Here is a 94,590-nt window from a genome sequence, read left to right on the forward strand (position 1 = left end):
GCGGCGCGCTCGACAAGCCGATCGACCTGAAGGATCTCGAAACGGAACTCGACGCGCCCGACGACCTCATCGACGGCAAGATCGATCTCGGCTCGCTGACGGCGGAGTTCCTGGCGCTTGGGCTGGATCCCTACCCCCGCAAGCCAGGCGTGGAGTTTTCGTTCGATGACGGCTCCGCCGAACGCGAATCACCCTTTGCCGCCCTCTCCGGCCTCAAGGGGTCCGCACCCGGCGGCGCAAACTAGTCAAGGGCGCCCGCGCGCATGCGATGGACCATGATAACCTTGATGGAAGATCGCGCACTTGACATAGGCGTGCACGCGGGCGTGTATCTGTCGCACATCATATCCGGATCGCCGCCTCACGGTGCGCTGTCCGCCGGGAGTTATACGCATTCACCATGGCTGCACCGATAACGATTGCACTTGATGCCATGGGCGGGGATTTCGGTGCATCCGTCGTCGTGCCTGGCGCGGCGATCGCACTGGAGCGTCGTCCGGATATCCGCTTCATCCTGCACGGCGATGAGAACGTCATCGCGCCGCTGCTGGCTAAGCACCCTGCCCTCAAGGCGGCATCCGAAATCCGGCACACCGACGTATTCGTCAAGATGGACGACAAGCCCAGCCAGGCGTTGCGCGCCGGGCGTTACAAGTCCTCGATGTGGCAGGCCATCGAGGCGGTGAAAACCGGCGAAGCCCATGTGGCCGTGTCGGCCGGCAATACGGGCGCGCTGATGGCGATGTCGATGTTCTGCCTGAAAACCATGGCTCCCATCGACCGTCCGGCCATTGCCGGAATCTGGCCCACCCTGCGCGGCGAAAGCATCGTGCTCGATATCGGGGCCACCATCGGCGCCGACGCCGGCCAGCTCGTTAATCTCGCGCTCATGGGCGCGGCGCTGGCCCGGGCCGTTTTCGACATCGAGCGGCCAAGCGTCGGCCTGCTTAACGTCGGCGTCGAGGAAATCAAGGGCAACGAAGCCGTCAAGGAAGCAGGCCGCCTGCTGCGCGAAAACGAATCACGCCAGTTCACCTACCATGGCTTCGTCGAGGGGGACGACCTCGGCAAGGGCACTGTGGATGTGGTGGTCACGGAAGGATTCGCCGGCAACATCGCGCTGAAGGCGGCGGAAGGCACCGCCCGTCAGGTTGCGTCCTACCTGCGCGCCGCGATCAGCCGCTCCTTCATGGCGCGTATCGGATATTTGTTTGCGCGCGGCGCATTCGCGGCGCTGAAGGAGAAGCTCGATCCGCGCCGCTCCAACGGCGGGATCTTTCTTGGCCTCAACGGAATTGTCATCAAGAGCCACGGCGGCACTGATGCCTATGGCTTCGCAGCTGCGGTCGAGCTTGCTTATGACATGTCCCGCTTCGGCCTGATCGACCGCATCCGCGATACGCTGCCGCAAACGCCTGCCCTCGATACCGTGGCGGTATAGCGCAGATTGTATCCGGCCCAATTCGCCGAATTGAATATAAGTGGCGGCCGCATGGGCGGAAATTCTCTTTTAACCGAATGTGCTTTATAACGACAACATGATGGGGAGTTCATCCTTGCGTTCCGCCAATACAAGATCCGTCATCCGCGGTTGTGGCTCCTATTTGCCGGAGCACATCCTGACAAACGACGAGTTGTCGAAACGCGTCGATACCTCAGATGAATGGATCGTGCAGCGCACCGGCATTCGCCAGCGCCACATCGCGGGCGAGGGAGAGACGACCTCTCAGCTTGGCGTCAAGGCGGCACAGGCGGCGCTCGACGCAGCCGGCCTGACGGCGGATGACATCGATCTTGTAGTCTGCGCCACCTCCACACCCGATTTTACCTTTCCTGCCACGGCCACCGTCATCCAGCATGCGCTCGGGATCACCAAGGGCGCGGCGTTCGACGTGCAGGCGGTGTGCTCCGGTTTTGTGTTTGCAATCACAACGGCGGACAAGTTCCTTGTGTCCGGCTCCCACAAGCGGGCGCTCGTGATTGGCGCGGAAACCTTCTCCCGCATTCTGGACTGGGAGGATCGCGGCACCTGTGTGCTGTTTGGCGACGGCGCCGGCGCGGTCGTTCTGGAAGCGCAGCCCGGTGACGGCTCGTTGGAAGATCGCGGCGTGCTGACCACGCATCTGCGTTCGGACGGTGCCCATCGCGCCAAGCTGTTCGTGGACGGCGGCCCAGGCTCCACCGGCACCGTGGGGCATCTGCGGATGGAGGGTCGCGAGGTATTCCGCTTCGCCGTCGGCATGATCACCGACGTCATCGAAGATGCACTGAAAGCGCTCGATCTGACGGCGGAGGACATCGACTGGTTCGTTCCCCATCAGGCCAACCGCCGCATCATCGAGGCCAGCGCACAAAAACTCGGTTTCGCGCCGGAGAAGGTCGTCATCACCGTCGACAAGCATGGCAATACGTCCGCGGCGTCGATTCCGCTGGCTTTGACGCAGGCCGTATCGGACGGGCGCATCCGCGCGGGCGATCTGGTGCTGATCGAATCGCTGGGCGGTGGATTCACATGGGGCAGCGCCATCATCCGTTGGTGAAGGCGAATGCTGTTTTTATCGCCGGCGAATCATAAAACTTCCACCATTGACCGTTACTTCTGATGAGAATAGCGTTGTCGCGAATGGATAATATCGCCAGTCGTCTGTAAGCTCCCGTTTCGGGCAGGGTGGCGTTCGGTTCGCGTCGGTTCGACATGCGCCTGCGTGGATGCCGGGTGCCGCGTTCTTTGCGGGGCACGGGTGGCAGACGTGGGCTTCCGGGGAATAACCAGATCATCTCTGATGATCCGCAGCGAGGGACGCGGTGAACGCGCAGGTGACACACATGGCAGGACGGACAGTTACCCGAGCGGACCTTTGTGAGGTCGTTTATCAGAAGATCGGCTTGTCGCGGACAGAGTCGGCGGCGCTGGTCGAGTCTGTGCTCTCTGAAATTTCTTCCACCCTCGCACGCGGTGAAACCGTCAAGCTGTCATCGTTCGGATCGTTCATCATCCGCGACAAGGGCGAGCGCATCGGCCGCAACCCCAAGACCGGCGTCGAGGTGCCGATCGAGCCGCGCCGGGTCATGATCTTCCGCCCGTCCAACGTGCTGCGCGCCCGCATCAACGGCGAGGAAGCCGAAGCGGAGGATTGATCCGGTGGCCGCGCCTTTCCGGTGTTGCCCGGAGCGGCGCGGAAAGTGGCATGACGCGCGAGGGAGCAGGCGTTGACGAAGGGACCAGACGCGTTTCGCACCATCAGCGAAGTGTCGGAGCAGTTGAACATTCCGCAGCATGTGCTGCGCTTCTGGGAAACACGTTTTTCGCAGATCAGACCGCTGAAGCGCAGCGGCGGCAGACGGTTTTACAGACCGGATGACATCGTGCTGCTGGCCGGCATAAGGCATCTGCTTTACGGCTCCGGCTATACGATACGCGGCGTGCAGCGCATCCTGAAGGAGCGCGGCGTGGCGCATGTGCAGCAGATCGGGCTGCGCGCTGGCGACGGGATGCTCTCCGAAGACATGTCCGCGCTGCTGGTGGAGCAGGATCAGGGACTGGAGTTTTCCCCGCAGGCCGATACGTTATCCGACGACGGTTCCTACACGCTGCATGAAAACGCTGACGATGCGCTCGAGGGGACACACGGGGCAGCGGACGATTCGCCCCCCGTCACCGAACAACCGAGCACTTCTGAGTGGCACGACGACGCCTTCGCACGAGAGGCTGATCCGGCAGATGCCAACGATGCTTCGGATGGCGCAGGATGGGACGATGCCGGGTGGAGCGATGCCAAGTGGAGCGATGAAACCGCGCCGCAGGCTGCCGATACGAGCTTAACCGACCCTGTTATCAATCGCTATGCCCCCGGCCCGCTTTCCGGCCGCGCCGAGCGTGCCGGTACGCCGCGGGCGGAGGCGGGGGAAAACCGGATCATCCGGCCGCAGTACCGCCTGACGACCGATACGCGCGAGCAGTTGAAGACGGCGCTTGAGGAACTGCGCGAGTGCCGCCGTCTGCTTCACGGCGCTCTCAGCCATCAGAACGACTGATCCCGGCCAGCATCGTCAAGGATATGCGGTGCCGGGGGAGGACGGACGGGCGCGGCATCACCATATTACGCATGTTAAAACGCGCTGGAACCTGTGGGGCCACGGCAGCGTTTCTGAAAATATCGTGGACCGCACGGGCTCATACCGGCTGCGGACATCACCGAACAGGAGAACTCCATGGCAGAGGTTCCGGCGCTGCGCACACCGGCCTTCGATACGCGCGGCGTGCTGGCGTCGCGTTTCTTCGCTTACCTTATCGACATCGTCGCTATTTTCGTGCTGTCGCTCATCCTGTGGGTCATCATTGCCCTGCTGGGTGTCGTGACGTTCGGGCTGGCATGGCTGTTGTTTCCGCTGTTGGCGGGATCTGGCGTCATCTACAGCGCGATCACGGTTGGCGGTGAGGCACAGGCGACCATCGGTATGCGCTGGCTCGGAGTGCGCGTCGTCGGATTGCAAGGCAGTCGCGTTGACTGGCTGACGGCCTCGGTGCATGCGATTTTCTTCTACATCGCCGTGGGCACATTCATCCTGCTGCTCATCGACATCTTCACGGGCCTCATGCGTAGCGACCGGCGGATGCTGCATGACGTGCTGGCGGGTGTTACAGTGGTGCGGGCATAACGCCCGCTATCACAGCACGTCGTCCTCGGCTTTGCCGGCTGCTTTATAATCGACGCCAATGAGATAGAGCCCGGCTGACGGAGCCATTGGCCCGCACCGGGCACGTTCGCGGGCATCCAGCGCCTCGCGGACGTCCTGCGGAACCCACTTCCCTGCCCCGACCAGTTCCAGCGTTCCCGCCATCGACCGGACCTGATGGTGCAGGAACGATCGCGCCGAGGCGAAAATGCGGATTTCCTCGCCAATGCGCTCGACATCCAGCCGCTCAAGCGTCCGGACGGGACTGGCAGCCTGACAGTCAGCCGCCCGGAATGTCGTGAAATCGTGACTGCCGAGCAGCAGTTGCGCGGCCTGATGCATGGCGGCTGCATCCAGAACGCGGGGAACATGCCAGACGCGATTCCGCTCCAGCGCAGGCTGCGGACGGCGGTTGAGTATGCGATACAGATAATGCCGCCTCACCGCCGAATGGCGGGCGTCGAACGTTTCATCCACCACCTCGGCGGCTGTCACGGCAACGCCGTCGCCCTGTAATTTGAGGTGGGCGTTGGTGGCATCGCGCACCTTGTCCGGCCGCCAGTCGCGGGATAGATCGACGTGCACGACCTGATGCGTGGCATGGACGCCGGCATCGGTGCGGCCAGCGCACTGCACGCGTTGCGTTTCGCCGCAGAAGGCCGTCAACGCTTCTTCCAATGCCTGCTGCACCGAGCGGCCATTATCCTGCCACTGCCACCCCACATAAGGGGTGCCATCATACTCGACCGCCAACCTGTAACGCGTCATTCGGCAGGCTTCCAAAGCCGCACGCCCTTTTCCAGACGCACGCCGTTGAGAAAATCCGCCGCCGTCACGGCTGCCTTGCCAGCGCGCTGAAGCTGGAGTAGCCGCACTGCTCCCTCCCCGCACGCCACCGTCAGTTGATCGTCAAGCAACGTCCCGGGTTCGCCGTTGCCATCGACACGCGCCGTGCGCAGGATTTTCACCCGCTCCTCACCCTTGCCCAGATCCGTCAGCACAAATGCACCCGGGAACGGCGACAGGCCACGGACATGATTATGTACCTGCTGCGCCGGCCACGAGAAGTCGACCTGCGCTTCCTCGTTGGTGATTTTGCTGGCATAGGTCACGCCTTCGGCGGCTTGCGGCGTGAAGGCCAACGCCCCTCGCGACAGCGCCGCAAGAGCGCGCGCCAGCAGATCGGCCCCGAGGCGGGATAGCCTGTCATGCAGCTCGCCGGAGGTTTCATCCGCGCCGATGGCCACGCATTCCAGCATGCCGACCGGCCCGGTGTCCAGCCCGGCTTCCATCTTCATCACCGCGACACCCGTCTCGGTATCGCCGGCCATAATGGCGCGCTGGATGGGAGCCGCGCCGCGCCAGCGTGGCAGCAACGACGCATGCAGGTTGATCGCGCCAAGCTCCGGTGCATCAAGAATATCCTGCGGCAGAATCATGCCATAGGCCACGACGACAGCGACATCCGCACTGAGCGAGCGGAAAGTCTCAGCTGCCTCTGCATCCCGCAAGGTGGCGGGGGTGAAAACGGGGAAGCCGAACCTGTCCGCCATGGCATGCACCGGCGAGGGCTGCTCGGCCAGCCCCCTGCCGCGCCGCGCCGGGGCACGGGTATAAACGGCAACGACTTCATGCCCCTGCCCGACGATCTCCGCGAGTGTGGGCACGGCGAAATCCGGCGTTCCCATGAAAACGATGCGTAACGACATGACACCCCGACAACGTGCTGGTCCGATCATCCGGTTTAGACGCTCATAAAACGTCAGCGGCCACGGCGCAAATGCCGAATGGCGAAATCGGCTCGCAGCAGGTTCTGCGCGAGGCTGAATCGGGCTATGCTGCCGCGACGTGTCTGCCCGATAGAGTCGATCCCCGAGAGGCTGCCCAGCCCCGCGATGAGGTTTCATGACCGCTAGCCAGCCAGCACCCCACACCGCTCCATCGTCCCCCGTCCTGTCCGCCTCACAGGTGCAGCCCGCGTGGCACGCCCTGCCGGCGGACGAGGCCAGGGAAAGGTTGGCGGTTGGCGAGGCGGGTCTTGACGAAGCCGAGGTCGCGGCGCGGCGGGTGTCGTTCGGTCCCAACGCGCTGCCGCCGCCGCCGCGCCGTCATCCGCTGTTGCGGTTCCTGCTGCAATTTCACAACACGCTCATCTATGTGCTGCTGGGCGGGGCGGTCGCGGCGCTGGTGCTTGGCCACATCATCGATGCCGCGGTTATCCTCGCCGTCGTCGTGGTGAACGCCATCGTCGGCTTCGTGCAGGAGGGCAAGGCGGAAGCAGCGCTCAGCGCCATCCGCGACATGATTTCCCCGCACGCCAACGTCATCCGCGCCGGCAGGCGTACCAATATTCCGGCGCAGGACATCGTGCCCGGCGACATCGTGCTGCTGGAGGCGGGAGACCGCGTACCCGCCGATCTGCGCCTCATCCATGCCCGTAACCTGCTCATCGACGAAGCGATTCTCACCGGCGAGTCGGTGGCGGCAGAGAAACACGATGCAGCCGTGGCGGAGGATGCGCCGCTCGGCGACCGTTGCGGCATGGCCTTTTCCGGCACCATGGTCGCTGCCGGACAGGGAGCCGGCATCGCTGTCGCGACCGCCAGCCAGACCGAGATCGGCCATATCCAGTCGCTGCTCGCCGATGTCGAGCCAATGTCGACGCCGCTGTTGCGCCAGATCGATGCTTTTGCGCGCCGTTTCACCATCTGGGCGCTGGCAGCCGCCGTGGCGCTGTTCATCTTTGCCGTTGCCGCGCGGGATTATGGCTGGGCGGATGCGCTGATCGCGGTGGTGGCGCTCGCCGTGGGCGTCGTGCCAGAAGGGCTGCCCGCGGTCATGACAATCACGCTGGCCATTGGCGTGCGCCGCATGGTCGCCAGAAACGCCGTCATCCGCCGCCTGCCCGCCGTTGAGACACTTGGCGCGACATCAGTCATCTGTTCCGACAAGACGGGCACCCTCACCCGCAACGAAATGACGGTGACGCGCATCGTCTCTTCCGCCGGCCTGCTCCGGGTGAGCGGCGCCAGCTACAATCCCGATGCAGGCGCGATCAGCGGGCCGGACGGTGCGGCGATCACTGTCCGTGACGACGACGCCTCCACCGCCGCGCTCATCATCAGCGCGGCGACGCTGTGCAACGACGCCAGCCTGCGCCCGCGCGATCATCATGCACGCGACGGACAGTGGATAGTGGACGGCGACCCGATGGAGGGCGCGCTGCTGACGCTGGCCCACAAGGCGCAGGTAGACCCCGATGGTTGGCGATCGGCATGGCCGCGCCGCGACGTCATCCCGTTCGATTCGGTTTACCGCTGGATGGCGACTCTCCATGCCGCCCCTGATGGCGACGGGGTGATTTTCGTGAAGGGCGCGCCGGAGCGCTTGCTGGAGATGTGCGCCGTTCAGCAGGGCGAAAATGGCATCGAGCCACTCGACATGGCTTATTGGCGCGCGGCGATTGACGCGGCGGCGGACGATGGCGAGCGTATTCTCGGCTATGCCATGCGCCACTTGCCATCGGCGGCGGCACGACTTGAACCGGATGACCTGCGCGAGGGGCTGATTTTTCTCGGCCTGACAGGCTTCATCGACCCGCCGCGCGACGAGGCAATCGCGGCCATTCGCGAGTGCCATGCCGCCGGCATCACGGTGAAGATGATCACCGGCGATCACGGCGCGACGGCCAGGGCGATTGCACGCCAGCTGGGCCTCTCGCAAACGCCGGTGGTGGCGCTGGGCGCGGATATCGACCGGCTGGCGGATGGCGACCTGCCCGCTTTCGCAACGCGTACCGATGTCTTTGCCCGCACCAGCCCGGAGCATAAGCTGCGCATCGTCAAGGCGCTGCAATCCACAGGCGCCGTCGTCGCCATGACGGGCGATGGTGTCAACGACGCCCCGTCCCTGCGTCAGGCGGATGTCGGCATCGCCATGGGACGCAAGGGCACGGAGGCCGCCAAGGAGGCGGCGCAGGTCGTTCTTCTCGACGACAACTTTGCCTCCATCGTCGCCGCAGTCAGCGAGGGGCGAACAGTCTACGACAATATCCGCAAGATGATCGCCTGGACCCTGCCAACCAATGGCGGTGAGCTGTTGGCCGTGGTGGCGGCGATTATCATGGGCTTCACCATGCCGCTCACACCGGCGCAGATCCTGTGGCTGAACCTCATCACCGCCGCGACATTGGGGCTGGTGCTGGCCTTTGAGCCTGCGGAGCCGGGCGTGATGAGCCGCCGCCCGCGAGAGGCGCATGCCCCGCTGCTGTCACCGTTTATGCTGTGGCGCGTGCTGTTCGTGTCGGTGCTGTTCCTGATCGCGCTCATGACGGTGTTTTTCTTCAGCGCAACGCGGGGCGACGAACTGGCTTTGTCGCGGACGCTGTGCGTGAACACGCTCGTCGTGCTGGAAATCTTCTATCTGTTCAACGTCCGCTACCTGAACAGCAGCTCTTTTACATGGCGCGGGGCGCTGGGAACACCATCCGTGCTTGCGGCCATCGCCGCGGTCACAGCCGGGCAAATGCTGTTTACCTACGCGCCTTTCATGCAGATCGCGTTCGACACACGCCCCGTCTCGCTGGCGGACGGAGCGTTGCTGATTGCCCTCGGCGTCATCATGATGATTGTTCTCGAAATCGAGAAAGCCATCCTGCGCCGGCTCGGTCTGTTCGGCCTGAAATAACGGCGTCGCGGAAGGTTAGCCAGTCATCCATGGGTTATCCGTGCATCAGCGTGGAGACATGCGCGCCGACGGAGCGTGACAGCCCGACGAGATCGTATCCGCCTTCGAGGATCGACACCACCCGCCCGCCGCTGACCCGGTTGGCGATGTCGAGCACGGCGCGGGTGGCGTGGGAGAAATCCGCTTCCGTCAGGTTGATGTTGGCGAGAGGATCACGCCAATGCGCATCGAACCCGGCCGAAATGATGATGAGATCCGGCGCGAACGTTTCAATGCGCGGCAGCACGCAGACTTCCAGCGCCTCGCGGAAAATCGCGCTGCCGTCCCCCGCCTGCAACGGCACGTTGACGATGGTGTCGTGCTCGCCAGTTTCACGCGGCGCGCCCGTGCCGGGAAACAGCGGCATTTCATGCGTCGAAACATAGAGAACGCTATCATCCGCCCAGAAAATGTCCTGGGTGCCGTTGCCGTGGTGCACATCCCAATCGAAAATCGCCACGCGCCCCAGCCCATGGACCTGCTGGGCGTAACGGGCCGCAATGGCAGCGTTGTTGAACAGGCAGAAGCCCATCGGCTTGTCGCGCTCGGCATGATGACCGGGCGGGCGTATGGCGCAAAAGGCATTGTCCACCTTGCGGGCCACCACCTCATCGACCGCGAGCCGGCAGGCGCCGAGCGCCCGCATGGCTGCCTTCCATGACCCCGGCGACAGCACGGTGTCATTGGCGATCTCGACCGTTCCCTCGTGAGGAAGAGCCTGGAAAAGGTTGCTGACGTACTCCTCCGGATGGATGCGCAGCGCCAGCGATTCGTCGCCGCGCGGAGCGGCCTCTCGCTGGAGATTGCTGAACTCCTCCGTCTCCAGCGCGCGCTCAACGACGAGCAGGCGGTCGGCACGTTCGGGGTGACCAAGCAAGGTCTGATGATCCAGACATTCGGGATGTGAAATATAGAGGGTGGTCAAAACGTCTTTCCTGGTGCGTTTCCTGTGATTGCTCCTGGCATTCACCGGGCACGCCGCCGCGCCCGCGATGCCATGTCTTTTTTGTGAGCATAAACAATTTTACACAGGCGGCACGCTCTTTTTAGCTGGAAAAGATACAGCAGTGCCGGATGCACGCCAGCAGGCGATCTGCAAGCAGAAAAAACAGTATACAAGTGCCGGAAACAAAGTTTGGTAAATCGGCATTTACCATTTTATCTGTTTGTTTATCAGAGAAAGTGACTTCAGCGTTGCAATGTCCGAATCAGCAAGGTCCTGGCCTTGCTACAAAGATGATGCTTCGCCGGAATTTCGTTTCACCCGTTCGCCGTTGCCCTCATAAACCTCATTGCGAGCGACGCGCTCACCATCACGCTGCGCGCCCGCCTCCCTGCGGAAGGACAGAAGAAGACATGATCTGGTCCCGGATGATGCGCGTCACCCGCGCACCGTTGCTGGTCGCTTGCGTTTGCGCGGTGCTTGCCGGCTGCACATACAAAGGCGTGCCCGATCCCGCCGTTTCAGCGCGCGATGCCGAATGGATGGCGCAGATGCCGCAGGCAGATGTCGATCTGCAGTTCGAGCGCTATCTCGTGGACGATCCCACAGGCGAGGCGCCGGGCACCATCGTCGTGGATCAGAAGAAGAAGCTTCTCTATTACGTGCAGCCGGGCGGCAAGGCCATTCGCTATGGTGTCGCAGTCGGCGATCAGGCATACGGCTGGACGGGCGAAGCCACGGTGCAGCGCAAGGCCGAATGGCCGAACTGGAATCCTACGGCGGATATGATGAAGCGCTGGCCGCATGTGCGCCCGGTGCAGGGTGGCCCGAACAATCCGCTCGGCGCACGCGCGCTCTATCTCTATGACGACAAGGGACGCGACACACTCTACCGCATCCACGGCACCAACGAGCCCGAAAAAATCGGCCGCGCGGTATCATCCGGATGCATTCGCATGCGCAACATAGACGCCATCGACCTGTACAACAGGGTCGAGCCCGGCGCCCGTGTCATCGTCAAGTAAAAACGCCGACCTTCAGGCGTCAGCAATATGCGTTCAGGTCGATTCTTCGACATGAACGCAGCCCGCGGTTTTGGTGCCGATCCGCACACAGGCTCCGCACGACAACGGCGGATGCCGACAGGTTGGGTTATTCGTGCGTGGCTATAAAACCTCGCGTGAAAACGCTCCAGCCAACCGGCATCGTATCAAGTCACATCGCGACGGAACCTGCGACACCTGCGTTAAGCATCAGCCCTTCTGCGGTAGCTGCAAGAAGTGAGGCAGTTCCCGTGCGGTCTCGGCGGGCTGCCGCGCCTGCTGGCGAGCGGCTGCCGCGAGGGCTGGAATGCCCAGCTCGCGGAAATGCGGAACGACTTGTTTCGGCTGCCTGAAATCGGCTCTGACATGCGCGGCGAAAATGCTGTCGGCCTTGCTTTGCTTGATGGTCATGATACTCACAGCGTGTTGGTAAGAAAAGCGGTCCGGCGTCGATCGGTTGATTTGACGACCGATGCATATGACGATGCCCGAGAATATCGACAGAGTCTTGTTTGGTTGATGGCAAAGTCGTGGCGAATGCTGCGATGCAGCGATAATTTCGCGGCCATCGCTAATGGGGTATTAACGCGGGTCGTCCGGCCCCGGACGGTGGATGATGCGACGTCTGGTTATTGAAGAGCCTGTCAGCCGGGCGGCCACCTGGGGGCTGCGCCTGGCGCTGTTCAGCGTGCCGGTGTTCGCGGCAGGTGTAGTGCTGACACGCCGGGGGGGCGGGGATCTGGCAGCGGGCCTTGCGGTCATCGGCTCCGCCACGGCCATCGCGCTGATCGCGCTGGTGCTCGGTATTCTGGCACTGGCGCAAATCTGGCGGGAAGGACGCAAGGGCCTGCGCAGCGCCAGTCAGGCACTGGTGATTGCCGGGCTGGTTCTCGCCCTGCCCGCGTTCTTTTCGGCGCGCCTGCTGTTTGAACCCTATCTCGCCGATCTGTCGACCGACCCCACCCGGCCACCGGCTTTTTCATTCTCATCCACGGCGCTCACCGCAAGATCGGGAATCGCGCCCTCCGCAGCATCCCACAATATACCCGTGGACCTTCTGGCTGCAGCGGGTCTCTCACCGGACAATTCTGTCCGGCAGACCAACAGAGAAAAGGCCGAAGTCGTGGACTGGCTCAACCAGTTCGCACAGGACTTGCCCCTGCCCGTCACCGATCCGGCGAAATTGCACAGCATGCAGCGTCGGGCCTATCCGGAGTTCACGTCACTGCGCACCGATCTGCGCGACGAAGAGGCTTTCAACCGCGCGGTGAAAGCGGCGGAAGATCAAGGCTGGACAATCGTCGACCGCACACCGCCCGGCGGGCGCTTCGGTCTTGGGCATATTGACGCGGTTCACCACACAAGTCTGCTGCGGCTGCCTGTCGACATCACAGTGCGCTTGCGCGTCCATACCCACGGCACGATCATCGACGTGCGCAGCATTCCCCGTTACCGACTGCTCGATTTCGGCACCGGGCCGGGGGGCATCATCGGCTTTATGGAGTCAATCTCCCCTGCCTCTGCTGAGGTCGACGACTGATCCGTCCGAGTCGCGGCCGGGTTCACCGGCGCCGGAAGCGCCCATCCGGGCGGACAGGGCCATCGGACTCCACCTGCCTGTCGGCAACAAGGCTCTCAATGTGCGCCAGTACCGACAGGGAAGCTCCACCGCGAAGCTCAGGTCCGATCCCGGCATAGAGTTTGTCGACAATTTCGGGAATGGTCGTATCGCCCGCTTCGATGCGCGCCAGAATCGACGCCTCGCGCTGTCGGCGGTGGCTCAATAGCCCGCGCACGTAGCGACGCGGGTCGACTACAGGCCCGCCGTGCCCCGGCCAATAAATGCGGTCATCGCGTTCGCGCAGGCTGGCAAGCGCGGCCATGTAAGCCGCCATGGAACCATCAGGCGGTGCAACCAGCGTCGTTGACCACGCCATGACGTGATCGCCGGAAAACAGCGCTCCGTTTTCCTCCAGCGCGAATGCAAGGTGGTTCGCCGTGTGCCCCGGCGTGGCGACGGCGGCAAGCGTCCAGCCCTTGCCCGATACGCGATCACCGTCGGCAAGCACGCGATCCGGAGCATAATCGAGGTCCGCCGCCGCCTCGTTGCGCTCGAAAACCTGCAACGCGCGGGCGGAAAAATGTGGCGCACAACCGACGACAGGAGCGCCAGTCGCCGCCCGCAGCGCTTCCACGCCCGCCGTGTGGTCGCGGTGCGTGTGAGTCACCACAATATGCGACACACGCCGCCCGGCAGCCGTCGCGTCGAGCAAGATGGCCAGATGCCCCGGATCGTCCGGCCCCGGATCGATGATCGCCACCTCGTCGTCGCCCACGAGATACGTGCACGTGCCGGTATATGTGTATGGCCCGGGATTGGGCCCGACGACACGCCGCACAAGCGGCTCGACCTGAACCACCTGCCCCGCCGCCACGCTGTCGTCGTGGGAAAAGAGTGTATCAGTCATCTGATGGCCCTCCCCGGCCCGATCGATCCGGCATCAGCGCCGCTCTGACAAACAATTTTATTTGATCGAGAATAATTCTCCAAAATTCGAATAGTTATATTCTTTCCGGGTTTTTTCTGACATGCGGAGAGACGTCATTGTCGCCGCATCCGCTAATCATGGCAACCCACGCATCCTGATCACAAACGCGTGCGGACTGTGCAGAAAAACACAGGGCCAGCAGCAAATCTGGCGGCACAGGTACAGGCAAAACCAAAAATACAACCCTCGATTGCAATTAATGCGCGAGGTATGCAATCTAAGGTTGCAAATACACGTGGAGCGTGTATTGTTCCTGTGACATAAGCGACATGCTTCGCTGTCAGGTTGCGCAATTATGACGATTCTGACACAGTTCCGCCAGAAATAAGTATTGAAGTGTTACGGTCAAGGTAACAACGGAATGATGACGGGTGGAATCAAGATTATAGACATTCTAAATAAGGAATTTCCTGGAATGAACATGATTGCTGACGAAGCGCATGAGCACCGCCGCAAGAGCTTCCAGGGCTCACTGTCCGGGATGACGCACCTTCCCGATGCGGATGACGGCGAGTTGATGCTGGGCATCACTGACGCGGCCACGTTCAACCGCGTTTGTGGACCGCTGCTGGCTGCAACGGCAGACCCGACAGATGCTTCATTTGCAGCTCAGGTTCTTATGTCAGCCGAAGTGTTGGCCATCGACGCCAGTCACTCACGACAGGTAAGGCATGTCGCAACATCCCGCGCCGCCAGGCAGACATTTGTCACCGTTCTGTTTTCCCGCCGGGGCTTGGTGTCGCTGCGGCTTGGCGGCACGTTCCATCGGCTGGATGTGGCCATCATTGGCCCGGACACGGACTTTACAGTTCTCCCGGACGATGAGGGAGGCACATGCCTGACGGGAGCATTGGTGATCCGGTCACTTCCGGAAATCGCGGCCCTGCTTCGCGGCACGGTAATAATATCTGGTGCGGCGCCCTGTCAGACGGATGGCGACTGGCGCAATGGCCTACGCGTTGTGGGCGAGCGCCTGCTGCGCAGTATGGACCTGACCAATGATTATGCGGATACCGATAGAGTTCGCGACACACTCTTTTTGGAAGAATTGATCCGCAATTATATCCGCGCGCTTCTTCCGGCGAAAGACGGCACCTCCATTGCGGGTGGACGGATCATCGTACCATCGTGCCGCCGTCGCGATCTTGTGACCACGGTGCAAAACTACCTGCGCGACCATGCCGGCGATACCGACGTAACGCCTGCGCGGCTGGCCCGTCATTGCGCCGTATCTGTGCGCAAGCTTTACAATGCATTTTCGGAGGCTGGCCTATCGCTACGCGCGACCGTGTTGAGTTATCGGCTGGAAGAAGCCCGCCATCAGCTCCATGCACAGATGGCGACAAAAGTAGCCTCGATTGCGCATGACGCCGGTTTTCGCGATGTCTCGACATTTTATCGCAACTTCCGGCGCGAGTTCGGCTTTGCACCCCGCCGCTGCAACGATACAGGCGAACCAGGGGACGCCGTTGAGTCGTCGGAGTTTGCACCTGAGGCAACAGCCCGCGCCCGCTTGAACCTGTCGAAGGTCGGCAGCGCGCCCACGAACACATTATTCAAAATGCAGCCGCGCCGTCACAAGAAACCGTTCAGTCTTCTGCCAACACCTGCGCGCCGCCCCTAGATGCAGTTTGTGTTCAAGTCGACTCATCGCGTTGGAAGCAAGTTGCGGTGAAAGATCGAATCTGGAGCGCATGTTCTGATAGCGTCAGAACATCCGGCGCTCTGGAAGCAGGCGTCGCCACGAGACAACCGTCATGAGAAGCCGTAACCGGATGCCCCGCCGCTGATCACGCAGCGGGACATCCAGCACCTTATTTTTCCAGAACAGTCGTGCGGGAGATCGTGATGCCGAAGCCGGACAGCCCGACATAATCGCGCGCTGAAGTCGCCACGTTATCAATCGAGGACACACCAAGATCGCGCAGGATTTGCGCGCCAAGCCCCACCTCGTGCCACTGCCGCACACGTTCCGCTTCGGTGCCTTCGGGCTCATCCGGGCGGTTGACGGGAACACCGGCAGTACCGTCGCGCAAGTAGACCAGCACCCCGCGCCCCTTCTGCCGGAAGTAGTCCAGCGCTCTGTGCAGGGATTTTCCGCCGAAAATATCGCCGATCACATCAGCCCTGTGCAGCCGCGCCGGCACATCCTCACCGCTGCTGATGTCGCCATAGACGAACGCGAAATGATGCACATCGTCGAATTGCGTAATGTAGCCGTAACCCGTGAGTTCGCCGAATTCAGCCTGTACGGGGAACGTGCCGACACGCTCGACAAGCCTTTCCCGCGCCTGACGATAGGCGATAAGGTCCGCGACGGAAATACGCTTCAGACCGTGCTCAAGAGCGAAAGCATCGATCTGCTCGCCCTTCATCACCGTGCCATCGTCGTTGGCCAGTTCACAGATCGTGCCGACCGGGGGCAGACCTGCAAGGCGGCACAGGTCCACGGCCGCCTCGGTATGGCCGGAACGCATGAGCACGCCGCCATCGCGTGCGATCAGCGGAAAAACATGGCCGGGGCGCACGAAATCGCCCGGGCCCATGGCGGGATTCGCCAACGCCCGCACCGTGTTGGCACGCTGCTCGGCGGAAATGCCAGTAGTCAAGCCGTGGCGAACGTCGACGGTGACGGTAAATGCGGTGCCGAGCGGGGCATCGTTCGTGGCGACCATCGGCTCCAGCCGCAGACGGCGGGCCTCATCCGACGAAACCGGCGCGCAAACAATTCCGCATGTGTGCCGGATGATGAACGCCATCATCTCCGACGTGCACAATGAGGCCGCACAGATAAGGTCGCCCTCGTTCTCACGGTCATCATCATCGGTCACGATGACGATTTCACCGCGCTTGAAAGCCTCGATGGCTTCCTTAACCGATTGGGTCATCACACTCTCCTGAAGGTCAAAATCCCGTAGGCCGAATGGCGCGCCGAGAAAGTCGTTCGGCGTCACGGCTCCGCGCGTTTCGCGCAGCACAAGCTCGGCCGTCTCGCGTGACAGCCAACCCGCGCTGTTGTTGCACAACTGCGTAACTGCCGCCGGCGAAACACCGATGCGACGCGCAAACTCTACGCGCGGGATGCCATTGATATCGAGCCACTTCGCCAGTTTCATGGAAACATGCTACGGGCAGGAGCGATTTAGTTCAACTAAAATAGTTTCACAGAAGCAGCGATGTGCGATCAAGCACAATTTAATGCTGCTGAATTAGCTATCCTGCTGCGGCCATTGCGGGGTTTGCCCCACCTGCCCCCGGTGACGCAGATAATGATCCGCGATTGCGCAAGCCACCATAGCCTCGCCCACCGGCACCGCGCGAATGCCAACACAAGGGTCATGACGCCCCTTGGTCATGACATCCATTTCGGCTCCGGTGCGATCAACACTCCGGCGCTGCGTCAGGATGGATGATGTCGGCTTGACGGCAAACCGCGCGACGATTGGCTGCCCGGTGGAAATTCCGCCGAGAATGCCCCCGGCATGGTTGGAGAGAAAGGCCGGAGCGCCGGCATTCCCGGCCCGCATTTCATCGGCATTTTCCTCGCCGGTGAGCGCAGCAGCGGCAAAGCCAGCGCCGATCTCAACCCCCTTCACGGCATTGATGCTCATGAGAAGGGCAGCGATATCCGCATCCAGCTTGCCATAAAGCGGCGCACCCAGCCCGACCGGGACACCTTCCGCGACGATTTCGACAACCGCGCCGACGGAAGACCCGCTTTTGCGGATATCATCGAGATAAGCGGCAAAAGTTTCAGCCGCGACGGCATCCGGTGAGAAAAACGGATTGCGCGCCACCTCGTCCCAATCAAACCTGTTGCGGTCGATCGTATGTGGACCGATCTGCACCAGCGCCCCGCGCACGACCAGACCCGGCACGACCTTGCGAGCGATTGCCCCTGCTGCGACCCGCATCGCCGTCTCCCGCGCGGAGGAGCGACCGCCGCCGCGGTAATCACGGATGCCATACTTGGCCTCGTAGGCATAATCGGCATGGCCGGGCCGATAGGTATTGCGAATGTCGCCGTAGTCCTTGGAGCGCTGGTCAACGTTTTCGATCACCAGACCGATAGGCGTGCCGGTTGTCACCTGCTCTCCGGTTTCCGGATCTTCGAAGACGCCGGAGACGATCCGCACCCGGTCAGGCTCCTGCCGCTGGGTGGTGTAGCGCGACTGGCCAGGCCGCCGGCGGTCAAGGTCAGCCTGAATATCCGACTCGGTCAGCGGAATACGAGGCGGAACGCCGTCCACAACCGCGCCGATCTGCGGACCATGGCTCTCACCGAACGTGGTGACGCGAAACAGGTGACCGAACGTGTTATGCGACATGACAACCAATCCACCGCACCGTGCCCCTCCCGCTCGTCAGCGCGGAGACAGGCACGATCTCAAAAAACAAAGCCCTATCAACGGAACAGGCCGGAACGAAACCAGAATCAACCTGCAATGCAGACCTGCGCACTCCATAAACGAAGCCGTTTCCGGACGATAGGGCATCATACAAAAAAACAGGTATCATTTTTCGCTGGCATATCGACGGAAAATCCCTCTGCATCATCTGATGACCGACATAACGCCTGAAAAAGCGATTGGCGCGTCAATCTGCCGCGAGCCCGCCAATCGCCCCGACATGCCACTGACGCATAATGATGCAATAAGGACAGGATGCATGTCCTATCGTGAAATCAAGGCATTGTAACGATTTTGGCGTGATCGTGGCAAAATTCATCCATAAATGCGACTGATCAGTCGCGAAAGCGCAATCTTGGTATTCCAAATTTGCATGCACAACCCCTTGCCATATTCTGCGATCCGGGTATTGTTGCATTGCGATATGGCTCTGCCTATCGCTGCCCTTCTTGGGCGTTTCCTCCCTAGACTTGGGCCGCATGCTTTGCATGTGGCCCCTTTTTTTATCTGTACAGCATCATGCATGCGAGTCGGGCAGTGCCTCGATGATGACGAATGCCTGAGCCAGCGGCGGATCGTCTGTCAGGGAGACGTGAACGACGGCGCGATGTCCAGGGGGCAGCATTGCTGCAAGTCTCTCGGCCGCTCCACCCGTCAAACGCATGGTGGGCTTGCCACCCGGCAGGTTGACCACCTCCATGTCACGCCAGAACACCCCGTGCGATAAGCCGGTTCCTAGCGCTTTGGCACATGCTTCCTTGGCAGCGAATCGGCGAGCGTAAGATGGCGCACGCGCCGCTCTGCGATCGGACTTCGCCCGCTCCCCCTCGGTAAAGATGCGATGGGTGAATCGCTCTCCGAAGCGCTCCAGCGTCCGGGTAATGCGGTTGATATCGCAGAGGTCGGAACCGATACCGACGATCATGGGGCCTCATCCTTCCTGATGATTGCAGTGACATGCTTTATATATAGGGGCGCAAGAAGCGGCCATCCCGTTGATATGGATAACCGGCGTGTCCAGATCGATATGTGCTGAACCGGTCAAGGCGGGAAAGGTTCGCGAAAACCTCAGGCACAATGCTTGCGGGAGAAAAGCGGCATCAATTCCCGGTTATGGCCTTGCTCCGGGTGTGGTTGTGGTGTATGTGCCCCTCTTCGCGTTATCTCCGGCTGGGGGCTGAACGGACGGTGCCTTGATAGGCATGAGGGTTTTATCCCTTTTCGTCCCGTGTCTCCGCCTTCGACGCAACACCGCTCGGGCCTTGGTGACGGGGCTCGAAGGGCTTTGCGCCGGAGAAACGTTTGGTTCAGAACTGAAAGGCCACGAATGTCTCTTTACGAGCATATTTTTCTGGCGCGCCAGGATGTGACAGCGCAGCAGGTTGAAGCGCTTGTCGAACAGTACAAGGGCGTCATCGAAGCACACGGCGGCAAGGTCACGAAGATCGAGCCGTGGGGTATCCGCGCGCTTGCCTACCGCATTCGCAAGAACCGCAAGGCTCACTTCACCCTTCTCAACCTCGACGCGCCGGCTGATGCCGTTGCGGAGGTCGAGCGCCTGCAGCGTCTGAACGAAGACGTGCTCCGCTCGCTCACCATCCGCGTCGAAGAGCTTGAGGAAGGCCCGTCCGTCATCCTCCAGAAGCGTGACCGCGACGACCGTCGTGACCGTGAAGGCGGCGGCTTCGAGCGTGGCGGCGGTCGTTTCGACCGTGGCGACCGCAACGACCGTGGCCCGCGTCGCGAGAACACGCGCGACGAAGCCAGCGCTGACGATTCCGAGGAGAACTGAGCATGACCACTGGAGCCGCTCCGCGCCGCCCCTTCTTCCGCCGCCGCAAGACCTGCCCGTTCTCCGGCGCAAATGCCCCGAAGATCGACTACAAGGACACGCGTCTGCTGTCGCGCTACATCTCCGAGCGTGGCAAGATCGTTCCTTCGCGCATCACCGCCGTTTCGGCGAAGAAGCAGCGTGAACTGGCCCGCGCCATCAAGCGCGCCCGCTTCCTCGGCCTGCTGCCTTACGTGATCGCCTGATCTGTTTCAGGTATTTCAGAGATCAGCAGCCGCGCCATAATGGTGCGGCTGTTCACAATGAATACGAGTCGCTTTTTCGTGCGTGCGCAGGTTGCTCTTTCGAGCATGGTTATGTCGCAAACTGCAGAAAAAGCTTGTTGAGGCGGATAAACCGCTTCTAACCCTGCACAGGCAGCGGGACAGCTTGACGATGGCAATGATACTTCTCATAGGCACGGGGGCGGGCCTTGTCTCAGCCCTCCTGTTCGGCGTCGTGGCGACCATGTCGCTGCTGGCCATGTTGCTGTCTTATATCGCCCCCCTCCCCATTCTGATCGCCGCTTTGGGCTGGAACCACCGTTCCGGACTTGTCGCGGCAATTGTCGGCTCGCTCGTCTGCGCTATTTTTCTCGCGCCGGCAGCCGGGGCTGTATTCGCCATTGCCGTCGGCGCGCCGGCGTGGTGGCTTGCCTATCTGGCGCTTCTGGGGCGCAGCGATGCCGCGGGGAACCTCGAATGGTATCCGCTTGGCCGCCTTCTGGTGTGGATTGCCGCGACAGCCACACTTATCACACTCATCGGCGCGATTGCCCTTGGTCCCTCCTTCCCCGACTACAGGAACGGGGTGGAGGAGATGATTCGCGCCATGATCGGCAGCGGGCCAACGCATCCCGACGAGGCGGAAATCGCCACGCTCGTCAGCCTTGTAGCGGCTGCGGTGCCGTTGGTTGCGGCGACGACATTCACCTACATGCTGACCATCAACCTCTGGATCGCGGCATATACGGTGCGCGTATCGGACAGGCTGCCGCGTCAGTGGCCATCCATTCCAGAAACGCTGCTGCCGCGCGAGGCTCTGATCATCGTCGCATTCGCGGCTATCGGCACTGCCATCCTGCCCGGATATAGCGGGCTTGCAGCGACGGCGGCACTTGGCGGAATGGGCGCAGCGCTATCCCTGCAGGGGTTGGCGAGCATCCATCTGGCAACGCGCGGAAACCGCGCCCGCCCTGTTCTGCTTGCCATCCTTTACGCATCGCTGCTGCTGCTGTCGGTTTGGGTCGTTGCGGTTCTGGCAATCGTCGGAGCACTCGCGGTCGCTCTGCGCCAGCGTGCGGGCGCGCCCAAACCTCCCTCATCTCGGTGAACTGCCGTATCTCGGCGACCACTCGCTGAATTTTTAAAAAAGACGAACCTCAAGGAGATCAACAATGGAAGTCATTCTGCTCGAACGCGTAGCCCGTCTTGGCCAGATCGGCGACACCGTCCGCGTCAAGGACGGTTACGCACGCAATTTCCTGCTGCCGCGCGGCAAGGCGCTGCGCGCCACGGAAGGCAATAAGCAGCGCTTCGAAAACCAGCGCTCGCAGCTTGAAGCCCGCAACCTCGAACTGCGCAAGGAAGCGGAAGCCGTTGGCGAGAAGCTCGACGGTCAGAGCTTCGTTCTCATCCGTCAGGCTGGCGAGTCCGGCGTGCTTTACGGCTCCGTGGCCGCGCGTGACGTTGCTGAATCGCTGACCGAAGGCGGCTTCAGCGTCAATCGCCAGCAGATCGTGCTGCACACGCCGATCAAGACGCTGGGCCTGCACACGGTGCCCGTCAGCCTGCACCCGGAAGTCGAAGTCAACGTTACGCTCAACGTGGCCCGTAGCCCCGAGGAAGCAGAGCGTCAGGGCCGCGGCGAGGACGTGCTGGCTCGCGAAGAGCTGGACCTCGACGAGCTTGGCCTGGAAGTCGGCGCGGCACTGGCCGACGCTGCCGAAGACGACGAAGCCGTCTGATCCGCGACGCAATCTGCCGGGGCATCTCCCCGGCAAGTCATCCACCTGCGATGGCTGGATGGCGCTGACAAAGCTGATGTATCGGCTAATATTGAAGGGGGACGCATCAGCGTTCCCCTTTTTTATTCATTGTGATATGGTGACTTGATCAATAATCTGATTTCACGGGGTCGGCAATGGCTAGGTGGTTACAGTTTGCTCTCAGTCGTCTGATCAGACAGGGAACTCTCAGCGTAACGGTTGGCAAGGAGCCGCCGTTTCAGGTCGGTGATGGCTCCGGTCTGCCGGTTGCCATTCACATCCGCGATGCCCGCGCCTCGCGGCGCCTGCTTCTCAACCCGGACCTGACGCTGGGCGAGTTGTACATGGACGGCGATCTCGTTGTAACGGCGGGAGATATCGGCGATCTGGTGGCGCTTGCGATGCGCAACGTCAACAGCGGTCTCAGGTTTGCGCCAATCAAGATGCAGCGGATCTGGCGGCGTGTTTTCCGGGTGTTCGAGCAGTTGAACTTCGCCAGCCGCTCCCGCCGCAATGTCGCCCACCATTACGATCTGGACGGGAAACTCTACCGGCTTTTTCTGGACCCGGACCAGCAGTACTCATGCGCGTACTTTGACGGCCCTGTCGAGAGCCGGCCGCCCACGCCCTATACAGTTGCGTGCCGGGACGGAACCGTCGTTCCACCTCCCCCGCCGGCTGATGGCCTCGATGAAGCGCAACTTGCCAAGAAGCGTCACATCGCTGCCAAACTGCTTGTCAAACCTGGGCAGAGAGTGCTCGATATCGGCAGTGGCTGGGGCGGGCTTGGATTATATCTGGCGCAGAACTGCGGAGCGGACGTTACTGGCGTGACGCTATCGACGGAGCAGTTCACGGTGTCCAACGAACGCGCGCAGGCACTGGATCTGGCGGACAAGGCGCGCTTTTCACTCACCGATTATCGCAGCCTCGACGGGCGCTTCGACCGCATCGTCTCGGTCGGCATGTTCGAGCATGTCGGCGTGCCTTATTTCCAGACCTTTTTCGACAAGGCGGCGGGTCTGCTGGCCGAAGACGGCGTGATGCTGCTGCATGCCATCGGCCGCTCTGACGGTCCCGGCACCACCAATTCATGGATCGCCAAATATATCTTCCCCGGCGGCTACATCCCGGCGCTGTCCGAAGTGCTGCCGGCCATCGAACGCTCTGGCCTGATCGTCACGGATATCGAAATTCTGCGGCTGCACTATGCCGAGACGCTCAAGGCGTGGCGAACCCGCTTCCATCAACGGCGCGAGGAGGTCGAAGCGCTGTATGACGAGCGATTTTTCCGCATGTTCGACTTTTACCTCGCCGCGTCGGAGATGGCTTTCCGCTATGACGGGATGATGGTTTTCCAGATCCAGCTTGCCAAGCGGCAGGACGCCGTACCGTTGACGCGCGATTATATTCCGCGCGGGGAGGCAAGCTTGCGCGAAACGGAGCAAGCCGCGCGCGCCTTGAAGGAAAGAGCGCCGCCCGGTGCAAAGCGGGGATAGATTCCCCGCCAATCGCGAATCGCATACGCAACGTGTACAGATCCATTTTACCATCGGGTGATGGCACCGGCTGTTGCGCTGCCGGTGTTCACTGGGGGAAACATGAGCATCGTCAGCACGCTTGCGGGCCGCCTTGAGGCGGACACCGAACTCCAGTATCGGCAGGCCCCGCACAACATCGACGCGGAACAGGCGCTGCTGGGCGCCATCCTTGTCAATAACGACGCTTACTTCCGCGTGTCCGACTTTCTTGACCCCCCGCATTTCCAGGAGGATATCCACCGGCGCATTTTCGAGGTGGCATCCTCGCTGATCAAGGCCGGCAAGATCGCGACCCCGATCACGCTGAAAACCTTTCTCGGCGATCACGATCTCGGCGGCATCACGATTCCGCAATATCTCGCCCGGCTGGCCGCCGAGGCGACCACGGTCATCAATGCCGAGGATTACGGCCGCACCATTCACGATCTTGCCGTGCGCCGCGAGTTGATCAATATCGGCGAGGATATCGTCAACACCGCTTACGACGCCCCTGTCGACGCAACCCCGCGCGACCAGATCGAATCGGCGGAACAACGGCTGTACAAGCTGGCGGAAACCGGCCGCTACGACGGCGGGTTTCTGCGCTTTTCGGATGCGCTGACATCGGCGATCAATGTCGCCGCCGCCGCCTACAAACGCGACGGCAACCTCTCCGGCATCGCGACCGGCCTTACGGATGTGGACCGCACGATGGGCGGGCTGCAATCGTCGGACCTTATCATCCTCGCCGGACGTCCCGGCATGGGTAAGACAGCGCTGGCCACCAACATCGCCTTCAACGTCGCGCGCTCGTGGCGCGGCGAGAAGCAGCCAGACGGCTCGCTGAAAACCGTGAACGGCGGCATCGTCGGTTTCTTCTCGCTGGAAATGTCCGCCGAACAGCTTGCGACCCGTATCATCGCGGAACAGTCGGGGGTGCCGTCCTACAAGATCCGGCGCGGCGACATCGCCGAGGATGAGTTCTATCGCGTGTCGGACGTGGCGCGCGAAATGCAGATGCTCCCGTTCTACATCGATCAGACCGGCGGCATCTCCATCGCCCAGCTCGCCGCGAGGGCGCGGCGTCTCAAGCGCCAGCGCGGGCTGGATTTTCTGGTGGTGGACTACCTGCAACTGCTGTCCGGCTCATCGAAGCGCGGCGAGAACCGCGTGCAGGAGCTGACGGAGATCACCACGGGCCTCAAGGCGCTGGCCAAGGAACTCACGGTGCCGATCATGGCGCTGTCGCAGCTGTCGCGTCAGGTGGAAAACCGTGACGACAAGCGCCCGCAGCTCTCGGACCTGCGCGAATCCGGCTCCATCGAGCAGGATGCCGACGTGGTGCTTTTCGTTTTCCGCGAGGAATACTATCTCAAGAACAAGGAGCCCAAGATGGGCACCGAGGAGTATTTCAAATGGCAGACCGAGATGGATCAGGCCCACGGCACGGCTGAACTCATCATCGGCAAGCAGCGCCACGGCCCCACGGGCACCGTGCGCCTCGCCTTCCAGGCTGACGTGACGCGCTTCGGCAACCTCGCCAGCGACGATCACCTGCCCGATCATCATATGTAACGGATCGTACCTTTGGCGAAATCGCCCTCATATATATGTCAGAGTTGCGGCGCGGTGCACACGCGCTGGCAGGGCAAGTGCGACGCCTGCGGCGCATGGAACTCCCTCTCGCAGGAATCCGCAGCCGCGCCCGTCACCGGGGCGAAAGCCAGCGCCCGGGGCAAGGGGCGCGTTTTCGCGCTTGAGGGACTGGCCGGGGCCAGCCTGGAAACGCCGCGGCTGGTATCCGGGATCGCGGAGCTGGATCGCGTCACCGGCGGTGGTTTCGTGCCGGGCTCGGTCATCCTGATCGGCGGCGATCCTGGCATCGGCAAGTCCACGCTGCTGACGCAGACATGTGCCGCGCTCGCCGGGCGGGGCAGCCGCGTGGTTTATATCTCCGGCGAGGAAGCTGTGGCGCAGGTGCGCCTGCGCGCCGAGCGGCTCGGGCTGACGAAGATGCCTGTGGAACTGGCGGCGGAAACCAACGTGGAGGATATCATCGCCACGCTGTCCGCCGGGCCGCCGCCGGGGCTGCTGGTGATCGATTCGATCCAGACCATGTGGAGCAGCGCCATTGAGGCCGCCCCCGGCACGGTGACGCAGGTGCGCGGCAGCGCGCAATCGCTGATCCGTTTCGCCAAGACCACCGGCGCATCGGTGATTCTGGTCGGTCACGTGACCAAGGACGGGCAGATCGCCGGCCCGCGCGTTGTCGAGCACATGGTGGATGCCGTGGTCTCGTTCGAGGGCGACAGCGGCCATCACTTCCGCATTCTGCGCGCGGTCAAAAACCGTTTCGGCCCCACGGACGAAATCGGCGTATTCGAGATGACAGGCCACGGATTGGCGGAAGTGGCGAATCCATCGGCGCTGTTTCTGGCAGGACGCGATCTTTCCGCCCCCGGAGCGGCGGTGTTCGCGGGTATGGAGGGTACGCGCCCGCTGCTGGTGGAAATTCAGGCACTCGTCGCGCCTTCCTCGCTCGGCACGCCGCGACGGGCTGTCGTGGGATGGGATCCGGCGCGGCTTTCGATGGTGCTGGCGGTGCTTGAAGCGCGCGGAGGGCTCAAGCTGGGGCAGCACGATGTCTACCTCAACGTGGCAGGCGGGCTACGCGTCAATGAGCCTGCCGCCGATCTCGCCGCCGCCGCCGCGCTCGTGTCGTCGCTGGCCGGTGCGCCGTTGTCGCCGGAATCCGTCTATTTCGGCGAAATCGGCCTCTCCGGCGCGGTGCGCCCGGTGGCGCAGGCCCCTGCCCGGCTGAAGGAGGCCGGCAAGCTCGGTTTCGCGCGCGCTATCGTGCCGGCCAACCTCAAGGACGTCACCGATGGCGCGCCGCTGGCGCTCTCCAGCATGAGCCATATTGCCGATCTCGTGGCCGCGATAGCGGCGCAACGTCCACAGGCCGGCAGAGAAAGGCGCGCGGCCTCGCTCGACAGGTGACGCGGCGCGATTATGCCGCTATACACACTCTCGTTTTCAGTTCATCCCTTGCCCATTGCATTCAAGGTGCCGGCCAATGCCCATCGCTCTGCTTGATCTGATCGTCATCGGCGTCGTGCTGATATCCGCGCTGCTCGCGTCCGTGCGCGGCGTGACGCGTGAGACGCTGGCGATCGCCTCGTGGGTTGCCGCCGCCATCGCGGCCTTTTACCTGCACCCGTTCGTGCTGCCGCATCTGGAGCCTTACATCAGCAACCCCACCGTGGCGCAGGTGGCATCCATCGCAGCGGTGTTCATCGTCGTGCTGGTGCTGGTGTCCTTCGTGACGGTGCAGATTTCCGACCTCATCCTCGATTCGCGCATCGGCGCGGTGGACAGGTCGCTCGGGTTTGTGTTCGGCGCATTTCGCGGCATCCTGATCTGCGCCATCGCATTCCTGTTCTTCAACTGGCTGGTGAAGCCGGAAGCGCAACCCGAATGGGCGCGCGACGCCAGATCCCGCCCCCTGCTGCAAAGCACCGGCAACGCCCTTCTGGGCTTGCTGCCGGCCGATTTCGGCGACCGGATCCTGCAGAAAGTCTCGCCCCAGCGCGGCGGTGAGGATGCAGCCCCGGCCGACACCGATCCCGGCCAGCGCAGCGGCGGCAATGGAGACCAGATCCAGCAGCTGCTTCTCACGCCTCCGGCGGGAACACAGTAAGATAGCGGTGTGGCCGAATCGGTGGATGCGGTCGCAAGCTGTCCATGCACCGGGTCGTCATATGACAATCCTGTGAAGCAAGTCTGCCGTGCGCGCAGGGGACTGGCAATTTGGATGCACATCGCGCACATGAAGCGGGCGTGACAGGCTGAAAGCGTGAGGCCGTGGCATGCCCGGTTCAGGCATGGATCTGCGGTCCCTGCTAGAGCATTTCGGCATTTCGTTGAAACGCCAAAATGCTCTATCCTTTTGGTTTGACGCGTTTTTCTTCACGCAAGGCGGTATCCACTTTGCTTGAAAACGCTTTAGAAACGGTTTGCGTTCAGGCCGATGCCTCGAATTGAACGCAGGTTGCTGTAAAACACAGATGACGGAGCGCATGGCGATGCAATCAGCCGACCCAGCGCTTCAGTTCGTAACTGGACGGATGGCTTCTGCCGGGGGACATGCAATGGTCAATCATCGATCGGTCAATCCGCTCTCCGATGACTGTTTCGATCTTGATGAAGACACGCTGCACGAGGAGTGCGGCGTTTTCGGTATTACGGGTCATCCGGAAGCCGCGACGATCACCGCTCTCGGCCTGCATGCCCTGCAGCACCGGGGACAGGAAGCCACCGGCATCGTATCGTTCGATGGCGTCCGATTTCATTCCGAACGCCACCTGGGGCTGGTCGGCGACAACTTCTCCGACCCCCAGGTGATGGCGCGTCTTGCCGGCAGTTCGGCCATCGGGCACGTACGTTATGCCACCACTGGCGAAACGATGCTGCGCAACGTCCAGCCACTGTTCGCGGAGTTGTCCGGGGGCGGTTTCGCCGTCGCGCATAATGGCAATCTGACCAACGGCCTTACCTTGCGTCGTGAGCTGGTCAATCAGGGGGCGATCTGCCAGTCCACGAGCGACACCGAGGTCATCCTGCATCTGGTCGCCCGCAGTCGCCAGATACGCTTCGTCGACCGTTTCATCGATGCGTTGAAGCAACTCGAAGGGGCATATTCCTTCGTCGGGCTGACCAACAAGAAATTGGTCGGCGCGCGCGATCCGCTCGGCATTCGCCCTCTGGTTCTGGGCCAGCTTGACGGCCATTACATCCTCGCGTCCGAAACATGCGCGCTTGACATCATTGGCGCTCAGTTCATCCGCGATATCGAGAATGGCGAGGTTGTTGTCATCGACGAGAACGGCATCGAATCAATCAAGCCGTTCGGTCAGCGACCCGCCCGGCCCTGCATTTTCGAATACATTTATTTCTCGCGGCCGGATTCCATCGTTCACGGCCGCAGCGTGTATGACGTGCGCAAGAAGATGGGCGCGCAGCTCGCCATCGAGGCCCCGGCAGAGGCCGATGTGGTCGTGCCCGTTCCCGATTCCGGCGTGCCGGCGGCAATCGGTTATGCGCGCACCTGCGACATTCCCTATGAGCTGGGCATCATCCGCAATCATTACGTGGGCCGCACGTTCATTCAGCCGACGCAGTCCGTGCGCGAGCTAGGGGTGCGCATGAAGCATTCCGCCAACCGCGGCGCGGTCGAAGGCAAGAGCATCGTGCTGGTAGACGATTCCATCGTGCGCGGCACCACCTCGAAGAAGATCGTGCAGATGATGCGCGACGCCGGCGCACGGGAAGTTCACTTCCGCATCGCCAGCCCGCCGATCGCCCACCCGGACTATTACGGCATCGATACGCCGGAAAGCGACAAGCTGCTGGCCGCCAGCCACACTGTGGAAGAAATGCGTCAGATCATCGGAGCGGACTCGCTCGCGTTTCTCTCTGTGGACGGCATTTATCGCGCGTGTGGCTATCAGGGCCGTAACCCGGTTACACCGCAGTTCTCCGATCACTGCTTCACGGGTGATTATCCCACGCCGCTCACGGATATCGAGGGCGAGACCCCACGCCGAGCAGCTTTGTTAGCCGAAGCCGGCTGAAACAACGCGTTCATATAAGCCTGTTCCGCCAACCGACAAAGACCGAGACCCATGACCGAACCGTCCCACGACAAGATCCTCATCGTCGATTTCGGCAGCCAGGTAACGCAGCTCATCGCCCGGCGCGTCCGCGAGGAGCGGGTTTATTCGGAAGTGGTGCCCTACACCCGCGCGGCGGAGGCATTTCGCACGCTGAAGCCGAAGGGAGTCATCCTGTCCGGCAGCCCTGCTTCCGTGACGGAGGACTTCAGTCCGCGCGCCCCGCAGGAGATTTTCGAGGCAGGCGTTCCAGTCCTTGGCATTTGCTATGGTCAGCAAACGCTGGTTGCCCAGCTTGGCGGCGCCGTCGAAAGCGGCCACCACCGCGAGTTCGGGCGGGCGGAAGTCGAGGTCAAGTCGGAAAGCGCGCTTTATGATGGTGTCTGGCGCGTCGGCGAAGACTACCCGGTGTGGATGAGCCACGGTGACCGGGTTACGCGGCTGCCGGAAGGCTTTTCCGTGGTCGCAACGTCCGAAAACGCGCCCTACGCTGTCATCGCCGATGAAGCGCGGCATTTCTATGGTGTGCAGTTCCACCCGGAAGTCGTGCACACACCGCACGGCGCCGGCCTCATCCGCAACTTCGTTCGCAACATCGCCAAATGTACGGGTGATTGGACGATGGCCGCGTTCCGCGCGGAAGCGACCGCCCGCATCCGCGAGCAGGTGGGCGACAGCCGCGTGATCTGCGCATTGTCGGGCGGTGTGGATTCCGCAGTGGCGGCGGTGCTGATTCACGAGGCAATCGGTGACCAGTTGACATGCGTCTTCGTGGATCACGGCCTGTTGCGCCTTGGTGAGGCCGAGCGTGTCGTGCAGCTTTTCCGCGATGCGTACAACATTCCGCTGGTGCATGTTGAAGCGCAGGAGCTGTTCCTCGAAGAACTGAAGGGCGTCACCGACCCCGAAACGAAGCGCAAGATCATCGGCAAGCTGTTCATAGATGTGTTTGACGCCGAGGCGCGCAAGCTCAAGGAACGCGATGGCCGGGCTGTCGACTTCCTCGCGCAGGGCACGCTTTATCCTGACGTCATCGAGAGCGTGAGCTTCACCGGCGGTCCATCGGTGACGATCAAGAGCCATCACAACGTCGGCGGCCTTCCCGAGCGCATGAACATGAAGCTGGTGGAGCCGCTACGGGAACTGTTCAAGGATGAGGTGCGCAACCTCGGCCGCGAGCTTGGTTTGCCCGAGGTCTTCGTCGGCCGCCACCCCTTCCCCGGCCCTGGCCTGGCCATCCGCTGCCCCGGCGAGATCACGGCGGAAAAGCTTGAGATCCTGCGTCACGCCGACGCTGTTTATCTGGAAGAGATTCGCCGCGCCGGTCTCTACGATGACATCTGGCAGGCTTTCGCGGTGCTTCTGCCAGTGCGTTCTGTCGGCGTGATGGGCGATGGCCGAACCTACGAACACGTTCTGGCCCTGCGCGCCGTAACGTCGGTCGATGGCATGACAGCCGACTTCTACGCCTTCGACATGAACTTCCTTGGCCGCGTGGCAACGCGAATCATCAATGAAGTCAAAGGCATCAACCGCGTCACCTACGACATAACCTCAAAGCCGCCCGGCACCATCGAGTGGGAGTGAATTAAGATCGGCTTCATTCTATAACAGCTTGCGTTCAGTTCCGGTCATGGAGCTGAACGCAAGTGAGCGCTATCAGATGATCGCTTGCCGCACCCGCGCCGACACCCATTCGGAGATGATGACGGTGGCGAGGATGACGATGAAGATCGTTGTTACCTGCGGCCATGCCAGAACGTTGAGTGAGGATTGCAGGTTGAGGCCAAGGCCCCCTGCCCCGACGAGCCCGAGAATCGCCGACTCGCGGATGTTGATATCCCAACGGAACACCATTGAGCTGATGAACGACGGCAGCACCTGCGGCACGATAGCGTAATCGATGATCTGCAGCGACGTTGCGCCGGTGGCCGAAACCGCTTCCACCTGCTTTTCATCAATCTCCTCGATGGCTTCATAGAGCAGTTTGCCGATGAAGCCGATGGAGCGCAGTGCGATGGCGATAATGCCGGCCAGCATGCCCGGCCCGAGGATCGACACCAGCAGCAATGCCCAGATGAGCGAATTGATCGACCGTGACGCCACGATGATGAACAGCGCCACGGGCCGCGCCACCACATGGCTGGGTGTGGTGTTGCGGGCGGCGAGGAAGGCGATGGGAACCGCGATAGCCGTGCCGAGCAACGTGCCGAGGGTCGCCATGTTCAGCGTGTCCCACAGCGGCTTCCACAACTGGTTGATATAGGACCAGCGTGGTGGGAAGGCGCGTGACAGGATGTCCGCCCCTTGCGTCGGCGCATCATAGACGAAGACCCACATGGTGTCTTTCGTCATGATCTGCCAGCAAAAGACGAAGAATGCCACCAGCGCCAGCCACGCGGCAAAGCCGATGATGTCCCGCGTCGGCGTGTAGCGCCGCCAGTTCCGTTCCCCATTGATGATCGTAACCGGCATGCTACTGAATCCGCTTGCGAATGATGCCCGACACATATTCGGCCACCATGACGATACCGATGATGATGAGCAGGATCGCGCCCGCGCTGTCGTATTCATAACGATCGATGGCGGTGTTGAGCGTCGCGCCCACGCCGCCCGCGCCGACGATGCCGATCACCGCCGATTCACGAAAGTTGATGTCGAGGCGATAAAGTGACAACCCGATGAGGCGCGGCATGACCTGAGGCTGCACGGCGTAGTTCACGAGTTGCAGCCACGATGCCCCGGTGGCGCGGATGGCCTCGGCCTGGGTTTCGTCAATCTCCTCGATGTCTTCCGCAAGCAGCTTCGCAATGAAGCCGATGGTAGCGAAAGACAGCGTCAGGAAGCCGGCGAAGGGGCCGAAACCGAACATAGCGACCAGCAAAATGGCGATGACGATTTCCTGAAACGCGCGAGACACGGCGATGATGGCGCGGCAAACCAGATACACCGGCATGGGTGCAAGGTTCCGCGCGGCGCCGATGCCGATCGGGATGGAAATCAAAATGCCGACGACGGTGGAGCACACCGTCATGGTCAGACTTTCCTGAATGCCGGTGGCGATGTCACGCCAGCGCGAGGTGAAATCCGGCAACAAAAAGCCCTGCGCAAAGCGCCAGCCGCGTTCAAGGCCCTCGTAAGCGCGCAGCCAGTTTACTTCCACCGTCGAAAGGGCCAGCAGCAGGTAAATTGCCAGTCCGCCGTAAACCAGCAGCCGCGTGGCGCGAGAGCGAATAAACAGCGGCGGCCGCTTCCAGCGGCCCGGATATGACGCGGCGGTCATCAGGCGATCCTCGCCAGCCGGCTTGCAGCCTCACGCGCCTGCGCGGCGCTTTCGGCATCATCGGAAGCGTCATCGTCCGCCTGCTTGCGCATGGCGGCCCAATCTTCCTCGCCGTAAATGCGGGTGAGCGCATCGGTATCGAGCGCGTCGGGCGGTCCGTCGAACACGATCTCGCCCGCGCGCAGGCCAATGATGCGCTCCACAAACGCCTGCGCCAGCAGTACGTCATGAATGTTGATGATAGCCGGCAGTTGCCGCTCGCGGCAGATTTCGAGGATCAGCCGCATGATCTGGCGCGAGGTGCGCGGGTCGAGCGAGGCAGTGGGCTCGTCGATCAGAAGCAGTTCCGGATCCTGTTCCAGGGCACGGGCGATGCCGACACGCTGGCGCTGGCCGCCGGAAAGCGCATCGGCGCGCTTGTCCGCATGATCGATGAGGCCGACGCGATCAAGCAGCGCAAAGGCGTTGGAAACGTATGCAGGCGGATAGCGACGCAGAAAGCTGCGCCAGAACGGCACGTAGCCAAGACGGCCGGACAGCACGTTCTCCATCACGGTGAGGCGCTCTACGAGCGCGTATTCCTGAAAGATCATGCCGATACGCCGGCGCGCCGTCCGCAGCCGGCCACGCGGCATGGCGGTGACGTCGAGATCGCCCAGGTAAACCTTGCCGCTGGAGGGCTCAACAAGGCGGTTGATGCAGCGGATGAGGGTTGATTTGCCCGACCCTGATGGCCCGATAAGGCCCACGACCTGCCCCGCCGGAATCGTGAAGTTGACGCCCTTGAGCGCCTTGTCGCCGGTTTTGTAGGTTTTCGTCAGGTCCGATACCCGGAGCATCGCTTCATCCTTCGCATCACATCCTTCGAATGACATGGACAGAGACGCCGGAGTTCACACGAACCCCGGCGTCTCGTTTTGCCAAGTGAAGGATTACTTGCAGTCGTAGGTTACGCCATTAGCGTCGTCGATGGCGCGGATAACAGCCCAGTTATCCTTGAACGTGATCGGCAGGAACTTCTCCTGCGGCGGCTCCGAGCTCTGGAACTCCTTCAGCAGCGCCGAATCCGTCCAGTCAAAGTCGAAGAACGCTTCGCGGATCTTGTCCTGCAGCTCGGGCTTGAGGTTGTACACAACGCCGTAGCCGGTGGTCGGGAAGGTCTGCGACTTGTAGAGCGTCACGATCTGCTCAGGCTTCACCACGTCGCGAGCCGTCATGCGCTGCAGCACGGAATTGGCGATGGCCGCAGCCGGGTAGTCCTTGTTGGCAACGCCGAGGATGGAGTTGTCGTGCTTGCCGGAGAACACGGGCTCGAAGTCCTTGCCGGCTTCGAGGTTGTATTCGGACTTCAGCAGCGCGGACGGAGCCTTGTAGCCGGAGTTCGAGGTTTCCGAGGTGAAGGCCAGCTTCTTGCCCTTCAGATCTTCGATCTTCTCGATGCCGGAGCCGGGATAGGTGATGATTTCCATCTCATAGCCATAGGCATCGTCCTTGGACGCCATGATGGCGAAGGGCTTGAAGCCCGCGCAGGCCACGGCCAGCGGGTTGCCGCCGGTGTTGAAGCCCGCGACATGCAGACGGCCAGCGCGCATTGCTTCGATCTGCGCGGCGTTGGACTGCACGGGGAAGAACTGCACCTTCTTGCCGGTCTTCTGGGAGAGGTGCTCCAGGAAGCCCTTCCACACATCGGCGTAAACAGCCGGGTCTTCAACCGGCGTGTAGGCGAAGATGAGCGTGTCAGGATCGATCTGCTGCGCAGGATCGGTCGGGGTATCCGCCACCAGATCGCCGTCGGCGTCGGTGTAGCGGCTGTCGAGCTTGAATTCAGCGTGCGCAGGAAGCGCAAATGCAACGGAAAGCGCCAGGGCGGCAAGCAGCTTTTTCATGAATCTCTCCCGTAAGACGAGGTCGGCGGTCATAACCCGGCAGGGACTTGCCGGCAGAGACTTGAACCCGCGGCGACCTTGCGCCGATCACGCGGGGTTATTGGCTACGAACGTCACAGATATGTGACAAAGGCTGACACAAGTATGCGTCAAATCAACTATCGCCGGCAAAGTATAATCACCCTCTATAAGTACTTCCGGCGGAAAATTGTAATATTATCGATATATACAAGCGCAGGGCATGGCCTGAAGCGTGGATAGAAACGATATCGGATACTCGGCGCGTTGAACCGCAATCCACAACCTTCGAGCCGCCACACTCTCACATAATCGCCAGACCGTGGATACGATTGGCGGAACGATTCCATCCGGCGGCAAAGACCTCTATGAAACGATGCACTGGCCCGATTCCTGAATCGACGGCCAGTGAGAGCCGCAGCTTGCGGTCGAGGCGGCTCGTTGCGAAGGGATAGCATCGCATGGCAAATCGGGTTCAGCAGTTCGACACCGTTATCATCGGCGCGGGAGCCGCGGGGCTGATGTGCGCCGCGCATGCCGGGGCAACGGGCGGGCGCGTGCTGATCGTCGATCACGCAAAGGCGCCGGGCGAAAAAATTCGCATTTCCGGCGGCGGGCGCTGCAACTTCACCAATCTGCACGTCAAGCCGCAGCGCTTCATCTCGGCCAATCCGCACTTCGCCAAGTCGGCTTTGAGCCGTTATACGCAGCACGATTTCATCGCCCTGGTCGACCAATACGGCATCGCCTACCATGAAAAGACGCTCGGCCAGCTCTTTTGCGACGCAAGCGCCCGTCTCATCGTCGACATGCTTTGCGATGAAGCTGCCGCAAGCGGCGCGGAGTTGCGGCTCCAAACCCGCATCGGCAGCATCGAGCATGCCGACGGGGGCTTTACCCTAGCAGTAGAGGAAAACGGCGCGGCGTATAACGTTTCATGCCGTCATCTCGTGGTGGCGTGCGGCGGCAAGTCCATCCCCAAAATGGGCGCAACCGGCTTCGGTTATCGCATCGCTGAACAGTTTGGCCTCGCCGTCACCGAGACACGGCCGGGGCTAGTGCCTTTGACATTCGGTGAGGATGTGCTCGCCTCGTTCAAGCCGCTGGCCGGCGTTGCCACGCCTGTCGAGGTTGCTGGCGGCGGTGCCCGCTTTGCCGAAGCGATGCTGTTCACGCATCGCGGCTTATCCGGTCCCGCGATCCTGCAAATCTCGTCGTATTGGCGCGAGGGCGAGCCGATCACCGTCACCCTGCTGCCCGAACAGGATGCCCTCACCGCGTTGCGGGAGCGACGGCAGATAGACGGCCGCAAATCCATGGTGACCGTTCTCGCCGATCTGCTGCCGAAACGGCTGGTGGCATACCTTGCCGAACAGCTCGGGATAACCGGCAATATCGGCGACATGAGCGACAAGAAACTGTCAGCGCTGGTGCAGGCGCTGAACGGCTGGACGCTGCACCCCATCGGCACGGAAGGATACCGCACTGCGGAAGTCACGCTGGGCGGCGTCGATACGGGCGAAATCGACTCGCGCACCATGCAGGCGAAGAAAGTGCTGGGGCTTTACTTCATCGGTGAGGTTGTCGATGTCACAGGATGGCTCGGCGGTTACAACTTTCAGTGGGCCTGGTCCTCAGGATGGGCAGCTGGAACAGCGATAGCGAATATGTATAATTAAAATATACTGATAATTATATTGATATAAAATCATATAATTAAAAATTATTATGCAATATATTTAAATAGATAAATTATTAATTGTTTTCATATCGGAAATATTGATAATATGCATCTAAATATATATTGCAAAAATTAATTTATGACGCTTGCATGACATGCGCATTCCTTGATAGCGTGGATAAGTTATTGTTCAGATGCGCGAGACTTTGTCTCGGTTTCAGGGAATTGCAACCTGTTGACGTCGCCAGCCTTTTTTCTTCAAGGCAAGCCAGCATTACGCCCCTCGCCTCTCCGCGCGCCATATCATGCGCTCGCGCTTGCCATTGCCGCCATATGGTTCGATGCCCCGCCCGTCCGCGCAGGCGATGCAAGGCACCTCATGTATGCCTCGGTCGATGCCACGGCTGATGGAGGATATGGCGGAATTGGCTGGATGATGGCCCCGAACGGGCTGGACCATTCCGGCCCGGTATTTTCCGCAGAAACCGGCCGATCCCTCACACCCGAGAACCGCGCCGCAGCCATGGCGGGATGGCGGGTGTCGACGCATAAAACCATCGTGACGCTGCTAGGCGGTTTCGAGGCCGCAACCACCTTGAGGCCCGTGGCATCGGCCGATGTCTGGTGGGATAACGCAGGCTGGATGGCGACAGGACGCGTTCAGGCGACAACCGACTATGCCTCATGGCGCATCGCCATCGGGCGGAAAGCAAGTGAACGCTTGCCGTGGATTGGCCCGGAGGTATCCTCAGCGGGAGAAGAATCACGCTTCGGCGCTCATGTAACGGCCATCCGGTTGCCTGCCGGTGTGGAAGCGCGCGCTTCCGCCGGGTGGTCAAAACGCGGCGCGTTTGGCGAGCTGTCGCTTTGGCGGCGATTCTAGAGCATTTCGGCATTTCGTTGAAACGCCGAAATGCTCTATCTTCTTGGTTTGACGCGTTTTCTTCACGCAAAGCGGTATCCACTTTGCTTGAAAACGCTTTAGCACGGCGTATGCCGGAACAGAGATGTTGGATCACCCGGCCCATCGCTAACCGCGCCGCCGGAGAGGATACTGCGGGAACACGGTGGATCATGGCCCATCAATCGCTGCCACCTGACGAGCCTCGCAACGAGCGCCCTGCGCCAGTGTGGATTTCCAAGGGCACGCCGGCTTATCGGCGGGCGGAACTGGCTTTGTTTCTGGCCGGCTTCGCCAGCTTCTCGCTGCTTTACTGCGTACAGCCGCTGCTACCGGCCTTTGCCGCCACGTTCAACGTTACGCCGGCGGCGAGTTCGCTGGCGTTGTCGCTGACTACCGGCATGCTGGCCGTATCGATTCTTCTGGGCGGGGCCTATTCACAGGTTCTGGGCCGACGGGGCCTGATGTTTGCCTCCATGATGCTGGGAGCGCTCCTTAACATCGTCGCCGCCGTTATGCCGGATTGGCACGGCCTGCTGATCGCCCGCGCGCTGGAAGGGCTCGTCCTCGGCGGTGTGCCGGCTGTCGCCATGGCGTGGCTGGCAGAGGAAATCGAACCGGCTCATCTGGGCCGGACGATGGGTCTGTACGTTGCCGGCACGGCGTTCGGCGGCATGGCCGGGCGTGTCGGCATGGGCGCGCTGACCGAATTCGTGTCGTGGCGGATCGCGCTGGTCGCACTCGGCGTGCTGTGTCTTGCCTGCGCCGTCGGTTTCATCCTGCTGCTGCCGCGCTCGCGCAATTTCACACCGACACGTAACCTGGACCCTGCATTTCACCTGCGAGCATGGGGCGGCCATCTGTGGAATCGCGGCCTGCTGCGGCTTTATTTCATCGGCTTCCTGCTGATGAGCGTGTTCGTAACGGTGTTCAACTACGCCACATTCCTGTTATCCGAACCGCCCTATGAGTTAAGCCAGACGCAGGTGAGCCTGATTTTTCTTGCCTACGGCTTCGGCATCGTCTCATCCGGCATCACCGGCAGCCTGATGGTGCATTTCGGCGCACGGGGCGTCATTGCCTGTGGCTTTACGCTGATGCTTGCCGGCACGCTGCTCACCCTCTCCGTGCCGCTCATCGGCATCATCGCCGGCATTTCGGTGATGACAACCGGCTTTTTCATCGGCCATGCAGCAGCGAGCAGCTCGGTTGGGCGGCTGGCCACAGTTTACAAGGGGCACGCCGCTTCGCTCTATCTGCTGTTCTACTACGTCGGTTCCAGCATCGTCGGCTCGGCTGGTGGATGGTTCTGGGAGCATGGCGGATGGTCCGCCATCGTCGCCCTCACCGGGGGAATGTCGCTGGCAGGCGCCGCGCTCGCACTTGCCTTCCGCCCGCGAACGCAGGCATGAGCCAAGCGGGCGATGCCCCCTTACCCACGCGATGTCTCATCGGCCTGATGGTGATCGCGGTCGCGCACGGCCAAAAGCCGGTGCCACCCGGCAGCGCCTTCCCCGGCAAGGTTGCGGAGATCCTGCAACGCGGCGGCATCCTTCAATGACAGACGATGCCGCCGATGCAGCAACCGCGTGAGATCGTGGTGAGCGATCTCGGCCTCGCTGCTCGCAAGACCTGCGGCACGGCGGGACTTATGCACCTCAGGCGCGGATGCTTCCGCCCGCACCCTGTCGGCGTAAGCGCGGTTGGCCTCAAGCCCGGCCTCGATCCGCCGCTGCAAGGCCGGCCCGAACTCCGGCCACAGTACAAGCACGGAAGACAGCGCCGCGAGACTGCCAACAAGGTTGTCGAGCATCCGCGCAGAAGCGATTCCCACCCCTGGCTGAAGCATTTCAGTGACCAGAATGAACAGCATCGTCAGGAAGATCACGAAGATCGTGTAATTAACCGTGCGCAAGGCGATGGCTGTCGCCGCCAGCACAACGGATATCACCGACAGCGCAATTTCCGACGAGACGAATTGCAACAGGCCAAGTGCCACGGCGCCGCCAAGCAAACTGCCGAAAATGCGCTCCAGACACCTGATCCACGTAATGCGCGCACTGCCCTGCAGCACAACGATAACCGCCATGGTCGCCCAGTAGGGATAGCCAAGGTTGAAAACATGCGCCGCATAATACACCGCAACCACACCGGCAGACTGGCGCAGAGCCTGACGCAGGCCGCCCTTCAGCCGCTGCCACACCACCCGCAGGCTGACGGGGGGAAGCGGGGCGAGCTGCTCAAGCGGCGGCTTGCGTTCGAGAAGCACGAGCATGGCTTCTTCCAGAGCGATCAGGCAACCGATCATCATGTCGTCGGTCAGCCGGGAGCGTGTTCCGCGCAACCGCTCCATGCCCCATCGCAGTGTCGCGTCACGCGATTTGCTATCATCGAGCACCAGTCGCACGCCGAGCAAGGCCGTCCGCAGTGAGCGCGCGACGATGAGCCGTTCATGTGCCGGCCCCTGGCGGTGGATGAATGCATGGTCCAACGCGATCAGGGCGCTGAAAATGGTCTCCGCCGCGTCGAGCAGGCGCAGGTATCGGCCAGTAACGGCTGCGGGCTCCCCGGCGTAGCGCGCCAGCAAGCCGCGCAGCCTTTCCAGCGCCAGACGCACCGTGCGCCGATGCTCCGCATTGTCGTGTCCAGCATCCGGATTTTTTGCCAGCGAAACAAGATCCGACGCCATATCCGCCAGCCGGTTCACGACAGAGTCGGCGGTCTGATGCAACGGGGTCGCCTCATCCATTCGCCAGATGAAGTTGATCAGCAAATAAGTCCACAGCGCACCGCAAAAGAATGCCGCGGCCTGTAAAGCAGCCCGTTCCAACGGCAGCGGAAAGCCGATGGCGACGACACCGACAACAGCCAGCAAAGTGCCTGTCATCGCGCCATAGGCGACGGCGGAAGACGCCAGAATAGCGACGAACACCAGCAACGGGCCGGTCGTCATGCCTTCCACCGCGCCAAAAGACGCCGCCCAGGAGCCGAGAAAGGCCATGGCGGTGCCAAACACCACAAAACCGCCAAGCAGTTTGCGACGCAGACGATCCGGCGCGGGACTGTCGCACAAACACGTCCAGAAGGCCGCGAACACGGCCCAGCTCAGTTCCGGATGCCCCGTCGCAACGGCCAGCGCCAGCGGCACCGCAACCGCGAGAGCCGCACGGTAACCCTCCGTTCGGTTGAAATACTCGGGCGCCAACCCGACAGATCGCAGTTCGAGGCTCCGGGCCAAACTCCGGACAACAGCGGCAGCCTGACGGCCCTGTGGCATTTTCCGGCCCTACCAATTATGCAGAGAGGGTATCATCATCAGCATTGATACAGATATAGCCCTCCGTCAATGAAGACATGCTCCCGCTAACGGTCAGACCACATCGTTTTCATCATGCAGATCGTTGCTTTTGAAACCAGACAGGGCGAAGCATCGGACTGCCCAGGAGAATGAAGGCTGATAAATATGACTATAATATATATTATCAGAGATAATAACATCTATAATATTTATTCGTGATATATATGAGAACGGAATAATAATATAATTATTGAATTGATGCCAATTTTTTGCAATAAAGGCGCCACTTCATACCGAAGTGTCAGGTCATTCCCTTACTGCACCCGGATATCCAGCAACTCATCCCCGACGTGGCCGCCATGCGCCGCTTTCGATACGCCTCCAAGGCATCATCGAGGAGAACGAAACCGTGGACTGGATTATTGCGACGAAAATATTCGCCGCTCTTTTCGCGATCATGAACCCGCTAAGCTGCATCCCCATCGTTCTGGCAATGACGGCTGGTCAGAGTCAGGCGCAGCAACGCAACGTCATCTTGCAGATGATTATTACGATTGCCGTCGGCGCTGCACTTTGTGCCCTTGCGGGACAAAAAATCCTGTCGATATTCGGCATCGACGTGACGCACTTCCAGTTCGCCGGCGGCCTTATCGTGCTCATGATCGCGCTTGATATGCTGCGTGGTGAGAACAGCCCCACACATGCCGGATCGGAGCAGGAGCAGCAGGCTCCGAAAGCCGGCGAGACGATCGGCATCTATCCGCTCGGTATTCCGCTGACGTTCGGGCCCGGCACGATTGCCGCCATCATCATCATCGGCCAATCTGCACAGGGCGTGAGCGGAGAAATCGGTTTTTATGCGGGTCTCATCGCATACGTGATCTGCTTTTCCATTCTTCTGGCAGCCTCACCGTTCCTCAGCCGCGGGCTGTCACCTTCCGCACTTTCGATTTCCAAGCGCATCATGGGCATGATCCTGGCCGCCATCGCGGTCGAGATGATGGCCGATGCCACGGGAACGCTGTTCCCCGCTTTGCTCAGGCATTGACCCTATTCTTACTTCGGGAAGGCCGGACCGTTCAGGAGTTTTGGCCTTCCTCGCCGCCTTGCGTTTCGGCCTTCGCAGTCTGCCTTACCGCCGCCCGCTGGCTCGCTGCCCGACGCCACGGCCATTCTCCCTCGATTTCCGCTTCCAGCGAGAAACTGAGGAATGTCCGTATCAGCACGATCATGCCAAGCAGCCCGACACTTTCCCACGTCAATGGCGATGTAATCGTGGCGATGATATCCGCACCGATCAACACCTCCAGCCCCAGCAGGATGCCCCGCCCGAGATTGGCGCGATACTGATCGTAAGCCGCTTCTCCGGAACCGCTCACCACATCCCTGACATAACGGACAGTGGCCAGCGCGACGCCGATGATGATGATGGCAACGCCGAAAGCTTCCAGCAGCGACGCCAAAGGCTCCAGCATGGGGGCGATCAGGCTGACTAGTTCACCCCGTTCAGCTGCGGCATTCATGTCGTCACCTCTTCCAGCGTTCAATCAGCAATGTTGGGCAGTTTTATTTCACTGCATTCATGCCATGACAAGGTCATGAACAAGCCTGCCCCCGCGTATATTTATTCAACCTCGTTATGGAAAAGCGGAAAGTGTCGCGCAGAGCGATAAACGGGGCGATACGCTCTCGCGCGAACCCACCAATTTAACCGCGAGCTTTGATGAAATATAATATTGATAGCACGCATCAGGACTCAATTTCATCTGACAGCGCTCCAATCCTTGCGCACACCATATCCAATCCTTGCTTCTCCCGGGCACCTGCATCAACAGAAGAGCCAACTCCAGACATTCATCTTGAGTGGCCACGACATATTTGTCTGTTTTGGCGTCGATTATTACACATATGTCATATTAATGCGCTACATACGCCCATTCGTTGGGCTTGCCGGCAAAACTCATGCCGACGGTCGTCTTCACGCTGTGAGGTGCCTCCGGTGTCTACAATTGATAATGTTATCCAGATCGCACGGTCGGGACTTTTCAGGCTCTTCCTGATTTCTGCCGTTGTGAACGTTCTTTTGCTGGTTCAGCCGCTTTATATGTTGCAGATCTATGATCGCGTTCTGTCGTCCGCGTCATATGATACGTTGTTGTATATTTCTATTCTTGCCGGCGGTGCTGTGCTTCTGCTGGGAATTCTGGATGCGTTGCGCGGCATCATCAGCGGGCGAATTTCCGCCCGTGTCGGCATCGCAGGCAGCGAGCAGGCCTTGCGCGCTTCGCTGAAAAGCTCCTACGCACCGCTGGGCGATATTCAGCCGCTGCGCGACCTTGCAATGATCCGGGGATTCATCGGCGGCAAGCCCATTCTCGGCTTCATGGACATGCCGTTCGCACCGCTGTTCATCGGCATTCTGTATTTTATCCACCCGAACCTGTTCTGGCTCACCATTATCGGCGCCGTTGCGCTGCTAATCGTTGCGCTGGCTAACCAATGGATGTCCGAACGGGCTCTTGGCCGCGCGGGCGACGATTCCATTTCCGCCGGTCTGATGGCGCAGGGCTTCGCGCGCAGCGCCGACAGCATCACCGTGATGGGCATGGTGCGCAACGTCACGCTGGCGTGGGGCGAGCGGGAAGGCAAGGCCATGGCCCAGCAGGGAGCGGCCAACGACCTTTCCTCCATTTTCGCCGGCATTTCCCGCGTATTGCGCATGGGCTTGCAGATCGCCGTCCTCGGCTACGGCGGCTATCTGGTGCTGGAGCAGGAAATGACGGCCGGCATGATCTTCGCTGCATCGCTCATCTCCGGCCGCGGCCTGCAACCGATCGATCAGGTGATCGGCGGCTGGAAGGCATTCGCCGATTTCCGCAAAGCATGGAAACGCCTCTCCGAGGCCCTCGGCGATGACAGCGTCGACAGGGAGCCCACCGCCTTGCCCGCCCCTGCTGGCCGGATCGAAGTTGAAAAGCTGGTCGTCACCACTCCCGGCAGCCGGCAGGGTGATCCCATACTCAAAGGTGTTTCCGCCGTTATCCCCGCCGGCACTTGCGTCGTGCTGATCGGGCCTTCCGGCGCGGGCAAATCCACGCTGGCGCGCGCCATCGTCGGGGCGGTCAAGCCGTGGTCCGGGATCGTCCGCATCGATGGCGCGGATATTACCCAGTGGGACCAGGATGTTCTTGGCCGTTACATCGGCTATCTCGCGCAGGATGCCGATATGCTCCCCGGCACAGTTTCGCAGAACATCGCCCGCTTCAACCCGAACGTGGATGATGAGGCCATCGTGCGGGCCGCCCAGACGGCTGGCGCGCACGATGTCATTCTCGGCCTGCCGAACGGCTACAACACGTGGATCGGGCCGGAGGGCGTGCGCCTTTCCGGCGGACAGCGGCAACGCGTCGGCCTCGCGCGTGCGTTTTTCGGTTCGCCGAAGCTGCTGGTTCTCGACGAGCCGAACGCCAACCTCGACGCCGATGGCGAGCAGGCTCTGGACCGCGCCCTGCAAGCCGCCCGCGCCCGGGGCACGACCGTAATCATCGTGACCCAGCGCAAGCTTGTCGCAGACCGCGCCGACCGCGTGATGGTTATTCGGGAAGGACATATCGAGGACTACGGCACACGGCAGGAACTGATGGAACGGCAGGCCGCGCGGGCAAGAGCTGCCCAGGGTGCATCCGGTCAGGGTGAGCCAGGTCAACCCGCCCCTGCTCCCGCGCAAGCTTCCGCCAGCCGTCCCGATGGCGGCGCCTCGGGCATCCGCATCTCTCAGGTTATTGGATAAGAGCGCGTCATGGTAAAACTCAACAGCACTCAGCCAGCAAAGCCCGATTGGGCGGCTGGTGTCCGCTCCGACACCCGCGGTCCCATGCTGCTCAGCGCCGCATCCAGTTCGCTTTTCGTCTTCGGCTTTCTGGGATGGGCGACTTTCGCGCCCATCTCGGGTGCTGTCGTGGCGGAAGGCGTGGTTGCGGCTGCCGGTCAGAACCTGCGCATCCAGCACCTCGAAGGCGGTATCGTCAGCGAAATTGCCGTGCAGGAGGGCGAGCGGGTTGACGCCGGGCAGGTTCTTTTCACGCTCGACGACACCTCCGCCGCCGCCAACCGCAATCGCATCCGCGCCAAGCTGCTCTCGGCCATGATTCGCGCCGAACGCCTCAGCGCCGAACGCGGGAGCGTGGAAACGCTGGCTTTTTCTCCGGATCTCAAGGACGCGGCAGAGAACGCCGGCATGAAATCCTATCTTGATGAGCAGCGGCAGGAGTTCGAGATCCGCCTCGCCCGCTATCGTCAGGAGCGCCTCATCCTGGGCCAGCGCCTTCATTCGCTGGGGCGGCAGCGCGAGGGTCTTCAGGCGCAGAAAGACGCGGTGGAAGAGCAACTCCATGTCGTGCGCGACGAACGCGAACGCAAGCACGGGTTGCTCGAAAAGGGCCTGACGAACCGCTCGGAATACACGGCGCTGCTGCGCGCAGAGGCCGAGTTGGTAGGACAGGCCGGTCGCTTCGGCGCCGACATCCTCAACGTGGACATTCAGGAAGTTGAGGCGCGCGAGCAGGTTGCCCGTCTTGAGACGCAGCGCGTTGAAACGGCCTCCGCCGATCTCAACCTTCTCCGCGTCGAAATCAGCGAATCGCAGGAGCAATTGAGCGCCGCCGAAGATATCCTGACCCGTACGGTCGTGCGCTCACCGGCAAAGGGCATCGTTGTCCGCAACAATCACAACACCATCGGCAGCGTTGTGCGGCCGGGTGAGATGATGACGGAAATCCTGCCGACCACCGACAGACCGCTGGTTCAGGCGCACATCCCCGTCAAGGATATCGACCACGTGAAGGTGGGGCAGGAAGTGCGCATGCACTTCATCGCCCTCAACGCGCGCGTGACGCCGGAAGTGACGGGCCAACTGGCCTACATCTCTGCCGACCGCCTGACGGATGAAAAGACTCAGGTGCCGTATTTCCTGGCGCGGATTGAGCCCACTCACGACCTGCCGGAAGGCATTTCGGCGGACAAGGTCTATCCGGGTATGCCCGTTCAGGCATTCATCCAGACGGAACAGCGGACTTTCGCCACCTATGTTACCCGGCCGTTGCTGGACAGCTTCAACCGGGCTTTCAAGGAGCCGTAGGCTCCACACCCGCTCTGATAAAAGACCTTCGGGCCAAAAAACCTTCGAGCAAAGCGCACACCGCCTTGCCCGAAGGTTTTTTTACTCCAAAGTCAGCCTTCCAGCTCTTCGCGCAGCATTTCCAGCCGCAGCCACTCTTCTTCCGATGCCGCGCGGTCCTGTTCGGCTCTCGCAAGCAGTGTGTTGACCTTTTCGAACTTGGCGGGTTCCCGGCTGTAAAGCTCGGGGTCGGCCAACAGATTTTGCAGTTTAGCGATATCGCGTTCCAGCGCCGCGATCCGCTCCGGCAGGGTTTCGAGCGCGTGCTTTTCCTTGTAGGAGAGCTTGCGCTTTTTCTCCGTCTCAGCCACGGCTGTTGATGTCGCTGCGGGTTTCGATTTTGCGGCGGGCCGGGTGTCGGCGGCGCGCGCGGTTACGCCCTCGCCGCGTTGGGCCAGCATGTCGGTGTAGCCGCCGGCGTATACCTGCCAATGCCCCTTCCCTTCCGAGACCACCACCGCATTGACCGTGCGGTCCAGAAAGTCACGATCATGGCTGACGAGGATGACCGTGCCGGGATAATCGGCAATCATCTCTTCCAGCAGATCGAGAGTTTCAAGGTCGAGATCGTTGGTCGGTTCGTCCAGCACCAGAAAATTCGACGGTAGGGCCAGTGCGCGCGCCAGCGTCAACCGCCCGCGCTCACCGCCAGACAGCACGGAAACAGGGGTGTTCAACTGGTCGGGCGAGAACAGAAAGTCCTTCATGTAGCTTGCGACATGCTTGACCGTTCCGCCTACGGTTACGGTATCGGTACCGCCCCCGGTGAGCGCGTCCTTGAGCGTCGTCTCGGGTGATAGCGTGGCGCGGCGCTGGTCCAGGAAGGCCATTTGCAGGTTGGCCCCAAGCTTGACGGTGCCGCTGTCCGGCACAAGATCGCCGGTGAGCATGTTGAGAAGCGTGGTTTTGCCTGCGCCATTCGGCCCTACGACGCCAATGCGATCGCTGCGCAGGATGCGGATGGAGAAGTCATCCACGATCACGCGCTCGTCCGCACCCTCGCCGAAGCGCTTGTGCAGGTTCTTTGCTTCCACCACCAGCTTGCCCGAGGTTTCGCCTTCGGTCACCGTAATGGTGACGGACCCCGTAGCGCGGCGGTGCTCGCGGAAAGCCTTGCGCATGTCCGACAGTTCACGCACACGGCGCATGTTGCGCTTTCGCCGTGCGGTGACGCCATAGCGCATCCAGTCATCTTCAGCCGCGATCTTGCGCGCCAGCTTGTGATGCTCGATTTCCTCCTGCTCCAGCACGGTGTCGCGCCATTCCTCGAAAGCGGCAAAACCTTTTTCGAGGCGGCGCGCAATACCGCGATCCAGCCAGACCGTGGCGCGCGACAGGTTTTCGAGGAAGCGCCGGTCATGGCTGATGAGCACGAGCGCCGACTTCATCGAGCGGATTTCGCCTTCCAGCCACTCGATGGCCGGCAAATCAAGGTGGTTGGTCGGCTCATCCAGCAGCAGAATATCCGGCTCGGGCGCCAGCACACGGGCCAGCGCCGCGCGGCGCGCTTCACCGCCTGACAGATTTTTCGGGTTTTCCGCACCGGTGAGGCCAAGCTGTTCCAGCAGCCAGAGCGCGCGATAAGCTGCATCCCCCGGCCCCAGCCCTGCCTCGACATAGGCCAGCGTGGTGTCGAAACCGGAGAGATCCGGTTCCTGCGGCAGATAGCGGACGGTCGCGCCCGGCTGCACGAACCGCGTGCCGCTGTCGGCATGCACATCACCGGCCGCGATCTTGAGCAGCGTCGACTTGCCGGAACCATTGCGCCCGACAAGACAAAGCCGTTCACCCTGCGACACGGAAATCTCCGCGCCGGTGAGCAGCGGCGTGCCGCCGAAGGTGAGATGAATATCCTGAAGCAGAAGAAGAGGTGGAGCCATGTCGTCTCAATAACCGGGATCGGCGGGATATGCCAGAGCAGTTTGCGTTCGAATCGGCCCCTCTGGCGGAGGGCAAATCACGGCAAAACAGGAGGTGCGAAACACGCGCCGCGAACTATGCCATCATCGATAATTGTCGCAGCGCAGGCTGGAGGCCACCGCACGCGTAGTGTCGCGCAAGCTCGGCATCGGCACCATGACGCGGTAAACCGCCAGCCCATGCTGAACCTCGACGCCATGGCGGGCAGGCACGATGAAGCGGACATCGCGCGCCTCGTCGAGCGGCACGTCGAGGGCCTGCTCCGGCGTCAGCACCAGCAGGGACAGTTGCCCCGCCTGCGCCACCTCATCCGTGACGGCATACAGCACGCTGCCATCCGGTGCATGCAGTGAAAGACCGCTGAAACCATCTGGAACCTGAGCGCGGACATGCTGCGCCCCTTTCGCAAGATCGAAGCGGCAAACCATCGTGATAAACGCCGGATCGGGCCACGGCGGGTTGAAAATGCCCTGACCGGGCTCCACCGGCAGGGGCGCGCGCGCCGCCGCCTCACTGGTCAGCCGGGCCACGGCGTCACGCGTGCCGGCATAGGGAATGGCGAACACCGCCACGATATGCACCAACGCCCCCAGCACCAGACCGAAGAGAATGGCAAAGACGAACGCCCCCGAAAAACGGGCCAGCATCTGCCACGGCCAGCGCCGCGCAGGCTGCCTGCGCAAGCCAAGGGCACTGTCTATCCGAAGAGCGCGCGTTTCCTTCATGGGCAAGCCAGCCTGTCGATCCGCAGCAGGCCGCCGTCCTCAATCACGCCTGTCATCGCCGATACCGACGTACCGTAAAGACGCAGGATCAGCCGGAACCCGCCTTGTCCGGGCAGCATCAGCCAGTTTCCCGGCTGCACATCGCGCGCCAGCGCAATGTCGATGGCCCCATCGGGTGTGCGGAGGATTTCGTGCGATGTGAACCCGTTGCGCCCGGTGGCGTTGGAGGGCATGTCGCCCGCGTCGTCGAAAACGGTCAACGTCCACGCCCGGGAGACGGGAACACCGCCCCTCACCGCATATGTACAGGCGCTATCGAACGCGCGTCCTTCGCTATCCTCGACGGCGTGAAAGGCCAGCCCCTCGCCTGCGCCGAGCGGCAACGCGCCCTCGCGAGCCACGACCGCCCGCGCGTATGGATCGACCGCGGCAGAGCCAATCTCCGGCCACGCCTGCCAAGGCCCCACACGCGCCTGCCCGAATGGCGGCTCGCCCATCGTCATGTAGTAAGCCGACCCCAGCCCCGTGACGGCGGCCACGGCAAGCGCGACGAGAATGAGAAAAACGGTACGCACGGAATCAGCACGCAAACCCAAGGGAACAACGAAGAATCGCGTTATCGCCCAGGCCTTGCCGCCATGCAAGCGCCGCGGCGGCGCTGGCGGACATCATGGCGGGTTAGGCGCCTGGGCCGGCACGTTTCGCGCCGCCAGTCGCTGCGGCGAATCCTGTGACGTGTCGTCTTTTGCTGTCTTGTCCTGCGATACTCCTGACGGAACCTCCCCGCCCGCGCCGGCTGTCGTCGGTTGGCTACCGGAACTCTCGGCCTCGCGAAACAACGCATCGAGCCCTTGCAGCAACTCCCAGGACTGGCGGGACAGATTGGCCGCATCGACATTCTCGCCCGCCTCCGCAGGCGCGGCGGCGATAGCCTCGGCTCCCGGCGTCACACCCGGCATGGGGCGAATGGTCTGGCCGGCATGGGCTGGCAGCATCATCGCCTTCCAGATCTGCGCCGGCAGCGTGCCGCCGGTCATGCGGTTGGCTGGCTTGTAATCGTCGTTCCCAAGCCAGACCGACGCCACCAGATTGCCGGTGTAGCCGACGAACCAGGCATCGCGATAGGCGTTCGTCGTCCCCGTCTTGCCCGCCACCGGGACACCATCAATGCGCGCGCGCCGACCCGTGCCCGCTTCCACGACCTTGATCATCATGCGGTTCATGCCTTCCGCCACTTCAGGGGGCAGAATGCGTTCCGGCGTGGGGGCATCCTTGCTGCGGCTCCAGATGATGTCGCCATGGCCATTGCTGATCTCGATGGCAGCATAGGGCTTGGCGCGATATCCGCCATTGGAGAACGCAGCAAAGCCCGCTGCCATATCCAGAACGCGCACACCCTCCGCGCCGATGGGCAGCGGCGCGGTGTTGCGCAATTCCGTGGTGATGCCCATGAGGTGGCTCATCTCGATGACGCGTTCCAGCCCCTTGCGCGCATTGCCGTGGCCCATCATCAGGGTCAGCCGTACCGGCGTTGTGTTGACCGAGCGTTGCAGGGCGGTGGTGAGCGTCATTCGTCCGGCGAAGCTGCGCCCGTAGTTATTGGGGCACCAGTTGCCGATGCACGTCGGGCCGTCGACGATCATGCTGTCCTCTTTCACCAGACCGTCAGTCATGGCGGCAGCGAAAACGAACGGCTTGAACGACGACCCCGGCTGGCGCAGCGATCCGGTAGCGCGGTTGAACTGGCTCTCGCCATAATCGCGCCCGCCGACCATCGCACGCGCCGCCCCGTCCGGGCTGAGAACGGCGATGGCGCCCTGCTTCACGCCCCAGCGCTTGCCTTCCTGCAACAATCCTTCTTCCAGCGCGGTGTCGGCCATGTGCTGGATGGAGAGGTCAAGCGGCGTGCGCACCACGAGCACCCGCTCACCGTGCAGTGCTCCCTCGCCAGCCATGGCGCGAATCTCGTCGAACGCCCAGTCCAGATAATAATCCGGGCTGGCGTCGCGGCCTCGATCCATCGGCGTCGCAGGGTTGCGCCGGGCGATTTCGGCCTGCCCCTCGCTGATGAAACCAGCCTTGACCATGGTGCCCAGCACGTCGGACGCACGGCTGCGCGCCGTCGGCAAGTTGACATGCGGCGCGTATTTGGAGGGAGCCTTGAACAACCCGGCCAGCATCGCCGCCTCAGGCAAGGTGACATCGCGCACCGACTTGCCGAAGTAGAACTCCGCCGCAGCCGCCGCACCAAAAGTGCCGCCGCCCATATAGGCGCGGTCGAGATAAAGCTTGAGGATCTCGTTCTTGGTGAGGCGCGATTCGAGCCACAGCGACAGGAACGCCTCGTTGATCTTGCGCTGGATCGACCGCTCATTGGTCAGGAACAGATTCTTCGCCAACTGCTGGGTGATGGACGATCCGCCCTGCACCACGCCATCAGCGCGGGCATTAGCCGACAGCGCTCGGAGCGTACCCACCAGGTCGATCCCGAAATGCTGATAGAATCGCCGGTCCTCGGTTGCCAGCACGGCCTTGACAAGAACCTCCGGAAACTCGCTCAACTCCAGCGAGTCGTCATGCAAAATACCCCGCCGGCCGATCTCCGTGCCATAGCGGTCGAGGAAGGTGACGGCGAACTCGGGCTTCTTCAGCCAGTCTTCAGTGGTTTCGCGGAACGCGGGCTGCGACAGCGCAAGCAGCAGCATGCCGCCCGCCACCGACAAGGTAGCGCCCTCGCTGGCGATTTCCACCGCCACGCGGCGCATGCCCGTCACGGCCAGCCGGTCTGTCTGCGCGGATATCCGCCGCCAGACTTCGCCAAGCGCCGAACCTGCGTTATAGAGAGAGGCGTCAATCCACGAGTCTGCGACAAGCGCAGCGCGCTTCAGACGCGTAAGAAAAGGCACCTTACGATAATTAAACACCGCAATCGCCCCATGAGCGAGCCTGAAGATTGTCTCAGTGGTAAAATACCTTCCGCGCCGCCGCAATCGCGTCCACCGCGCTAAACGTGGTCATGCTTAACCGGGACTTCAATTCGCGGAAGAATGTGGCGGTAACCTCACACATTGGCCACCATATTGTGTGAAAATGCACATGAATGTGACGCAGGATAATACCTGTTGGAGAATTATTTTGACGGATTCGGGATTACCGTTCTGGAAGACAAGAAAACTGCATGAAATGTCCGAACGGGAATGGGAATCCCTGTGCGACGGCTGTGGACGGTGCTGTCTAGTCAAACTGGAAGACGAAGACACAGGCCGCATTTACGCAACAGATGTCACCTGCAGACTGCTGGACGCCGGCACGTGCCGCTGCATCAACTATCCGCGCCGGCAGGAAATCGTTCCCGATTGTATTCGGTTGACGCCGGACGAAGTCGCCCGCATCCCCTGGCTGCCGCCGACATGCGGTTATCGACTGGTTCGGGAGGGGATGGATTTGCCCTGGTGGCATCCGCTGGTGTCGGGCGATCCGGAAACCGTCCACACGGCGGGCGTGTCGGTGCGCGGGCGGGTCTCGGCCAGCGAAGACGATATCGACGTTGACGATCTGCAGGAGCGCATCGTCGCATGGCCGACGCTGACGCCCGAAGAGGAAGCAGCAGAAGCCGCCACCGACCGCAAGCGCAGACGTGAGCGACGCGGCCGGAACGGTTGATGCCAACCGGCCGCGCGCCTCTTAGGTTGTCGCCAGCAGATCACGCAGATCCAGCCTTTGTGTCGTCATGGCGAGATTGCCATTGCGATCGCGCGGCCATTCCTCCGGCGGGCGATCCCAATAAAGTTCGACGCCGTTCTGGTCCGGGTCTCGCAGATAAAGCGCTTCACTGACACCGTGGTCGCTGGCACCATCAAGCTCCACACCTGCCGCCAGCAGCCGGCGCAGGGCATCCGCCAACGCGGCGCGGGTGGGATAGAGTATCGCCAGGTGGTATAGCCCCGTCGAGCCCGGCGCGGGCGGCTTGCCGCCGGCGCTCTCCCACGTATTCAGCCCGATGTGATGGTGATAGCCACCCGCCGAGATGAATGCGGCCTGGCGGCCATACCGCTGCGTCACCTCGAACCCGAGAACGCCGCAATAGAACGCCAGCGCCCTGTCGAGATCGGCGACCTTGAGGTGAACGTGGCCGATGCGCACGCCTGCGTCGATGGGGCGCGGCGTCTGCCCGTCAGGGGTGTTGACGTTTGTATTCACAGCGCCCTCCCCGATCATGCGCGCTTGCCGTCGAGGCTCCAGGCGCCCGGACCGGCAAACACGATGTAGAGGAACACGAAGGAAAACAGCGCCGCCAGCTCGCCGCCGTTCGTCAACGGATAGAAACCGCGCGGCAGGTGAAACTGGAAGTAGGCAACGGCGGTGAGACCGGAAAGGATGAATGCGGCAGGACGCGTGAACAGCCCCAGAATCAGCAGGATGCTGCCAACCGTTTCGATGATGCCGCCAATGCCAAGCTGAGAGAACAGCGGCACATTGGCAAGCGACTCGACGTAAGGAAACTGGATCAGTTTGGAAAGCCCGTGCTGCAGCAGGAACAGGCCGGATGCGATCCGCAGAATAGACAAAACCTGCGGCTGGAAGGAATTCAGTTTGGCGGCGATAGACATCGGCAATTCTCCAGGAACAACAATCGTTAGAGATAAGCGGGTAAGGGCTAACCACCTGAATTTGTGCGGCTTCCGGTTGAGCAGATCAGCCTGCTCGACAGCAATGCACCGGATGGTCGTGGCCCCGCCCGCTGGAACTGCCATGCACTATGATTGAAATTCGGGATGACAATAATCCGGTATTTATGCATATTATTTATAACTGATAGTGTGAAATTAGCGTCCGGAGCGTCCACATGCTCGACAGGTTGACAGGCATGAGCGTGTTCTCGAAGGTTGTGGCCTCCGGCAGTTTCACCGCTGCAGCGCGGCTTTCCGGCATGTCGCAAACCATGGTGACCAAGCATGTCGCCGCGCTGGAAGAGCGCCTCGGCGCCCGCCTGTTGCACCGCACGACGCGCCGCCTGACATTGACGGATGCCGGGCGCAGCTTTCATGAGGCCTGCCTGCGCATTCTCGCCGATGTCGAGGAAGCGGAAGCCGACGCTGGCGCAGGCAATGTCCGGCCCCACGGCGTGTTGCGGCTCAACGTGCCCTTCTCGTTCGGCATACGCCAGATCTCGCCGCTGCTACCGGCATTTCAGGAGGCGTATCCCGAACTGGACATCGAGTTGGGCCTCAACGACCGCGTGGTCGACCTCATCGAAGAAGGATGGGATGTGGCGGTGCGGATTGGCACTTTGGCTGAGTCGCGTCTCATCGCCCGCAAGCTCGCCCCTGCCCGCAACCTGTTATGCGCATCGCCGGACTACATTGCCCGCCATGGCACGCCGCGCACCTTGAAGGATCTGAGTCGTCACAATTGCCTCGGCTACACGTTGTCGCAGCGCCACGGCACGGATAAATGGCCCTTCGGCACATCCGGCGAGATGGCCCGCGTCTCCGGCAATCTGCGTGTCAACAACGGCGACGTGCTGGTGATCGCCGCCGAAGCTGGACAGGGCATCATCTACCAGCCCAGTTTCCTCGTCGGCGACGGCGTGCGTGCCGGGCGGCTGACGGTGATCGAACTGGACCAGCCGGTCGTCGATGTCGGCGGCGTCTACACGGTTTTTCCGCACGACCGCCGCCCACCCGCCAAGGTGCGCGCGCTTGTCGACTTCCTGACAGCCCATTTTTCACCCTCCCCGCCATGGGATGAAGGCCTGCCCATATGAGCTATTCTGGCGCTGATTTCACTCAAATCGCTCGATCGAACTAAATGAAATCCTTGATGAAATATGGCGTTTGGAGCCAGTATTCCGATTTCGCCGGAACGGAACACTATTCCTTCGCCAGATCCAGAAAGTGCCGGCCTTGGCGATCTTCGACATCGACAATCCACAGGTCCGGATCGAATTCGATTTCTCTTTGCAACCGCGCGTGGGCGGCGGCAGGGGTCGGTTCCGGCTTCAGCGGCAAGGGGGCGAACAGTCTCACACCCGTTTCCTCGTCGGCGAGGCTTTGCGGCGCGGGACCATACAGGGTCACGATTCCGTCCAGCTGATCGACCACGACGAAGATCGCGCCCGCCTCTTCCGCCCCGCGCCGACGCAGCACGGCGAACGCCCCTTCCACGGCGCAGCGCCGCAAATAGGCCGACACCCAGATTCCGCTCTTGAGCCGCATCACCATGCCTTTCAATAATGGGATGATTTTTCCGCGCGCAAGCACTAAACGATGATTCTGAACTGGCGCGGATTTCCTTGAAATGAAATCATCCGGTTCTTTGGACAAGCGCGCGCAATCGTGAAGCGCGCGCGGTGGGAGTTTAAATGGCCGTTCTCGTCACAGGCGCCGCAGGGTATATCGGCAGCCACATGGTGCTCGAACTTCTCGACAATGGTGAAACGCCCGTCGCGCTCGACAATCTCTCCACCGGCCGCCGCGAGGCCATCGCCCTCGGCGTGCCTGTGCACAACGGCGATATCGGGGACGAGGCGCTGATCGCCCGCATCATTCACGACCACGATATCGACACCATCATTCACTTCGCCGCGCGCATCAGCGTGCCGGAATCGGTTATCGATCCGTTGGGGTACTACCTCAACAACACGATGAAGACCCGCTCCCTGATCGAAACGGCCGTGCGCCACGGCGTGAAGCGGTTCATCTTTTCCTCGACCGCAACCATCTACGGCGATGCCGCCGTCTCACCGATTCCCGAAGACACGCCGTTATCGCCCATCAACCCTTATGGCTGGACCAAGCTCGTGGTGGAACAGATCCTGCGCGACACCGCCCGCGCGCATGGCCTACAATATGCGATCCTGCGTTATTTCAACGTCGCCGGCGCGGACCCGGAAGGGCGTGCCGGACAATCGACACCCACGACTCATCTCATCAAGGTGGCGCTTGCCGCGGCGCTCGGCCAGCGCCCCCACATCGACATCTTCGGGCAGGACTATCCGACCCGCGATGGCACCTGCGTTCGGGACTACGTGCATGTGTCCGATCTCGCCGGCGCCCACTCCTTGGCGCTCGCCCATCTCCGTGCCGGCGGCGACAATCTGACGCTCAACTGCGGTTACGGGCGCGGCGCGTCGGTGCGTGATGTCCTGGCGACCGTGCGCGATGTGACCGGCCAGCCGATCAACAGCCGCAACGCACCCCGGCGGGATGGCGATCCCGCGTCACTCGTCGCAGCCAACGCGCGCATCCTCGCCCTTGGCTGGAAACCGCGTTTTGACAGCCTGCCCGTCATCATCAGCCATGCGTGGGAATGGGAGCGGAGGCTCGCACCCGGCTGAGACGCATCAATCGATGCCGGCGCAAGGCAGATTACAACCCGGCAAATGCAAAACGGGAGCGTTGATACGCCCCCGCTTCATACCGTTTTCCGTTATGCCTGAAAGGCTTCTCAGCTCTTTCAGTGGCGCGGACGGGACGAGAAGCAGCCCGACCGCAGACGATCAGGAAGCCGCTCGGCAAAATCAGCCACGGCATCCTCGCCATAAACCTCGACGAGGCTGTGGAAAGCTGCGAACAACGCCGCATGAGCGATGCAATCGTCGTCAAGCCCGTCGAGACGTGCCTCCGCGAAGGCTTCCTTCAGGTAGAACAGCGCTGCCCGCTTCTCGTCCATAACCCCATGGATGTCGCCAGATTCGTTGTGGTCTATGATCATGCTCGCGCTCTTCCGGCCCTTCGACTGTCTTTAACACGCCATCATCATAGGGCCTTGAGGCCGCCACAGCCAGCAAGTTATTGCAATGCGGTTAACACGCAAGCGAATACGCATGTTGATAACAGGCCGTTGCATAGCGGCAACAACCTGCCGCGTGCGAGGACAACTCTTTACGCCGCCACGGCAATCCGGCCAAGGCCGCCGCGATAGGACAGCGCTTCGGCGATATGCACACGTCGCACCTGCTGCTCAGCATCGAGATCCGCCAGAGTCCGCGCCATGCGCAGGACGCGGTGGTAGCCTCTCGCAGACAGGCGCATGGTTTCCGCCGCATCGCGCAACAACGAAAGCCCCGCAGCATCGGGCCGGGCGACTTCTTCCAGCACCGGCGGCGGACAGCGGGCATTGGTCATGTCTCCGGGCAGGCCGAGCGCACGGAAACGTTGTGACTGTCTGTCCCGCGCCTGCCCCACCCGTGCGGCGACGGTCGCGGAGGATTCCGACGGTTGCGTCCGGATCAGATCGGCCGCTGTCACCGCCGGTGCTTCTATGACGAGATCGATACGGTCGAGCAGTGGGCCGGAAAGCCGCGCCTGATATTGGGCCATGCAGCGATCGTTCGGCTGGCGGCGGCAGGCGAAGCCCGGCTCCGTGGCATTACCGCACCGGCACGGATTCATTGCAGCTACAAGCTGAAATCTTGCCGGATAGACGGCACGGCGGTTGGCGCGGGAAATCAGCACTTCCCCGGTTTCCATCGGCTGGCGCAAACCGTCCAGCGTCTGCGGCTGGAACTCGGGCAATTCGTCGAGGAACAACACGCCATTATGCGCCAGCGATACCTCCCCCGGACGCGCATGCGCCCCGCCCCCGACCAGGGCGGCCATGGAAGCGGAATGGTGCGGAGCCCTGAACGGACGCCGGTCAGTCAACGCGCCCTCCTGCAGCAAGCCTGCAACGGAATGAATTGTCGACACTTCCAGCAGTTCACGCGGGGTGAGCGGCGGCAGGATCGATGGCAGCCGGCTGGCAAGCATGGATTTGCCGCTTCCCGGCGGGCCATGAAACAGCAAATTGTGATTCCCCGCAGCCGCGATTTCCAGCGCGCGGCGGGCGCTTTCCTGCCCGCGCACATCCTTGAGATCAGGCAGCGCGCCGCTCTCCCGTCCCACGCCGGGCTGGGGCCGGGACAGCACCTGCACACCTCTGATGTGATTGGCCAGTTGCACCAGCGATACCGGCGCGACAATATCCAGATCCCCGCTGGCCCAAGCTGCCTCAGGCCCGCACGCCGCCGGGCAGATGAGGCCCAGCCCACGCGCGGACGCAGCCATCGCGGCGGGCAGAACTCCTGCCACGGGTGTCAGCGCGCCATCGAGGCCCAATTCCCCGAGAACCGCATATCCGGCCAGCGCATCCCCCGGTATCGCGCCAATCGCCGCCATGATCGCCAGTGCGATCGGCAAGTCATAATGCGAGCCTTCCTTGGGCATGTCCGCCGGCGCAAGGTTGACCGTGACGCGCTTGGCGGGCATCGCCAGGCCCGAAGCAACCAACGCCGCCCTCACCCGCTCACGAGACTCGCCGACCGCCTTGTCCGGAAGGCCGACGATGGAAAAAGCCACCGCCCCGGATGAAACCAGCACCTGAACATCGACTGGACGCGCCTCGATCCCCTCGAAAGCAACCGTCGCCACACGCGCCACCATACCCCTGTCACCTGCTCCCCTTGCAAACTGTCAGGCACCATAGATTGCACCGAACAGACTCGCAAGAACAATAAAGGAACATATAACAGATAATTGTCAATTTGCAGATATACAAATATAAAAATAGCCATTTCAGAAACAACATGAGACTAAATTAAAATATTTTGTTAAATAATACTGCAATTTTTCTCTGAAATAAAATAATAAAATTTCATTAACAATTCAGGCAGCATTGAGACGACCACCTTAATGAAAATTAATTTGAACATATCGCTCCATGAATGCATTCTTTTGTTGTCGCAACATTGCGCAGTCGAAAGGATCATGGGACATGAAAAAGACCCTCGTTGCCGCCTCCGCCGCCGCTCTTCTCGTCGCAGGCGTGGCCCCGACCTTCGCCCAGGCCGACAAGCAGGATAAGCCCGCAGCAGAGCGTTCGGATTCAGACCGCCAGCGCGGCCCGCGCTTCAGCGCTGAAGACCGTGCTGCATTCACGGCGGCACGCATTGCGGCACTCAAAGCCGGTTTGCAGCTGACGTCCGCACAGGAGGCCAACTGGGCCGGACTTGAGACGGCACTCCGCAACGCCGCAGACGAGCGGGCCGAACAGCGCGCTGAGCAGCGTGGCGAGCGGTCGCGTCCCGACGGGCTTGAGGTTCTCAACCGTCAGGCAGAACGCCTGCGCGATCAGGCAGAACGCCTCACCAAGATTTCGGAAGCAGCCAAGCCGCTGTTCGACAGCCTCGATGACGCTCAGAAGCGCCGCTTCGGTGTGCTGCTGCGCGACACGCTCTCCTTCGGCCCTGGCCCCGGTCCCCAGCACGGCGCTGGTCACGGCCCGGGCCCTCACAAGGGCAAGTAATTAAGGGTAAGTAATATTGTTCCTGCCGCTATTGTCGGCGGGTCTGCGTCAAGCAGAAAGGCGGGTGTGGATGTCCACACCCGCCTTTTCTATATTCAAATGTCCGGTTATCCGGAGCGGGCCGCAGAGATCACTCGCGCAGAACCAGCACCGATGACGTCGCATGGCGAACGATGGTCGCAGCATTTGAACCGATGAGATAGGTGGAGACGCCGGGTTGGTGCGACGAAACGACGATCAGGTCCGCCCCGATTTCCGCCGCCTCTTCCAGCACTTCATTATAAACAGCGCCGATGCGGACGACTGTCGAGACGCGCTCCGGCGGCAGCGCCACTTCCTTGGCGAATTCCGCCAGCTCCTCGGCAGCCAGACGCGCCTGTTCCTCATCGAAATTCGGCGGTACGAACTCGACGAACGACACCGGCAGGATGGAGCGGATATAGATCAGCCGCACGGTGCCGCCGGACTCGCGCGCCAGCGCCGCTGCCCTTGTCACTGCCTGACGGGCGATTTCGAGATCTGCCAGATCGACCGGAACGAGTATTTTCTTGAACATGGCGCGTCTTCTCCTTCTCGAAGCATCCCGAATGATATCGCCGGAATCAGTAAACCGGAAAGCCCTTCTTCCGGCGTTGTCAGATATCAATTAACCGCCGCTGACAACCCTTCGGTTGAAAGGTGATCGACAGCGTTCAGTTACGCTATGAGAAGAGAGTGTTGCTTCACGCTTGCCGCGCGGGTGTATGAACAACAAGGCCGTCGAGATCGTCGCGTATCCGGATCTGGCACGAGAGGCGCGAGTTGGGCCGCACGTCGAGCGCAAAATCCAGCATGTCCTCTTCCATCGGGTCCGGTTCGCCGACAGCGTTCTGCCATGCCTCATCCACATAGACGTGGCACGTCGCACAGGCGCAGGCGCCGCCGCACTCGCCGACAATGGCTGAAACGGAGTTGCGAACAGCCGCTTCCATGACAGTCGAACCCGTGGCGGCCTCCACGACCATGACCCCACCGCGCGCATCGACAAATTTAATGAATGGCATGAAAAACCCTGCTATTCGAGCAAGTTATGACAAAATGCGGAGGCTGCGCCATCCACCCCGGCCTGCACCCCGGCCTGCCGGAAACTCTGTTACTTTAGAATCTCTAACAAAACATCATGCGACAGGCCAGCCGGGGCTTGAGTCAGGCTTCTCCATGTTGCTCCGCCATGCAACGGAGCGGCGAAGACCTCCTGTCAGAGGCATAAAGCCTTGCAGCGAAAGGTTTGCATCGGCGTTTACCATAAGATTAATATCTTATTAAGGAAACGCCGAAGCGGCTCTCGGCGGGTTTTCTTTATGCACTGTAAAGTTTAATCTCGTTGCAGAAATGAGTGTATGGCCAGGCTCAACGGTCTGTCATGTCGCGCTGCATGCCGAAAGGCGTCAAGCGCACGTAAAGAGGCGGAAAGATGGTTCAGAACAGTAAGCGTATCGACACAACGGCGGAAGCCCTGTCTGCCATTGAAGAGGCGCTGAACCTTGTCAGCACGCCGAAAGACAAGCCGGCCCAAACCGCGCCTGCTCAAGCCGCGCCTGCTCAAGCCACCCCCGCCAAAGCCGCCCCTGCCCCATCCCCGGCAGGCAGTGCGGCGGCCAAAGACGCGACGCCACCCGGCCAGAAGTCTGCCGCTGGAACCGAAACTCCGCAACCATCGAAACCGGCCATACCTGTATCTCCCTCCGTCTCATCGTCTGTTGCAGGTTCTTCGCCGGCCACGAGCGCGCCACCGGACAGCAGCGAGTTACGGGCCCCGGCATTCGCCGCATCGAACCCATTCGACGACCAGCGCAAGACAACCGATGCCTCAGAGTTCGCGGAACTGCTCAACCGCGCGACCGATGACATCGGCTCGTCGCGGCAGGGCCTGCCGCGTGCGGAACTCCCCCGCGCAGACTCCCTCACCCCGCGCGCAGATCTGGGTTCATCGCGGGACGACGGCCGAACCGTCGTGACCCCCGGCCCGGCCCAGCCCGCCAATGACGACAGGGAGGCCGTGGGCGCGCTGCTGCAACTGCTTCAGCGTCAGCCATCCTCGGCGCCCTACTGGGCAGCGGCCGGCATGTCCGTGTTGTGGACGGGCGCGGTGGCGCTGTTCTTCTTCCTCCAGCGCGATGTCGCGAACGTCGGATGGCTGTCCGCGGCGGCCTCGCTCGACATGCCGGACCGGGCGCTTTTCGCCGGAGCGGTCGCGGGGCCTGTCATCCTTGCGTTCGTACTCGCCACGCTGCACGCCCGCACCCAGGAACTGCGTCAGGTCGCCCGGGCGATGACAGGCGTGGCCGTGCGTCTCGCCCAACCCGAAACGCTGGCCACCGATTCCGTCGCCAGCCTGTCGCAGGCTGTACGGCGCGAGATGGTCGCCATGGGCGACGGCGTCGAGCGGGCGCTGGCGCGCGCCGGTGAACTCGACACGCTGGTTCGCACCGAGATCGCGACCCTTGAACGCTCCTACGCCGACAACGAAGTGCGCATTCGCGGCCTCATCGACGAGCTGGTGGTGCAACGCAATGCCATCGTCGGAACCGCCGAGCGTGCCCAAACGGCGATTACCGCGGCTCACAGCTCGCTGGTGAAGGATATCGAATCCCGCAGCGGCACGTTGACGGAATCCCTGTCAGCGGTCGGCGCGCACATCACGGAAGCCATCGGCGCGAGGGGCGAGGAGCTGTCACGGTCCCTGACCGAGGCCGGCGAGAGCGTCGTTCGCAACATCGAAACGCAGGGTGACAGTCTCGGCACGCGGCTGGCAGACATCAGCCGCAGCATCGACGAGCGGCTGGCCAGCGTCGGAGAAAATCTCTCCTCATCCCTCGACCGCAAGACGGCCGAAATCAGCCGCGAGCTGACGGCAACCGGCGAGCAGCTCGCGAAGGTACTCGGGGACAGCACCACGCAGGCAACCAAGGCCTTCTCCGATACAAGCGTGACGGTCGCGCAGTCCATCGCCCAACAGGCGGAAGAGGTCAACGGCATCCTGAAGACCACCGGCGACTCGCTTGCCGTTTCGCTGAGCCTGCACGGCGAAGAGGTCAACCAGCGCCTGATCCAGACAGGTCAGGACATCACGAGCGCCATCGACGAGAGCGGCACGGGCCTTGCCGAACGTCTGGCGCAGACTGGCGATGCCATCCGCAAGGTCATCGTGGATGACGGCTCTGCCCTTGAAGCCGACATCGCCCAAACCGGCGAGCGTCTGTCGAAGACGCTTACGACGCAGATCGAAACCGCCCGCACGACTTTCGAAGGCAACACAACCGCGCTGTCCACTGCCTTTTCGCAGCAGACAAACACGTTGCAGGGCTTCATTCAGCAACAGGTCGAGGCCACGCAATCCACGCTTGCGTCTGTGGGACGCGAGGTCGTTCTGGCCATTGCCACACAAGGCGTGCGCGTCAACGAGGCGCTGACGGAAAGCGTCAGCGGCGTGGCGCAGACCATCGGCGAGCGGGGCAAGGAAGTCGATGAAGCTCTTGGCCGCCGCCTCGCCTCCTTCGAATCCTTCGTCCAGCAGGGCGGGGAGCATCTCGACCGCACGCTGAGCAATAATCTGGGTCTCATCCAGTCGACGCTCGGCGAGCGCACGGCGGGCCTCGACAAGCTGCTCGGCAGCAGCCAGAAGAACCTTGAGAACATCTTCACCAACCAGATCGACACTTTGCAAGCGGCGGTCACCGACAGGTCGCAGGCCGTCGACAAACTGTTCGGCGCGCGGCTGCAGGAGTTCAACGGCTTCACGGGCAAGCTCGACAGCACCTTGGGAGATCTGGGCGAAGCCCTCGGCGGGTTCATCTCCGTGCTCGACAATTTCAAGTCGACCTTCAACGGGCTTGAAAACACACTTGGCGGGTTCAACACCGTTCACGGCCAGTTCGAAACGACGTTCGCCTCCGGCAAGACGCAGCTCGACACTGCCCTTGGCAAGGGCCTCAAGGAACTTGGCGAGATTCTGGATGCGCGCGGCAAGGATCTGTCTGGCCAGTTCAACGAGCACGTATCCGGCGTTCGCACGGCCCTGACACAGGGCGCGCATGCACTGGGCGGCATCACCCGCCAGATCGTTCAAGCGGTGGAGACGTCCGTTTTCGACAGCGCCGAAAAGCTCGAAAGCGCTCTCAGCACCCAGCTTGCAGGGTTCGAGCAAGCAATTGTGACGCGTGGCGAGGCCATCGACGGCCAGTTGGCCGCACGCCTCATCAGCCTCAACGACACGCTCGACAAGGGTGACGCGAAGCTGGAGATCACGGTCGGTCATCTCGTTACAGCCGTGGATGACACGGTTGGCTCAGGCGCCGACAAGATCGAAAGGCTGCTCGACACCCGCCTCGCAGAGTTCGAGCAGACCGTGGCGGCGCGCGGCGAGGCCATCGACGGCCAGCTGGCCGAGCGCCTCAACAGCCTCAACGACACGCTCGACAAAGGCGGCGTGAAACTTCAGGCAACCGTCGGGCAGCTCGTTGCAGCCGTGGATGACACGGTTGGCTCAGGCGCCGACAAGATCGAGAGGCTGCTCGATACCCGCCTCGCAGGGTTCGAGCAGGCCGTGGCAGCGCGCGGCGAGGCCATCGACGGCCAGCTGGCCCTGCGCCTCAACAGCCTCAACGACACGCTCGACAAAGGCGGCGTGAAACTTCAGGCAACCGTCGGGCAGCTCGTTACAGCCGTGGATGACACCGTTGGCTCAGGCGCCGACAAGATCGAAAGGCTGCTCGACACCCGCCTCGCAGAGTTCGAGCAGGCAGTGGCGGCGCGCGGCGAGGCCATCGACGGCCAGCTGGCCGAGCGCCTGGCGAGCCTGCACGACACGCTCAACCTGGGCGGGACTCAGCTCGAAACCACTGTGGACAGGTTTGTCTCTTCGGTGGATGGAGCCGTTCTGGCCTGCACGTCACGCATCGAGGATACATTGACCGGCCAGTTCGCCGGCATCGAGAAAGTCGTCGCCGCAAGCACCCAGGCGCTCGACGACAACCTCTCTGCCCGCCTCAATGGCCTGCGCTATACACTGGACAAGGGCAGCCTTGCGTTCGAGAACGCCATCGAGGTTCTCTCCGCATCCATCGACGGGACCATCAGCAACGGTGCAGCGCGTTTTGAGAACGTCGTGAGCGCACGCATCTCCGGCTTCGAGGATGTGGTAAGCGAGCGCAGCGCGGAACTGGACGAGCGGCTGGGACAGCGGCTGGACAACCTGCACGAGACGTTGGGTCAAAGCCAGCACCTGATGAACGGTGCCGTGACGCGCCTCTCTACTTCGGTCGAGGAGACCGTCAGCCGGCTCTCCGCCACCGTGGACGCATCCATCGGCGACGGCGTGGACAGGATCAGCGGCACGCTCCGTGGCCATCTCGAACGCTTCGAGAGCGGATTCGGCCAGCACGCGCATGCGCTCGATGCACAGATGTCCGAACGGCTGGCGGCATTCCAGGCCGGCATCGCGAACTTCCGCAACGAGGTCGAGGGACCGCTGTCCGAGAGCCTTGAGAACTTCCGCACGACGATCGTCACCGGCGGCGCAGAGCTTGATTCAACGCTACTGGCCCGCCTGTCGGCCTTGCGCGACATCGTGGACACGCGCGGACAACAGCTTGATAACCTGCTCGGCGAGAAGCTGGCGATCCTTGAGGATACCGTGGTTCGCCGCGGCGGCGACATCGCCGGCCGTATCTCTCGCGATACCGAAACGCTATCGACAATCGTCGAGACAGGTCTGAGCCATATCGAGACACGCATCACCGGGCCGGCGCGTGAGGCGGCGGAACGCATCGTCTCCAGCACGCGTGAGGCCACGGCCCTGCTCGAAGGGCAGATCGAAATCTTCGGCGAACGTACCACGGCACGCACGCAGGCGGTTGGCGACACACTGGAAACGCTGGTCAGCGGTATCGAGACACGCATCGACGCACGCGCCAGCGCCATCAACCAGTCGCTTATAGAGCGCGCCACGGATATTTCCCGTACCCTCGCGGACGGCAGCAGGCTCGCTATCGAGGCGCTCGCCGGGCAGGCTGACGAGATCGGAACGGTCATAGGCCATCATGGCGAAGAACTGACGCGCAAGCTGACGAATCAGGCGACAGCCATCGATTCCAGCCTCGTTCGCTATATCGAAAGCCTTGAAACGACGCTTGGCGGCCGTGTGGAAGAGCTCGATACGGTCTTCAGGACGGGCGGCATCGGTCTTGCCCGGAGGCTGGAGCAGCAGCGCGAAGCCATAACCGCCGACTTCTCTGCCGCCGGCGATGCCGTTGTGCGTTCCATCGAAGCGCAGAGCGCCACGGTGGCGACGGCCTTGCAGGAACGGGGCGATGCATTGTCTGCCCGCGTCGCTGAACTGAGGGAAGAACTTGCCGGCACCATCGGCGGCAGCGCGGAACGGGCGGTCGAGGCGCTGGCAAGCGCGAACGACCGCGTGAGATCTGAACTCGACGATGTTGTCGGACGTGTGTCGGACGCGAACGTCTTGCTGAAGCGACTGGCACAAACGGCGGGTGGCAACCTGTCGCTGATCGAACGCGACCTGTCCGAACGGGTGACGGCGCTGCAACAGGTTCTGGAGGCTCTTTCCAACGAGGGGGCACAGGCAACGAACGGTCTGCGCGAGCAGATCGCAGCGTTGCAGGGTGTCGCATTGCAGGCAATCGCCGAGTCCGGCAAAGTCGCCGGCAGCCTCGCGGAACAGGGCGAGGAAGTGTCTCGCTCCACTCTTGCGCACGTCAGCGCTCTGAACAGGGCGGCACAGTCACTTGCAACCCTTGAGGAACGCATCGGAGAGGCGCTGGAAGCACGTCGCTCGACGCTGGAAGAGACGGTCACGAGCCTCAATATCCGTGCCGGCGACATCGAAACGATCACGCGGAAGTTCGATGAAACGCTGGGCCAGTCGCTCGAAACCCTCGATGAGAGAGCGCAGCGCGTGAGCGCAAACCTGCTTGGCACGACGGAAGCCGCGCGCGCCGGAATCGCCGAGCAGGTGCGGCGTCTGGACGAACTGACCACGGACCAGCGCGAACGCACCATCGCGGCGCTACGCGAGTCCTACGAAACCGTCATAGCCGAAATGCGCGCCGACCTCGACACCGCAACGGGACGGTTCCGTGCATCGGCACACGATATGCAGGCGACGGTCAGCACCATCCGCAGGGATCTCGAAGACACCCGCGGCGTGTTGCAGACCAGCCTCGAAGCCTTGCCGCGCGAAGCCGCCGAAAGCACCACCGCGATGCGCCAGGCCATAGCCGACCAGATCAGCGCCATCAATGCGCTGTCGGATGTGGTGGCGCGCGCCGGGAGCATCGGCGAGGTGTCGCAGCCTCTCGCTGCTCCGGCACGCCGCCCCTTCCCGGCCCGGCAGTTCGACGCGCCAGCGCATGATGAGGATGTGGTTGCTGCAATCCGGGCCGCGACACAGGTGTCCCCTGCGGCCAAGCCCAAACCCGAACAGCCCGCAGCCCGCAAACCAGCTCAGGTAGCGGCGGAGCCGACGGCACGCCCCGCCAATCGCTCGGAAGGCGCAAGCCGCAGCTGGCTGACGGACCTGCTGATCCGCGCCTCGCACGAGGACGAGGAGCCCATGCCTGTCAGCAAGACCGACAGCCGCGGCGACAAAAATCTTGTCACGCTTGATGCAATTTCGGGAGAAATCGCTCGCGCCATTGACCATGACGCGGCAGTGGAACTGTGGGAACGCTACCGCCGGGGCGAACGCAACGTGTTCACCCGCAGGTTGTACACCCTGCAGGGGCAGCGGATTTTCGATGAAATCGGCCGCCGCTACGAAAGCGAATCGGACTTCCGCGAAACGGTAGATCGCTACATCGCCGAGTTTAACGCCCTGCTGACCAAAATCGGCGAAAACGACAAGGGACGGACGATGGCGCGTACGTATCTGACGTCGGAGGCCGGCAAGGTCTATACCATGCTGTCCCACGCCACCGGGCGTCTTTCCTGAAAGGTGGAATTGCCTGACGGCGCAGCGTCGTAAATCAGCGTTCCCTCGTGCGATGATCTGGACATCGTGCGAGGGAAGCTGCATAAGGGGTAGAGGTCGCCCATCGCGGGCGCAACGGTCGGGTGCAACCCGGCGTGGAACGTGGCAATCGGGACCAGCCAATGAAAGATTTCCTGCTGCGCGTCTTTACCTGGTGGAACGGCGCAACCTTCGGCACCCTGCGGACCACGCGCCTTCATGGCGAACTCGTGGGTGAAGATCAGTACGGCAATCGCTATTATCGCACGCGTGGCGGCAAAATAGATCCGACCGTCGGCGTCCAGCGCCGCTGGGTGATCTATAATGGCTATGCCGAGGCCTCGACCATTCCTCCCGGCTGGAACGGCTGGCTGCATAATACGGTCGACGTAGCCCCGAGCGAGGAAAACTACGTGCCGAAGGAATGGGAGCTGCCGCATCAGCCCAATCTCACTGGTACGCCCGCAGCATATCGTCCGCAGGGCTCGACTCTGTCCACGGGACATCGCCCACCAGCCACAGGTGATTACGAGGCGTGGGTTCCCGGCAATTGATCGGGCGGCGTCCCATGCACGAAATCCTCTTATGCGCACAATCATGAAAGCCCGCAGGCAGCCAGAGCGCTCTCTGGCTCCGGCCATGTTCATTGCAGCGATCGTCTGTTTCGGCGTCGCGTCGCCTGTGGCCATGGCACAGCAGCCGATCAAGAATCCGATCGCCGTTTTCAATGGTCTGGACAAGATCACCGGGCGAATCGTCTCTTTTGAAGTCGGCATTGATGAAACCGTTCAGTTCGGCTCGCTTCAGCTCACACCCCGTGCCTGCCACACGCGTCCGGCAACGGAAACGCCGAACACCACGGCTTTTCTGGAAGTGGATGAAGTCGGTGTCGAGGGCAAGCCAACGCGACTGTTCACTGGCTGGGTTTTCGCTGCAAGCCCCGGCCTGCACGGCATCGAGCATCCAGTCTACGACATATGGCTGACGGACTGCGCACGCACGGGTGCTCCCGTGCAAACTCTGGCGCCCAGCGCGGAAAGCGATGGCGAAACGCCGGCGGGCCAGCCAGCCCCTGATGCACCACCTCTGCCCCCAAGGCGTCCGGATTTTCCCGCGACAATCCCGCAGAACATGTTACCGCCGCCAGGCGAACCCCTGCCGCAAGACCCGCTGTTCTCGCCGTTGGCCAACTAACGCGCCGGATGTTCTGATAGAATCAGAATAAGCGCTCTGAGCGCTTTCCGGGCTTATTTCGCATCCTGTGGAAAGGAGTCTGCCAGCGCCGCCAGCACTTCCGCGCCGCTTGAACGTTTTTCGCGCAGCCAGCGCCACCACTCGGCGGTAACGTCCATCGCCTCTGCCAGCAGCTTCGTGTAATCGCGGCGCGGAATAGCGATTGCGCCGAAGCTGGCAAGGTGCGGGGTAACGAACTGGGTATCAAGAAGCTGATACCCCCCTGCCCGCAACCTTGCGACGAGATGCACAAGCGCAACCTTTGAGGCATCGCGATCCCGGTGGAACATACTCTCACCGAAAAATGCGCCGCCCAGTTCCAAACCATAGAGACCGCCCACCAGCCGATCATCGCGCCATGCCTCGACCGTGTGGCATATGCCCCTGTCGAACAGCTCGCCATAAAGCTCACGGATGCGGCGGTTGATCCAGGTATCCTCGCGCCCTTCGGTGATGGCGGCGCATCCGGCAATGACAGCCTCGAAATCCGTATCGATCCGAATCTCGAACCTGTCACTGGCAACGGTGCGCGCCAGACGGGACGTGATATGAAACTCATCCAAGGGAATGATGCCACGCTCGCGCGGCTCTACCCAGAAAAGGCCATCGTCTTCCGCACTTTCCGCCATCGGAAACAAGCCCGCCGCATAGGCGCGCAAGAGGATTTCTGGCGTTATGGACCTATCGGGCAAACGGGCAAATCTCTTCTGTTTATTGTATCAAGCGGCCTATCGTCGATCTCACGTTTCCGCTTGATCGACGACCAAATCAAACCGGCGGACGGGTGGAATTGGCTTCAAGCGCGGGCGCCGGGACAGCCACCGTGCTGATGGCATCCGCCGCCTGATCCACCGTTTCGTGGCGGTGGTGCATGGTCGCCCGCTCACGCCACAGCACGAACATGCCGGCCGCGATCACGATGGCTCCGCCGATGAAAACCGGCGTCTCGGGCCAGTCGTTAAACGCCAGCCAACCGATCATACAAGCCCACAACATGGTGGAATACTCGAACGGCGCAAGCATCGAGGCGTCGCCATAGCGGAAACTCATGGTCAGCACAATCTGCCCGACACCGCCGAGAATACCGATGCCGACAAGCACGGCAGCCTCCTCCACTGTGGGCATGACCCACCCGGCAGGAATGCTCAGAAGCGATAGCGCCGAGGTGATAATCGCCAGATAGAAGATGATCGCGCCGGTGGTTTCGGTGCTGACGAGGCGGCGAATTTGCACGATGGCGCCAGCCGTTACGAACGCACCAGCCAGAGCAATCATGATGCCGATGGTGGACGCGCCTCCCATCAGCAGCCCGCCTCCGGACAGATGCGGCAGCAGCATGACCAGCACACCGAGAAAACCGACGCCCGTGCCGATCCACCGGCAGCCCTGCACCTTCTCTTTCAGCAGCACCGCCGCCAGGATCACGAGGATCAGAGGCGAGGTATAGCCGAGGATGACGGCATCCATCAGCGGCAGATAGGCAAGTGCGAGAAAGCCGAGGAACATGCTGGAGCTTGACATCACGCTACGCCGGAAATGCCCGGTGAGATTACGCGTGCGCAATGCGCCAAGGATGTTTCCCTGCAGCGCGAGCCACACCATGAGCGGCAGCAGCATGAAAAAGCAGCGGAAGAACACGATCTCGCCAACGGGCACACGATCGCTGACGTATTTCACGCCCGCCCCCATTACGGTAAAGGCGAGCGCGGACAAAAGCTTCAGAGAGATTGCGAGCGGGGGATTCACGGCAAAACACCATAAGCTGCCGCAGCCGGATCTGTTCCGCAGTCGGAGCCTTGTTGTGAAGATACGCCGCTATCACGCGCGTTTGAATGGCTTTTCCGGCATTGCTGACATGCGTTTGCAGCGCCGCCACTGCCTTCGTAAGGACACAGACGGTGAAAGGATGGCGATTATCAACAACGCATCGCGAGTCGCGAGGGTGGAATCGCAGCCGCGGACGATAGCTCTGCGCCCGGCCCGGAGCGTCATATTTGCCTGAAAATGGCGGCATTGACGCCACGCATTCACTTTTACGCAGCCGCCTGCGCCTTACCCGCACCTAAAAAAAAGCTCGTCATCAAAATGCAATGGGAATAAGCTTTCGATAGGTCATCTTATGACAAGTGATGGGTAGCTCGGTGTCTAAAGAACCAGATGTCATCCGCGTCAGAACCCTTTTCCTGTCCGATTTCCATCTCGGGACAAAGGGCTGTCAGGCCGATCTGCTGATCGACTTTTTGCGTCACTATGAAGCCGATACGATTTATCTCGTCGGGGATATCGTTGACGGCTGGCGGCTGAAATCGGGCTGGTACTGGCCCCAGACGCACAACGACGTCGTCCAGAAACTGCTGCGCAAGGTGCGCAAGGGCACGCATATCATTTACCTGCCCGGCAACCATGACGAGTTCCTGCGCGACTATGTCGGTAGCAACTTCGGCGGCATCGAAATTCTGGATCACGCAATTCACGAGGGCGCGGACGGCAATCGCTACCTCGTCATCCACGGCGACCAGTTCGATATGGTCGTGCGGCATGCCCGCTGGCTCGCCTTCCTCGGCGACTGGGCCTATGGCGCGGCGCTGGCGACGAACACTTACGTCAACATCGTGCGCCGGAAGATGGGCCTCACCTACTGGTCGCTGTCGGCCTGGGCGAAGCTCAAGGTCAAGAATGCCGTCAACTTCATCGGCCGCTTCGAGGAAATGCTCTCCACGGAAGCCCAGCGGTTTGACGTGCAGGGCGTGATCTGCGGCCATATTCATCACGCCGCGCTGCACGACAAGTTCGGGGTGCGCTACATCAACACCGGCGACTGGGTGGAATCCTGCACGGCGGTTGTCGAGCATTACGACGGCAATTTCGAAATCCTCCGCTGGACCGACCGTCAGGTCGATGTTTCGTCCGAACGCCGTGCGGAGCGCAAGCGCGGCAAAGGTCAGACTGTAGACGCCCAGCCTGAGGCTGTTCCCGCTCTCCCCTCACCCGTGCTGGCGGAAGACGATGTCACCGCCGATGCCGGAACCTGCGCTGGCGATTCCGCTGCCACCGAGTCCGGCACCCGCACCTCCAACGCAAGACAGGCAGCCTGATGCGTGTTCTGATCGCGACAGATGCATGGCGTCCCCAGGTCAACGGCGTGGTCCGCTCTCTGGAGCATCTGGCGCGTGAAGCGCCGGCGCTCGATGCGGAGATCCATTTCCTCACGCCCGACGCTTTCCGCACCATGCCGATGCCGACCTACAAGGAAATCCGGCTGGCTCTTGCGATGCCGTGGCATGTGCGCCGGATTATCGATCAGGTGAAGCCGGATTTCATCCACATCGCCACCGAAGGCCCCATCGGCCTGTCGGCGCGCCATGTCTGCCTGGCGGACAAGCACACGTTCACGACGAGTTATCACACGCGCTTTCCGGAATACATCGCCGCCCGCGCGCCGGTGCCGGAACGCTGGTCTTACGCCGCGATCCGCCGGTTCCATAATGCCGGCGCGGCGACGATGGTCAGCTCACCAACGCTCGAAAGCGATCTGGCGGCGCGGGGCTTCCGTAATCTGGTACGCTGGTCGCGCGGTGTGGATGCGCACGTGTTCTATCCGCGAGCCGAAAAGCCGCTTAATTTCCCCGGCCCGGTCTTTCTGTATGTCGGACGCGTCTCGGTGGAGAAGAACATTGAGACTTTTCTGGCGACGGATCTGCCCGGCAGCAAGGTCATCGTCGGCGATGGCCCGGCGCGCGCGCAGCTTGCCGCCCGCTATCCGGATGCACACTTCCTCGGCGTGAAAACGGGCGAGGAACTGGCGGCTGTCTATGCCTCCGCCGATGTTTTCGTATTCCCAAGCGTTACCGACACGTTCGGCATCGTGCTTCTGGAAGCACTGGCCAGCGGCTTGCCGATTGCAGCCTTCCCGGTGATGGGTCCCGTCGATGTGGTCGGGGATAGCGGCACCGGCGTTCTGGACAAGGATCTGCGCACCGCCGCGCTTGCCGCGCTGGATATTCCGCGAGACCTCTGCCGCGCCCACGCCCTGACCTTCAGCTGGGAGGCAAGTGCACGCCAGTTTCTGGACAATATTCGGCGCGTTCAGTCTCCGCTCAACGCAGTTGTGACCGGCATCGCCGCCTGAAACATCATCGCCCACAGGCAGATGCGTCGTGCGCTCTCGACAGGCGGGAGGTTTGCCTGTATTGAATGTCTCGGATAAGTGTCGGTACGGGCTGGCATTCCAAGCAATTTGACTATTCTGATCAGCCTGGCCATTTCGAGCATTCCATGCTCCCGCGCGACGGTTTGAAGAACGCCTGATGACAACGGACCCGAACGTCGCGAGCCCGAACGTTTCCTTCGAGGAGACACCAGCCGGACGAACGGCCGTCATCACTGGCGACTGGACCTCTCCTGATTCCAGCGAAGTCGAGCAGCAGGCAGCGGTGCTGACGCAGGCGCTGAAGCAAGGCCGTAGCGGATGCGCGGCGATCGACATCGGTCGCATCGGCAAGCTTGACACCGTCGGCGCATGGGTTCTCGACCGCGCGCGCCAGGATGCCGGCGCGGGCGATATACCGTTCGAGAACGCGCGCGACGAGCATCAGCTTCTGCTTAAAACAGTCTATTACCGCAACATCGAAACCACCGAACCGCCCCGCACGTGGCAGGTCGTGGATTTGTTGGTCAATGTCGGCAAAAGTGTCGTTGATTTTGGCAAGGAGCTGGCGCACGGCACCAGCTTTCTCGGTGAGGTCGTCGCCGGCATCGCACGGTTGCTGATCAGGCCGTGGCGCTTCCGCCTTCCCGCCTTCATCAACCAGATCGAGCAAACGACCTTCCGCAGCGTGCCCATCATCGTGCTGATCTCGTTTCTGGTCGGCTGTATCGTGGCGCAGCAGGGTATTTTTCAGATGCAGCGTTTCGGGGCGGCGATCTTCGTCGTTGACCTGACGGGCATTCTGGTGCTGCGTGAACTTGGCGTGCTGCTGTCCGCTATCATGATCGCCGGCCGTTCCGGCAGCGCCTTCACCGCCGAGCTTGGCTCAATGAAGATGCAGGAGGAGATCGATGCGCTGCGCGTCATGGGTCTCGATCCGGTTGAAGTCCTGATTGTGCCAAGAGTGCTGGCGCTGCTCATCGGCCTGCCCATGCTGGCGTTTCTCGCCTCGATGGCCGCGTTGCTGGGCGGCGGCATTGTGGCATGGATCTATGGCGGCATCACGCCTGACATTTTCCTCTCGCGCCTCAAGTCGGCGATTGATTTTTCCACCTTCATGGTCGGGATCATCAAAGCGCCGTTCATGGCGCTGGTCATCGGCGTCATTGCGTCACGCGAGGGTATGGCGGTGGGCGGCTCGGCCGAGTCGCTGGGCCGGCAGGTGACATCGGCGGTCGTGAAGTCCATCTTCATGGTCATTGTCATGGACGGTCTCTTCGCGATCTTTTTCGCGGCGATCAACTTCTGAGGCATCCATGCAGCAGTCGCCCGAACATACCAGCGCACCCTCACCGGAGAAAAAGCGCGAGGTCGTCATCAGCGTCCGTAACCTCGAAGTGGGTTTCGGCTCCAAGACGATCATGAAGGGGCTGAATCTCGACATCTACAAGGGTGAGATTCTGGGCTTCGTCGGCGGCTCGGGCACGGGAAAGTCCGTGCTCACGCGCACCATTCTCGGCCTCGTGCAGAAGCGTGCCGGCACGATTGAGGCTTTCGGTTACGACATCGACAAGATTCCCGAAACGCAGCACCGTTTGCTGGAGCGGCGCTGGGGCGTGCTGTTTCAGCAGGGTGCGTTGTTCTCTTCCCTCACGGTGAAGCAGAACGTGCAAATGCCGATGCGGGAATATCTCAAGATGTCGGATCGGTTGCTTGACGAAATCGCCATGATGAAGATCGAAATGGCGGGCCTCAACCCGGATGCCGCCGACAAGTTTCCCTCTGATCTGTCCGGCGGCATGATCAAGCGCGCAGCGTTGGCGCGGGCGCTGGCGCTCGATCCCGAGATCGTGTTTCTCGACGAGCCGACCTCTGGTCTCGACCCGATCGGCGCCGCCGACTTCGACGATCTGATCGCCACGTTGCAGAAGACTTTGGGACTGACCGTTTTCATGGTAACCCATGATCTGGACAGTCTTTACTCGGTGTGCGACCGCATAGCCGCGCTGGGCAACGGCCATATTCTGGCCGAGGGGCCTATCGAGACGATGCTGGCGTCGGACGATCCATGGATACGCGCCTACTTCCATGGCAAGCGTGCGCGGGCCGTGGCGGGCGAGCCCATGCGGGCAGGTGAAGAAGAACAGGGTAAGGCCATGCAGACAGGAACCGAGCGGTAGATACGATGGAAACACGTGCCAACTACGCCCTGATCGGCCTGTTCACGCTTGCGGTCATCTTTGCCGGATTTGTGTTCGTTTACTGGTTCTCCGGAGCCAACACCGCCTCCATGCGGGAAAACTACCGCATCATTTTCACGGGTTCGGTCGCCGGCCTCACGCGCGGATCGCAGGTTCTCTTCAACGGTATCCCGGTCGGTGACGTCGTCAACGTGCATCTGCTGCCGGACGATCCGCGCCACGTGGTGGCCATCGCCTCCATCGACCGTTCGACACCGATCAAGCAAGACACCCGCGCCCAGCTCGAATTTCAGGTCGTGACCGGCATCGCCTCCATCCAGCTTTCCGGCGGCGCACCGGATGCGCCGCAGCTTGAAGCGGCTGCCGGACAGCCGCTGCCGACCATTTACGGTGAGCGGTCCGATTTCCAGGACATGCTCGACACCATCCAGACGCTGGCCACACGGGCCACGGGAATGATGGAAGAGTTGCAGCAGCTTGTGCACCAATCGCGCGATCCCATCGTCAACACCATTCGCAATGTCGAGAAGTTTTCCGAAGCGCTGGGCCAGAACTCCGACAAGATCGGCTCATTGCTGGCCAATTCCGGCGAGTTGGCCTCCAGCCTGACCGAGCTGACCGGCAATGTGGATTCGCTGGTGAGGGCTGTCAGCCCTGAGCGGGTCGACAAGATCGTGTCCAATGTCGACAACTTCACCGGCACGCTGGGCGATTCCAGCGACGAGGTGCGGCAAATCCTCGCCAACACAGCGGAGCTGACGAACAAGCTGCGCGTGGCCGCCGATGGCGTCGGCGGTGTGCTGGACCAGATGAAGAACTTCCTGTCGTCCAGCAACGGCGAGAGCGCTTTCGAGCAGGTTGCGCGTGCGGCCGAGTCCATCCGCGTGCTGGCCGACAATCTGGACCAGCGCACGGCCCAGATTACTGCCGGCATCAACAGCTTCGCCGGGCCGGGCCTGCGTGAATATCAGGCACTGGCGCTGCAAGGCCAGAAGGCACTGGCGCAGCTGACGCGGCTGCTTCAGGATGTGCAGCGCAACCCGCAGCAGTTCCTGTTCGGCAACCGTCCTCCGCTGCCGCAATATCAGGGACAGCGCTGACACATGTCACACCATCGCCACCCAACGGGAGAGAGCGCTTTGATCGCCACACCACGTTCGCCCGCGCGCTTGCTGATATTGGCGCCCGCGATGCTGGCTCTTGTCGCGCTCTCAGGCTGCGGCACGCGGCCGGTGACAACCTTCGACCTGACCTCGCGCACCAGTGCACAGACACCGGCACAGCGCGCCGGCGAAGCGTTGACCATCGTTGAGCCGGTCGCCCTGCAAAGCCTAGACGGCACCACGCTTGTCGTGCGCGGACAGGCCGGCGAGCTGACCATGATCAGCAACGCCCAGTGGGCCGACAGGCTTCCCCGGCTGGTGCAAACACGGATCGTGCGGGCGCTTGAAGATTCAGGCCGGCTTGGCCGCATCGCTCGCCCGGGCGATGGCATCGTCACCGCGCGCCAGCTCAACACTGAACTGCGCCAGTTCAACGTGGACAGCGCCTCCGGGATGGCAGTCGTCGAAATCTCTGCCCGCGTGGTGGATAGCCTGACCGGCAGGGTCGTGCGGGCGCGGATATTCACTGCCCGCGTTCCGGTCAGCGGCGGCGTCAACGGCGCCACCGCCGCGGTTGCGCTCGACGCCGCTCTGGCCGAAGTGCTCACCGATCTCGTGAACTGGGCGTAATCAGCACCAAACCAGCAGCGCGGCGCTTTGACAACGCCGCCTGTCATGCCCATCTGAATGAAGATGAAACTTTCAGGGAGCATGATTCATGACACGCCCCGTGCCCGGCATCTGCGGTGTTCTGACGCCCGATCAATATGCCGTTTTACGTGAACACGGCACCGAACGCCCGTTTTCCAGCGCGCTCAACGATGAGAAACGCACCGGACATTTTGCCTGCGCGGATTGCGGCACGGTGCTGTTCGAGTCGTCAACGAAATACGAAAGCGGCTCCGGCTGGCCCAGCTTCTGGGACATCGTTCCGGGCGCTGTTGGCGTGCAGGAGGATGACTCGCACGGCATGCGGCGGATTGAGGTGCATTGCAACACCTGTCAGGGCCACCTCGGCCATGTGTTTCCTGATGGCCCGCCCCCCACGGGGCTGCGCTACTGCATCAACGGACTGGCGTTGAATTTCGTGCCGCAGGGGCTGGACGGCGCGAGCGATCCCGGATCTGCCGCAGACCGTTAACGCGCTGTTCGCTGACATCCGCGTGAGTGCGATCCATGTGCGCCGCCTTCATGGCAAGTCGCACCCCCGGATAACCATCTCCGGCAATGGTGGTGCAGAGGGATGCCCATTCGCATCCCTCGCAGGCGCGGCGCATGTCACCCTCACCGACGGACGCCGCCATAAAGCCGTTGCGCAGATGGGCAACCATCGTCGATGTCAGGCAGAAACGCCCGCCGACCTGCAATACGGACCCCAGAAACCCACCGACGGCTGCAAGCGCATCCCGGTCGCGTTGCCGGACGGTCTCGGAAGGGCAATGCGCGCCGCAGTCCGAGACCAACGGCGCGCATATATCATCAGGCCCCTCTACCAGCAGGATGTCCTCGCCCTCGGCAAGCCGACCGGCAATGCGGTCAAAGTTCTTGCTGAAGGCAGGCGTATATCCTTTGCCGACGTAAGTCAGCATGCACAGCAGATGGTGACCGCGCAGGCGGACGGTCAATTGGCGGCCTTGCGCGCCTGAACGCGGACGATACCCGCCAGCACCGTCGCCGACAGACCGGACTTCAGCGCCGCGCCAACGAGGAACGGCACCACACCGGCCAGAATTGCGCGCTCAACGCCGACAATCGTTGCAAGCCATGCGCCGCCCACCGTGAGGCAAAGCAGATTGGCTGCAAGCGCCGCAGCGAAGGCGAGCCAGGGGCGCTGGCCATTCCAGCCGCGTTCTGCAAGCCAACCCGTGAGCGCCGCCATGACGGGGAACGTCAGAAGATAGCCAGCCGTGGGCCCGGCAAAGACGATGAAACCCGAGGTGCCATTGGCGAACACCGGCAGGCCCATCGCGCCTTCCGCCATCCACGCCAGCACGGTAACCGCGCCCAGACGCCAGCCATAAAGTGCGCCGATCAGGGTGACGGCAAAGGTCTGCATCGTGATCGGCACCGGCAGCATCGGCACGGTGATGTAGGACGACAGGGCCAGCAGGGCCGTGCCGGCAATGACGGCGGCGATGCGCAGCGCCAGCGTGCGCTCCTGCAACCGCAGCGGGCTGAATGATGGGGCGGAGATCCCTGCCGACAAAGCTCCCGACATGTTATTGTCCTTTCCTGCGCGCCGCTCCGGCGCATTATCAACGGCTTTCTCCCTGCGGCTGTTTGGCGGACGGCCGCATATTCGATATTGCCCGCTTATAGCAGCCTTTGCACGCCATTCCATCATCTTCGCACTCGTTTATGCCCATGCATAACGCCCAGCACCGGGACACGCAGCATGCCGAAAATCGCACTGATCTATGTTGGCGCCGCAGTGGCGGAAATCGCCGGTTGCTTCGCCTTCTGGGCCTGGCTGCGACTGGGAAAAAGCGTGTGGTGGCTGGTGCCGGGCATGCTGTCGCTCGCGGCATTCGCCTGGCTGCTGACATTCGTTGACAGCGAAGCGGCAGGGCGCGCCTACGCAACCTATGGCGGCGTCTACATCGTCAGTTCGCTGGTGTGGCTGTGGGCCGTCGAGGGTATGCGCCCCGACCGTTGGGATATCACCGGCGCGGTGGTGTGCCTTGCCGGCGCCATCATTATCCTTGCCGGCCCGCGATGAGGCAGATTACCCCACGGTCAGTTGATCAGTCCGCTCGCAAGGCGCTTCGCGACAAGTCGGATGCGAGCTGTCGCAGGCAAGCCTCTCCCGCCGCCAGTTCCTCCAGCGTGATATATTCATCGGCCTTGTGAGCGCGGTCGATGGAGCCCGGGCCGCAGACCACCGTGGGGATACCGGCGTTGGCAAAGTGCCCGGCCTCGGTACCGTAAGCGACTGTCACGGTGCGGTTTCGGCCGGCGAGCTTGAGCATCAGCGTCCGCGCCAGCGGGTCTGTCGATGGCGCCAGCGCCGGGACGAGCCCGTCCATAACGGTCTCGACCCGATAACCGCTGAAGGTACGCCGGAAGCGCGGCAATATGTGTTCGCCCACGAACGCCTCAAGCCGCGCCGGGATTTCGTTGGGGGGAAGGTCAGGCAACCCGCGCACCTCCCACAGGACAGAGGCCTCACTTGCCAGAATATTGCGCGCCACACCGCCGTTGATATGCCCGACATGAATCGTGCTGAACGGCGGGTCGAAACGCCCGGATTCATCGCCGCGCGCTTCGTATTCCAGCGAAAGCCTGTCAAGCTCGGCAGCGATCAGCACCGCGCCGTGAACGGCGCTGGCGCCCAGCCCCGGATTAGACGAGTGCGCCGATGCACCCGACACCGTCGTCGTATACATCGCGATGCTTTTATGCGCATCGGCCACCTCAAGCCCGGTCGGCTCACCAACAATAACTGCGACAGGCAGCGGCAGGTCGTGGCCGAAGCGGCGAATGCCATCGACCACACCAAGACAGGACACTTCCTCGTCGTAGGAGAAAAACAGGTGGATCGGCGTTTTAAGCCCTGCCGCGACAAAATCCGGCACAGCAGCAAGCACCAGCGCGCAAAATCCCTTCATGTCGACCGCGCCCCGGCCATAGGCGCGCCCGTCCCGCACCGTCAGCCGGAACGGATCGCTGCTCCATGGCTGCCCCTCGACCGGCACCACATCGGTATGGCCGGAGAGCACCACCCCACCCCTGTCCGCCAGGCCGATGGTGGCGAACAGCGCCGCCTTCCGGCCCGTCTCATCGGGAATGCGCACGCTCGCCACGCCCCAGCCAGCGAGGTATTCCGCGATGAAATCGATGAGGTCGAGGTTCGACTCCGAGCTGATGGTATTGAAACCCACAAGCCGTGCCAGAAGCTCAAGGGAACTGAGACGCTGACCGCTCATGGTCACTCCGATCAGGTTTTGACGCCGCCGGCCGCACCGGGCCGGCTCATATGAACTGCGAGAAGCTTGAATTCCAGCAAACTTGCGGCGATACGGCCTATCGCCGCCGCCAAGGCCATGATAGGCCGCGTGACTGACGGAATCCACATGCAGGACACAACAATGTATGGTGTGTCAGGCACATATCCAGACGGTTCATCCCGGTGGCCCGTGCGGCGCCGCCGTTTCGGGATTTTCCGGCTTTCGAGGCAGTCCAGAGGCAGTTCATGAGCGCCATCCTCCCCGGTATCCAGTCCGCCGAATCGATCCACGCGCTTGCGCAGGCCGGCATCGTGACGTTCGCGACCCCCCCTGTCGCAGGACAGGTGCAACCGGCCAGCCTCGATCTGCGCCTCGGCCGGCGCGCGTGGCGTGTGCGCGCCAGCTTCCTGCCGGGGCAGAACGCTGACGTCGCCAGCCGCCTGAACACACTTGCCCTCCATGAGATCGACCTCACCCGTGGCGCGGTGTTCGAATCGGGATGCGTCTATATCGCCGAGTTGCAGGAAAGCGTCGCCCTACCGCAAGGGCTGTCCGCCTCGTGCAACCCAAAAAGCTCGACAGGCCGCCTCGATGTTTTCACCCGCGTCATTACCGACCGCTCCCGTGAGTTCGACGCGGTCGAGGCCGGATACCGCGGAGCGCTCTATGCCGAGATATCGCCGCGCACCTTCCCGGTTCTCGTGCGCACCGGCTCCCGGTTGTCGCAAATCCGTTTCCGTGCGGGTGCAAGCCGCCTCAGCGATACGGAACTGGCCGTCCTGCACCAGGCTGAGCAGGTCGTTGTCGGCGGCGGCATATCCATTCAGGGCGGCGTTGCCGTCAGTGTGGATCTGGCAGGGTTCGACGGCGGTGGCGGCCAGCGGCTTGTCGGCTATCGCGCCAAGCGTCATACCGGATTGGTCGACGTGGACCGTGTCGATGCCTATGCAGTGTCCGACTTTTGGGAGCCGCTGGCAGCGGACGGGCGCGGGCAGCTCATCCTCGATCCCGGTCAGTTCTACATCCTCGCGTCGAAAGAGGCTGTTCATGTGCCGCCGGATTTCGCCGCCGAAATGGTGCCCTTCGACCCGCTGGTGGGCGAATTCCGCGTGCATTACGCTGGCTTCTTCGATCCCGGATTCGGTCACGCCGCAGCCGGAGGCGCTGGCGCGCGGGCTGTGCTGGAAGTGCGCTCACGCGATGTGCCCTTCCTCATCGAAGATGGGCAAATCGTCGGCCGGCTCGTCTATGAGCGCATGGCACAGCGCCCGCACACGCTTTATGGCGCGGACGCCGGCTCCAATTATCAGGCGCAGGGGCTGAAGCTTTCCAAGCATTTCCACAGCGTTACTTTGCCGGCAGCAGCCATATAATACAGATAATTTTCGTTGATTTGGATATTTATCCGATTTTGAACGATAAAAGTTGACTGGCCTGCCATACGGTGTGAATTATATTCGGACTGGCCGATATCGGCTTGGCGAGATGGTCCTGAAGACTGTCCCGGCCCGGAAAGGATTTGCACATGAAATGGTTTGGGGGATTGGCCATTGCCGCGCTCGTGGCGCTTTCTGGACCGGCAGCGGCCCAGCAGGCACCCGCGGGCGACAAGCCGCCGGTGGAACTGCTGAACGCATCTTATGATATCGCGCGCGAGCTTTTTGCCGCGATCAACCCGGTTTTTATTGAAGAATGGAAGGCCAAAACGGGCCAGGACGTATCCATCAAGCAGTCCCACGCCGGTTCTTCGGCACAGGCACGCGCTATTCTGGAAGGTCTTCAGGCGGATGTCGTGACCTTCAACCAGGCCACCGACATACAGATTTTGCATGATCGCGGCGATCTGGTCGCCGCTGATTGGCAAGAGCGCCTGCCGAATAACGCGTCACCATTTTACTCATTCCCCGCCTTCCTTGTGCGCGAGGGCAACCCCAAAGGCATCAAGGATTGGTCGGATCTGGCGCGCGAGGGCGTGCAGCCCATCTTCCCCAACCCCAAAACGTCCGGCAATGCGCGCTACACGTATCTCGCCGCCTATGCAGCGCTGCTTGAGCATCACAAAGGCGATGTCGACAAGGTCCATGAAGATATCAAGCGCATCTTCGCGAATGTCCCGGTTTTCGACACCGGAGGACGCGGCGCGACGACCTCGTTCGTGGAGCGCGGCCTCGGCGATGTGTTGATCACGTTCGAATCCGAGGTCAATGGCGTGCGCCGCGAGTATGGCGACAAGGGTTATGAGGTCGTTGTGCCGCCGGTGAGCATTCTGGCCGAATTCCCGGTGAGCGTGGTGGATAAGGTGGCGGCCACAAAGGGCACCACGGAAACCGCAAACGGCTATCTCGAATTTCTCTATAGCGAGAAGGGACAGGAAATTCTCTCCGACTTCTTCTATCGCGTGCACGATCCGGAGGTGATCGCGCGTCACAAGGATCGGTTCCCCGAAATCCGCCTGCTCAAGGTCGAGGATGTTTTCGGCGGCTGGAAAAACGTGACGGACGAGCATTTCGCCGCCGGCAAAACGCTGGACACACTCTTCGCCCGGAAATAACGCAGTTCCGGCGATTCTCGACATAGCCAGAATGATCCATGAATGGCCGCTTGCATCATGCAGGCGGCCATTTTTTATGCTTTCACCCTGCGGTTCGGTACGCCACAAGGCATGATGCTCATCATTCAGCAAAAATAACACATTGATAAAAAGCCATAATCTCTGACACCACCTTCTACGGCGGGAGGAAGACAAATTTGGGCTTGCTTTTTTGAACTAGTCTAATTTATATTCATTCCAATGAACGCGCAGAGCTATCGCAAAGCGCGGAAGGTAGACCGGAATGAGGCCAATCGGGAGGCCATTCTGATTCTGCCAGTCGAGGGGAATTCGCCTTCAGGCGTCACCCTTTCGAGCACAGATTTTGGCACTTGCCGCATTGTTTAACGAGGAGATTGGTGATGACCACGACTTCCTGCACCGGCTGCATTTTCTTCGACGACAGCAACAAGCAGACCGCATCCGTGGCAAACACGGGCGTATGCCGTTTCAACCCGCCCGCACCGAAGGCTGACAGCGAGACTGTCTCCCTGTGGCCGGTCGTGACGGCTGAAGATTGGTGCGGCCACTTCACCGCCCAGCGCGTTGCCGCTCGCGCAGCATAATCATCAGAAAACAGATTTCTGCTGATCTGTCATAGAATTATCCCGGCTGACACAATACTCATCCGGAAATGATCAAAACACGGAGCATTGAATGCTCCGTGTTTTTTTGTGTCCGGCCACCCCGCAAGGTTCGAGCGTGCCCGCAAGAGTTGTGGGAAGCCAAACAATTATGTTGGCCGCAAACGTAAAAAGCGCTAATTTGGGAAAATCATATCTCTGAAGAGATAGGGTTCATTTCCGTATGATATTCTCAGCCTCTGGAAAATGATCCTGCTGCGGGCGTAGTTCAGTGGTAGAACGACAGCTTCCCAAGCTGTATGTCGTGGGTTCGATTCCCATCGCCCGCTCCAAAATCTCCAAAGATATCAATCCGGTATCGTCCCTTGCGATGGATGACAATATCCGTGAATCGGGAACAAACGGCGTCCGTACGTGCCCTTCGCCTGTGACGAACACCCGTGGACCATGAAAACGGATGGATTGGGCATAGCTCAGTTCCTCCCGTACAAAATCAGCCCAATAGCCCCTGTGATGAGGGCAAGGCCCGCCCCACAAAAACTCCACCTGAAAAGAGAGGCTCGCAGATACCCCTTGCTGCATGCAAGGATTTTCCTTACATAGTGAGCGGGAGGGTATCGCCATGATCACCAGCAAGCTCACGAGCAAGGCACAGACGACAATCCCGCAGGCTGTACGGTCCGCCCTGCAACTCAAAGAGGGCGATGAGATCGCCTATGCAATCGAGGATGGGCGTGTTGTGCTGACGCGAGCCAGGCCCGCACCTGTGGTGGATGACCCCTTCGCCACTTTCACCGAGTGGGACAGCGAAGCGGATCGGAAAGCCTATGCCGACCTTTGAACAGGGCGACGTGATCCGCATCCCCTTCCCTTATACCGACCGCGATACCCGCCAGCGTCGCCCCGCATTGGTTGTCTCAGCAGGTGCGACCGGAGAGGATGCGCGGCTCCTCTGGGTCGTCATGATCACCTCGGCCAATAACCAACCATGGACTGGCGATGTTGCCATACCTGACCATGAAGCCGTCGGGCTACCCGCCCCATCTGTCATCCGCTCCGTGAAGATCGCAACCATCGAGACAAGGCATGCAGAACAACTGGGCAAGGCGGAAACCACCACATGCGATGCGGTTCTGCGACAAATCCGGGCCTTTATTAACAGGACCGGCGGTCACTAATCAGCCCCCAAGCCCAAAGACCAACAACGAAAATCCCCGTCCGTGGCCTTATTCACTTCTGCATCGATGATGCCCAAGAGATGCTGGAGCAGCAGTTTTCATGTAGCGCCCCTCACGATATATGATCTCAAGTAATAGACTGGAGCTATTTAAAATGACGCATTGGACAGATTATTTCCCGATAATCCTATTGCCGTTCAAGATTATCGTTGTAGGCATTTGCATGTTCTTCGCCATCAAGTGGCATTACGATCAAGATCAGATAAAAAAAAGACAATCAGCGGACAGCAAAAGTCCGCCCGACAACACCCCCACCCCCGAGAATAAGGAATGAGCGAACCAGAACCCGATACGCAAACCCCGGAAAGGAAATAGCCCTACGCCCACCAGCTTCCCAAGCTGTATGTCGTGGGCTCGATTCCCATCGCCCGTCCCCAAATTTCCTTTATTATCAATCTAGTATTATCACCTGCGGTGGATGACAATATCCGCAAACCGGGAATAAATGGCGTCCATGCGTGCCTTTCGCCGCAGAAAGTCCCGAAGCAGGCTCATGGCATGCTGTCTTCAAAAACATATTGCAGCAGAGTCAGATCAAGCCAGCGGCCGAATTTCGTACCCATTTCTCGGCAGTATCCTGCATCCTGGAAGCCAAACTGCCGATGCAGTGCCAGCGATGCCTCATTGCCTGATTCGATGGCGGCCATCATTACATGCCGCCCCTGTCCCCTTGCCTCATCGATAAGTCGCGCGAGAAGAAGCCGCCCGATCCCAAGGCGCTGATGATCCGGGTGAACGTAAATCGAATGCTCGACCGTGTGACGATAACCGTCGAACGATCGCCACTCTCCAAACGACGCATACCCGTAAATACTGCCCTGCTCTGCCGCACCTTCAGGCACTGCGACAAGCACAGGAAAACCGCTGGCCTGCCGAGCAGCAAGCCACGTTAAACGATTGTCTTCAGTGACGGGATTCTCTTTCCAGATCGCGGTCGTATGAATAACAGCGTGGTTGAAAATCGCGGTAATACCAGCGATATCAGCTTGTGTCGCGGACCTGACAAGCATTCAACGTCCTCATTGGCGGCAAAATAGGCGATCAGGAACGCATGCTCCTATTTTGCAGAACACCTGCAACCAAGAACACAAGGCATGCAAGAAAAATTATGGGATCAGGCTGCCCAGGTCAGGATATAGATCAAGACAGCATATAAACAGGGTGCGGATGGGATGCAAAACCTAGAACCGCACACGCAAGCAGGGTTGGTGTGGCGGCTGCTTGCAAATAAATATGGTGCGGGTGGTCGGAATCGAACCGACACTCCTTGCGGAACCGGATTTTGAGTCCGGCGCGTCTACCAGTTCCACCACACCCGCCCGTGCCTGTCATTGCCTGACAAGCAACAGTTTACCGCTCCAAGAACGGCGAGAACCAGAATTTTTCTATTGCCACATCTCAAAGGGAAAAGTCCAGCCCCTTCCGCAACTCTCCACACGGTATTTGCGAACGCGTTTGCGGATTCACAAACAGAGGAGACGCATGAAGAGCGGGCGCGTATCCAATCCATACCGTTGAAAGACATGTAATATCAATAGGATGAAAATATCACGCTCTTCAGTTTCATGCGAAACTGCTATAAGCTGCGATGTGCGACACACCCTTGCATTTTGAGTGTCTTGGGCTGAAAGTGCGTGCGTTCATGGGAGGAACGTTCATGGCAATCAATAAAGTCTATCCTGACGCGCGGGCTGCTCTCGATGGCGTTCTGCGGGATGGAATCACCATCATGGCCGGGGGATTCGGCCTGTGCGGCATCCCGGAAAAACTCATCGACGCGATCGCCGAAAGCGGTGTCAAGGATCTGACCGTTATCTCAAACAATTGCGGCATCGACGGCGCCGGCCTCGGCAAACTGCTTGAGCGTGGACAGATCCGCAAGATGATCTCATCCTACGTGGGAGAGAACAAACTGTTCGCGGAGCAGTATCTTTCAGGCAAGCTCGAACTGGAATTCAATCCGCAAGGGACGCTGGCCGAGCGCATTCGGGCCGGGGGCGCCGGCATTCCGGCGTTTTTCACCAAAACAGGCGTCGGGACGCTGGTAGCAGAGGGCAAGGATTTGCGCGAGTTTGACGGTGAGACATACGTCATGGAACGCGCGCTGAAGGCCGATCTTGCGATCATCAAGGCGCATAAGGGCGACACCGAAGGCAATCTCATTTTCAACAAGACCGCTCGCAACTTCAACCCTGAAATGGCGACGGCCGCAGACGTGACCGTCGTGGAAGTTGAGGAACTGGTCGATGTCGGCGGGATTGACCCCGATGCCATCCACACGCCAGGCATTTTCGTGGCGCGGATCGTACAGGGCAATGATTACGAGAAGCGCATCGAGCAACGCACGACGCGCCCGGCCGTCGCATAGAGAACCAACACTCCGAGCATCGAAAAACACTGTATATCAATAAGCTACAGAGCTTTCACGTTTCATCGGAACGTCGAAGCACTGTCAGGGAGAGAAGCAATGGCCTGGACACGTGAACAGATGGCGGCCCGTGCCGCACGCGAACTTGAGGACGGGTTTTACGTCAACCTCGGCATAGGAATCCCGACGCTGGTGGCTAACTACATTCCGGAGGGTGTAACCGTCACCCTGCAAAGCGAGAACGGCATGCTCGGTATGGGTCCATTCCCCTTCCATGGCGAGGAAGACCCGGACCTTATCAACGCCGGCAAACAGACGATAACCGCCCTGCCCCATTCGAGTTTTTTCAGCTCGGCAGCCAGTTTCGCCATGATCCGCGGCGGTCATATAGACCTGTCCATTCTGGGCGCCATGCAGGTGTCTCGCAAGGGAGATCTCGCCAACTGGATGATTCCGGGGAAGATGGTAAAAGGCATGGGCGGCGCCATGGACCTCGTCGCCGGCGTCAAACGCGTGGTTGTGGTCATGGAGCACACTGCACGCGGCGAGCCCAAAATCCTTGAAGAATGCGACCTGCCCCTTACCGGCAAGGGAGTCGTCGACCTGATCATCACGGATCTGGCAGTGTTCGAGGTCAACGACAATGGCCTGAAGCTGATTGAACTTGCGGACGGCGTCACGCTTGACGACGTGAAGGCCGGCACAGCCGCATCCTTCGAGGTCGCCGAGAACCTCGCAGCATAACACCGCGCCGGGGTGCATCGCTGTGTGCCCCGGCGCCATCACGGCTACGGTTCAATGCTCATCTTTGCCGTAGGATATTTTCTCCGTCAGCGCCAAAAGCGGGCCGGTGATGATGAAAACAAGATGCAAAATAACCATCCATATCAGCTCCCTGTTGGTGAACTGACTGACATCCATAAAGTTCTTCAATAGCTGAATAGACGAAATCGCGACGATGGATGACATCAGCTTCAACTTGAGGCCGGTAAAGTCAATCTGTCCCATCCATTCCGGCCAGTCATTCTTCTCACCGCTGGTAACGGCGGAGACAAAATTCTTGTAACCGGAGAAAATAACGATCACGACCAGCGCCGCGATAAAGGCAAGGTCAACAAGTGTCAGCACGCGCAAGACGACATAAGAGGGGCTGGCCGTAAAAACCAGCGGCAGAAAATCGAACAACTCCTTGATCGTCGTGATCAGCATGGCGACCAGCGCGGCAAACAGCGCCAGATAAAACGGCACCAGCAGCCATCGGCTTGAAAACAGCAAACGCTTTACGATCAATTCCACGATAAGGCCCCCGGCTGTGAATTACAGGCAAGACGTGACCTTAAGCATTGTCTGGATAAAATGCATGATATCAAATATATCTATGCAACACATTCACGCTATTTATCTACGAAGGAAAGCCCTATTAGAGATAATATAGAAAGGCATGCAGGCCTGAGAGAGATTATTTAAATTTCAGGGGCGTTTACAAGAATTCCATATCGAAAGAGCGCCAAATAGATTTGATGCAAATTTCCCAGCTATAAAGTAAAATGCACGGGATGTAGATCGCATCTCTACTTGGCTATGGGTAGCTTTACACAATTCCGACGTTGCATTGGGATATCAGATCCCCACTTAGTTGACCAAACTGGCTGACTGACCGGCTGGCTGGCTGACTGACTGACTTGGGAAGGGTGAGACGTGGAAATTTTAGTAGAGTCATCGAAATACATAGCGATTGTCGTCGTCAGTCTTCTGCCTATCATGAACCCGCTTGCCACGATCCCTCTGTTCATGTCCCTGACCCGCGGTATGTCACAGCCACACAAGCGCGTTCAGGCAAAAAAGGCATGCATCTACGCCTTTTTCATATTGGCGACATTTCTTGTGCTCGGTAACGTTATCATCGCTCTGTTTGGTATTTCCTTGCCCGGCATTCGGATCGCAGGCGGCATCATCGTTATGATACTGGCCTTACGAATGATTTTCTCAGGCGAAGACAGCGCGTCAAACGTCGATGCCGCCCCCTCCCAGATCAAACGTGCCGACATTGACTATTCATTTTCGCCGCTCGCAATGCCCGGCCTTTCAGGACCGGGCTCGATTGCCATCGTGATGGGTCTCGGTGCTGCCATTCCGGAAAACAATGAAATCGGCGGTTATGCCGTTGTCCTTGCCGGTATAGCGATCACCAGCGCAATCTCCTACATCGCGCTCTACTCATCGGGTTTTATCGAAAAACTTCTCGGTACGCACGGAATACAAGCCGTCACAAAAATCATGGGCTTTTTGCTGACCTGCGTCGCCGTGCAGTTTCTTGCGTCAGGCATTCGGGATTTTTACGTCGAATTCACAAAAATATAGCCATAAGGTATTTATAAAACCAATAAAAATAATATCTAGTCATACATATTTGTTTTATATAAACAAAATGTTTAACTCGATAAATAACAGACAGACCTTCGGGATGAAGCCAATGCAGGACGACGATGTTACCATACCTCTCCCATACTGGTATGGTCGCCCGGATACGAGAAGCGAAATCAGCGCCCTCGTCGTTAGCCTGGCGGAAAGTAATGCGCCACGTCTCGTTCGTGTATTCTATGACACGCTTCTGCTGGACATCGACGCAGCCAGTTTCCTGGACCATGAGATTGTCGAGACCCGCCTTGTCGGTTCTCTGGAAAAATGGTTGCGGGACGTCTTCCAGAACAATGATGATGCCGAGACAGCCACGGCCTATCAGCGCAAAATTGGCGAGGTTCACGCACGAATAAAGGTTCCGCTTCACATCGTCATGAAGGCGGCCGCCCTGCTCAAGGCGGAACTCTCGATCATTTTCCTCAAAGAAATCGAGGCACGCGAGACACTGGCCGAAGCGTTGATTTTCCTCAACGCCCGTATGGACTGGTCACTCGGTATCATGAGCGAAGCATACATGCTGGGCAGCGTGCGCCGGGCGCAAGCGGATGAGGCTTTCCGCCTGTTCGCGGTCGGGCAGGATGTATCCATCGAAAAGGAGGCGCAGCACGCCGCGCTCATGGACTGGCTGCAATCCATCTTGTTTCCGCTGTTCGACGACGGACCGCAGACTGAGATGATGCCGCTCGGGAAATCACCTTTCGGCATCTGGTTTCGCCATCACGCCGACCTGGTGTTCCAGAACTCCCCCGGCCTCGAAGCCATCCGAGACAACCTGCATGAAATCGATGACGAGATCCTGCCCCGCATCAAAAAGGCCAAGCAGTCAGACAGCGGCGATCTTCGGGTTCAACTGGGAAAACTCCGCGCACTCGTGGATGAAACAAAGCATATCATCGCAAGTATGTTTCAGAGCGTGGCCGGCATAGAAAGTGGTCGAGATCCGCTGACCCGGACATTGAATCGCCGGTTCCTGCCCACGATCATGAGTCGGGAAATCGCCATTTCGCTGCGTACGAAGGCTCCCTTTTCCATCTTGATGCTTGACATCGATCACTTCAAGACGATCAACGATCAATGGGGGCATTCTGCCGGAGACAATGCACTTCGGCAAGTTGTGGAAGTGATTTTGAACGCCATTCGATTTAACGACTTCATTTTCCGCTATGGCGGAGAAGAGTTTCTGATCGTATTGGTAGAGACAACGGCAGGCGAAGCGCTTCAAAATGCCGAAAGATTGAGGGAAAAACTGGCCTCTCATCAATTGGTAATATCCGACGGCCAAACGATCAATATCACTGCATCAATTGGAGTCGCGGAATATGATGGCCATCCCGACTACGTACAATTGATCGATGCGGCAGATCAGGCGTTGTATTCAGCGAAGAGATCAGGACGCAACCGCACGGTTATCGCAGGCAAAAAAGCTGCATGAACATTGCACAATCTAAAGCTTATATAAATTTTTATGACTGGATTTTGATTAGATGGTCGGAGCGAGAGGATTCGAACCTCCGACCCCCTCGTCCCGAACATGGGCGCCTTAGCTAACTATTTGATTTTTAGTCGTTTATTGTGCCCACCTATTGCATATGTTCGCTATTTGTTCATGGTGAATGTGTCCCATATGCGTCCCGCGACCAGCGTAGGAGCGCATTTGTTCTCACCCCGGACAATCCGCCCTCCCCCCCCTGACCCATCAGATCAGGGCCTCGGCAACCATGACATCGGCTCGATGAAGAATACCGGCATAGGCATAGCTTGACTCTCTGATCGAGTGAGAACATAAAATGAACACATGCCGGATGCCCGGTGGTCTTGTCCCAATCCATCGCTGTGGTGATCGCGCGCTTGTCGCGCCACAGGGGAGGTGTGTCTTGCGTAAACCTGGAACAATCGAGCGTCTGTATCTGGATTTTGATGGATTTTTTGCGAGTGTTGAACAGCAGGCCGACAGGCGTTTGCGCGGTCGCCCGGTTGGGGTCGTGCCAGTTGCAGGCACCGACCGGACCATGATCATTGCCTGCTCGCGGGAGGCCAAATTGCGCGACATCAGCAATATCATGCCGGTGCGCGATGCGCTGGCCGATGCCGAGGGTGTTCAGGTTCATCACTCGTCCATTGGTCGGGCGCTGGAACGGCTTGGCTTCACATACAAAAAAAGTCGCTGGTCGCTGACGAGCGCTGCCGTGTCGACATCGCCCTTGCCCGCGCCGACTGGATAGAGCGCCGTCAGCCCTTCATGCAGCGCAAGCCCGAACGGCTGGTCTTCATCGACGAAACCGCCGTCAAGACCAATCTGACCCGGCTCAGGGGCCGCGCGCCCCGTGGCAAACGCCTTCAGGGGACGGCCCCCTTCGGCAAGTGGCATACCCAGATCTTCATCGCCGCACTGACGGGCAATGCGCTGATTGCGCCCTGGGTGATCGAAGGCGCCATGAACGGGGCTGCCTTCGATACCTATGTCGAACCCAACTTGCGCCGCAACTCTCCCCCGGCACTGTCGTCATCCTCGACAATCTCAGCACCCACCATAGTTCGTGCGCAGCAAAAGCACTAAAGGACCAGGGATGCTGGTTTCTGTTGCTGCCGCCTTACAGGCCGGATCTCAATCCGATTGAAATGGCGTTCGTCAAGCTGAAAGCACACCTGCGGCGGACAGGTGTAAGGACATTCGACCATCTGAGCCAGGCACTTGGCGACATCTGTGACCTCTTCACGCCACAGGAATGCTGGAACTTCATCAAGCACGCAGGATATGTATCAACGTAAAAGCGAAATGCTTTAGTTCGTCGTTTCCCACCAACGTAGGTGAGGAAGTTTCCGGTGTCAAAGCCCGACGGTTTGACCCTGTAATCCAGTCACAGTTTCCAAGGTTGGATGTGTCAGAACTCCGGCTAGGAATGTCCGCTGCGGAGATCAGCGAGTTCCATAAGTTGCGACTGCATCAGGGTCGGTGTCGGTGAGACAGAGGTTGATTCCTGACTGGCCGCTCTTGAAACTTATCGGGCCAAGCGGACCAGCAATTTTGAAAGCCTTTGTGACTCACCACTATTTGGAGGCTGAAAGGGCCACTTCGGCGTTCACTGCGCCTAGCAGGCGTTCAAGACTTCTACATCGCCATTGTCGCCGGAAGTGGGACTAAGGTTCTGTCGCAATGTGAGCTCGCTGGTCAGGAAGTCCGCGCTCTCGCCGACTACGTGGCACCCATAGAGGAAATCGCTGCCAAACCAACGCTTGTCCTTGGCTATTCCATCGAGCGCGAAGCGAAAAGTCAGTTGCGCCGAGAGATCTTTCCAGTCCTCGGGCGTCAGGTGCATAGCCGAGATCCAGTCATAAACGTAGCGACATTCGTCAAACGCGATGACGTCGATGAACATAGGTGTAATCTTGGTCTCAGCTACATACCGGAAACGCCGTGTCTCACGCACGTTCGGGTGGGCAGGATAGGCAAGCTGCGCAAATGCCGGATAGAAGCCAATTTCCGAAGTGGGGACGTCGCAAAGAAAGGGCATGCGTTCGCGGTACGGAAACTGGCCTATTTCTAGCATCGCTTCCGACCACAATGATTGGTCGTGGCGCCAAGCGTAGTACACCGCCACTAGGTCTTTGAGATCGTTGATGTGCTGGATAGGCAACTTACCCACGAGGGCATTGTGCCAATCCCTAATCAGTTTCTTGGCACCTGCGGGAGGCTGTCCAAAGTTGGTATCGACCGGATAGTAACCACACGCGGCCAACGTCCAAATCAGGGAGGAATGGTCCGAATCGACGATGGCATCGCCATCGGAGTCTATATATTCGCTCGCCATTTCATCCGCGGATTCTCCTTCGGCAGCGTTGACAAGGTCGGTTGTTGCGCCGACTGCGCTTTGAATGGCGGCGTCCGTGCCATCGTGTTCCGCGTCCTCATAGCTTCCAAGAGCTTCTTCGTTGAAGATGATTAGGCGCTTCCCACGAGCGATGGCAGCCTTAATGTCATCCTTGAAGGCGACCTTCCACAAGTCAGAACTCAAGAGTCGGGCCATTGGTGCGACAATGGTCGCCAAGTCCATTAGGCTGCGTGTAATGAACAGGCCGTAGTAGTGCTCGAAATTGGCCTTTACTTCGTTGATGAAGTCCTCGGCCGGCTTGTCGTCTCCCGATTCGTCCACGGCTTCGCGCGAAGGATTTAAGAGATAGCCATGGGCTTGAGGACCCTCGACGATGCCTCCACCTTTCGACTCCAGAAAATCTTTAGGGTACAAATAGGCCGCAACGAGGAAGCTGTATCGATCAAGATCCTCAGACTTGGAGACGTCCGGCCTGGCGAAGTTGCTAATTAGCACCCCCAGCGGGGCCAGCGCGCAATACCGGAACATGGTGGCAAGGGCGCGGGCGGTATTTGAGCTCCTACTTGGGAACGGCCCGCAGGCGTCGAAATAGATGATGTCGAAACGCTGCGGGGTGCCGAGGAAGTAGTCTTCGATGCCGGCTGGGATGAATTTTACTCCGCGTGCCTTCAATTCGCGTAGAGTATCGAGCCCTTGGGTTGCCGCCTTTTCCTCGACCTCGAAGGCCCAGATGTTCTCGGGCCGCACACCAAGCTCCAACAGCACCGCAAGGTCGTTCTGCGGTTCTGGGCCAGCTAGGTAGGCCACGGTAATCTCATTCGGTTTCCGCGTGCCAATTGCCGCAGCGCGGAAGGTCTCCCAAGAAATCAGGTCGTCGTCCTTGCAAGCCTCTCCGCCAGCCTGTCGCCAACGATTTCGCTGTTCAATAGCGCTCTACGCACGCGCTTGGGATGGTCGCGGCGCACGATCGCTGCTGCATCCCGGCGTGACGTCACTAGCTCCACGGCGTGAGTGAGAGAAAGCCTCCGTGCCTTGTCCTTGGTGGGCTGGGCGTATGATGGAGCGTTGGGATCTGACATTATCGGCCAAGAGAGGTGGAGTTCTGCATATCCTAGTTATGCCTTTGAGTTTGGAAACAATCAAGGCCTGCTTCCCTGCATTATCACAGACGAACGAGGTAATAACCGCGCTGCGGGGGCTAACGGCAGCTTTCGAGGCACTGCCATCCACTCATGAATGACTGAAACGGGGTCAAAAGCCGCCATCATCAATCACGGCCCGCTACCTCCTTCCCGCACAGCCTGCCATATCAGGCCGAGCACGCCTACGGTAATGATGCCGATAGCCGTCAGAACACCTTGGCGCTTGATTGTCTCAACTGAGCTACGCCACTGTCGCAGATGCTGGAAGTCGGCTTGGACCTCAAGTGGCTTGCCGACATCAACGCCGAGGCGGAGCAGGGTTTCCGTAACCGTTTCAGCGACGATCTTTCGGATTTCGGCCTCGGTCAATTTGACCTCATTTTCCGGCATGGCACTGCCCTCCGGCGTATTGGGTGCGGACACAATCGTACCAAGCGACCAAAGCCTTGATCCGGCGGTTTGCCGCGCCTCGCCCGGCACGCTCGCGGGCGGCGATAACGAGGGGATCCTCGCCCAATGTCGGCTTGCGCACCTTCACTGTTTCCGCATAGGCCGGCAGCGGAGGCAGGTCGCGTCTCACCTCACTCACCGTCTTGGATGTTGAGCAAGCGCCGAGCGTCAGCATCAGTGACGCGGCAAGCATCACGGCCGGGGCGCGAGGCCAGTTCTTTTTCCAGGTCATTGACCGTCTCCGTCTGTTTCAGGGTAATTTCGGCAAGCTGCTCGGCTTGCGCGCGCGCGATGCGCTCCGCAGATTGCGCGGCCTTGAGATCGGTGCGGGCCGTCTCAACCTGCGATTGCAGGACCGCAACCTGCGCAGTCTGGTCGGCGTGACTATGGCCTCGATGGTATCCGACGCCATAGGACAGCGTGCCGGCTATGGCCGCGATGCCGATTCGGGATGAGACGATCTGCCAGATGATGGAGAGAGCGCCCATGGTCACGCTCCCTTGAGACAAAGAGCGCGCTCTTCGGCGCGGCGTTTCGTCAGGCCGGGGAGCACCCTGCTGCCAGCCTTGTTCCAGCGCGGCAGCTCGTCGCAAGCGCCGCGGGTATCGCCGGCATTGAGTTTCCGAGCGAGCGTCGATTTGCAGAATGCCCCGACACCCACGTTGTAGGTGAACGATAGCAGCGCGACGTGCGTTTCATTGTTGGTTTCCGCGCAGAACTGAGCCGGTTAGGCGCATAATTTCCATTGAGAATTGAGCCATGTGAACCTTCCCCCAACGCGAAGAGCGACGGGG

At 60.9% G+C, this 94,590-nt stretch carries 88 protein-coding genes, 2 tRNA genes and 3 pseudogenes (1 of these 93 cut by a window edge); 54 read left to right on the plus strand and 39 right to left on the minus strand.

Features of this window, described 5'->3' with window-relative positions; genetic code table 11:
- From FHS81_RS10185 to FHS81_RS10210, 6 genes are all read left to right on the plus strand, one after another.
- Window positions 1-245, plus strand: the 3' end of a protein-coding gene (locus tag FHS81_RS10185) for a YceD family protein (protein WP_183752572.1). It extends 337 nt beyond the left edge of the window; 245 of the gene's 582 nt are visible here — the last part of the coding sequence; its start codon lies off the left edge, out of view; the stop codon is at window positions 243-245.
- A gap of 155 nt (window positions 246-400) precedes the next feature.
- Window positions 401-1,441, plus strand: a complete 1,041-nt coding sequence (gene plsX / locus FHS81_RS10190) for a phosphate acyltransferase PlsX (protein WP_183752574.1) — start codon at window positions 401-403, stop codon at window positions 1,439-1,441.
- Window positions 1,442-1,541: 100 nt separating this feature from the next.
- The gene (locus tag FHS81_RS10195; RefSeq protein ID WP_183752795.1) at window positions 1,542-2,540 is read left to right on the plus strand and encodes a beta-ketoacyl-ACP synthase III; all 999 of its coding nucleotides are present in this window, start codon (window positions 1,542-1,544) and stop codon (window positions 2,538-2,540) included.
- A 286-nt stretch (window positions 2,541-2,826) separates the two neighbouring features.
- Window positions 2,827-3,138, plus strand: a complete 312-nt coding sequence (locus FHS81_RS10200) for an integration host factor subunit alpha (RefSeq protein ID WP_183752576.1) — start codon at window positions 2,827-2,829, stop codon at window positions 3,136-3,138.
- Between the two features lie 72 nt (window positions 3,139-3,210).
- The gene (locus FHS81_RS18960) at window positions 3,211-4,035 is read left to right on the plus strand and encodes a MerR family transcriptional regulator (protein ID WP_246374943.1); all 825 of its coding nucleotides are present in this window, start codon (window positions 3,211-3,213) and stop codon (window positions 4,033-4,035) included.
- Window positions 4,036-4,212: 177 nt separating this feature from the next.
- Entirely contained in the window at window positions 4,213-4,659 is a 447-nt protein-coding gene (locus FHS81_RS10210) for an RDD family protein (protein WP_183752578.1), read from the plus strand.
- Between the two features lie 9 nt (window positions 4,660-4,668).
- Here the strand turns inward: FHS81_RS10210 and truA are convergent, their stop codons facing one another.
- Window positions 4,669-5,445 carry a tRNA pseudouridine(38-40) synthase TruA gene (gene truA / locus FHS81_RS10215; protein ID WP_183752581.1) on the minus strand — a complete coding sequence of 259 codons (777 nt, stop codon included), beginning with the start codon at window positions 5,443-5,445 and terminating at the stop codon, window positions 4,669-4,671.
- Entirely contained in the window at window positions 5,442-6,386 is a 945-nt protein-coding gene (gene fmt, locus FHS81_RS10220) for a methionyl-tRNA formyltransferase (RefSeq protein WP_183752583.1), read from the minus strand. Before fmt ends, truA begins: the two co-directional genes overlap by 4 nt.
- A 71-nt stretch (window positions 6,387-6,457) precedes the next feature.
- Between fmt and FHS81_RS19185 the strand changes: the two genes are divergently transcribed.
- Together FHS81_RS19185 and FHS81_RS10225 are read left to right on the plus strand one after the other, a co-directional pair.
- The gene (locus tag FHS81_RS19185; RefSeq protein WP_281374454.1) at window positions 6,458-6,586 is read left to right on the plus strand and encodes a hypothetical protein; all 129 of its coding nucleotides are present in this window, start codon (window positions 6,458-6,460) and stop codon (window positions 6,584-6,586) included.
- On the plus strand, window positions 6,583-9,363 hold the full coding sequence (locus FHS81_RS10225; protein ID WP_183752585.1) for an HAD-IC family P-type ATPase: 2,781 nt from the start codon (window positions 6,583-6,585) through the stop codon (window positions 9,361-9,363). Before FHS81_RS19185 ends, FHS81_RS10225 begins: the two co-directional genes overlap by 4 nt.
- Window positions 9,364-9,397: 34 nt before the next feature.
- Here FHS81_RS10225 and FHS81_RS10230 read toward each other — a convergent pair whose 3' ends face one another.
- Window positions 9,398-10,327 carry a histone deacetylase family protein gene (locus FHS81_RS10230; RefSeq protein WP_183752587.1) on the minus strand — a complete coding sequence of 310 codons (930 nt, stop codon included), beginning with the start codon at window positions 10,325-10,327 and terminating at the stop codon, window positions 9,398-9,400.
- Window positions 10,328-10,776: 449 nt separating this feature from the next.
- Here FHS81_RS10230 and FHS81_RS10235 point away from each other — a divergent pair, with 449 nt between their 5' ends.
- The gene (locus FHS81_RS10235) at window positions 10,777-11,370 is read left to right on the plus strand and encodes a L,D-transpeptidase (RefSeq protein ID WP_183752797.1); all 594 of its coding nucleotides are present in this window, start codon (window positions 10,777-10,779) and stop codon (window positions 11,368-11,370) included.
- Between the two features lie 228 nt (window positions 11,371-11,598).
- Here the strand turns inward: FHS81_RS10235 and FHS81_RS10240 are convergent, their stop codons facing one another.
- A complete protein-coding gene (locus tag FHS81_RS10240) occupies window positions 11,599-11,799 on the minus strand; it encodes a hypothetical protein (protein ID WP_183752589.1) in 201 nt (66 codons plus the stop codon).
- A gap of 202 nt (window positions 11,800-12,001) precedes the next feature.
- Here FHS81_RS10240 and FHS81_RS10245 point away from each other — a divergent pair, with 202 nt between their 5' ends.
- On the plus strand, window positions 12,002-12,928 hold the full coding sequence (locus tag FHS81_RS10245; protein ID WP_183752591.1) for a DUF1499 domain-containing protein: 927 nt from the start codon (window positions 12,002-12,004) through the stop codon (window positions 12,926-12,928).
- Window positions 12,929-12,950: 22 nt separating this feature from the next.
- Here FHS81_RS10245 and FHS81_RS10250 read toward each other — a convergent pair whose 3' ends face one another.
- Window positions 12,951-13,856, minus strand: coding sequence for an MBL fold metallo-hydrolase (locus tag FHS81_RS10250; RefSeq protein ID WP_183752593.1), 906 nt, complete (start codon window positions 13,854-13,856; stop codon window positions 12,951-12,953).
- A 496-nt stretch (window positions 13,857-14,352) separates the two neighbouring features.
- On the opposite strand from FHS81_RS10250, the gene FHS81_RS10255 reads away from it, so the two are divergent.
- Window positions 14,353-15,561 carry a helix-turn-helix transcriptional regulator gene (locus FHS81_RS10255; RefSeq protein ID WP_183752595.1) on the plus strand — a complete coding sequence of 403 codons (1,209 nt, stop codon included), beginning with the start codon at window positions 14,353-14,355 and terminating at the stop codon, window positions 15,559-15,561.
- Between the two features lie 190 nt (window positions 15,562-15,751).
- On the opposite strand, the gene ribB is transcribed toward FHS81_RS10255, so the two are convergent.
- The 3 genes from ribB to acpS form a co-directional block, all read right to left on the minus strand.
- Entirely contained in the window at window positions 15,752-17,053 is a 1,302-nt protein-coding gene (ribB, locus tag FHS81_RS10260; protein ID WP_183752598.1) for a 3,4-dihydroxy-2-butanone-4-phosphate synthase, read from the minus strand.
- Window positions 17,054-17,146: 93 nt separating this feature from the next.
- The gene (gene aroC, locus FHS81_RS10265; RefSeq protein WP_183752600.1) at window positions 17,147-18,265 is read right to left on the minus strand and encodes a chorismate synthase; all 1,119 of its coding nucleotides are present in this window, start codon (window positions 18,263-18,265) and stop codon (window positions 17,147-17,149) included.
- Between the two features lie 598 nt (window positions 18,266-18,863).
- On the minus strand, window positions 18,864-19,271 hold the full coding sequence (acpS, locus tag FHS81_RS10270; protein WP_183752601.1) for a holo-ACP synthase: 408 nt from the start codon (window positions 19,269-19,271) through the stop codon (window positions 18,864-18,866).
- Window positions 19,272-19,673: 402 nt separating this feature from the next.
- Between acpS and rpsF the strand changes: the two genes are divergently transcribed.
- From rpsF to guaA, 10 genes are all read left to right on the plus strand, one after another.
- Window positions 19,674-20,138 carry a 30S ribosomal protein S6 gene (gene rpsF / locus FHS81_RS10275; protein WP_183752602.1) on the plus strand — a complete coding sequence of 155 codons (465 nt, stop codon included), beginning with the start codon at window positions 19,674-19,676 and terminating at the stop codon, window positions 20,136-20,138.
- A 2-nt stretch (window positions 20,139-20,140) separates the two neighbouring features.
- Entirely contained in the window at window positions 20,141-20,383 is a 243-nt protein-coding gene (gene rpsR, locus FHS81_RS10280) for a 30S ribosomal protein S18 (protein ID WP_183752603.1), read from the plus strand.
- 190 nt (window positions 20,384-20,573) lie between these two features.
- Window positions 20,574-21,509, plus strand: coding sequence for a DUF2232 domain-containing protein (locus FHS81_RS10285; protein ID WP_183752604.1), 936 nt, complete (start codon window positions 20,574-20,576; stop codon window positions 21,507-21,509).
- A gap of 64 nt (window positions 21,510-21,573) precedes the next feature.
- Entirely contained in the window at window positions 21,574-22,143 is a 570-nt protein-coding gene (gene rplI, locus FHS81_RS10290) for a 50S ribosomal protein L9 (protein WP_183752605.1), read from the plus strand.
- A gap of 176 nt (window positions 22,144-22,319) precedes the next feature.
- Complete coding sequence (locus FHS81_RS10295; protein WP_183752607.1) at window positions 22,320-23,663, plus strand: SAM-dependent methyltransferase; 1,344 nt, start codon at window positions 22,320-22,322, stop codon at window positions 23,661-23,663.
- Window positions 23,664-23,765: 102 nt separating this feature from the next.
- Window positions 23,766-25,259, plus strand: a complete 1,494-nt coding sequence (locus FHS81_RS10300) for a replicative DNA helicase (RefSeq protein ID WP_183752609.1) — start codon at window positions 23,766-23,768, stop codon at window positions 25,257-25,259.
- Between the two features lie 12 nt (window positions 25,260-25,271).
- On the plus strand, window positions 25,272-26,684 hold the full coding sequence (gene radA, locus FHS81_RS10305; protein WP_183752611.1) for a DNA repair protein RadA: 1,413 nt from the start codon (window positions 25,272-25,274) through the stop codon (window positions 26,682-26,684).
- 76 nt (window positions 26,685-26,760) lie between these two features.
- Window positions 26,761-27,384: a CvpA family protein gene (locus FHS81_RS10310; RefSeq protein WP_183752613.1), complete on the plus strand. Its 624-nt coding sequence runs from the start codon at window positions 26,761-26,763 to the stop codon at window positions 27,382-27,384.
- 451 nt (window positions 27,385-27,835) lie between these two features.
- Complete coding sequence (gene purF / locus FHS81_RS10315; RefSeq protein ID WP_246374944.1) at window positions 27,836-29,317, plus strand: amidophosphoribosyltransferase; 1,482 nt, start codon at window positions 27,836-27,838, stop codon at window positions 29,315-29,317.
- Window positions 29,318-29,368: 51 nt separating this feature from the next.
- Window positions 29,369-30,943, plus strand: coding sequence for a glutamine-hydrolyzing GMP synthase (gene guaA, locus FHS81_RS10320; RefSeq protein ID WP_183752617.1), 1,575 nt, complete (start codon window positions 29,369-29,371; stop codon window positions 30,941-30,943).
- Window positions 30,944-31,015: 72 nt separating this feature from the next.
- Here the strand turns inward: guaA and phnE (FHS81_RS10325) are convergent, their stop codons facing one another.
- The 4 genes from phnE (FHS81_RS10325) to phnD form a co-directional block, all read right to left on the minus strand.
- Window positions 31,016-31,831: a phosphonate ABC transporter, permease protein PhnE gene (gene phnE / locus FHS81_RS10325; protein ID WP_183752619.1), complete on the minus strand. Its 816-nt coding sequence runs from the start codon at window positions 31,829-31,831 to the stop codon at window positions 31,016-31,018.
- Between the two features lies 1 nt (window position 31,832).
- The gene (gene phnE / locus FHS81_RS10330; RefSeq protein ID WP_183752621.1) at window positions 31,833-32,639 is read right to left on the minus strand and encodes a phosphonate ABC transporter, permease protein PhnE; all 807 of its coding nucleotides are present in this window, start codon (window positions 32,637-32,639) and stop codon (window positions 31,833-31,835) included.
- Window positions 32,639-33,478, minus strand: a complete 840-nt coding sequence (gene phnC / locus FHS81_RS10335) for a phosphonate ABC transporter ATP-binding protein (protein ID WP_183752623.1) — start codon at window positions 33,476-33,478, stop codon at window positions 32,639-32,641. The genes phnE (FHS81_RS10330) and phnC overlap by 1 nt, the downstream gene beginning before the upstream one ends.
- 93 nt (window positions 33,479-33,571) lie before the next feature.
- Window positions 33,572-34,525 (minus strand): phosphate/phosphite/phosphonate ABC transporter substrate-binding protein, encoded by a 954-nt coding sequence (gene phnD / locus FHS81_RS10340; RefSeq protein ID WP_183752625.1) that lies wholly within the window; start codon window positions 34,523-34,525, stop codon window positions 33,572-33,574.
- Between the two features lie 479 nt (window positions 34,526-35,004).
- Between phnD and FHS81_RS10345 the strand changes: the two genes are divergently transcribed.
- The 3 genes from FHS81_RS10345 (at window position 35,005) to FHS81_RS10355 (ending at window position 38,537) form a co-directional block, all read left to right on the plus strand.
- Window positions 35,005-36,222, plus strand: coding sequence for a BaiN/RdsA family NAD(P)/FAD-dependent oxidoreductase (locus FHS81_RS10345; protein ID WP_183752627.1), 1,218 nt, complete (start codon window positions 35,005-35,007; stop codon window positions 36,220-36,222).
- 381 nt (window positions 36,223-36,603) lie between these two features.
- Window positions 36,604-37,107: a cellulose biosynthesis protein BcsS gene (locus tag FHS81_RS10350; protein ID WP_183752629.1), complete on the plus strand. Its 504-nt coding sequence runs from the start codon at window positions 36,604-36,606 to the stop codon at window positions 37,105-37,107.
- Window positions 37,108-37,298: 191 nt separating this feature from the next.
- Window positions 37,299-38,537, plus strand: coding sequence for an MFS transporter (locus FHS81_RS10355; protein WP_183752631.1), 1,239 nt, complete (start codon window positions 37,299-37,301; stop codon window positions 38,535-38,537).
- A gap of 20 nt (window positions 38,538-38,557) precedes the next feature.
- Here the strand turns inward: FHS81_RS10355 and FHS81_RS10360 are convergent, their stop codons facing one another.
- Window positions 38,558-40,402 carry an FUSC family protein gene (locus FHS81_RS10360; RefSeq protein ID WP_183752633.1) on the minus strand — a complete coding sequence of 615 codons (1,845 nt, stop codon included), beginning with the start codon at window positions 40,400-40,402 and terminating at the stop codon, window positions 38,558-38,560.
- Window positions 40,403-40,832: 430 nt separating this feature from the next.
- On the opposite strand from FHS81_RS10360, the gene FHS81_RS10365 reads away from it, so the two are divergent.
- Window positions 40,833-41,471, plus strand: a complete 639-nt coding sequence (locus FHS81_RS10365) for a MarC family protein (protein ID WP_183752635.1) — start codon at window positions 40,833-40,835, stop codon at window positions 41,469-41,471.
- A gap of 31 nt (window positions 41,472-41,502) precedes the next feature.
- On the opposite strand, the gene FHS81_RS10370 is transcribed toward FHS81_RS10365, so the two are convergent.
- On the minus strand, window positions 41,503-41,946 hold the full coding sequence (locus tag FHS81_RS10370) for a DUF1622 domain-containing protein (RefSeq protein WP_183752637.1): 444 nt from the start codon (window positions 41,944-41,946) through the stop codon (window positions 41,503-41,505).
- Window positions 41,947-42,422: 476 nt separating this feature from the next.
- Between FHS81_RS10370 and FHS81_RS10375 the strand changes: the two genes are divergently transcribed.
- Both FHS81_RS10375 and FHS81_RS10380 read left to right on the plus strand, forming a co-directional pair.
- Complete coding sequence (locus FHS81_RS10375) at window positions 42,423-44,213, plus strand: type I secretion system permease/ATPase (RefSeq protein WP_183752639.1); 1,791 nt, start codon at window positions 42,423-42,425, stop codon at window positions 44,211-44,213.
- Window positions 44,214-44,222: 9 nt separating this feature from the next.
- Window positions 44,223-45,560 carry an HlyD family type I secretion periplasmic adaptor subunit gene (locus FHS81_RS10380; protein ID WP_183752641.1) on the plus strand — a complete coding sequence of 446 codons (1,338 nt, stop codon included), beginning with the start codon at window positions 44,223-44,225 and terminating at the stop codon, window positions 45,558-45,560.
- A gap of 92 nt (window positions 45,561-45,652) precedes the next feature.
- Here FHS81_RS10380 and FHS81_RS10385 read toward each other — a convergent pair whose 3' ends face one another.
- The 4 genes from FHS81_RS10385 to FHS81_RS10400 form a co-directional block, all read right to left on the minus strand.
- Window positions 45,653-47,479 carry an ABC-F family ATP-binding cassette domain-containing protein gene (locus FHS81_RS10385; RefSeq protein WP_183752643.1) on the minus strand — a complete coding sequence of 609 codons (1,827 nt, stop codon included), beginning with the start codon at window positions 47,477-47,479 and terminating at the stop codon, window positions 45,653-45,655.
- A gap of 123 nt (window positions 47,480-47,602) precedes the next feature.
- Window positions 47,603-48,244, minus strand: coding sequence for a DUF1254 domain-containing protein (locus FHS81_RS10390; protein WP_183752645.1), 642 nt, complete (start codon window positions 48,242-48,244; stop codon window positions 47,603-47,605).
- Window positions 48,241-48,834, minus strand: a complete 594-nt coding sequence (locus FHS81_RS10395; RefSeq protein ID WP_183752647.1) for a DUF1214 domain-containing protein — start codon at window positions 48,832-48,834, stop codon at window positions 48,241-48,243. Before FHS81_RS10395 ends, FHS81_RS10390 begins: the two co-directional genes overlap by 4 nt.
- A gap of 78 nt (window positions 48,835-48,912) precedes the next feature.
- On the minus strand, window positions 48,913-51,168 hold the full coding sequence (locus FHS81_RS10400) for a PBP1A family penicillin-binding protein (protein WP_183752649.1): 2,256 nt from the start codon (window positions 51,166-51,168) through the stop codon (window positions 48,913-48,915).
- A 172-nt stretch (window positions 51,169-51,340) separates the two neighbouring features.
- Between FHS81_RS10400 and FHS81_RS10405 the strand changes: the two genes are divergently transcribed.
- Window positions 51,341-51,907, plus strand: a complete 567-nt coding sequence (locus FHS81_RS10405; protein ID WP_183752651.1) for a YcgN family cysteine cluster protein — start codon at window positions 51,341-51,343, stop codon at window positions 51,905-51,907.
- Window positions 51,908-51,928: 21 nt separating this feature from the next.
- Here FHS81_RS10405 and FHS81_RS10410 read toward each other — a convergent pair whose 3' ends face one another.
- Window positions 51,929-52,444, minus strand: coding sequence for a VOC family protein (locus FHS81_RS10410; protein ID WP_343052469.1), 516 nt, complete (start codon window positions 52,442-52,444; stop codon window positions 51,929-51,931).
- Window positions 52,445-52,458: 14 nt separating this feature from the next.
- On the minus strand, window positions 52,459-52,854 hold the full coding sequence (locus FHS81_RS10415) for a DoxX family protein (protein ID WP_183752655.1): 396 nt from the start codon (window positions 52,852-52,854) through the stop codon (window positions 52,459-52,461).
- Between the two features lie 236 nt (window positions 52,855-53,090).
- On the opposite strand from FHS81_RS10415, the gene FHS81_RS10420 reads away from it, so the two are divergent.
- A complete protein-coding gene (locus FHS81_RS10420; protein WP_183752657.1) occupies window positions 53,091-54,011 on the plus strand; it encodes a LysR family transcriptional regulator in 921 nt (306 codons plus the stop codon).
- 106 nt (window positions 54,012-54,117) lie between these two features.
- On the opposite strand, the gene FHS81_RS10425 is transcribed toward FHS81_RS10420, so the two are convergent.
- Entirely contained in the window at window positions 54,118-54,462 is a 345-nt protein-coding gene (locus FHS81_RS10425; protein WP_183752659.1) for a DUF1491 family protein, read from the minus strand.
- A 146-nt stretch (window positions 54,463-54,608) separates the two neighbouring features.
- Here FHS81_RS10425 and galE point away from each other — a divergent pair, with 146 nt between their 5' ends.
- The gene (galE, locus tag FHS81_RS10430) at window positions 54,609-55,583 is read left to right on the plus strand and encodes a UDP-glucose 4-epimerase GalE (RefSeq protein WP_183752661.1); all 975 of its coding nucleotides are present in this window, start codon (window positions 54,609-54,611) and stop codon (window positions 55,581-55,583) included.
- 119 nt (window positions 55,584-55,702) lie between these two features.
- Here the strand turns inward: galE and FHS81_RS10435 are convergent, their stop codons facing one another.
- Both FHS81_RS10435 and FHS81_RS10440 read right to left on the minus strand, forming a co-directional pair.
- Window positions 55,703-55,960: a hypothetical protein gene (locus FHS81_RS10435; RefSeq protein ID WP_183752663.1), complete on the minus strand. Its 258-nt coding sequence runs from the start codon at window positions 55,958-55,960 to the stop codon at window positions 55,703-55,705.
- Window positions 55,961-56,130: 170 nt separating this feature from the next.
- Window positions 56,131-57,669 carry a YifB family Mg chelatase-like AAA ATPase gene (locus tag FHS81_RS10440; RefSeq protein WP_183752665.1) on the minus strand — a complete coding sequence of 513 codons (1,539 nt, stop codon included), beginning with the start codon at window positions 57,667-57,669 and terminating at the stop codon, window positions 56,131-56,133.
- 331 nt (window positions 57,670-58,000) lie between these two features.
- Here FHS81_RS10440 and FHS81_RS10445 point away from each other — a divergent pair, with 331 nt between their 5' ends.
- Complete coding sequence (locus FHS81_RS10445) at window positions 58,001-58,531, plus strand: Spy/CpxP family protein refolding chaperone (RefSeq protein ID WP_183752667.1); 531 nt, start codon at window positions 58,001-58,003, stop codon at window positions 58,529-58,531.
- A gap of 130 nt (window positions 58,532-58,661) precedes the next feature.
- On the opposite strand, the gene FHS81_RS10450 is transcribed toward FHS81_RS10445, so the two are convergent.
- Window positions 58,662-59,087, minus strand: a complete 426-nt coding sequence (locus tag FHS81_RS10450) for a universal stress protein (RefSeq protein ID WP_183752669.1) — start codon at window positions 59,085-59,087, stop codon at window positions 58,662-58,664.
- Between the two features lie 166 nt (window positions 59,088-59,253).
- Window positions 59,254-59,574, minus strand: a complete 321-nt coding sequence (locus FHS81_RS10455; protein ID WP_183752671.1) for a 2Fe-2S iron-sulfur cluster-binding protein — start codon at window positions 59,572-59,574, stop codon at window positions 59,254-59,256.
- Window positions 59,575-59,984: 410 nt separating this feature from the next.
- Here FHS81_RS10455 and FHS81_RS10460 point away from each other — a divergent pair, with 410 nt between their 5' ends.
- From FHS81_RS10460 to FHS81_RS10470, 3 genes are all read left to right on the plus strand, one after another.
- Entirely contained in the window at window positions 59,985-66,524 is a 6,540-nt protein-coding gene (locus tag FHS81_RS10460; protein ID WP_183752673.1) for an apolipoprotein A-IV repeat region-like domain-containing protein, read from the plus strand.
- Window positions 66,525-66,685: 161 nt separating this feature from the next.
- Window positions 66,686-67,096 carry an NADH:ubiquinone oxidoreductase subunit NDUFA12 gene (locus tag FHS81_RS10465; protein WP_183752675.1) on the plus strand — a complete coding sequence of 137 codons (411 nt, stop codon included), beginning with the start codon at window positions 66,686-66,688 and terminating at the stop codon, window positions 67,094-67,096.
- Between the two features lie 133 nt (window positions 67,097-67,229).
- Window positions 67,230-67,736 carry a DUF2155 domain-containing protein gene (locus FHS81_RS10470; RefSeq protein WP_246374967.1) on the plus strand — a complete coding sequence of 169 codons (507 nt, stop codon included), beginning with the start codon at window positions 67,230-67,232 and terminating at the stop codon, window positions 67,734-67,736.
- A 53-nt stretch (window positions 67,737-67,789) separates the two neighbouring features.
- Here the strand turns inward: FHS81_RS10470 and aat are convergent, their stop codons facing one another.
- Complete coding sequence (gene aat / locus FHS81_RS10475; protein ID WP_281374461.1) at window positions 67,790-68,434, minus strand: leucyl/phenylalanyl-tRNA--protein transferase; 645 nt, start codon at window positions 68,432-68,434, stop codon at window positions 67,790-67,792.
- A 109-nt stretch (window positions 68,435-68,543) separates the two neighbouring features.
- On the minus strand, window positions 68,544-69,521 hold the full coding sequence (locus FHS81_RS10480; RefSeq protein ID WP_183752679.1) for an EamA family transporter: 978 nt from the start codon (window positions 69,519-69,521) through the stop codon (window positions 68,544-68,546).
- 383 nt (window positions 69,522-69,904) lie between these two features.
- Between FHS81_RS10480 and FHS81_RS10485 the strand changes: the two genes are divergently transcribed.
- From FHS81_RS10485 to msrB, 7 genes are all read left to right on the plus strand, one after another.
- Window positions 69,905-70,870 (plus strand): UDP-2,3-diacylglucosamine diphosphatase, encoded by a 966-nt coding sequence (locus tag FHS81_RS10485; RefSeq protein WP_183752681.1) that lies wholly within the window; start codon window positions 69,905-69,907, stop codon window positions 70,868-70,870.
- Window positions 70,870-71,904 (plus strand): glycosyltransferase, encoded by a 1,035-nt coding sequence (locus FHS81_RS10490; protein ID WP_183752683.1) that lies wholly within the window; start codon window positions 70,870-70,872, stop codon window positions 71,902-71,904. The genes FHS81_RS10485 and FHS81_RS10490 overlap by 1 nt, the downstream gene beginning before the upstream one ends.
- A gap of 178 nt (window positions 71,905-72,082) precedes the next feature.
- Window positions 72,083-73,231: an MlaE family ABC transporter permease gene (locus FHS81_RS10495; protein ID WP_183752685.1), complete on the plus strand. Its 1,149-nt coding sequence runs from the start codon at window positions 72,083-72,085 to the stop codon at window positions 73,229-73,231.
- Between the two features lie 7 nt (window positions 73,232-73,238).
- Window positions 73,239-74,102: an ABC transporter ATP-binding protein gene (locus FHS81_RS10500; RefSeq protein ID WP_183752687.1), complete on the plus strand. Its 864-nt coding sequence runs from the start codon at window positions 73,239-73,241 to the stop codon at window positions 74,100-74,102.
- Between the two features lie 5 nt (window positions 74,103-74,107).
- On the plus strand, window positions 74,108-75,223 hold the full coding sequence (locus FHS81_RS10505) for an MlaD family protein (RefSeq protein WP_183752689.1): 1,116 nt from the start codon (window positions 74,108-74,110) through the stop codon (window positions 75,221-75,223).
- Between the two features lie 39 nt (window positions 75,224-75,262).
- Window positions 75,263-75,856, plus strand: a complete 594-nt coding sequence (locus FHS81_RS10510; protein WP_183752691.1) for an ABC-type transport auxiliary lipoprotein family protein — start codon at window positions 75,263-75,265, stop codon at window positions 75,854-75,856.
- 88 nt (window positions 75,857-75,944) lie between these two features.
- Entirely contained in the window at window positions 75,945-76,367 is a 423-nt protein-coding gene (gene msrB / locus FHS81_RS10515; RefSeq protein ID WP_183752693.1) for a peptide-methionine (R)-S-oxide reductase MsrB, read from the plus strand.
- 49 nt (window positions 76,368-76,416) lie between these two features.
- Here msrB and FHS81_RS10520 read toward each other — a convergent pair.
- Together FHS81_RS10520 and FHS81_RS10525 are read right to left on the minus strand one after the other, a co-directional pair.
- A pseudogene (locus FHS81_RS10520) lies at window positions 76,417-76,851 on the minus strand (DUF1284 domain-containing protein); the annotation flags it as partial.
- Entirely contained in the window at window positions 76,848-77,444 is a 597-nt protein-coding gene (locus tag FHS81_RS10525; RefSeq protein ID WP_183752697.1) for a biotin transporter BioY, read from the minus strand. The gene FHS81_RS10525 and the pseudogene FHS81_RS10520, both read right to left, overlap by 4 nt.
- A 177-nt stretch (window positions 77,445-77,621) precedes the next feature.
- On the opposite strand from FHS81_RS10525, the gene FHS81_RS10530 reads away from it, so the two are divergent.
- Window positions 77,622-77,945: a YnfA family protein gene (locus tag FHS81_RS10530; RefSeq protein ID WP_183752699.1), complete on the plus strand. Its 324-nt coding sequence runs from the start codon at window positions 77,622-77,624 to the stop codon at window positions 77,943-77,945.
- Between the two features lie 25 nt (window positions 77,946-77,970).
- Here FHS81_RS10530 and argE read toward each other — a convergent pair whose 3' ends face one another.
- The gene (gene argE, locus FHS81_RS10535; RefSeq protein ID WP_183752701.1) at window positions 77,971-79,152 is read right to left on the minus strand and encodes an acetylornithine deacetylase; all 1,182 of its coding nucleotides are present in this window, start codon (window positions 79,150-79,152) and stop codon (window positions 77,971-77,973) included.
- Window positions 79,153-79,418: 266 nt separating this feature from the next.
- Here argE and FHS81_RS10540 point away from each other — a divergent pair, with 266 nt between their 5' ends.
- From FHS81_RS10540 to FHS81_RS10565, 6 genes are all read left to right on the plus strand, one after another.
- On the plus strand, window positions 79,419-80,546 hold the full coding sequence (locus FHS81_RS10540) for a 2'-deoxycytidine 5'-triphosphate deaminase (RefSeq protein ID WP_183752703.1): 1,128 nt from the start codon (window positions 79,419-79,421) through the stop codon (window positions 80,544-80,546).
- A gap of 152 nt (window positions 80,547-80,698) precedes the next feature.
- On the plus strand, window positions 80,699-81,724 hold the full coding sequence (gene cysP, locus FHS81_RS10545) for a thiosulfate ABC transporter substrate-binding protein CysP (RefSeq protein WP_183752705.1): 1,026 nt from the start codon (window positions 80,699-80,701) through the stop codon (window positions 81,722-81,724).
- Between the two features lie 401 nt (window positions 81,725-82,125).
- On the plus strand, window positions 82,126-82,329 hold the full coding sequence (locus FHS81_RS10550) for a hypothetical protein (RefSeq protein ID WP_183752707.1): 204 nt from the start codon (window positions 82,126-82,128) through the stop codon (window positions 82,327-82,329).
- 275 nt (window positions 82,330-82,604) lie between these two features.
- Window positions 82,605-82,679, plus strand: a tRNA-Gly gene (locus FHS81_RS10555).
- Between the two features lie 290 nt (window positions 82,680-82,969).
- Window positions 82,970-83,188: an AbrB/MazE/SpoVT family DNA-binding domain-containing protein gene (locus tag FHS81_RS10560; protein ID WP_183752709.1), complete on the plus strand. Its 219-nt coding sequence runs from the start codon at window positions 82,970-82,972 to the stop codon at window positions 83,186-83,188.
- Window positions 83,175-83,525 (plus strand): type II toxin-antitoxin system PemK/MazF family toxin, encoded by a 351-nt coding sequence (locus tag FHS81_RS10565; protein WP_183752711.1) that lies wholly within the window; start codon window positions 83,175-83,177, stop codon window positions 83,523-83,525. The genes FHS81_RS10560 and FHS81_RS10565 overlap by 14 nt, the downstream gene beginning before the upstream one ends.
- 551 nt (window positions 83,526-84,076) lie before the next feature.
- On the opposite strand, the gene FHS81_RS10570 is transcribed toward FHS81_RS10565, so the two are convergent.
- The gene (locus FHS81_RS10570; protein ID WP_183752713.1) at window positions 84,077-84,595 is read right to left on the minus strand and encodes a GNAT family N-acetyltransferase; all 519 of its coding nucleotides are present in this window, start codon (window positions 84,593-84,595) and stop codon (window positions 84,077-84,079) included.
- A 224-nt stretch (window positions 84,596-84,819) separates the two neighbouring features.
- Window positions 84,820-84,904 (minus strand) — tRNA-Leu (locus FHS81_RS10575).
- A gap of 344 nt (window positions 84,905-85,248) precedes the next feature.
- Between FHS81_RS10575 and FHS81_RS10580 the strand changes: the two genes are divergently transcribed.
- Window positions 85,249-85,953, plus strand: a complete 705-nt coding sequence (locus tag FHS81_RS10580) for a 3-oxoacid CoA-transferase subunit A (RefSeq protein ID WP_183752801.1) — start codon at window positions 85,249-85,251, stop codon at window positions 85,951-85,953.
- Window positions 85,954-86,052: 99 nt separating this feature from the next.
- The gene (locus tag FHS81_RS10585; RefSeq protein WP_183752715.1) at window positions 86,053-86,697 is read left to right on the plus strand and encodes a 3-oxoacid CoA-transferase subunit B; all 645 of its coding nucleotides are present in this window, start codon (window positions 86,053-86,055) and stop codon (window positions 86,695-86,697) included.
- 51 nt (window positions 86,698-86,748) lie between these two features.
- Here FHS81_RS10585 and FHS81_RS10590 read toward each other — a convergent pair whose 3' ends face one another.
- Window positions 86,749-87,249 (minus strand): TIGR00645 family protein, encoded by a 501-nt coding sequence (locus tag FHS81_RS10590; protein ID WP_343052471.1) that lies wholly within the window; start codon window positions 87,247-87,249, stop codon window positions 86,749-86,751.
- Window positions 87,250-87,651: 402 nt separating this feature from the next.
- On the opposite strand from FHS81_RS10590, the gene FHS81_RS10595 reads away from it, so the two are divergent.
- From FHS81_RS10595 to FHS81_RS18970, 4 genes and pseudogenes are all read left to right on the plus strand, one after another.
- Window positions 87,652-88,314 (plus strand): MarC family NAAT transporter, encoded by a 663-nt coding sequence (locus FHS81_RS10595; protein ID WP_183752717.1) that lies wholly within the window; start codon window positions 87,652-87,654, stop codon window positions 88,312-88,314.
- A gap of 112 nt (window positions 88,315-88,426) precedes the next feature.
- On the plus strand, window positions 88,427-89,806 hold the full coding sequence (locus FHS81_RS10600) for a GGDEF domain-containing protein (protein ID WP_183752719.1): 1,380 nt from the start codon (window positions 88,427-88,429) through the stop codon (window positions 89,804-89,806).
- Window positions 89,807-90,176: 370 nt separating this feature from the next.
- Window positions 90,177-90,596: a Y-family DNA polymerase gene (locus FHS81_RS19350; protein ID WP_428982449.1), complete on the plus strand. Its 420-nt coding sequence runs from the start codon at window positions 90,177-90,179 to the stop codon at window positions 90,594-90,596.
- 17 nt (window positions 90,597-90,613) lie between these two features.
- Window positions 90,614-91,143 (plus strand): annotated as a pseudogene (locus tag FHS81_RS18970) (IS630 family transposase).
- Between the two features lie 320 nt (window positions 91,144-91,463).
- Here the strand turns inward: FHS81_RS18970 and FHS81_RS10615 are convergent.
- The 6 genes and pseudogenes from FHS81_RS10615 to FHS81_RS10640 form a co-directional block, all read right to left on the minus strand.
- Complete coding sequence (locus tag FHS81_RS10615; RefSeq protein ID WP_183752723.1) at window positions 91,464-93,011, minus strand: class I SAM-dependent methyltransferase; 1,548 nt, start codon at window positions 93,009-93,011, stop codon at window positions 91,464-91,466.
- A 59-nt stretch (window positions 93,012-93,070) separates the two neighbouring features.
- Window positions 93,071-93,283: a hypothetical protein gene (locus FHS81_RS10620; RefSeq protein WP_183752725.1), complete on the minus strand. Its 213-nt coding sequence runs from the start codon at window positions 93,281-93,283 to the stop codon at window positions 93,071-93,073.
- A 192-nt stretch (window positions 93,284-93,475) separates the two neighbouring features.
- Window positions 93,476-93,736 carry a hypothetical protein gene (locus FHS81_RS10625; RefSeq protein WP_183752727.1) on the minus strand — a complete coding sequence of 87 codons (261 nt, stop codon included), beginning with the start codon at window positions 93,734-93,736 and terminating at the stop codon, window positions 93,476-93,478.
- Complete coding sequence (locus FHS81_RS10630; protein ID WP_183752729.1) at window positions 93,723-93,926, minus strand: hypothetical protein; 204 nt, start codon at window positions 93,924-93,926, stop codon at window positions 93,723-93,725. The genes FHS81_RS10625 and FHS81_RS10630 overlap by 14 nt, the downstream gene beginning before the upstream one ends.
- A gap of 1 nt (window position 93,927) precedes the next feature.
- Window positions 93,928-94,284, minus strand: a complete 357-nt coding sequence (locus FHS81_RS10635) for a hypothetical protein (RefSeq protein WP_183752731.1) — start codon at window positions 94,282-94,284, stop codon at window positions 93,928-93,930.
- Window positions 94,285-94,286: 2 nt separating this feature from the next.
- Window positions 94,287-94,496: pseudogene (locus tag FHS81_RS10640) on the minus strand (glycoside hydrolase family protein); the annotation flags it as partial.
- Window positions 94,497-94,590: the final 94 nt, after the last annotated feature.

The sequence above is a fragment of the Pseudochelatococcus contaminans genome (assembly GCF_014195635.1).
Taxonomy (GTDB): domain Bacteria; phylum Pseudomonadota; class Alphaproteobacteria; order Rhizobiales; family Beijerinckiaceae; genus Pseudochelatococcus; species Pseudochelatococcus contaminans.

Excerpts from the sequence above, each read along its gene's own strand:
- plsX (WP_183752574.1), top strand. The coding sequence starts at position 401 with ATGGCTGCACCGATAACGATTGCACTTGATGCCATGGGCGGGGATTTC.
- FHS81_RS10195 (WP_183752795.1), top strand. The coding sequence starts at position 1,542 with ATGGGGAGTTCATCCTTGCGTTCCGCCAATACAAGATCCGTCATCCGC.
- FHS81_RS10200 (WP_183752576.1), top strand. The coding sequence starts at position 2,827 with ATGGCAGGACGGACAGTTACCCGAGCGGACCTTTGTGAGGTCGTTTAT.
- FHS81_RS10210 (WP_183752578.1), top strand. The coding sequence starts at position 4,213 with ATGGCAGAGGTTCCGGCGCTGCGCACACCGGCCTTCGATACGCGCGGC.
- truA (WP_183752581.1), bottom strand. The coding sequence starts at position 5,445 with ATGACGCGTTACAGGTTGGCGGTCGAGTATGATGGCACCCCTTATGTG.
- fmt (WP_183752583.1), bottom strand. The coding sequence starts at position 6,386 with ATGTCGTTACGCATCGTTTTCATGGGAACGCCGGATTTCGCCGTGCCC.
- FHS81_RS19185 (WP_281374454.1), top strand. The coding sequence starts at position 6,458 with ATGCCGAATGGCGAAATCGGCTCGCAGCAGGTTCTGCGCGAGGCTGAA.
- FHS81_RS10225 (WP_183752585.1), top strand. The coding sequence starts at position 6,583 with ATGACCGCTAGCCAGCCAGCACCCCACACCGCTCCATCGTCCCCCGTC.
- FHS81_RS10235 (WP_183752797.1), top strand. The coding sequence starts at position 10,777 with ATGCGCGTCACCCGCGCACCGTTGCTGGTCGCTTGCGTTTGCGCGGTG.
- FHS81_RS10240 (WP_183752589.1), bottom strand. The coding sequence starts at position 11,799 with ATGACCATCAAGCAAAGCAAGGCCGACAGCATTTTCGCCGCGCATGTC.
- FHS81_RS10245 (WP_183752591.1), top strand. The coding sequence starts at position 12,002 with ATGATGCGACGTCTGGTTATTGAAGAGCCTGTCAGCCGGGCGGCCACC.
- FHS81_RS10250 (WP_183752593.1), bottom strand. The coding sequence starts at position 13,856 with ATGACTGATACACTCTTTTCCCACGACGACAGCGTGGCGGCGGGGCAG.
- FHS81_RS10255 (WP_183752595.1), top strand. The coding sequence starts at position 14,353 with ATGAACATGATTGCTGACGAAGCGCATGAGCACCGCCGCAAGAGCTTC.
- ribB (WP_183752598.1), bottom strand. The coding sequence starts at position 17,053 with ATGAAACTGGCGAAGTGGCTCGATATCAATGGCATCCCGCGCGTAGAG.
- aroC (WP_183752600.1), bottom strand. The coding sequence starts at position 18,265 with ATGTCGCATAACACGTTCGGTCACCTGTTTCGCGTCACCACGTTCGGT.
- acpS (WP_183752601.1), bottom strand. The coding sequence starts at position 19,271 with ATGATCGTCGGTATCGGTTCCGACCTCTGCGATATCAACCGCATTACC.
- rpsF (WP_183752602.1), top strand. The coding sequence starts at position 19,674 with ATGTCTCTTTACGAGCATATTTTTCTGGCGCGCCAGGATGTGACAGCG.
- rpsR (WP_183752603.1), top strand. The coding sequence starts at position 20,141 with ATGACCACTGGAGCCGCTCCGCGCCGCCCCTTCTTCCGCCGCCGCAAG.
- FHS81_RS10285 (WP_183752604.1), top strand. The coding sequence starts at position 20,574 with ATGGCAATGATACTTCTCATAGGCACGGGGGCGGGCCTTGTCTCAGCC.
- rplI (WP_183752605.1), top strand. The coding sequence starts at position 21,574 with ATGGAAGTCATTCTGCTCGAACGCGTAGCCCGTCTTGGCCAGATCGGC.
- FHS81_RS10295 (WP_183752607.1), top strand. The coding sequence starts at position 22,320 with ATGGCTAGGTGGTTACAGTTTGCTCTCAGTCGTCTGATCAGACAGGGA.
- FHS81_RS10300 (WP_183752609.1), top strand. The coding sequence starts at position 23,766 with ATGAGCATCGTCAGCACGCTTGCGGGCCGCCTTGAGGCGGACACCGAA.
- FHS81_RS10310 (WP_183752613.1), top strand. The coding sequence starts at position 26,761 with ATGCCCATCGCTCTGCTTGATCTGATCGTCATCGGCGTCGTGCTGATA.
- purF (WP_246374944.1), top strand. The coding sequence starts at position 27,836 with ATGGTCAATCATCGATCGGTCAATCCGCTCTCCGATGACTGTTTCGAT.
- guaA (WP_183752617.1), top strand. The coding sequence starts at position 29,369 with ATGACCGAACCGTCCCACGACAAGATCCTCATCGTCGATTTCGGCAGC.
- phnE (WP_183752619.1), bottom strand. The coding sequence starts at position 31,831 with ATGCCGGTTACGATCATCAATGGGGAACGGAACTGGCGGCGCTACACG.
- phnE (WP_183752621.1), bottom strand. The coding sequence starts at position 32,639 with ATGACCGCCGCGTCATATCCGGGCCGCTGGAAGCGGCCGCCGCTGTTT.
- phnC (WP_183752623.1), bottom strand. The coding sequence starts at position 33,478 with ATGCTCCGGGTATCGGACCTGACGAAAACCTACAAAACCGGCGACAAG.
- phnD (WP_183752625.1), bottom strand. The coding sequence starts at position 34,525 with ATGAAAAAGCTGCTTGCCGCCCTGGCGCTTTCCGTTGCATTTGCGCTT.
- FHS81_RS10345 (WP_183752627.1), top strand. The coding sequence starts at position 35,005 with ATGGCAAATCGGGTTCAGCAGTTCGACACCGTTATCATCGGCGCGGGA.
- FHS81_RS10350 (WP_183752629.1), top strand. The coding sequence starts at position 36,604 with ATGTATGCCTCGGTCGATGCCACGGCTGATGGAGGATATGGCGGAATT.
- FHS81_RS10355 (WP_183752631.1), top strand. The coding sequence starts at position 37,299 with ATGGCCCATCAATCGCTGCCACCTGACGAGCCTCGCAACGAGCGCCCT.
- FHS81_RS10360 (WP_183752633.1), bottom strand. The coding sequence starts at position 40,402 with ATGCCACAGGGCCGTCAGGCTGCCGCTGTTGTCCGGAGTTTGGCCCGG.
- FHS81_RS10370 (WP_183752637.1), bottom strand. The coding sequence starts at position 41,946 with ATGAATGCCGCAGCTGAACGGGGTGAACTAGTCAGCCTGATCGCCCCC.
- FHS81_RS10380 (WP_183752641.1), top strand. The coding sequence starts at position 44,223 with ATGGTAAAACTCAACAGCACTCAGCCAGCAAAGCCCGATTGGGCGGCT.
- FHS81_RS10385 (WP_183752643.1), bottom strand. The coding sequence starts at position 47,479 with ATGGCTCCACCTCTTCTTCTGCTTCAGGATATTCATCTCACCTTCGGC.
- FHS81_RS10390 (WP_183752645.1), bottom strand. The coding sequence starts at position 48,244 with ATGAAGGAAACGCGCGCTCTTCGGATAGACAGTGCCCTTGGCTTGCGC.
- FHS81_RS10405 (WP_183752651.1), top strand. The coding sequence starts at position 51,341 with ATGAATGTGACGCAGGATAATACCTGTTGGAGAATTATTTTGACGGAT.
- FHS81_RS10415 (WP_183752655.1), bottom strand. The coding sequence starts at position 52,854 with ATGTCTATCGCCGCCAAACTGAATTCCTTCCAGCCGCAGGTTTTGTCT.
- FHS81_RS10420 (WP_183752657.1), top strand. The coding sequence starts at position 53,091 with ATGCTCGACAGGTTGACAGGCATGAGCGTGTTCTCGAAGGTTGTGGCC.
- FHS81_RS10425 (WP_183752659.1), bottom strand. The coding sequence starts at position 54,462 with ATGCGGCTCAAGAGCGGAATCTGGGTGTCGGCCTATTTGCGGCGCTGC.
- galE (WP_183752661.1), top strand. The coding sequence starts at position 54,609 with ATGGCCGTTCTCGTCACAGGCGCCGCAGGGTATATCGGCAGCCACATG.
- FHS81_RS10435 (WP_183752663.1), bottom strand. The coding sequence starts at position 55,960 with ATGATCATAGACCACAACGAATCTGGCGACATCCATGGGGTTATGGAC.
- FHS81_RS10440 (WP_183752665.1), bottom strand. The coding sequence starts at position 57,669 with ATGGTGGCGCGTGTGGCGACGGTTGCTTTCGAGGGGATCGAGGCGCGT.
- FHS81_RS10445 (WP_183752667.1), top strand. The coding sequence starts at position 58,001 with ATGAAAAAGACCCTCGTTGCCGCCTCCGCCGCCGCTCTTCTCGTCGCA.
- FHS81_RS10450 (WP_183752669.1), bottom strand. The coding sequence starts at position 59,087 with ATGTTCAAGAAAATACTCGTTCCGGTCGATCTGGCAGATCTCGAAATC.
- FHS81_RS10455 (WP_183752671.1), bottom strand. The coding sequence starts at position 59,574 with ATGCCATTCATTAAATTTGTCGATGCGCGCGGTGGGGTCATGGTCGTG.
- FHS81_RS10460 (WP_183752673.1), top strand. The coding sequence starts at position 59,985 with ATGGTTCAGAACAGTAAGCGTATCGACACAACGGCGGAAGCCCTGTCT.
- FHS81_RS10465 (WP_183752675.1), top strand. The coding sequence starts at position 66,686 with ATGAAAGATTTCCTGCTGCGCGTCTTTACCTGGTGGAACGGCGCAACC.
- FHS81_RS10470 (WP_246374967.1), top strand. The coding sequence starts at position 67,230 with ATGGCACAGCAGCCGATCAAGAATCCGATCGCCGTTTTCAATGGTCTG.
- FHS81_RS10485 (WP_183752681.1), top strand. The coding sequence starts at position 69,905 with ATGGGTAGCTCGGTGTCTAAAGAACCAGATGTCATCCGCGTCAGAACC.
- FHS81_RS10490 (WP_183752683.1), top strand. The coding sequence starts at position 70,870 with ATGCGTGTTCTGATCGCGACAGATGCATGGCGTCCCCAGGTCAACGGC.
- FHS81_RS10495 (WP_183752685.1), top strand. The coding sequence starts at position 72,083 with ATGACAACGGACCCGAACGTCGCGAGCCCGAACGTTTCCTTCGAGGAG.
- FHS81_RS10500 (WP_183752687.1), top strand. The coding sequence starts at position 73,239 with ATGCAGCAGTCGCCCGAACATACCAGCGCACCCTCACCGGAGAAAAAG.
- FHS81_RS10505 (WP_183752689.1), top strand. The coding sequence starts at position 74,108 with ATGGAAACACGTGCCAACTACGCCCTGATCGGCCTGTTCACGCTTGCG.
- msrB (WP_183752693.1), top strand. The coding sequence starts at position 75,945 with ATGACACGCCCCGTGCCCGGCATCTGCGGTGTTCTGACGCCCGATCAA.
- FHS81_RS10525 (WP_183752697.1), bottom strand. The coding sequence starts at position 77,444 with ATGTCGGGAGCTTTGTCGGCAGGGATCTCCGCCCCATCATTCAGCCCG.
- FHS81_RS10530 (WP_183752699.1), top strand. The coding sequence starts at position 77,622 with ATGCCGAAAATCGCACTGATCTATGTTGGCGCCGCAGTGGCGGAAATC.
- argE (WP_183752701.1), bottom strand. The coding sequence starts at position 79,152 with ATGAGCGGTCAGCGTCTCAGTTCCCTTGAGCTTCTGGCACGGCTTGTG.
- FHS81_RS10540 (WP_183752703.1), top strand. The coding sequence starts at position 79,419 with ATGAGCGCCATCCTCCCCGGTATCCAGTCCGCCGAATCGATCCACGCG.
- cysP (WP_183752705.1), top strand. The coding sequence starts at position 80,699 with ATGAAATGGTTTGGGGGATTGGCCATTGCCGCGCTCGTGGCGCTTTCT.
- FHS81_RS10550 (WP_183752707.1), top strand. The coding sequence starts at position 82,126 with ATGACCACGACTTCCTGCACCGGCTGCATTTTCTTCGACGACAGCAAC.
- FHS81_RS10560 (WP_183752709.1), top strand. The coding sequence starts at position 82,970 with ATGATCACCAGCAAGCTCACGAGCAAGGCACAGACGACAATCCCGCAG.
- FHS81_RS10565 (WP_183752711.1), top strand. The coding sequence starts at position 83,175 with ATGCCGACCTTTGAACAGGGCGACGTGATCCGCATCCCCTTCCCTTAT.
- FHS81_RS10570 (WP_183752713.1), bottom strand. The coding sequence starts at position 84,595 with ATGCTTGTCAGGTCCGCGACACAAGCTGATATCGCTGGTATTACCGCG.
- FHS81_RS10585 (WP_183752715.1), top strand. The coding sequence starts at position 86,053 with ATGGCCTGGACACGTGAACAGATGGCGGCCCGTGCCGCACGCGAACTT.
- FHS81_RS10600 (WP_183752719.1), top strand. The coding sequence starts at position 88,427 with ATGCAGGACGACGATGTTACCATACCTCTCCCATACTGGTATGGTCGC.
- FHS81_RS19350 (WP_428982449.1), top strand. The coding sequence starts at position 90,177 with ATGCCCGGTGGTCTTGTCCCAATCCATCGCTGTGGTGATCGCGCGCTT.
- FHS81_RS10620 (WP_183752725.1), bottom strand. The coding sequence starts at position 93,283 with ATGTCAGATCCCAACGCTCCATCATACGCCCAGCCCACCAAGGACAAG.
- FHS81_RS10625 (WP_183752727.1), bottom strand. The coding sequence starts at position 93,736 with ATGCCGGAAAATGAGGTCAAATTGACCGAGGCCGAAATCCGAAAGATC.
- FHS81_RS10635 (WP_183752731.1), bottom strand. The coding sequence starts at position 94,284 with ATGGGCGCTCTCTCCATCATCTGGCAGATCGTCTCATCCCGAATCGGC.